At 44.4% G+C, this 115343-nt stretch carries 95 protein-coding genes and 3 tRNA genes (1 of these 98 cut by a window edge); 25 read left to right on the top strand and 73 right to left on the bottom strand.

The window, feature by feature from the left end; translation table 11 throughout:
- From L5M71_RS01100 to nhaD, 3 genes are all read left to right on the top strand, one after another.
- On the top strand, positions 1–296 hold the 3' end of the coding sequence (locus L5M71_RS01100; RefSeq protein ID WP_106649824.1) for an aspartate carbamoyltransferase. The gene continues 724 nt to the left of window position 1, outside the view; only the last 296 of its 1020 coding nucleotides appear in the window; its start codon lies off the left edge, out of view; its stop codon occupies positions 294–296.
- 26 nt (positions 297–322) lie between these two features.
- Entirely contained in the window at positions 323–1615 is a 1293-nt protein-coding gene (gene hemL, locus L5M71_RS01095; RefSeq protein WP_263146046.1) for a glutamate-1-semialdehyde 2,1-aminomutase, read from the top strand.
- Positions 1616–2414: 799 nt separating this feature from the next.
- Positions 2415–3662 (top strand): sodium:proton antiporter NhaD, encoded by a 1248-nt coding sequence (nhaD, locus tag L5M71_RS01090; RefSeq protein ID WP_028760859.1) that lies wholly within the window; start codon positions 2415–2417, stop codon positions 3660–3662.
- Positions 3663–3770: 108 nt separating this feature from the next.
- Here nhaD and L5M71_RS01085 read toward each other — a convergent pair whose 3' ends face one another.
- Together L5M71_RS01085 and L5M71_RS01080 are read right to left on the bottom strand one after the other, a co-directional pair.
- On the bottom strand, positions 3771–4853 hold the full coding sequence (locus tag L5M71_RS01085; protein WP_263205971.1) for a general secretion pathway protein GspB: 1083 nt from the start codon (positions 4851–4853) through the stop codon (positions 3771–3773).
- Positions 4853–6526 (bottom strand): ExeA family protein, encoded by a 1674-nt coding sequence (locus tag L5M71_RS01080; protein WP_263140543.1) that lies wholly within the window; start codon positions 6524–6526, stop codon positions 4853–4855. Before L5M71_RS01080 ends, L5M71_RS01085 begins: the two co-directional genes overlap by 1 nt.
- A gap of 178 nt (positions 6527–6704) precedes the next feature.
- Between L5M71_RS01080 and L5M71_RS01075 the strand changes: the two genes are divergently transcribed.
- Positions 6705–7955, top strand: coding sequence for a multifunctional CCA addition/repair protein (locus tag L5M71_RS01075; protein WP_113940686.1), 1251 nt, complete (start codon positions 6705–6707; stop codon positions 7953–7955).
- A 233-nt stretch (positions 7956–8188) separates the two neighbouring features.
- On the top strand, positions 8189–8455 hold the full coding sequence (locus tag L5M71_RS01070; protein WP_006080732.1) for an Lpp/OprI family alanine-zipper lipoprotein: 267 nt from the start codon (positions 8189–8191) through the stop codon (positions 8453–8455).
- Between the two features lie 622 nt (positions 8456–9077).
- On the opposite strand, the gene L5M71_RS01065 is transcribed toward L5M71_RS01070, so the two are convergent.
- The 4 genes from L5M71_RS01065 to folB all read right to left on the bottom strand — a co-directional run bounded on the left by L5M71_RS01065 (position 9078) and on the right by folB (position 11780).
- Positions 9078–9920, bottom strand: coding sequence for a putative RNA methyltransferase (locus L5M71_RS01065; protein WP_263211164.1), 843 nt, complete (start codon positions 9918–9920; stop codon positions 9078–9080).
- 118 nt (positions 9921–10038) lie between these two features.
- Entirely contained in the window at positions 10039–10839 is an 801-nt protein-coding gene (locus L5M71_RS01060) for an undecaprenyl-diphosphate phosphatase (RefSeq protein WP_113940688.1), read from the bottom strand.
- A gap of 18 nt (positions 10840–10857) precedes the next feature.
- Positions 10858–11361 (bottom strand): 2-amino-4-hydroxy-6-hydroxymethyldihydropteridine diphosphokinase, encoded by a 504-nt coding sequence (gene folK / locus L5M71_RS01055; RefSeq protein ID WP_219250069.1) that lies wholly within the window; start codon positions 11359–11361, stop codon positions 10858–10860.
- 68 nt (positions 11362–11429) lie between these two features.
- Complete coding sequence (gene folB / locus L5M71_RS01050; protein ID WP_263205962.1) at positions 11430–11780, bottom strand: dihydroneopterin aldolase; 351 nt, start codon at positions 11778–11780, stop codon at positions 11430–11432.
- 268 nt (positions 11781–12048) lie between these two features.
- Between folB and plsY the strand changes: the two genes are divergently transcribed.
- Complete coding sequence (plsY, locus tag L5M71_RS01045; RefSeq protein WP_028760867.1) at positions 12049–12660, top strand: glycerol-3-phosphate 1-O-acyltransferase PlsY; 612 nt, start codon at positions 12049–12051, stop codon at positions 12658–12660.
- 83 nt (positions 12661–12743) lie between these two features.
- Here plsY and tsaD read toward each other — a convergent pair whose 3' ends face one another.
- The gene (gene tsaD / locus L5M71_RS01040; protein WP_198573915.1) at positions 12744–13760 is read right to left on the bottom strand and encodes a tRNA (adenosine(37)-N6)-threonylcarbamoyltransferase complex transferase subunit TsaD; all 1017 of its coding nucleotides are present in this window, start codon (positions 13758–13760) and stop codon (positions 12744–12746) included.
- A gap of 215 nt (positions 13761–13975) precedes the next feature.
- On the opposite strand from tsaD, the gene rpsU reads away from it, so the two are divergent.
- From rpsU to L5M71_RS01015, 5 genes are all read left to right on the top strand, one after another.
- On the top strand, positions 13976–14191 hold the full coding sequence (gene rpsU, locus L5M71_RS01035; RefSeq protein WP_006080725.1) for a 30S ribosomal protein S21: 216 nt from the start codon (positions 13976–13978) through the stop codon (positions 14189–14191).
- A gap of 6 nt (positions 14192–14197) precedes the next feature.
- Complete coding sequence (locus L5M71_RS01030; protein ID WP_028760869.1) at positions 14198–14641, top strand: GatB/YqeY domain-containing protein; 444 nt, start codon at positions 14198–14200, stop codon at positions 14639–14641.
- 83 nt (positions 14642–14724) lie between these two features.
- Positions 14725–16449: a DNA primase gene (dnaG, locus tag L5M71_RS01025; RefSeq protein ID WP_263205960.1), complete on the top strand. Its 1725-nt coding sequence runs from the start codon at positions 14725–14727 to the stop codon at positions 16447–16449.
- 135 nt (positions 16450–16584) lie between these two features.
- Complete coding sequence (gene rpoD, locus L5M71_RS01020; RefSeq protein WP_105249892.1) at positions 16585–18423, top strand: RNA polymerase sigma factor RpoD; 1839 nt, start codon at positions 16585–16587, stop codon at positions 18421–18423.
- Positions 18424–18677: 254 nt separating this feature from the next.
- A tRNA-Ile gene (locus L5M71_RS01015) sits at positions 18678–18754 on the top strand.
- 217 nt (positions 18755–18971) lie between these two features.
- Here L5M71_RS01015 and L5M71_RS01010 read toward each other — a convergent pair.
- Both L5M71_RS01010 and mak read right to left on the bottom strand, forming a co-directional pair.
- Positions 18972–21092, bottom strand: coding sequence for a methyl-accepting chemotaxis protein (locus L5M71_RS01010; RefSeq protein ID WP_263205957.1), 2121 nt, complete (start codon positions 21090–21092; stop codon positions 18972–18974).
- Between the two features lie 230 nt (positions 21093–21322).
- Positions 21323–22219 carry a fructokinase gene (gene mak / locus L5M71_RS01005; RefSeq protein ID WP_263160858.1) on the bottom strand — a complete coding sequence of 299 codons (897 nt, stop codon included), beginning with the start codon at positions 22217–22219 and terminating at the stop codon, positions 21323–21325.
- 419 nt (positions 22220–22638) lie between these two features.
- On the opposite strand from mak, the gene L5M71_RS01000 reads away from it, so the two are divergent.
- Both L5M71_RS01000 and L5M71_RS00995 read left to right on the top strand, forming a co-directional pair.
- The gene (locus L5M71_RS01000) at positions 22639–24204 is read left to right on the top strand and encodes a peptide MFS transporter (RefSeq protein WP_028760874.1); all 1566 of its coding nucleotides are present in this window, start codon (positions 22639–22641) and stop codon (positions 24202–24204) included.
- 512 nt (positions 24205–24716) lie between these two features.
- Positions 24717–25724, top strand: coding sequence for an LLM class flavin-dependent oxidoreductase (locus tag L5M71_RS00995; protein WP_263180785.1), 1008 nt, complete (start codon positions 24717–24719; stop codon positions 25722–25724).
- Positions 25725–25880: 156 nt separating this feature from the next.
- Here the strand turns inward: L5M71_RS00995 and gabT are convergent, their stop codons facing one another.
- The 10 genes from gabT to L5M71_RS00945 form a co-directional block, all read right to left on the bottom strand.
- On the bottom strand, positions 25881–27158 hold the full coding sequence (gene gabT, locus L5M71_RS00990; RefSeq protein WP_263205955.1) for a 4-aminobutyrate--2-oxoglutarate transaminase: 1278 nt from the start codon (positions 27156–27158) through the stop codon (positions 25881–25883).
- Positions 27159–27190: 32 nt separating this feature from the next.
- Positions 27191–28639: an NADP-dependent succinate-semialdehyde dehydrogenase gene (gene gabD, locus L5M71_RS00985; RefSeq protein WP_263205951.1), complete on the bottom strand. Its 1449-nt coding sequence runs from the start codon at positions 28637–28639 to the stop codon at positions 27191–27193.
- A gap of 50 nt (positions 28640–28689) precedes the next feature.
- Positions 28690–29976 carry an NAD(P)/FAD-dependent oxidoreductase gene (locus L5M71_RS00980; RefSeq protein WP_028760878.1) on the bottom strand — a complete coding sequence of 429 codons (1287 nt, stop codon included), beginning with the start codon at positions 29974–29976 and terminating at the stop codon, positions 28690–28692.
- Between the two features lie 262 nt (positions 29977–30238).
- A complete protein-coding gene (locus L5M71_RS00975) occupies positions 30239–31054 on the bottom strand; it encodes an ABC transporter permease subunit (protein WP_105249905.1) in 816 nt (271 codons plus the stop codon).
- On the bottom strand, positions 31051–31956 hold the full coding sequence (locus L5M71_RS00970) for an ABC transporter permease subunit (protein ID WP_263205948.1): 906 nt from the start codon (positions 31954–31956) through the stop codon (positions 31051–31053). Before L5M71_RS00970 ends, L5M71_RS00975 begins: the two co-directional genes overlap by 4 nt.
- Complete coding sequence (gene potA, locus L5M71_RS00965) at positions 31953–33089, bottom strand: polyamine ABC transporter ATP-binding protein (RefSeq protein WP_263178090.1); 1137 nt, start codon at positions 33087–33089, stop codon at positions 31953–31955. Before potA ends, L5M71_RS00970 begins: the two co-directional genes overlap by 4 nt.
- 177 nt (positions 33090–33266) lie before the next feature.
- Complete coding sequence (locus L5M71_RS00960) at positions 33267–34367, bottom strand: polyamine ABC transporter substrate-binding protein (protein ID WP_028760882.1); 1101 nt, start codon at positions 34365–34367, stop codon at positions 33267–33269.
- Between the two features lie 599 nt (positions 34368–34966).
- A complete protein-coding gene (locus L5M71_RS00955; protein WP_028760883.1) occupies positions 34967–36322 on the bottom strand; it encodes a glutamine synthetase family protein in 1356 nt (451 codons plus the stop codon).
- Positions 36323–36324: 2 nt separating this feature from the next.
- Positions 36325–37086 carry a gamma-glutamyl-gamma-aminobutyrate hydrolase family protein gene (locus L5M71_RS00950; RefSeq protein WP_105249909.1) on the bottom strand — a complete coding sequence of 254 codons (762 nt, stop codon included), beginning with the start codon at positions 37084–37086 and terminating at the stop codon, positions 36325–36327.
- A gap of 713 nt (positions 37087–37799) precedes the next feature.
- Positions 37800–38348 carry a cupin domain-containing protein gene (locus tag L5M71_RS00945; RefSeq protein ID WP_028760885.1) on the bottom strand — a complete coding sequence of 183 codons (549 nt, stop codon included), beginning with the start codon at positions 38346–38348 and terminating at the stop codon, positions 37800–37802.
- Between the two features lie 236 nt (positions 38349–38584).
- Between L5M71_RS00945 and L5M71_RS00940 the strand changes: the two genes are divergently transcribed.
- The gene (locus L5M71_RS00940) at positions 38585–39892 is read left to right on the top strand and encodes an NAD(P)/FAD-dependent oxidoreductase (protein ID WP_263205945.1); all 1308 of its coding nucleotides are present in this window, start codon (positions 38585–38587) and stop codon (positions 39890–39892) included.
- On the opposite strand, the gene L5M71_RS00935 is transcribed toward L5M71_RS00940, so the two are convergent.
- The 6 genes from L5M71_RS00935 to L5M71_RS00910 all read right to left on the bottom strand — a co-directional run bounded on the left by L5M71_RS00935 (position 39876) and on the right by L5M71_RS00910 (position 45151).
- A complete protein-coding gene (locus L5M71_RS00935) occupies positions 39876–40382 on the bottom strand; it encodes a DUF2937 family protein (protein ID WP_263205943.1) in 507 nt (168 codons plus the stop codon). The two genes, L5M71_RS00940 and L5M71_RS00935, sit on opposite strands and share 17 nt — an antisense overlap.
- Positions 40383–40490: 108 nt before the next feature.
- Entirely contained in the window at positions 40491–41348 is an 858-nt protein-coding gene (locus L5M71_RS00930; protein ID WP_263205940.1) for a sulfurtransferase, read from the bottom strand.
- Between the two features lie 276 nt (positions 41349–41624).
- Positions 41625–42038, bottom strand: coding sequence for a septal ring lytic transglycosylase RlpA family protein (locus L5M71_RS00925; RefSeq protein WP_131525451.1), 414 nt, complete (start codon positions 42036–42038; stop codon positions 41625–41627).
- A gap of 261 nt (positions 42039–42299) precedes the next feature.
- Positions 42300–42695 carry a hypothetical protein gene (locus L5M71_RS00920; RefSeq protein WP_105249914.1) on the bottom strand — a complete coding sequence of 132 codons (396 nt, stop codon included), beginning with the start codon at positions 42693–42695 and terminating at the stop codon, positions 42300–42302.
- Between the two features lie 106 nt (positions 42696–42801).
- Positions 42802–43062 carry a hypothetical protein gene (locus L5M71_RS00915; protein ID WP_263205938.1) on the bottom strand — a complete coding sequence of 87 codons (261 nt, stop codon included), beginning with the start codon at positions 43060–43062 and terminating at the stop codon, positions 42802–42804.
- 592 nt (positions 43063–43654) lie between these two features.
- Positions 43655–45151, bottom strand: coding sequence for an aldehyde dehydrogenase (locus L5M71_RS00910; RefSeq protein WP_028760892.1), 1497 nt, complete (start codon positions 45149–45151; stop codon positions 43655–43657).
- A gap of 280 nt (positions 45152–45431) precedes the next feature.
- Here L5M71_RS00910 and L5M71_RS00905 point away from each other — a divergent pair, with 280 nt between their 5' ends.
- The 4 genes from L5M71_RS00905 to L5M71_RS00890 all read left to right on the top strand — a co-directional run bounded on the left by L5M71_RS00905 (position 45432) and on the right by L5M71_RS00890 (position 49630).
- Positions 45432–46769 (top strand): aspartate aminotransferase family protein, encoded by a 1338-nt coding sequence (locus tag L5M71_RS00905; RefSeq protein ID WP_263205935.1) that lies wholly within the window; start codon positions 45432–45434, stop codon positions 46767–46769.
- 69 nt (positions 46770–46838) lie between these two features.
- Positions 46839–48329 carry a CoA-acylating methylmalonate-semialdehyde dehydrogenase gene (locus L5M71_RS00900; protein WP_263205931.1) on the top strand — a complete coding sequence of 497 codons (1491 nt, stop codon included), beginning with the start codon at positions 46839–46841 and terminating at the stop codon, positions 48327–48329.
- 30 nt (positions 48330–48359) lie between these two features.
- Positions 48360–48725: a cupin domain-containing protein gene (locus tag L5M71_RS00895; protein ID WP_263205928.1), complete on the top strand. Its 366-nt coding sequence runs from the start codon at positions 48360–48362 to the stop codon at positions 48723–48725.
- 209 nt (positions 48726–48934) lie between these two features.
- A complete protein-coding gene (locus tag L5M71_RS00890; protein ID WP_263206149.1) occupies positions 48935–49630 on the top strand; it encodes a TorF family putative porin in 696 nt (231 codons plus the stop codon).
- Between the two features lie 82 nt (positions 49631–49712).
- On the opposite strand, the gene nagP is transcribed toward L5M71_RS00890, so the two are convergent.
- The 8 genes from nagP to L5M71_RS00850 form a co-directional block, all read right to left on the bottom strand.
- Positions 49713–51011 carry an N-acetylglucosamine MFS transporter NagP gene (gene nagP / locus L5M71_RS00885; protein WP_263220656.1) on the bottom strand — a complete coding sequence of 433 codons (1299 nt, stop codon included), beginning with the start codon at positions 51009–51011 and terminating at the stop codon, positions 49713–49715.
- Between the two features lie 328 nt (positions 51012–51339).
- Positions 51340–52494: a transmembrane glucosamine N-acetyltransferase NagX gene (nagX, locus tag L5M71_RS00880; protein WP_263205926.1), complete on the bottom strand. Its 1155-nt coding sequence runs from the start codon at positions 52492–52494 to the stop codon at positions 51340–51342.
- Positions 52495–52979: 485 nt separating this feature from the next.
- Positions 52980–54149 carry an N-acetylglucosamine-6-phosphate deacetylase gene (gene nagA / locus L5M71_RS00875; RefSeq protein ID WP_263205923.1) on the bottom strand — a complete coding sequence of 390 codons (1170 nt, stop codon included), beginning with the start codon at positions 54147–54149 and terminating at the stop codon, positions 52980–52982.
- Positions 54150–54266: 117 nt separating this feature from the next.
- Entirely contained in the window at positions 54267–55265 is a 999-nt protein-coding gene (nagB-II, locus tag L5M71_RS00870; RefSeq protein ID WP_263169585.1) for a glucosamine-6-phosphate deaminase NagB-II, read from the bottom strand.
- 17 nt (positions 55266–55282) lie between these two features.
- Entirely contained in the window at positions 55283–56218 is a 936-nt protein-coding gene (gene nagK / locus L5M71_RS00865; protein ID WP_263205920.1) for an N-acetylglucosamine kinase, read from the bottom strand.
- Between the two features lie 222 nt (positions 56219–56440).
- Positions 56441–59239, bottom strand: a complete 2799-nt coding sequence (locus L5M71_RS00860) for a family 20 glycosylhydrolase (RefSeq protein WP_263205917.1) — start codon at positions 59237–59239, stop codon at positions 56441–56443.
- Positions 59240–59267: 28 nt separating this feature from the next.
- Positions 59268–60755, bottom strand: a complete 1488-nt coding sequence (locus L5M71_RS00855) for a methyl-accepting chemotaxis protein (RefSeq protein WP_263205915.1) — start codon at positions 60753–60755, stop codon at positions 59268–59270.
- Complete coding sequence (locus L5M71_RS00850) at positions 60755–61771, bottom strand: substrate-binding periplasmic protein (protein WP_263205913.1); 1017 nt, start codon at positions 61769–61771, stop codon at positions 60755–60757. The genes L5M71_RS00855 and L5M71_RS00850 overlap by 1 nt, the downstream gene beginning before the upstream one ends.
- A gap of 494 nt (positions 61772–62265) precedes the next feature.
- Here L5M71_RS00850 and L5M71_RS00845 point away from each other — a divergent pair, with 494 nt between their 5' ends.
- Together L5M71_RS00845 and L5M71_RS00840 are read left to right on the top strand one after the other, a co-directional pair.
- Positions 62266–63183 (top strand): sulfite exporter TauE/SafE family protein, encoded by a 918-nt coding sequence (locus L5M71_RS00845; RefSeq protein ID WP_263205911.1) that lies wholly within the window; start codon positions 62266–62268, stop codon positions 63181–63183.
- Positions 63184–63197: 14 nt separating this feature from the next.
- Positions 63198–64724: a tryptophan halogenase family protein gene (locus L5M71_RS00840; RefSeq protein WP_263205909.1), complete on the top strand. Its 1527-nt coding sequence runs from the start codon at positions 63198–63200 to the stop codon at positions 64722–64724.
- 54 nt (positions 64725–64778) lie between these two features.
- Here L5M71_RS00840 and L5M71_RS00835 read toward each other — a convergent pair whose 3' ends face one another.
- From L5M71_RS00835 to L5M71_RS00825, 3 genes are all read right to left on the bottom strand, one after another.
- Positions 64779–66320, bottom strand: coding sequence for a tryptophan halogenase family protein (locus L5M71_RS00835; RefSeq protein WP_263205907.1), 1542 nt, complete (start codon positions 66318–66320; stop codon positions 64779–64781).
- 20 nt (positions 66321–66340) lie between these two features.
- Positions 66341–67045 (bottom strand): SapC family protein, encoded by a 705-nt coding sequence (locus tag L5M71_RS00830; RefSeq protein ID WP_263173350.1) that lies wholly within the window; start codon positions 67043–67045, stop codon positions 66341–66343.
- 96 nt (positions 67046–67141) lie between these two features.
- Complete coding sequence (locus L5M71_RS00825; protein WP_263205905.1) at positions 67142–69820, bottom strand: TonB-dependent receptor; 2679 nt, start codon at positions 69818–69820, stop codon at positions 67142–67144.
- Between the two features lie 388 nt (positions 69821–70208).
- Between L5M71_RS00825 and L5M71_RS00820 the strand changes: the two genes are divergently transcribed.
- A complete protein-coding gene (locus L5M71_RS00820) occupies positions 70209–71225 on the top strand; it encodes a LacI family DNA-binding transcriptional regulator (protein ID WP_263173353.1) in 1017 nt (338 codons plus the stop codon).
- Between the two features lie 51 nt (positions 71226–71276).
- Here L5M71_RS00820 and L5M71_RS00815 read toward each other — a convergent pair whose 3' ends face one another.
- Positions 71277–72566, bottom strand: coding sequence for an NAD(P)/FAD-dependent oxidoreductase (locus tag L5M71_RS00815; protein WP_105249931.1), 1290 nt, complete (start codon positions 72564–72566; stop codon positions 71277–71279).
- Positions 72567–72762: 196 nt separating this feature from the next.
- Entirely contained in the window at positions 72763–73101 is a 339-nt protein-coding gene (gene glnB / locus L5M71_RS00810; RefSeq protein WP_028760911.1) for a nitrogen regulatory protein P-II, read from the bottom strand.
- A gap of 241 nt (positions 73102–73342) precedes the next feature.
- On the opposite strand from glnB, the gene L5M71_RS00805 reads away from it, so the two are divergent.
- Positions 73343–73855 (top strand): GspH/FimT family pseudopilin, encoded by a 513-nt coding sequence (locus L5M71_RS00805; RefSeq protein WP_263173355.1) that lies wholly within the window; start codon positions 73343–73345, stop codon positions 73853–73855.
- A gap of 143 nt (positions 73856–73998) precedes the next feature.
- The gene (locus tag L5M71_RS00800; RefSeq protein ID WP_263205903.1) at positions 73999–74493 is read left to right on the top strand and encodes a GspH/FimT family pseudopilin; all 495 of its coding nucleotides are present in this window, start codon (positions 73999–74001) and stop codon (positions 74491–74493) included.
- 91 nt (positions 74494–74584) lie between these two features.
- Here L5M71_RS00800 and L5M71_RS00795 read toward each other — a convergent pair whose 3' ends face one another.
- From L5M71_RS00795 to pnp, 17 genes are all read right to left on the bottom strand, one after another.
- Complete coding sequence (locus tag L5M71_RS00795) at positions 74585–74890, bottom strand: TapY2 family type IVa secretion system protein (protein WP_113941310.1); 306 nt, start codon at positions 74888–74890, stop codon at positions 74585–74587.
- Positions 74887–75279 (bottom strand): type IV pilin protein, encoded by a 393-nt coding sequence (locus L5M71_RS00790; protein WP_263205901.1) that lies wholly within the window; start codon positions 75277–75279, stop codon positions 74887–74889. The genes L5M71_RS00795 and L5M71_RS00790 overlap by 4 nt, the downstream gene beginning before the upstream one ends.
- 11 nt (positions 75280–75290) lie before the next feature.
- Positions 75291–78797: a pilus assembly protein gene (locus tag L5M71_RS00785; RefSeq protein WP_263205899.1), complete on the bottom strand. Its 3507-nt coding sequence runs from the start codon at positions 78795–78797 to the stop codon at positions 75291–75293.
- A gap of 2 nt (positions 78798–78799) precedes the next feature.
- Positions 78800–79261: a pilus assembly PilX N-terminal domain-containing protein gene (locus L5M71_RS00780; protein WP_263205896.1), complete on the bottom strand. Its 462-nt coding sequence runs from the start codon at positions 79259–79261 to the stop codon at positions 78800–78802.
- 36 nt (positions 79262–79297) lie between these two features.
- Positions 79298–80248, bottom strand: coding sequence for a PilW family protein (locus L5M71_RS00775; RefSeq protein WP_263205894.1), 951 nt, complete (start codon positions 80246–80248; stop codon positions 79298–79300).
- Positions 80249–80258: 10 nt separating this feature from the next.
- Complete coding sequence (gene pilV / locus L5M71_RS00770; RefSeq protein ID WP_263206147.1) at positions 80259–80846, bottom strand: type IV pilus modification protein PilV; 588 nt, start codon at positions 80844–80846, stop codon at positions 80259–80261.
- A gap of 186 nt (positions 80847–81032) precedes the next feature.
- Entirely contained in the window at positions 81033–81743 is a 711-nt protein-coding gene (deoD, locus tag L5M71_RS00765; RefSeq protein WP_113939310.1) for a purine-nucleoside phosphorylase, read from the bottom strand.
- A gap of 91 nt (positions 81744–81834) precedes the next feature.
- Positions 81835–83049 (bottom strand): phosphopentomutase, encoded by a 1215-nt coding sequence (locus L5M71_RS00760; RefSeq protein ID WP_263205892.1) that lies wholly within the window; start codon positions 83047–83049, stop codon positions 81835–81837.
- A 9-nt stretch (positions 83050–83058) separates the two neighbouring features.
- Positions 83059–84390: a thymidine phosphorylase gene (deoA, locus tag L5M71_RS00755; RefSeq protein WP_263195675.1), complete on the bottom strand. Its 1332-nt coding sequence runs from the start codon at positions 84388–84390 to the stop codon at positions 83059–83061.
- A gap of 184 nt (positions 84391–84574) precedes the next feature.
- Positions 84575–85345 carry a deoxyribose-phosphate aldolase gene (gene deoC, locus L5M71_RS00750; protein ID WP_006086931.1) on the bottom strand — a complete coding sequence of 257 codons (771 nt, stop codon included), beginning with the start codon at positions 85343–85345 and terminating at the stop codon, positions 84575–84577.
- A gap of 421 nt (positions 85346–85766) precedes the next feature.
- A complete protein-coding gene (locus tag L5M71_RS00745; RefSeq protein ID WP_113939307.1) occupies positions 85767–86606 on the bottom strand; it encodes an outer membrane protein OmpK in 840 nt (279 codons plus the stop codon).
- 347 nt (positions 86607–86953) lie between these two features.
- Positions 86954–88249, bottom strand: coding sequence for a NupC/NupG family nucleoside CNT transporter (locus L5M71_RS00740; protein WP_263205890.1), 1296 nt, complete (start codon positions 88247–88249; stop codon positions 86954–86956).
- A gap of 176 nt (positions 88250–88425) precedes the next feature.
- Positions 88426–89190, bottom strand: a complete 765-nt coding sequence (locus tag L5M71_RS00735; protein WP_263176272.1) for a TatD family hydrolase — start codon at positions 89188–89190, stop codon at positions 88426–88428.
- Positions 89191–89200: 10 nt separating this feature from the next.
- The gene (locus L5M71_RS00730) at positions 89201–89404 is read right to left on the bottom strand and encodes a hypothetical protein (RefSeq protein WP_105251705.1); all 204 of its coding nucleotides are present in this window, start codon (positions 89402–89404) and stop codon (positions 89201–89203) included.
- A 91-nt stretch (positions 89405–89495) separates the two neighbouring features.
- The gene (gene prfC, locus L5M71_RS00725) at positions 89496–91076 is read right to left on the bottom strand and encodes a peptide chain release factor 3 (protein WP_105251704.1); all 1581 of its coding nucleotides are present in this window, start codon (positions 91074–91076) and stop codon (positions 89496–89498) included.
- A 99-nt stretch (positions 91077–91175) separates the two neighbouring features.
- Complete coding sequence (nlpI, locus tag L5M71_RS00720) at positions 91176–92078, bottom strand: lipoprotein NlpI (protein WP_168822816.1); 903 nt, start codon at positions 92076–92078, stop codon at positions 91176–91178.
- Positions 92079–92270: 192 nt separating this feature from the next.
- On the bottom strand, positions 92271–94370 hold the full coding sequence (gene pnp / locus L5M71_RS00715) for a polyribonucleotide nucleotidyltransferase (protein WP_263205887.1): 2100 nt from the start codon (positions 94368–94370) through the stop codon (positions 92271–92273).
- 195 nt (positions 94371–94565) lie between these two features.
- On the opposite strand from pnp, the gene L5M71_RS00710 reads away from it, so the two are divergent.
- Entirely contained in the window at positions 94566–96629 is a 2064-nt protein-coding gene (locus L5M71_RS00710; RefSeq protein WP_263205885.1) for a putative bifunctional diguanylate cyclase/phosphodiesterase, read from the top strand.
- Positions 96630–96817: 188 nt separating this feature from the next.
- On the opposite strand, the gene rpsO is transcribed toward L5M71_RS00710, so the two are convergent.
- The 14 genes from rpsO to rlmE form a co-directional block, all read right to left on the bottom strand.
- Positions 96818–97087: a 30S ribosomal protein S15 gene (rpsO, locus tag L5M71_RS00705; protein WP_028761447.1), complete on the bottom strand. Its 270-nt coding sequence runs from the start codon at positions 97085–97087 to the stop codon at positions 96818–96820.
- Between the two features lie 148 nt (positions 97088–97235).
- The gene (gene truB / locus L5M71_RS00700; RefSeq protein WP_028761448.1) at positions 97236–98201 is read right to left on the bottom strand and encodes a tRNA pseudouridine(55) synthase TruB; all 966 of its coding nucleotides are present in this window, start codon (positions 98199–98201) and stop codon (positions 97236–97238) included.
- The gene (gene rbfA, locus L5M71_RS00695) at positions 98201–98659 is read right to left on the bottom strand and encodes a 30S ribosome-binding factor RbfA (protein ID WP_105251700.1); all 459 of its coding nucleotides are present in this window, start codon (positions 98657–98659) and stop codon (positions 98201–98203) included. The genes truB and rbfA overlap by 1 nt, the downstream gene beginning before the upstream one ends.
- Positions 98660–98716: 57 nt before the next feature.
- Positions 98717–101359, bottom strand: a complete 2643-nt coding sequence (infB, locus tag L5M71_RS00690) for a translation initiation factor IF-2 (RefSeq protein WP_105251699.1) — start codon at positions 101357–101359, stop codon at positions 98717–98719.
- A 25-nt stretch (positions 101360–101384) separates the two neighbouring features.
- A complete protein-coding gene (gene nusA, locus L5M71_RS00685) occupies positions 101385–102884 on the bottom strand; it encodes a transcription termination factor NusA (protein ID WP_028761452.1) in 1500 nt (499 codons plus the stop codon).
- Positions 102885–102913: 29 nt separating this feature from the next.
- Positions 102914–103369 carry a ribosome maturation factor RimP gene (gene rimP, locus L5M71_RS00680; RefSeq protein ID WP_006082718.1) on the bottom strand — a complete coding sequence of 152 codons (456 nt, stop codon included), beginning with the start codon at positions 103367–103369 and terminating at the stop codon, positions 102914–102916.
- A gap of 173 nt (positions 103370–103542) precedes the next feature.
- A tRNA-Met gene (locus tag L5M71_RS00675) sits at positions 103543–103619 on the bottom strand.
- A gap of 82 nt (positions 103620–103701) precedes the next feature.
- Positions 103702–103788 (bottom strand) — tRNA-Leu (locus L5M71_RS00670).
- A gap of 11 nt (positions 103789–103799) precedes the next feature.
- On the bottom strand, positions 103800–104135 hold the full coding sequence (gene secG / locus L5M71_RS00665; RefSeq protein WP_028761453.1) for a preprotein translocase subunit SecG: 336 nt from the start codon (positions 104133–104135) through the stop codon (positions 103800–103802).
- A gap of 1 nt (position 104136) precedes the next feature.
- Positions 104137–104919, bottom strand: a complete 783-nt coding sequence (tpiA, locus tag L5M71_RS00660; protein ID WP_006082720.1) for a triose-phosphate isomerase — start codon at positions 104917–104919, stop codon at positions 104137–104139.
- Positions 104920–105113: 194 nt separating this feature from the next.
- Positions 105114–106451, bottom strand: a complete 1338-nt coding sequence (gene glmM, locus L5M71_RS00655) for a phosphoglucosamine mutase (RefSeq protein WP_263205882.1) — start codon at positions 106449–106451, stop codon at positions 105114–105116.
- Between the two features lie 80 nt (positions 106452–106531).
- The gene (folP, locus tag L5M71_RS00650) at positions 106532–107365 is read right to left on the bottom strand and encodes a dihydropteroate synthase (protein WP_263205880.1); all 834 of its coding nucleotides are present in this window, start codon (positions 107363–107365) and stop codon (positions 106532–106534) included.
- A gap of 210 nt (positions 107366–107575) precedes the next feature.
- Positions 107576–109546, bottom strand: a complete 1971-nt coding sequence (ftsH, locus tag L5M71_RS00645; RefSeq protein ID WP_173913187.1) for an ATP-dependent zinc metalloprotease FtsH — start codon at positions 109544–109546, stop codon at positions 107576–107578.
- Positions 109547–109575: 29 nt separating this feature from the next.
- Positions 109576–110205 (bottom strand): 23S rRNA (uridine(2552)-2'-O)-methyltransferase RlmE, encoded by a 630-nt coding sequence (gene rlmE / locus L5M71_RS00640; protein ID WP_006082724.1) that lies wholly within the window; start codon positions 110203–110205, stop codon positions 109576–109578.
- A 90-nt stretch (positions 110206–110295) separates the two neighbouring features.
- Between rlmE and yhbY the strand changes: the two genes are divergently transcribed.
- Positions 110296–110595 (top strand): ribosome assembly RNA-binding protein YhbY, encoded by a 300-nt coding sequence (yhbY, locus tag L5M71_RS00635; protein WP_006082725.1) that lies wholly within the window; start codon positions 110296–110298, stop codon positions 110593–110595.
- Between the two features lie 89 nt (positions 110596–110684).
- Here the strand turns inward: yhbY and secF are convergent, their stop codons facing one another.
- The 4 genes from secF to greA form a co-directional block, all read right to left on the bottom strand.
- Positions 110685–111587, bottom strand: coding sequence for a protein translocase subunit SecF (gene secF / locus L5M71_RS00630; protein WP_028761458.1), 903 nt, complete (start codon positions 111585–111587; stop codon positions 110685–110687).
- 2 nt (positions 111588–111589) lie between these two features.
- Positions 111590–113404 (bottom strand): protein translocase subunit SecD, encoded by a 1815-nt coding sequence (secD, locus tag L5M71_RS00625; protein WP_105251696.1) that lies wholly within the window; start codon positions 113402–113404, stop codon positions 111590–111592.
- A gap of 225 nt (positions 113405–113629) precedes the next feature.
- Complete coding sequence (locus L5M71_RS00620; protein ID WP_317630031.1) at positions 113630–114199, bottom strand: hypothetical protein; 570 nt, start codon at positions 114197–114199, stop codon at positions 113630–113632.
- Between the two features lie 385 nt (positions 114200–114584).
- Complete coding sequence (greA, locus tag L5M71_RS00615) at positions 114585–115061, bottom strand: transcription elongation factor GreA (protein WP_028761461.1); 477 nt, start codon at positions 115059–115061, stop codon at positions 114585–114587.
- Positions 115062–115343: the final 282 nt, after the last annotated feature.

Here is a 115343-nt window from a genome sequence, read left to right as displayed (position 1 = left end):
CTTCACAGGAAGAAGCAAATAAGTATCGCGGCAAGTTCCGCTTAAATCGCAGTATTTACACTCAGCATTGCAAATCTAACACTGTCATTATGCATCCGCTTCCAAGGGATTCACGTGCGCAAGCCAATGAGTTAGATAATGATTTGAACAGCCATCCCAATCTCGCCATCTTCAGACAGGCGGATAATGGGCTGTTAATTCGCATGGCTTTGTTTGCATTGACACTCGGCGTTGATCATCAACTCGAAAAATATGAGTGTCCGGTTAATTGGTATTCACGTAAAGCCGATCGCTAATTGGCTACAGACTTTAAGGACTAAACATGACCCGTTCCGAAGCGCTATTTGAACAGGCTAAAAAAACCATCCCCGGCGGCGTTAACTCTCCGGTTCGTGCATTTAATGGTGTAGGCGGTTCGCCCCTGTTTATTGAAAAAGCTAACGGCGCTTATATTTACGATGCCGATGGTAAAGCTTATATCGACTATGTCGGTTCTTGGGGCCCGATGATCCTCGGCCACAACCATCCTAAAATCCGTGCAGCGGTATTAGCAGCGGTAGAAAATGGCTTATCTTTTGGTGCGCCAACTGAGCTTGAAGTGCAAATGGCCGAAAAAGTCATCTCTATGGTGCCTTCTATCGAGCAAGTACGCATGGTGAGTTCAGGCACGGAAGCCACTATGAGTGCTATCCGTTTGGCACGCGGTTTTACCAATCGTGACAAGATCTTAAAATTTGAAGGTTGTTACCACGGCCACGCAGATTGCCTATTAGTGAAAGCGGGTTCTGGCGCACTAACTTTAGGTCAACCTAGCTCACCAGGTATTCCAGAAGATTTCGCCAAACACACCTTAACGGCTGTGTATAACGACTTAGATTCTGTAAGAACCCTGTTCGAGCAGTATCCAACTGAGATTTCTTGCATCATCATCGAGCCCGTTGCTGGCAACATGAACTGTATTCCACCTGTCCCAGGTTTCCTTCAAGGCCTGCGTGATATGTGTGATGAGTTTGGCGCGCTGTTGATTATCGATGAAGTGATGACAGGTTTTCGCGTATCACTAAGTGGCGCTCAAGGTTACTACGGCGTCACACCAGACTTAACCACACTCGGTAAAGTGATTGGTGGCGGTATGCCAGTGGGGGCTTTCGGTGGCCGTAAAGATGTGATGCAATTTATCGCCCCTACGGGTCCGGTTTACCAAGCGGGTACGTTATCGGGTAACCCCATTGCGATGTCAGCGGGTCTGGCACAAATGGAAGCCCTGTGTGAAGAAGGTCTGTACGAAGCACTGAGCGCGAAAACCAAACGTATTGCAGAAGGCTTTAAAGCGGCTGCGGATAAGCACGGTATTCCAATGGCGATCAACTATGTTGGTGGTATGTTCGGTTTCTTCTTCACGGAACAACCCAAGATCACTCGTTTCGATCAAGTGACCCAATGCAATATCGAACAGTTCCGTATTTTCTACCACGGCATGCTAGATGAAGGTGTTTACTTAGCGCCAAGTGCCTATGAAGCAGGCTTCCTGTCAATGGCCCATGGCGAAGAAGAGATGCGCTTAACCTTAGAAGCGGCAGATCGCGTATTGGCGAGCATGAAAGCGGCAAGCTAAGCCTAAGCTTTAGTATTTAAGCCGTTTAAACATAACAAAGGGACGCCAATGCGTCCCTTTGCTTTTATTCGATTTAGTTAGCTTTGTGTCACTTTAATAACGATCAGACTTTTTAGAACCTAAAGCCGATTTAAATATTATCCCAGCCACCATGAATTGTAAGGTCAAGTGGATATGCTCAATAACGTGCTAAGGCCAACCCATCACGCCCAGCGCAATAAGTTGCTTACCACAATACGTTAACCAAACGAGTGAGCCTAAAAGCAAAAGATTCCGGATAATAAATGTCATTTTCCTCTACTTCAAAAACACAATATCCAGTATTGATACCCAAACAAGCTCAAGACGCAGAATTCTGCGGGACTGAGTGCTAAGAGCACTCAACTTCCGAGCGGGCACTAATTCAAAAGGTAAGCATTAAAAATGCCTGCCTACATAGGCATGACAATTCAGGAATATCGCCCTGAATAAAAATTAATTGAAGAATATGCAAACTAACTGCTTAGACTTTAATCGTAGATCTCACTTTTAACGCGGTAATCAAATCAAACAATACAGTTAATAACGCTGTAATAATCACAAAAACCAATATATAAAACTAATTAGCAACCCAAAAGCATGAGATAGACATCACAAAGAAGCATTAAATTGAGTTACAGCTAACAGTTGCGTTCTCTAGCCCATTATGTTCTGATCCGCACGCGCTAACACGGCTAGCTTAATTTAGCCTTGATATGCCCAATCTTTAGGTTGACTCAAGTCGCCCTACGACATCAAAACAGCAGTTGGAATTGCAGTTATGTTAAATACCTTTCTCATCTTACTGGCCGTGCTCGCATTGCTCAGTATTATTTTCGAAGAAGTGACCCACCTTAATAAAGCAAAAACCACCTTATTCTTTGGTTGTATCTCTTGGGTAGCGCTGTTTATGGCTGCAGGGGAACCGGCTAATGAGAAAATCGTTGCCCATCAGCTCAATGAAAATTTGCTCGAGATTGCCACACTTTGGCTCTTTCTGATGTCGACCATGACCTTCGTAGCATATTTGAATGCTAAGGGTATGATCCAAATCATGGTGCAAAAGCTGTTTCCGCAGAAAGTATCAGTGCGTATGTTAATGATCCAAGTTGCCCTGTTTGCACTCGTGCTCTCAGCATTTTGTGATAACGTCACCGCGACTTTAGTGTCTTTAGGTTTATTAACCACCTTTAAACTCGACAAGCAAATGCGCCGTAGAATGGCAGTGTTGATTATCTTCGCGGTGAACTCAGGCGGTGTGGCCCTGATCACTGGCGATGTGACGACACTGATGATCTTCTTAGCTGGACATGTGCATATGTCTGAACTATTGATGTTGTTTATCCCTTCAGCCGTCAGCGTGATTTTACTGGCAACCCTATTCTCACTCAAAGCCGAAGGTGTTGTGAGCACGACGCCAATCAAACATACTTATCAAACCGTTGATGTATTGATTGCCCTCGTCTTCTTCTGCACCATTTTAATGACCATGCTACTCAACATATTGTTTGGTATACCGCCGGTGTTAACCTTCTTAACGGGTCTATCAATTATGTTCCTGATTGGCCATACCACGCGCAGTGATAAAGAAGAAATCAAGATCCTAGAGTATATTCGCCAAGTTGAATATGACACCCTGTTGTTCTTCTTAGGTATTTTACTGCTCGTTGGTATGCTTAAAGAAATTGGCACCTTAGACATGTTGACTGAAGCTTATACTCAGTTTAATCCAAACATCTCTAACTTCGTCACGGGTATGGGCTCAGCCTTAATTGATAACGTACCGCTAACAGCGGCATTGTTAAAAGCCAATCCAGTGCTGAGTACTCCTGAATGGCTTGGCTTGACTTACAGCGTCGGAGTCGGTGGTTCACTGCTGATTATCGGTTCGGCATCAGGTATTGTAGCCATGAGTAAAGTGAAAGAACTGACTTTTGTGAGTTACTTGAAATATGTTCCTGCACTTTTCCTCTGCTACAGCGTCGGTTACGCACTGACCCTATTCTTAGCCAACAGACTGTTTGATTAAGTTGAGATTAGCTGAGATCAAAAAAGGCGCCTAGTGCGCCTTTTTTTATCAACTACTTATTCATTGTTACCACAAATAACCGCTAGCAGGACTTATCGTAATACCTGATTAGATTGCGGGCACCTTAAACTGGGTTCCTTGAATATCTAACACTATGTCCCTTGGACGAATAGAGATGATTTTCAGCTTACCAGCAATCATATCCCCTTCTTGTAACTCGGCACCGTCTACATTCAGCCATCTCTGGGCAGGGTCGCTGGAATAAACATGAGCAACGATATTAAATTCAGGCACTTGTAATTGCAGACCTGCAGGTAATTGGCCGTATTTCGGAATTTCATCCACAGCAGTTTTGGGGATAGGATCTAATTTAGCTTCAGTGATATTCGTCTCTGCAGCATTAACATATTCCACATCCTTTAATGCATTTTGAAAGGAAGCCACTAACTTATCTTCATCGCGACTTTTATTGGTCTCTAAACCGACATCTTCCGCCGCGGCACTGACTTGCTGACGCAGGGCTTCAAGACTCGCTAGACCCGACTCATTGGCATTAGCACCTAACATCATAGGCTGCTGTGCTTGCGTCTCTGCTGGCACAACCGCTTCCTGAATTGCAGCATCGACTTGGGCTGACGTCGACATATAATCTGCGTAGCTTGAATCACTAAAACCCGAATTGCTATCACTTTGAGCCGGCATGCCAACAGAATTTGTCGTTATATTCGCGCTAGCATTCATTTGAGGCGCATTTGATACTACAGTCTCAGCCTGAAATTGCGGCGATACCGTTAGCTCGGGTAAAGTCTGCGTCCGAGGAAGCGCCACTTTCCCAGCAAGCCGAACACCTGAAGCAGCACTGGGCTCAACTTGGAGCTCAGAGGCAGCTCCTACCGTAGACTGAAGCTCATTTTTAATCGCAGTCGAAGCTGGCAATGATGAAATTGATGGCAGTACATTAGCCACTGCCACAGTATCACTTTGGGGAGGTCGAGTTTTATCCCAAACGCTTAATCCCCAAGCCACACCAATTCCTGCGGCAACTGCAACGACTAATATAGACAGTTTTCCTATCGGCACACCCGATTTACGAGGCTGTGGATAATTCGCCCTTGGCGTCATCACAGCATCAGGTAACGGTGATTGTTGCTGTTGTTTATTGCGGGTTACGGCATCGAGTAAAATGGACATCAGCTGCGCGCCCCATCATCAGTTAACCGTGGGCCTTGCTGACTTAAATACAAATTTAATCTCACTAATGTTTGATTCCCTGCAATACCATCGGCTTTTAATCCGTGCTGACTTTGGAAGGTTTTAAGATCATTTTCCAATTGCACATCAAATTGATTAACCCGACGGGGGCTACGACCATTCACATGGGCTAACGCATTCTCTAACCACTGTAATTGACCAGGACTCGATTTTTGACTGATATCCATCATAGGCAAATTAGGTGCTTGCCATAATATTTCGAAGGTGCCACTGAAATGTTGATTAAACCAAGCTCTATCAACCCAAAGTTGTTGCTCACCCAGTTGCATCAGTAATTGTTCCCCCTCTACCGCAAGCACAGCACCATAAAAATCTTGTTGCTTGTCATCAACCAAATACACGACAGCCGGATAATTAAGCCGAGTCAGTGACATCCAGTTACCCTGCTGTTGATAGCAAGCTAATCCTTGCTCAACCGCCGATTGGCAAGCCGTCAAGCCTTTATAGGGCACTTTGCCCCACACGCTAAACAAACCTGCAAAAGCAGTATCGATATTGCGACTCTGATTAATCGCCTCGTTTAACAGACGTTGATTTGGATCGGGAATGGAAGTCTGACCGCTTGGTTGATTAGTCGGTTTTACTGACTTATCAGCGACGCCTTCACCACCCAAGGTTTGAGCATTTAATGACGCCACATTTGTTGGCACAGACTCAGTAACCAAATTGGACGCTGGCGCCGTATTGACTGACTTATCAGTAAATAACCAATAAGACACACCAAACGCAACACATAACGCCGCTGCGGTTGCTGTCGGCCACAGATACCTATTTTGAGTCGGTTCTTCTTCACCTAATACTTCAGCCGCGGCTTGCCGCACCATATGATGATCGATGGGCACCCGCGATTGTGCATAGCCTGCCATCAGTGAACGTTCACATAAAAGGTTAATTAATCGAGGGATGCCGCCGCTGTATTTCTGCAAAACGTTAACGGCTTTACGGGTGAATAAAGGCTCAAACCGCCCAGCCACTTGCAAACGATGCAGCACATAGAGGGCGATTTCATCTTCATTGAGCGGCAATAAATGATAACGAGCCGTGATCCGCTGGGCTAACTGACGCAATTCTTGGCGCTTCAATAACAGCTGTAATTCCGGCTGACCGATTAAAATCACCTGCAGTAACTTCTTAGTGTCCGTCTCCAAATTAGTCAGAAGACGCAATTGCTCCAGCACCTCAGGACGTAAATGCTGTGCTTCATCGATAATGAGCACGGTATTACGACCTTTGCTGTGATTCGCCAATAAAAAACGGCTCAAGTGATCAGTCAATTGCTTGAGTGTAGGATTATCGCCGTAGGAAATCTTAAGCTCATCACAAAGCGTTGCGAGTAATTCAAGCTCAGTTAACGACGGATTAAGGATAAAAGCAGTATCGGTATTGTCGGGCAATTGCCCAAGCAAACAACGAGATACTGTTGTTTTACCCGTACCGACTTCCCCTGTTAACAACACAAAGCCGCCCGTTTCCCCTAACCCATAGGTTAAATGGGCTAACGCCTCTCTGTGCCTATCACTCAGAAATAAATAATGGGGATTGGGTGCAATTGAAAAAGGGTTATCGCTGAGTCCATAAAAGGCCTTGTACATACCACCAATCATCCTAATTTAAAAATAACGCCCCACGTTAAAGCGTCCCAATGTTATTGTCAAAATATCTGCAACATCAATGTGACAGATAAGTGCGCAAATATCTCGCGACGACTTTATCCATCATCTTAATGAGCGTGATAAGCTATGTTCATGACACATTAGCCGAATCTTGCCTGTGAAAATATATCTCGTCGGCGGTGCTGTACGTGACAGCCTGCTCAATCTTCCCATTAAAGATAAAGATTACCTCGTCGTTGGAGCAACACCAGAACAAATGCTGCAACAGGGTTACCGCCAAGTGGGTAAAGATTTCCCCGTATTTCTACACCCCAAAAATCAACAAGAATATGCTTTAGCCCGAACCGAACGAAAAATTGGTCTGGGTTATGGTGGTTTTAGCTGCCACGCCAGCCCTGATGTGACTTTAGAGCAAGATTTGTTGCGCCGAGATCTAACCATTAATGCGATCGCCCAAGATGAAAAGGGCAACTTATATGATCCTTTTAATGGTATTGAGGATATTAACGCGCGCCTGTTACGCCATGTGTCGGATGCTTTCGTTGAAGATCCACTGCGAGTGTTACGCGTCGCCCGCTTTGCCGCAAGGTTTCATGCCTTAGGATTTCAAATTGCTGCAGAAACCCTGGCACTGATGCGTCAAATTAGCGCAAGCGATGAGCTTAGCGCTTTAACGGCGGAGCGAGTTTGGCAAGAGGTTGATAAAAGTTTAGGCGGACCTCACCCAGAAGTCTTTTTTGAGGTACTGCACCAATGTGGCGCACTCGAAGTCCTATTCCCTGAAATTCACGCCTTATTTGGCATACCTCAACCTGAAAAATGGCATCCTGAAATAGATACTGGCGTGCATACCTTAATGGTGCTCGCTCAAGCCGCACTGCTCACTGGAGATAAAAGCGTTCGGTTTGCCGCCCTAGTACATGATTTGGGCAAAGCACTGAGCCCAAAAGAGCATTTACCAAAGCATCACGGCCACGGCCAGAAAGGCTTGCTACTCATAAAAGCCCTCTGTACACGTTTACGAGTACCGAATGAGGCACGCGATCTGGCGTTGCTCGTCAGCGACCAACATCAGAACGTCCATCAGGCATTCGAGCTCAGAGCCGAAACTATCGTTAAAATATTCGATAAAGCTGACTTTTGGCGTAAACCAGAGCGCTTAACGCAACTTATATTAGCTTGCACCGCAGATATGCGCGGCCGCACAGGATTTGAAAACATCCCATATCCTCAGGGAGAGTATTTAACTCAGTGCTTCACTGTCGCCAATAATGTCGATATTGCCGCCATCATTGCCACTGGTTTCCAAGGCGCAGAGATAAAACAAGCCTTAAATTTACATCGAGTTGAAGCCGTCAGTCAGTTTAAACAAAAAATGCAAACAAAACTGCCGATGGACAACCAGTAATTTGTAAAGGATTTGTAAGTCGTGCATCACTGCATGGTGAATAATGCCCCTTTTTACGATTAGAAATGTCGATATCACATAGAAAAAAAGCTTTTAAAAAAAATTTATATGCCTATAGTGGTTAAACACATTAATATTCGTAGCAAATTAAAATAGCTATGTCATAATTAGGCAGTTTCGCTTACAAAGTAACGAAACATTCAAATCCAACCTATTTTAAGGGATTTTTTACAATGAACAAAAAAGTACTGATGATTGCTGGTTTAGCAATGACTGCCCTACTAGGTGGTTGCGCGAACACTACTGCTCTGGAAGAAAGCGTTGCAACTCTGGGCAACAAAGTTGATCAATTGTCAGCTGATGTTGGTTCTCTGAAATCAGAGCAAAGCAAACTGTCTGCAGACGTTAAAGATGCAAAAGCAGCATCTATGGACGCACAAGCAGAAGCTAAACGCGCAAACGACCGTTTAGACAACGTTGCTTCTCGTTACAAGAAGTAATGAAAGGTAATTTAGCTTACTATTTAGTAAGTTAAGACAAAAGGCTTAAGAAAGATGAAAGCGATAAGCACATCAATCTAAGCCTTTTTTTATGCCTGCAATTCAAGATTGCCATGCAAAGAATAGCGAGTGCGGCAATACAAAATCGCTAAATTGATTTTAAACTTCCAAAGGCATGTTAAAGGCGATTCGCCTACCTCCCCCCTAAAAGTTAGCCTTGGCATACTTCTGTATAAACGAGTGCTATCCCTCTTTTAAATAAAGTCGCATTATTAATCTAAACTTCTCGTTTGCGTTTTTAAGCATCCCTAACAATCAGCCTCATTTATCATAAAAAATGTATTTATGGGAAATGAAAGCTATTAATTTAAAGCACAGCTATAGATAAAAAAATCGAGGCTATATGGGAAACAAAGGCAATAAGAAGGTTGTATTTGTCACTGAACAAATAGGCCTAAAGTTAAAAATAATAACACCTTCAGCCTATCCAACATAAAAACAACATAAAAACGTCAAGCAGAATCATAGACTTGAGTAATATAGCCTTTTAAAACATCAAAAAAACATCTAACTAAGCCTATGAATTGTCTTAAAATTAACCGCATCGACTGCAAGTTTTAACCTATAGCGATTCACTCACGCCTTTATGTACTAAGACTAATACATAGTCAATTTCTAGCAACTCAAAATGATTAGCTTGAATATCGTGTTTCATCTTGTCAGTTGCACGCCACGCATAGGGTGCCATATCCAATAACGTTAATGCCTGTTCACCTGTAACTGATAAAGTAAAGCGCAGTGACTGAGTTTCTTTTACCAATAATGCTGAGGGTAAATTCACTTGGAAAGGTTTTTCAGCCAAGTCGGAATAAATATATTCTCTGAGTTGCCATAGATGTCGTGGCCCAGGCATAACCAGTAACATGGTCCCATCGTCTTTCAATACCCTGACAGACTCTTTTCCCTTTAACGGCCTATCAATAACAGTAATAAAATCCACACAATTATCGGCAAAGGGTAATTTTTTAGAAGAGCTTAAACACAAGATCCCAGGAGTCTGCGCTTTTGCTGCAGCAAAAATAGCATTTTCTGCGTCCGCTACACCCACGTACTGGACGTTTCGCGGATTTTCGACCTCTGCCAACTTGGAGGCTAAAGCACGCAAATAGAAGCCCTCAGCGCATTCATAATCCAATAAACAAGCGTCAGGCTTGATAGAGCCGGTGATTATCTCAGCCAATTTATCGATTAAAGGCGAAAAGATGCCTGATTCGAGAAGAAAACGCTTAGCCCTAACTTGCTCGCGCGAATCCCCTGTCGGCTTTTGGCGTTGTGGTTTAGTAAAAACCCAATAACCTTGCTCATTTCGATCAAAATGATGCTTATTTGCACAATAAAAACCTTGGGAGGCTTTGTGTTGTTTTAACGCAAGTCCGCAGGTTGGACACTGATATTCGAGACCCATATAAAGCTCCAAAAATAAGTTAAGCTTCAGAAAAATGAGGAAGCTCCAAAAACAAAAATCGGGTACTTGACCCGATTCTATTATTCATAATTTCACTATGATGACTAAACTGGAATGACTACAAAAAAATAAATCCACACAACACAGCTCCCAGTGCCAAACGGTAAATAACAAACGGGGTCATTCCCATGCGGCTGATGATTTTCAAGAAATAATGAATACATGCATAAGCTGCAACAAAGGAAATAAAAGTGCCTAAGATCAATGCTTGATAATCAATTGGCAGCGCGCTTTCCGCTAAATCTTTACCGACTAAAATTGCCGCGCCTAAGCTCACAGGCACTGACATTAAGAATGAAAAGCGAGCCGCAGCATCTCGACTCAAACCTAGCATTAGCGCCGCTGTCATAGTGGCACCAGAACGTGAAGTCCCAGGGATTAAAGCAAGCGCCTGCGCGAAACCAATTAACAAGGCTTTGCGCCATCCAGTCTGATAGATTGTTAAATCGCGGCGCGACATCTTATCAGCCCACCACAATAATAAACCAAAAACGACTGTCGTGACCGCGATAACCTCTGTATTACGTAGGTGAGTTGCAATAAAATCCTTAGCCATAAAACCAAAAAATACAGCGGGTAACGTCGCCAGAATAATCCACCATGCCAGCTTGCTGTCTTCGGATTGCTGACCTTTAAAAATGCTTGCAACCCAAGCATTAAACATAGTCCATAACTCGTGTCTAAAATAAATCACCACAGCAAATAACGACCCCGTATTCACCGCCACGTCGAATGACAAACCTTGATCTTCCCAGCCTAAAAGCTGAGCAGGCAGAATTAAGTGGGCTGAACTAGAAATAGGCAAAAACTCAGTTAGCCCTTGAATAAGCGCTAAAATAATGACCTGAAACGTATCCATGACAATCCTATCAATAAATTAAAACGTCAGCCCTTGGGGCCATTCAAACATCACAGGCCAAAGTCGCTGTGACTCTTTATCATACTCTTGCCACAAACTGGCATAGCTTTTATCAACCAACGGATGAATCAATTCCGGCGCTAACTCGGCTAATGGCCATAACACAAAGGCATTATTAACTATCTCTGCACGGGGGAGCGTAACGGGCGTTTCACATACCACATGGTCATAAAGCAGCAGGTCTAAATCTAAAGTTCTTGGGCTAAATTTCTTCGCCCCGACAAGCCGGCCGTGATTCTGCTCGATTTGCTTAAACTGCGCAACTACCGCAGCAATATTAAGGTCAGTTTCAGCACTAACAACCATATTCAGAAAGTTAGTGCCACTAAAACCTACCGCTTCACTTTCATACATAGAAGAGAGGCGCAGCGGCCCAAAACACGCTCGCAGCGATTTTAATCCCGCTTGCAGATGTTGTTCAGGCTCGATATTGCTACCTAGACTGATATAAATACGTGCCATGCAATGTCCAATTTATCTGAAGATAAACATGATTTCTTAATCAACAGTCGAGTTGATCAAACTCTTATCTAACGTGAACGCTCTATCTCAACGCCAACAGACGCGGCAGTAGCGACTGCCCCCGGCTTCATCACGACAACTTTCACCCAAGTCACGTTAAATTCTTGAAGTAAGCAATCCGCTACGCGCTCGGCAACCGTTTCGATTAACTCGATTGGATACTCAGTAATAAGTTCTGTTAATCGATTGGAAACTGTCTCATAGCAAAGCGCATATTGATAATCGTCTGTCGCAGCGGCAAGTTTGTTATCCCACGCCATATCTAAATCTAGCAACAGACTCTGATGGATTGTCTTTTCCCACTCATAGACACCAATCACAGTATCGACGCGTAATTGCCGTATAAGTACTTTATCCATGCTTTCTCCAACTAACTTACTACTATGAGGTCTGATAAGCTAAAAGCGATCCTAGCTGTATAATCCGCAATCTTCTGACAGATAACTAATTTGCTTTCTACTCGAGCCAATCCACAGTAGGATAACGCCCTAAAAGGATTTGCTCATTCAGAAAATATCTCAACCTCAAATGGGCGAGTTATTCCACAAACCTATAGCGGGATTGGCAACTGAGTCAGCTTTTTAAATTGTTGCGCGATAATACCTTAAGACGCGTAAGGAAACCAATGTGAGTCCATTAACACTGACACTTTTGATGATTTTGGCCGCCTATTTGGCTGGTTCAATCTCGAGTGCTGTGCTGGTTTGTAGAATGAGGGGTTTACCCGATCCAAGATTACAGGGTTCAGGTAATCCGGGAGCTACCAATGTACTGCGAATTGGCGGCGCGAGTTCGGCTGCCATGGTGTTGTTTTTCGACATGCTCAAAGGCGCCCTGCCATCTTATTTAGCCTATCTGATGGGCATAGATGCAGTCTCACTCGGACTTATCGCTATCGCCGCCTGCCTTGGGCATATTTATCCCGTATTTTTTGGATTTAAGGGGGGGAAAGGTGTCGCAACAGCTTTTGGTGCTATGGCTCCCATTGGCGATGATTTAGCCATTTGCTTAATGGCATCTTGGATTGTCCTCCTCTTAATTAGCCGCTACTCGTCCCTTGCTGCCATTCTGACGGCCTTACTTGCACCACTTTATACTTGGTGGTTAGACGACAGATTTACCATTCCCGTTGCCATGCTATCGACGCTTATCATTATTCGTCATAAAGACAATATCCAACGGTTACTTAAAGGTGAAGAGTCAAAAGTTTCACGTAAAAAAACGCCTAAAAAATCTTAATGTGACAACATTATCCCAATAAAAAACTGCGCTATAAGCGCAGTTTTTTTGTCTCAACATAAACTATCAACATCAAAGGCGTTTTATGCCACAGGTGGCAAGGTATCTAACGGCCATCTTGGCTGACCTTTTACCGCCAAATCTTCGTGCTGCCCCGCCTTTAAACGCTGCAATCCTGCAAAGGCAATCATGGCGCCGTTATCGGTACAAAACTCACCACGGGGATAAAATACTTGCCCACCAAGCGAGCTCATCATTTCAGCCAAGGTTTCTCTTAAGCGCGTATTAGCACTCACGCCACCGGCGATCACTAAGCGGTTATAGCCTGTTTGCTTCAGTGCACGGCGACATTTAATCGCTAGCGTATCAACCACAGCTTCTTCAAAAGCACGCGCAATATTGGCACGAGTCTGTTCATCCTTAGGTTCGGCAGCAATGGTATTAGCGGTAAAGGTTTTTAGACCCGAAAAGCTAAAATCGAGTCCAGGTCTATCGGTCATAGGCCGCGGAAACTTATACCCTGCAGGTAAACCTTTAGCAGCAAGCTTTGCTAAACGCGGACCGCCGGGATAATCCAGCCCCATTAACTTAGCTGTTTTATCAAACGCTTCACCCGCAGCATCATCAACAGACTCGCCTAATACTTCATAGCGCCCAATTCCATCGACTTTAACCAACATAGAATGGCCACCAGAGACCAATAAGGCCACAAAGGGGAACTCGGGCGCGTCATCTTCAAGCATTGGCGCCAGTAGATGTCCTTCCATATGATGCACACCAATAGCAGGCTTGTCCCAAGCAAACGCCAGTGACCGCCCCACACAGGCGCCAACAAGCAAAGCACCAATCAAACCTGGGCCCTTGGTATAGGCAATCCCATCGAGATCAGCAATTTCAGTATTCGCATCTTTCAGCGCTTGACGAATAAGCGGCACAATTTTGCGCACATGGTCACGTGACGCCAACTCAGGCACCACACCACCATAGTCAGCATGCAGCTTAACCTGACTGTATAAAGTATGAGATAATAAGCCCAGTTCATCGTCATAGACGGCGATACCTGTCTCGTCACAGGATGTTTCAATACCTAAAACCCGCATGGTGTCTCATCAATTGCTAACTAAAGGGCGCCAATTCTACCTGCAAGCGCTCGATTACTCCAGTCGCGCAGGCCATATTGAGCCCACTATAGGACTGAGCTCAGTTTTAGGGCTTTACAAGCCTAGGTGTCTCGGTATAAAATTCCGCACCATTTTAAATAGACTTGGTTCGAGCAATTGAACCAGAACAACCTACACCTAAGGGGTGATGGCGTATGCCAATTATTAAAGTACGTGAAAACGAACCATTCGACGTAGCTCTGCGTCGTTTCAAGCGCTCTTGTGAAAAAGCTGGTATTTTAGCCGACGTGCGTGCTCGTGAATTCTACGAGAAGCCAACTACTGCACGTAAGCGCGCAAAAGCAGCTGCAGTTAAACGTTTAGCTAAGAAGCTTTCTCGCGAAAACGCACGTCGCGTACGTTTATATTAATCTCATATGAGCCTAATTGATCAGCTAAAAGACCATATGAAACAGGCCATGATCGCCAAAGAGAAGGCGCGCTTGAGCACTATTCGTATGGCATTAGCCGCCATCAAACAGATTGAAGTGGATACCCGCGAATCTCTGACTGATGAACAGGTTATAGCGGTCTTAACCAAAATGGTGAAACAACGTCGTGACTCGATTGCTCAATTTGAAGCAGCGGGTCGTAACGAGTTGGCCGACGTGGAAGCAGCAGAGATTCAAGTTATTGAAGCTTTCCTGCCTACCCCTCTTACAGAGGCGGAAATCGCGGCGCTCATCGATGCAACTATTGTAGAAGTAGGTGCATCCGCCATGGCGGATATGGGCAAAGTAATGGGAGCATTGAAATCTAAAGTGCAAGGACGTGCAGACATGGGCGCTATCGGCGCTATGATCCGTGCTAAATTGCAATAATTAGCGTTTCACTGTATGAACAAGCCGTGCCTATGCGCGGCTTGTTTGTTTAAATTCGCGCAAGGCGGGATTTTAAGCACTCAATGGCAATACCTCGTGATTTTATCAATGAGCTAATCGCTCGCACTGACATAGTCGAACTTATCGATCGTAAGGTGCCCTTGAAAAAGGCGGGTAAGAACTACTCGGCCTGTTGTCCTTTTCATAGCGAAAAATCACCTTCGTTTACCGTCAGCCGTGATAAACAGTTCTATCATTGCTTTGGCTGCGGTGCTCACGGCAACGCCATCGATTTTATGATGGAATATGACCGACTCGATTTTATTGATGCCATTGAAGATTTGGCGGGCCAGCTTGGATTAGAGGTTCCCAGAGAACAAGGCACAGGCAAGCGACATGATGACGGTTTAAGTCGTGACTTATATCAACTCATGGAAGAAGCGAGCCTTTACTTTCAAAACCAACTTAGACAACACCAAGATAAACAAAAAGTTATCGATTATCTTGCCTATCGCGGTTTATCCGATGATGTAGTAGAACATTTTGGTATTGGCTTTGCGCCAGACGGTTGGGATGGCTTATTGGGCCGCTATCGTCAGAATCAAGATGCGCAGGATAAGTTACTGACTGCGGGTATGTTAATTAGCAACGACAGTGGGAAACGTTACGACAGATTTCGTGACCGCCTCATGTTTCCTATCCGCGACAGGCGCGGACGAGTCATTGGTTTTGGTGGCAGAGTTTTAGGTGATGGCACACCCAAATACTTGAATTCTCCAGAAACGCCCATATTTCATAAGGGCAATGAGCTTTATGGTCTCTATGAACTAAAGCAGCGCTATCGCGATCCAGACAAAGTACTGATCGTTGAAGGCTATATGGATGTGGTGGCATTGGCGCAATTTGGCGTCGATTATGCTGTCGCATCATTAGGCACCTCAACCACAGCAGAGCAATTTCAGCTTTTGCTGCGCAGCGCTAAAGAAGTGATTTGCTGTTACGACGGCGACAGAGCAGGTACTGAAGCGGCATGGCGCGCCTTAGAAACGGCATTGCCATTATTAAAGCCGGGCGATCAAGTGCGATTTATGTTCCTGCCTCAGGCCGAAGATCCTGATTCTATGGTACGTAAAATTGGTAAAGATGCATTTGAAACCTTAATGGACTCTGCCATTGCACTACCCGAGTTTCTATTTGACACGTTAGCGACAAAATACGGTACAGATAAAGGCAACTTAGCAAAACAAGCTTTTATCTTAATTGAAAAAATTCAAGACACTGTGCTGCAAAATTTACTACTTGAGAACTTAGCTCACAAGTTAGGAATGAACAGCTCAGAAGATATGAAAAAGAAGCTAGGCTTTAGCGTGAAACAAGCTAAACCAATGGCAAGTAAAGGATTAAAAGGACGCGGTACACCATTGCGACTCGCCATCGCACTGCTAGTACAACATCCAAAACTGGGTATGGGTTTACCCCCACAACCCGCACTCGCCCACTTGCAGATGCCAGGCATAGAATTGCTGCCACTGTTATTGGAGATGACTCGAGAGCAAACGTTAAACAGCGCACAACTACTTGAACAATTCCGAGAGCACCCCTACAACGGCACTCTCCATAAATTGGCCCAATGGGACCATCAAGTGGCGGATGAAAACTTGCTCGAAAAGTTTAAACAAACCCTGGTTTGGTTGAACAATCAATATATTGAACAACGATATCAGGAATTGAGTCTAAAGCAGACTCATACAAAAGAAGAGAAGATGCAGCTCTCGAAGCTGATCTCAGTCATGAAAGGGTTAAACTGAGGCAAAAATGTCCTCATTCGCTACCCCAGTGACTAGCACAGATATGTGCACACGGCTATAATTGACGATTTGCGCGGCACTTGGCTTATGCTAAGTGTCCGTCGTTGTAACAGTTTCCCAACTTGGATGATATCTATGGATCATACTCCGCAGTCGCAACTTAAGCTGTTGCTTGCCAAAGGTAAAGAGCAAGGTTACTTAACCTATGCAGAAGTGAACGATCACTTACCTGCAGACATGGTCGATTCTGACCAGATCGAAGATATTATCCAGATGATAAATGACATGGGTATCCGGGTGTTCGAAGAAGCCCCCGATGCCGATGACATGATGATGTCGGAAGACAACACAGACGAAGATGCAGCAGAAGAAGCCGCCGCAGCACTGGCAACAGTAGAAAGCGAACTTGGCCGCACAACCGATCCCGTGCGCATGTACATGCGTGAAATGGGTACCGTTGAGCTTCTGACCCGCGAAGGCGAAATTGTTATCGCCAAACGCATCGAAGAAGGCATCAACACAGTTCAAAGTTCAGTCGCCGAATATCCACAAGCGATCGCTATGATCCTTGAGCAATTCGACCAATTTGAAGCCGACGAACTGCGCTTATCTGATATTATCTCTGGATTTGTAAACCCGGACGAAGATGACGTCGCCCCGACCGCCACTCACATCGGCTCAGAATTATCTGAGGAAGAGCTGGACGATGAAGATGACGAAGAGGATGACGATGACAGCGAAGATGAAGAAGAAGGCAACAAAGGGCCTGATCCTGAAGAAGCTCGTGAAAGATTCGGTCAACTTAGAGCCGCTTACGAAAGCGCACTGAAAATTATCGAAGCTAAGGGCCGTGAACACCCTGAATCGGTAAAAGCCCTCTTCGAAATCGGCGAAATTTTCAAAGAATTCCGCTTAGTGCCTAAGCAGTTTGACCGTTTAGTCAAAAGCATGCGCACTATGATGGACCGCGTGCGTGTTCAAGAACGTTTAGTGTTAAAACTGTGCGTTGAACAAGCCAAAATGCCGAAGAAAAACTTCGTCAAATTCTTCACTGGCAACGAAACCAACCTCGATTGGTTCAACACTGAGAAAGCCTCAACGAAACCTTATGCCGAAGGCCTAAGAATGGTTGAAGATGACGTCATTCGTTGTCGTACCAAGCTTGCAGCAGTTGAAGAAGAAACCGGCTTAGCAATTTCTGCCATAAAAGACATCAACCGTCGCATGTCAATCGGTGAAGCCAAAGCTCGCCGTGCGAAAAAAGAAATGGTTGAAGCCAACTTACGTCTGGTAATTTCTATCGCGAAGAAATACACCAACCGTGGTCTGCAATTCTTGGACTTAATCCAAGAAGGTAACATTGGCTTAATGAAAGCCGTAGATAAATTCGAATACCGTCGTGGTTACAAATTTTCGACCTATGCTACTTGGTGGATCCGTCAGGCGATTACTCGCTCTATTGCCGACCAAGCGCGCACGATTCGTATTCCAGTACATATGATCGAAACGATCAACAAGCTGAACCGTATCTCTCGCCAAATGCTACAGGAAATGGGCCGCGAGCCTTCACCTGAAGAACTGGCTGAGCGTATGATGATGCCGGAAGATAAGATCCGTAAGGTACTGAAAATCGCCAAAGAACCTATCTCCATGGAAACCCCTATCGGTGACGATGAAGATTCGCATTTAGGTGATTTTATCGAGGATACTACCCTCGAATTACCACTGGATTCAGCGACCAGCGAAAGCTTGAAAAACGCCACTCACGAAGTGTTAGCAGGTCTAACCGCCCGTGAAGCGAAAGTGCTGCGTATGCGTTTTGGTATCGATATGAACACTGACCACACACTTGAAGAAGTGGGTAAACAGTTTGACGTGACCCGTGAACGTATTCGTCAGATTGAAGCTAAGGCACTGCGCAAACTGCGTCACCCTTCACGCTCAGAAATCTTAAAATCGTTCCTAGATGAATAGGCTGTTACAAGCCTAAAGTCAGCTAAGATGGATTGAAGCCCTGCCCATGCAGGGCTTTTTATTGTCTTTATCACCTCAATTTATGCACAAGCACAGCATCGAAGCCTTAAATTCAGGCGACGATTGCATTTAAGTTGATTAACAGATAACCAATTGAATCAGTTGCGTGAATTTCCAGCCAAAACACGGGTGACAAGCGTAAGTAAGCTTAGTATACTTCCTCCCGCTTCAGGTAATGACGATTACCTTAAGTCGGCCCCTTAGCTCAGTTGGTTAGAGCACACGACTCATAATCGTTAGGTCCACGGTTCAAGTCCGTGAGGGGCCACCAATTCAGATAAGCCGTAGTAGGTTAACCCCTACTACGGCTTTTTCGTATTTAAAATAGTCGCGTTGCTTATTGGTTCTATAAGTAATATTCTTTCTACGTGATATAAATTACGTAGAATAACAACGTGATAAATTTAATTTATCTAATAAAAAACTCTTAGATGAATCGCCTTCATTCTAAGAGTTTTTAAATACATAGAACACTGTCAAACTGACGTTTAGGTTTTTAACTTACCTAATTCTTCATGTTGTTGTCTAACTAAATCCGCCAATACCACACTGCTTCGCTGTGCTTCATCGGCAAGATGAGCAAGTTCAGATGCGGACTCTGAAATCCCAGTAATATTACGGTTAACCTCCTCAGTTACGGCACTTTGCTCTTCTGCTGCAGTTGCTATATGTGTAATTTGCCCTGATATTTCCTCAATTTGGCTTACCATTGAATTCAAAGAAGATAAAGCTTGTTCTGTCTGAGTCACGGCCATTTGCGCCCGTTCAGCCCCTTTATCGATAATATTTGAAGCACTATGTACTTCTTTTTGGAGGGCATCGATAAGCACACTAATATCATCGGTGGAGCTTTGAGTCTTGGACGCCAACGCCCTGACTTCATCGGCAACGACGGCGAAACCACGACCTTGCTCACCCGCCCTAGCGGCTTCAATTGCCGCATTCAAAGCGAGTAGATTTGTTTGCGCCGCAATCGAACTAATCACCTCAAGAATTCGACTAATATTGGTGCTACTTTCGGCCACTTTACTAACGGCTATTTTAGCTTGCAATGACTCTTTCGACATCGTGTCTACATAATCCATTGCTTTAGTTAAACTTTCCTCACTTGCACGAATGTTACGCGACATCGCCTCTGTTTCTACCGCCGTTTGCTCTGATGCTTTAGCGACTTCGAGCGCTGTTGCGCTCATTTCATTTACTGCAGTAACAACACTTTCAATCTCACCATGTTGTCGTTGGACGCTATCACGAGTTAATTGGGCTATTTCTGCTGATGATTGGCTTTCTTGCTGAGTACGACTCGCTAAAACTTTTAATTCTGCAATGAGACTCTTTAGCTTATAAATAAAGGAGTTAAAGCCTTTTGCTAGAGCGATGAGCTCAGCATGTGAGTCGACTTCAATCGATTGGGTCAAGTCACCCTCTGCACTAGCAAGATGCTCTACTCTATTTTGAATCATCTTCAGTGGCGAAATAATGCTGCGAAGCACCAAACTAATGGTGATAACGGCAATAACTGATACGACTAACCCCACTATCAATAGTAGGCTGCCAAGTGATGTAGCCATTTCATCCATTTTATTATTGAGTTCAATTGAGCTTTTATAGGCTTGAGCGTTAGGGACTTGAATAACAAGTGACCATTCAGTATTCGCGAGTGAAATTTTAATCGGATAAGCGACAATAATTTCATCGCCGTCCGTCATGTATTGACCATTCTTATGCAATGAACTAATTTTAGTCGCTAATTTAGGATCTATTGATTCTGATAGAGGACGGGCTTTTTTACTGTCATAGCTGGACGCAACAATAAAGCCATGATTACTCAGCAATGTGACCTTAGCTTGTCCGTCATAAAGGCTCTTTGCTAATCGATCAATTAACGATTGGAATACCGGTAAGTTTACATCAATACCTATTACACCGATGAACTGCTTATGCTTGACTATCGGTACTGTCAGGGAGGTCATTAGCTCAGTATGACCAGGGCTGATTTCGTCTAAATATGGCTCCATTAAACAAGGTTTTAGCGTTTCTTTAGCGCACAGATACCATTCTGCATCACGCACACCAAACTCATTCAGGCTAGTAAGATATTTTTCTTGTGAATCATCAACTTGCCTTTGTTTCACACTGCCATCACTATTACGGGTGTAATACACTTCTAATGCACCAGAAGATGCCACACTATGACTAATCTCTACATTTAAAAATTCGCTATCGAGACCATCGTAACCATTCGGTTCAAATTGCGCGAACATAGAAGAGGTTTGCGAACTTTTCTTTAGCACGGCCGCAAGAGCAAGCTCTAACCTATCGCGCTTTAAGGGTAATTCTTCAGCGGTGCTTTCAACAATCCCCGCAAAAGAAAAAGGAATACGAGAAGCTTCATTAATAAACCCCGCAACCATTTCACCATACTCGCCTGCTCGTGCTTCTAGCTTATCGCGAGTCTCCAGTTGCAGGGTTTTTTGTACTTGTTCAGAAACCTGGATATTTTGTGCGGATAATGCCTGCCAAAGACTTATCGTTAAAATTGCAACAATCAATAAGAACAATGCGGAAGTAATCCACAACAATTTAGTACTGATGGATAAATGCTTCATCTAGTAAACTCCCAAGAGAACGACAATAGCGTAATTATTTTGATCTACTTTATTTTTATACTTTCTATACAGCATTAAAAATAGCACTTAGGGTAAGAATTACCAGTACTTAAGATAAAGAGTTGTCAATGAAATGTAAAACTTTTGAATGACTAAATCAAAAAAAGGCCAAATTCAAATAAATGAATTCAGCCTTTAATATCAAACACTATTCTTGATTGAGTCTAGGATTAGCGTCCCCACAACCAAGCGGCGCCACGCACCCCAGATGAAGCACCATAATAATTTTTAACAACGGGTGTGTGGCACTCTCGGCCAACCACATAGAGCGGCAAAATTTTCGGTAATTCGGTATAAATAGCATCGATGTTAGACACGCCGCCACCAAGGACGATAACATCAGGATCCATCATATTGATCACATGGGCCAATGAACGGGCTAAACGATCAATAAAGCGGTTAAATGCTTGAGTTGCCAGCGGATCTCCCGCTTGCATCATTTGGGCAATTTCAATACCGCTGTCAGCAATACCGCCCGCAGCGCGAAAGTCGCGAACAAAGCCTGTTCCAGATATAAACGTTTCGATACAGTCTCTATTACCACAAAAACACGTCGTGGTATTAAATTCATCGGCTTTCATCCACGGTAAAGGATTATGGCCCCACTCACCACCAATACCATTGCCACCATCATGTACTTGGCCTTTAATTGCGATACCAGCACCACATCCCGTTCCAATAATGGCACCAAATACAACTGACTTTCCTGCGGCAGCGCCATCTACCGCTTCTGATACGGCAAAACAGTTCGCATCATTAGCAATTTTTACTTTACGATTTAATCGAGTCCCCAGATCCACATCAAGTGGATGACCATTGATCCAAGTTGAATTAGCGTTTTTTACTAGGCCAGTAAAAGGAGAAACAACCCCAGGAATACCTATTCCGATAGTGGCGGTTTGCTGCAGGCTGTCTTCGACTTCAGTTACCAATGCAACCAAAGCATTGACTGTCGCAACATATTCTCTCGGTGTCGGGATGCGTTTACGAAAGACTTCGTTACCATCGCTATCTAATGCGACTACCTCGATTTTTGTGCCACCAAGATCGATACCAATTCGTAACATTCATATACTCCGTTTAAATATATTTAACGCAAAGCGGTGCATTAACAACCTGATGCATATCTGCAACTGTAGAGACGCTGCTAAGTAGAACTTTTCGTTTTAAAGTTATCTACATTAGAATTTCCAAGCGCACTATGCCTGCTGGACAAACAGCAATCAACCTCAATGTATTTAAATACACCATAGCGCATACCCGCACATGCCATTCTCTGCTTATCCGATAGTACTGCGAATGTTCCTTGATTTATCCGCAGCAGAAAAACTTGGATAGAACTGTCCCCGCTTAAATCCACCTTAAAATTGATAAGGTCATTTGTAACAAAGTCTGTTTTTGCCTATGTCTGCCATTGGTTTGAATTGGTTATCGCCTTATACTTTTGAGCTCAAATATTAAAACAACAATGTTGGAAGCAAGCGATATGACTATTGGGACTGCTCCGGTAAGTAAAACACATTCATTTATGACTGTGTCTCTTATCGAATTATGGGAACGCTTTGGTTATTACGGCATGCAAGCGCTGATTGTGTACTTTATGGTGCAGCGCCTTGGCTTTGATGACTCACGTGCAAACTTAGTATGGAGTGCCTGTGCGGCACTTATTTATGTATCACCGGCAATTGGTGGCTGGGTTGGGGATAAAATCCTCGGCACCAAACGCACTATGCTGCTCGGTGCGGGGATCCTCTCTCTGGGTTATGCGCTAATGGCCGTACCCACTGAAAATACGTGGTTTATGTTTTCAGCGCTCGGCGTGATTGTGGTCGGTAACGGCCTATTCAAGCCGAATGCGGGTAACTTAGTCCGTAAAATCTATGAAGGTGACGATTCTAAAATCGACAGTGCTTTTACCATCTATTACATGGCGGTAAACGTGGGTTCGACCTTCTCTATGTTGCTCACGCCTTGGATTAAAGATTACGTTAACGCCCAGTATGGTAACGAATTTGGCTGGCACGCAGCATTTGCCGTGTGCTGTGTCGGTATATTGGTGGGGTTAGGTAACTATGCACTCATGCGTAAGAGTCTAGTCCATTACGGTTCTGAGCCAGACACTCGCCCAGTGAACAAGAAAAACCTCGCGATTGTATTGGGTCTATCCGCATTGTCAGTTGTCGCTTCAGCCATTATTCTTGAATACGAAGCGGTTGCGCGCGTCTTCGTTTATGCAGCAGGCGTAGCCGTATTGGCAATCTTCTTCCACTTGATCCGCACCAGCGAAACCAGTGAAAGAGCTGGACTGATTGCAGCACTGATCCTTACCGTGCAAACCGTGTTCTTCTTTATTTTCTATCAACAAATGTCAACGTCACTCGCGCTGTTTGCCCTGCGTAACGTGGATTGGGATTTTCAAGTTTTTGGTACCCACTTGTGGACTTGGTCACCTGCCCAGTTCCAAGCATTAAATCCATTATGGATTATGGTATTAAGTCCAGTACTCGCATGGAGCTATTCGTGGGCTGGACGCAATGATAAAGACTTTTCTATCGCGGCGAAGTTTGCTCTTGGTTTTGCCGTTGTGGCGATTGGCTTCTTTATCTATGGCTTTGCGGGCCAATTTGCCGTCAACGGTAAAACCTCTTCATGGATCATGATCTGGGGCTATGCCTCTTACTCTTTAGGTGAATTACTAGTAAGTGGTCTTGGTCTAGCCATGATTGCCCGCTACGTACCTGCGCGTATGGGCGGCTTTATGATGGGCGCCTATTTCGTCGCCTCAGGTATTTCACAGTATCTGGGCGGTGTGGTCGCTAACTTCGCCAGTGTGCCAAAAGATTTAGTCGACCCACTGCAAACCTTGCCCGTATACACAAGTCTGTTTAATAAATTGGGTATAGCCGCTGTGGTCTGTACCTTTATCGCACTTGCGGTATTACCTCTGATGCGTCGCCTGACTGAGACTCACCATTCACATAACAATGCTGCTGATCATGATATTAATGAAAGTGCTGCGGCATCGCTACGGGATGTGAAAGCCGAGCAGTAATGCTCGACTGACAATAGCGATTTTTCTATTGCATAACATTAACTGCCGATAGCCCTGCTATCGGCAGTTTTTTTATCACTTCATTCAACATCGTTTATACCCTTATATTGCTACTCATAACCAAATGAGCTTTAGCGAAAGTCATGCAATTCTACTGTGACTGGCTTAGCGCTGAGTTGCTGAGAATAAGAACTTCAGTTCCACATTATCGGCCCTCACACGCAGATGACTTCAGTCCCTCGATTTGTTACAAAGCAAGTATGGACTCGGACGCACTCGGTTTAATAGCGCTGCTCAAGTGCAAACTCAAATTGACATGACTAATGAAATAACGAAGGGAAAAGAGTCAGTCGTTCAAGCTTGAGAAGCATGGAACTTAGCCCCATATCAATAACACTGAATATCTTTTATTCATCAAGACTGAGCCATTAACGCTTGTTCTTCACTATGCGACTAACACAGTTAGCGCCTCTTGTTGTCGCTAGCAAAAACGGCAGTCACTTGGAGACACTATGTCAGAACAGACATCAATATTGGCCGATATTCCCTTCTCGCTATTGGAACTCGCGCCCATGCGCCAAGGCTCAACCGTGGGTGAAACACTGCACAGCAGTTTGCAGTATGCCAAGGAAGCCGACAGACTCGGCTTTAATCGTTTTTGGTTTGCCGAACACCATAATATGCCCGGTATCGCTAGCGCGGCGACCTCGGTATTAATTGGCTATATTGCTGGCAATACTCAGCGTATTCGCGTCGGCGCGGGTGGGATTATGCTGCCAAACCATGCGCCTTTAGTGGTCGCCGAACAGTTCGGTACCCTTGAAAGCTTATATCCTGGTCGAATCGATTTAGGACTGGGCCGCGCGCCCGGCAGCGATCAAATTACCAGCCGAGCACTGAACCGTGATACCAGTCGCGCCGAACAATTCCCTGAAGAAGTCAGTGAATTACAAACTCTACTTGGCCCTTACAATGGTCGTCATGCGGTGCGAGCGATTCCCGGAGAAGGTACTAATGTGCCAATTTGGTTATTGGGCTCGAGTCTTTTTAGCGCACAGTTAGCGGCGCAGCGCGGCTTGCCCTATGTGTTTGCGGGCCACTTTGCACCACGCTTTCTCTACGATGCGATTGAAATCTATCGCCGCGACTTTAAACCTTCTCAAGTGCTTGATAAACCCTATGTGATGCTTGGCTTACCGTTAGTTGCCGCCGATACAGATGAAGAGGCGCAATATTTGGGCACGACCTCAAAACAGCGCGTGCTGGCACTTATCCGTGGTCACGAGTTATGGCTAAAGCCACCAGTTGATACTATGGATGGCTTATGGAGTGCGCAAGAAGAAACCTATGTCGATAACTTCTTAGGTTTATCAGTTACTGGTGGCCCAGCGACGATTAAGCATCGTTTGGAAATGATCGTAAAAGAACTCGGCGTGAATGAGTTTATCTTTACCAACGACTTGTATGATCTTGATAAACGCAAAAAAGCATTACAGATCCTAATGGATATTAAAAAGTAGTGATTCATTTAACTGATGAGTGCTGAAAGTCATTGGCAGTAAAAATGGCTGCCAATGGAACCATCCTCAAAACAATTGCCCCATAAAAAATCCCGCCGAAGCGGGATTTTTATTATGCAAAACTGTCATCTAAAACTGTTTTATATCAAAGTGATATTAGCTTTTCAGTACGGCATTGAAGCTGGCGCTAAGAATACCAAGGCCTGCATCAATTTGTGCATCCGGCGCCGTTAATGGCACCAAAATACGCAGCACATTACCGTAGGTACCGCAGGATAATAAAATCAATCCACGGTCACGGGCATCGCTCAACACTTGCGCGCAATAGTGCGGCGCAGGTTTGCCCTCTTCCATCAATTCGATGGCGATCATAGCGCCTAAACCACGCACATCGGCGATTTGCGCATGTTCGACCTGCATTACATTCAGGGCAGACTTAATGCGCTCACCAATGGCATTAGCCCTTTCTAGCAACTTTTCTTCTTCAAACACTTCAATGACTGCAAGCGCAGCGGCGCACGCTAACGGATTACCACCATAAGTACCGCCAAGACCACCCGGCCCAATGGCATCCATGACTTGGGCGCGGCCAGTAATGCCCGAAAGTGGGAACCCACCCGCGATAGATTTAGCAAAGGTCGTGATATCTGCAGCAACCCCCATTTGCTCCATAGCGAAGAAAGTGCCTGTACGGCCCGCGCCTGTTTGCACTTCATCGGCGATAAGCATTATGCCTTCACGGTCACATAATGCGCGTAAACGTTGCATAAAGGCGGGCGATGCAGCGTAGAAACCGCCCTCGCCCTGCACTGGCTCTAAAATAATGGCGGCGATATCACTCGGCTCAGCATCATTTTTAAAGATACGTTCAATCGAGGCCATAGCATCATCATCGGACACGCCATGCATTTCGCACGGGAATTCAGCGCGGAACACATTCGCCGACATCAGCCCCATACCTTTACTGTAAGGCGCGACTTTTCCGGTCAATGCCAAAGCCGCAATAGTGCGACCATGGTAGCCCGAGGTAAACGCAATCACGCCAGCACGTTTGGTATAGGCACGCGCCACTTTAACTGCGTTTTCAACCGCTTCTGAACCACTAGTGAATAGTGCCGTCTTCTTGGCAAAATCCCCAGGCACCAGTTGATTGAGCTTTTCACACACTTGGATATAGCTCTCGTAGCCGAGCACCATAAAACAGGTATGGGAGAAATTATCCAGCTGAGCTGCAACCGCCGCCTTAACCTTAGGATGAAGGTGACCCGTATTGAGTACGGCAATGCCACCCGCAAAATCGATAAACTCGCGACCTTCAACATCCCACACAGTCGCATTTTCGGCGCGGGCGGTAAAAATAGGGTGAATTTGCCCGACACCACCCGCAACTGCGGCTTGGCGACGTGCCATCAATGAATCATTGGTTGTTGTCATTTAGTCTTCCTCACTCGCCAAATCGGGCCGTATTAAACGGACATACAGATATATTTAATTTCTAGATATTCTTCGATACCGAACTTAGAGCCTTCACGGCCAAGCCCTGAAGATTTCATCCCACCAAAGGGCGCGACTTCCGTCGAAATCAAGCCAGTGTTGACCCCAACCATGCCATATTCCAAGGCTTCGGCGACTTTCCACACCAATGAAATATCGCGACCATAGAAATAGGCGGCGAGGCCAAATTCAGTATCATTAGCTTGTTTAATCACATCGTCGACATCGCTGAATTTAAACAGCGGCGCGAGTGGACCAAAGGTTTCTTCGCGGGCAACAAGCATGCATTTATCGACATTGGTGAGCACGGTTGGCTCGAAGAAATTACCGCCAAGATCATGAACTTTGCCGCCCGCGATCACAGAGGCGCCTTTAGCGATAGCATCGATAAGGTGACTTTGTACTTTCTCGACCGCGGCAGCATTGATCAACGGACCCGTAGTGATGCCCTCGTTGATGCCCTCTCCGACCTTAAGCTTGCCAACAGCAGTGCTAAGTTTTAAGGCAAACTCGTCGTATACACCGTCTTGCACATAAATGCGGTTAGCGCAGACGCAGGTTTGGCCGGCATTACGATATTTAGCTATCATGGCGCCTTCGACAGCGGCATCGATATTGGCATCGTTAAATACGATAAATGGTGCATTGCCGCCAAGCTCTAGCGACAGTTTTTTTAAGGTAGGCGCACATTGCGCCATTAATTTAATACCGATATTGGTTGAGCCAGTGAAAGACAGCTTACGCACTATCGGGTTGCTGCACATTTCATTACCAATCTGCACCGCATCACCCGTTAACACACTAAATACGCCCGCAGGAATACCGGCACGCTTAGCAAGTTCAGCCATCGCTAATGCGGTAAAGGGTGTTTGGTGCGCAGGTTTTACCACCATAGTGCAACCCGCAGCTAACGCTGGAGCGGCTTTACGGGTGATCATAGCAGCAGGAAAGTTCCACGGCGTAATCGCGGCGGTTACACCGACAGGCTGCTTAATTACCATCAAGCGTTTATCCCCTTGATGCCCAGGAATGGTATCGCCATAAATACGTTTCGCTTCTTCGGCAAACCACTCGATAAACGAAGCGGCATAGGTTACTTCACCTTTCGCTTCAGCCAGCGGTTTACCCTGCTCAGTCGTCATGAGTAATGCTAAGTCATCACTGTTTTCATTGAGTAATTCAAACCAACGCCTTAACTTAGCACCGCGCTCTTTGGCTGTGAGCGATCGCCATGCAGGTAAAGCCGCTTCTGCCGACTTAATCGCCATTTCAGTTTCAACTTGTCCCATATTAGGAACGTAGCCAATCAGGGCATTGGTTGCGGGATTAACCACCTTTAGCGTGTCACCAGAAACGGCATCACACCATTGACCATTAATAAAAGACTGTTGACGTAGCAAACTCGGATCATTTAATTGCACAAGGATTTCCTCGTATTGTGAAGCTACCTAGCTTCTTAAAAGTGATGATGTTAGAGACCTAGTTTGTCTCTTAACGTGTAATACCAAGCTCCGATAGCACTAAAAGGGACGCGAAGTGCGTGACCGCCGGGAAAAGGATAATGTGGCAATGCAGCAAAGGCATCGAAGCGCGTGGCTTGGCCGTTGAGCATCTCGGCCAGTAACTTGCCCGCCAGATGGGTATAAGTGACACCGTGGCCACTGCAACCCTGTGAATAATAGATGTTCTTACCGATACGACCGACCTGTGGCAGGCGCGATAGCGTCAGTAGGAAGTTACCTGTCCACGCATAATCGATCTTCACATCCTTTAATTGTGGGAAGGTTTTGAGCATGTTCGGAATAATGATCGATTTGATATCCGCCGGATCGCGGGCGCCATACACTACGCCGCCACCGTAAATCATCCGCTTGTCGCCAGACAGACGGAAATAATCGAGTAGATAGTTACAATCTTCGACGCAGTAATCCTGTGGTAATAAACTCGCCGCCAGATCGGCACTCAAAGGCTCTGTGGTAATCACTTGCGTGCCGCAGGGCATAGATTTCGCCTGCAACTCAGGCATTAACTTACCTAAATAAGCGTTACCTGCCACGACCACAAACTTGGTTTTTACACTGCCCTGCGCCGTATGCACAACTGGGCTATCGCCTTCATCGACACTCAGCACTGCTGAGTCTTCAAAAATTTTACCGCCGAGGGATTCAACCGCTCGCGCTTCGCCTAGGGCTAAATTAAGCGGGTGAATATGGCCACCGCTTTTATCGAGCAGACCACCGACATAGCGCTCAGTATTTACCACACCGCGAATGCCTTTGGCATCGAGGAGTTCGAGCTGATTAACATGGCCGTGGCTTTCCCACAGTTGTTTTTGATGGCGTAAATGGCCCATTTGCTTTTCGTTCATCGCGGCAAACACGCCGCCATCTTTTAGATCGCATTGAATATTATACTTAGCAATACGATCGCGGATGATTTGCCCGCCCTCAAAGGCCATTTGGCCAAAGAGTTTACCTTGTTCTTTACCGACTGTTTTTTCAATAGTATCAATGTCACGGCTATAACTATTAACGATTTGTCCGCCATTACGGCCCGAGGCGCCCCAGCCAATGCGAGCAGCTTCTAATACCACCACACTCATGCCAGATTCTAATAAATGCAGCGCGGCAGAAAGGCCTGTATAACCTGCGCCAATCACACAAACATCGGCTTCAATCGATTCCTGTAGACGCGGACGTTCAACCTTATCGTTGGCCGATGCCGCATAATATGATCCAGCGTGAGCTATGGCAGACATGTTGTTCCCTTGAATTCTAATGTTCATTATTTTAAACAGCCATCACATCCTACACCTTCATAAAACGAAACACTAGCCAGAAAAGCGCAATAATTTACATTTTGTTTGATATATCAAACACGAGATTATTTTTAGCTCAGTGATTCAATTCTGATGATCTTGAGTAACAGGACTAGCCTGCAAAGCAAAGCGGGTGATGGGAGCGGTGACAAATATCAAGGATGGCTTTGGCAATACCAAAGCCATCCCAAAATTAAGCTAACTAGTTCATTGGTGTACGGTCGCGCTTCTCTGCCCGTCTTGCCATATACCAAGAAAGGAAAGCGATGAGTGAAACACACAGTATGATCAGCGTCGCTAAGGCATTGATCTTAGGAGAAACCCCTAAACGTACCGAAGAGAACACCACCATAGGCAAGGTCGTTGCACCAGGGCCTGAGGCAAAGCTTGCGATCACTAAATCGTCTAAGGACAAACTGAATGACAACAACCAACCCGCCACCAGCGCCGGCGAAATCATAGGCACAGTGATCAAGAAGAAAGTCTTGAGCGGTGTTGCCCCTAAGTCCATCGCCGCCTCTTCGATTGACATATCAAGCTCGCGCAATCTTGAAGACACCACCACAGCTACATAGGCAGCACAAAATGTTGAGTGTGCAATCCACACTGTCATCATGCCACGCTCCCTAGGCCAGCCCAACAAATCTGCCATGTGCACAAACAGTAAAAGCAAAGACAGACCAGTGATCACTTCAGGCATTACCAGCGGTGCAGTAATCATGTTCGACAGGGTCAGTTTTGCCCATGAACGCTTAAAGCGTGTCATCACAAAGGCTGCCATAGTGCCGATAATGACCGCCATAGTTGAGCTATAAAACGCTATCCGCAGGCTGGTCCATACTGCATCTAAAATCTGTTGGTCTTGAAATAACTCGCCATACCATTTAGGTGAAAATCCGCCCCATACCGTCACTAATTTAGAGTCGTTAAAGGAATAAATCACCAGCACTAACATAGGTGCATACAAGAAAAACAAGCCAAACCAGAGCATCACTGAAGAAAAGCTTAATTTTTTCATAGGTCTTTCTCCAAACTACGCGCCTGATAGCGATGGAATAAAGTGATCGGAATAATCAATAGACCCAACATCACAATCGCCAGTGACGAAGCCACAGGCCAGTCGCGGTTATTGAAAAATTCTTGCCATAACACTCGACCTATCATCAAGGAATCGGGACCACCGAGTAGCTCTGGGATCACAAACTCACCCACGGCAGGAATAAACACCAACATAGAACCGGCAATCACACCACTTTTTGACAGCGGGAAGGTGATTTTCCAGAAGGTATTCAAACGGCTTGAACCTAAGTCAGACGCAGCTTCAATCAAACTCATATCAAGTTTCACTAAGGTGGCGTACAAGGGCAGAATCATAAAGGGTAAATACGCATAGATAATGCCGATATACACGGCAATATTGGTATTGAGGATCTGTAACGGCTCAGAAATAATCCCCAACCACATCAGTGAATTGTTGATGATCCCTGTGTTACTTAAGATCCCCATCCAAGCGTAAACACGGATTAAAAATGAGGTCCAAGAAGGCAACATAACTAACAGCAGCAGCACGGTTTGCAACCGCGAAGGGGCACGGGCAATGGCATAGGCCATTGGGTAGCCAATAATCAAGCAGCCCAAGGTCGAAATTAACGCCATTTTCAATGAGCTGAGATAAGCCATGTAATATAGCGAATCATCGAGCAACATCAAATAGTTACCCAAATGCAGGAAGATATTTAATACATCGTCAGCATATTGGAATGTTGCTTCATAGGGCGGGATAGCAATCGCCGCCGTCGAAAAACTCAGTTTAAGGACAATCGCAAACGGTAAGGCAAAAAACAGCAGCAGCCAAGCGTAGGGAATACCTATGGTCCAGAAGCGGCCCTTAAGCCACTTTAATTTAATGGGTTTCTTCATGATCTCAACACCACGCCACTGGTGTCCTCCCAACTAATGAACACTTCGTCATCCCATGTGGCATGATCGGCGCGGCGTTCACGGTTAGTCATACTGCACTGTACGATTTGACCATTCTCTAAACGAATGTAATAGACTGAAATACCGCCTAAATAAGCGATATCATGCACGATTCCTTTTGCCCAGTTGTACTGACCTTCAGGCTGTTCACGGCTAATAATGGTCTTTTCGGGACGCACTGCTAGCCAAACATTCTTATCTTCAACGTTAGTCGTGACGCCATAACCGACATAGAAAGATTGAGCCAAATCATTAGATTTAATGATCAGATGGTCAACTTCATCTACTTCAATCGCGCCACCAAACAAATTCACAGTACCGATAAACTCGGCAATCATACGACTGTTCGGGCTTTCGTAAATATCCATTGGCGAGCCAGTTTGAGCAATCCAACCATCACTCATGATCGAAATTCGACCAGCCATTGTCATGGCTTCTTCCTGATCGTGGGTCACCATCACGCAGGTCACGCCGACACGCTCAAGGATTTCAACCACTTCTAGCTGCATTTGGGTACGCAGTTTTTTATCCAATGCGCCCATAGGCTCATCGAGCAGTAATAATTTAGGTCGTTTCGCCAATGAACGGGCCAGTGCAACACGCTGGCGCTGACCACCGGATAACTGATGCGGTTTACGCTTACCGTATTGCTCCATATGCACGAGTTTCAGCATATCTTGCACACGCTGTTCAATTTCGGCTTTAGGCAACTTGTCTTGCTTCAAACCAAATGCAATGTTTTGTGCCACTGTCATGTGGGGAAACAAAGCATAGGATTGAAACATCATATTGATGGGACGTTCGTATGGCGGTAAATCGGTGATATCTTCCCCATCAAGGAAAATACGGCCAGAGGTGGGCTTTTCAAAACCCGCCAACATGCGCAGTAGTGTTGACTTACCCGAGCCTGACCCGCCAAGTAAGGCAAAAATTTCGCCTTTATTGATAGTTAATGACACATCGTCGACAGCCCGCACGTCATCGAATAATTTGCTTACCCGCTCAATCTTGAGCAGTACTTTTTCTTGCGTCTTTGTTGTCGGTTTATTGGTGACGCTCGAGGTGATTGCCATAGTACTTCTCCACCCGAAAATGAGGCGTAGATACGCTCAAACTCTAGGTTCAACACGATTAATGAATGAAAAGTGGTTAAACAAACTGTGTCAAATCCTATACGTGGATTAACTATGCATAGGATTGGACATAGAAGTTTGCCAAGCTGGGGGCAAGCTAGGCTTGCCCCCTATCGACTATTGTCCTGACTTCACTTTGGTCCAAACACGGGTTAATACGCGCTGAATTTTCAAAGGACGAATTTCACCGATATAAAGTTTGTCTAACACTTCTTGTGGTGGATAGATTGCAGGATCGGTACGGATAGCCTCATCAACCAGAGGTTGAGCGGGATCGTTCGGGTTAGCATAGGCCACATAGTTAGAGATAGGCGCTATGACTTCTGGACGTAGAAAATAGTTAATCAGCGTGAGTGCATTATCGACGTTCGTTGAATCAGCAGGGATAGCTAACATATCGAACCACAGATTGGCACCTTCTTTTGGAATGGAGTAGCCAATCTTATTGCCATTTTTTGCTTCTTCAGCACGGGCCTTCGCCTGGAATACGTCACCGGAGAAACCGTAAGCGACACAGATGTCACCGTTCGCTAAGTCAGAAATATAACGTGAAGAATGGAAATACGTCACATAAGGACGAATTTTTTCCAGTAACTCACCCGCTTTTTCATAATCTTCAGCCTTAGTGCTGTTAGGATCTAAGCCTAAATAAATCATCGCCTGTGGCACCATGTCGTCGGCAGAGTCCAACATAGCAAAGCCACACTTAGAAATTTTTTCAGCGTATTTAGGATTGAAGATCAGTTCCATTGAGTTAAATGGCGCATCTTCCCCCACGGCGGCTTTCACTTTATCTATGTTGTAACCAATGCCATTAGTTCCCCATAAGTAAGGCACGGCATATTGGTTACCCGGATCGGCTTTTTCAAGCAACTTCATCAGGGCTGGATTTAAATTTTTAAAATTAGGTAACTTAGCGCGGTCTAAAGGTTTGAAAGCACCCGCTTTGATTTGCTTAGCGAGAAAGTGGTTAGAAGGTACAACGATATCGTAGCCACTACGACCAGACAGTAATTTAGCCTCAAGCACTTCATTACTATCAAATACATCGTAAATTACCCTAATGCTCGTTTCTTTCTTGAAGTTTTCTAAGGTATCTTCCGCGATATAATCTGACCAGTTATACACGCGAACCACTTCTTCCGCTTGGGCCACTGCGCTCGCAAATACGCTCGCAGTCACCAGCGCTAATGTGGTCATCTTATTAAATAGCTTCATGCTTTCTCCTTTCTCGGGTAGCAGAACTGCTTAAGCAAATTCTGACATTGTGTCACCGGGCTGCCCGGATATTGTTGTTATTTTCGACCAATGCTACACCTTAAAAACCGCATCGGCAGTCTCTACGGCATGATAACCATGCCTACTTTATATCTTGCTGCAATTTGTTAAGTATCAGGTTTCGTGCCAAATTTTCGAGGCATCGGTATTGCATTAACACTCAAAAAAATAGACTAGATATGACACTGCTTGTACATTTTGCAACATTAAGGCAAATGCCTCAAGTCCCTAAGCAATCGCAAAAAAACACTTAGATAAACACATTTTAAATATGACTAACAATTAGTTAGCAACGCTAGTAAGCGAACAACTTAAAATTGTTAAGCCTATTTTACTTCCCTAGCAGACAAGCGATGGAATTGAATATTCACTTTAACGGACAAGCCATTAAAAACCATCATAGAATTTAACAAGCGAGTTGCACCAGTTAAGTGCAACCTCACTAAAACAGTGCACACATCAGTATCGTTATGGCCAACGTTAACCCCTTATTCCTTGGGTTAACGCGGCAACACGGTCAGTGCAATCAATCCAAAACATTACACAGTGAGTAATAGGAATTCACGTTCCCATGAGCTGACAACACGGCGGAAGTTTTCAAGTTCAGCTTGTTTTACCGCAACAAATCCAGTGGTGAAGGATTCGCCTAAATATTGCTTACAGGCATCACTTTCTTCCATCGCCGCTAATGCTTCCTCTAATGTCAGCGGTAAACAATGGGTATTATTGCTCCGGCTTTCATTGGCTTTACCTTGCACTGGAGTCGAAGGTTTTAGCGACTCAACCATGCCGATATAGCCACACAACAAGCTCGCGGCAATCGCCAAATAACAGTTAGCATCGGCGCCAGGAATGCGGTTCTCAATGCGACGGTTTTGTGGTGAAGATTCTGGAATGCGTAAACCACAGGTACGGTTTTCATCGCCCCATTCTAAGTTTACAGGTGCCGAAGTGCCGGGGAGGAAACGACGGAACGAGTTCGCATTTGGCGCCATCAGTGGCAGCAACTCAGGAATGAATTTTTGTAGGCCTGCAATATATCCCAAGAATAGCTTGCTCTTAGTCCCATCTTCATTGGTGAAAATATTCTTGCCAGTCTCTTTATTGATCACGCTTTGATGAATATGCATCGCACTGCCAGGTTCATCCGTCACGGGTTTTGCCATAAAAGTGGCACACACATCGTGCTTCAGCGCAGCTTCACGTAAAGTGCGTTTAAAGATAAACACTTGATCAGCTAAAGATAATGCGTTGCCATGGCTGAAGTTAATCTCCATCTGTGCGGGACCATCTTCATGGATTAAAGTATCGATATCTAAACCTTGAAGCTCACACCAATCGTACATGTCTTCAAACATAGGATCGTATTCGTTGGCAGCATCAATAGAGAATGACTGGCGACCCGCTTCGGGGCGGCCTGAACGACCAATTGGAGGCTTTAGGGGTAAATCGTGGTCGTCACTACGACGAGTCAAATAGAACTCCATTTCGGGAGCGATAACAGGTTCCCAGCCCTGTTCGTCATAGAGAGACAACACTTTTTTCAATACGTTACGTGGTGAAAGCTCAATAGGATTACCCATTCTGTCGTAGCAATCGTGGATAACCTGTGCCGTGGCTTCGATGGTCCAAGGCAACATAAAAACGGCATTTTCATCGGGTACACAAACAAAATCGATGTCGGCTGCATCGAGCAAACTGTAGTAAATCTCTTCGTCGACAAAATCACCCGTCACAGTTTGCAATAACACACTTTCGGGCAAACGCATGCCTTTTTCATCGAGAAACTTATCGACTGGAGCAATCTTGCCGCGGGCGATGCCAGTCATGTCACTGATAACACATTCGACTTCTGTGATTTTTCGTTCTTTTAAAAAAGCGATTAGCTTATTCATTATTATTTCACTCGAGTTGTAGCCCTACGTCGGCATGCATCACCGAAGGCATTGAAAATGGAGAGGTAAAACGGATTCTCGCTCACCTTCCACTCTGGATGCCATTGCACACCGAGGGCAAATTCTTTAGTACCAATTACGGAGAAAGCCTCCACTAACCCATCTGGAGCATAAGCTTCTGGCCGCAACCCAACACCCAGGCGCTCCACGCCTTGAGTATGTACAGAGTTAATCTCTGCAGAGTTACGGCCCCAGGCCTCGTAAATAAGCCCCCCGGGCTCAACAGTAATACTGTGAGAAGCCCCATACTGCACATCTAAGGATGCGGTTTTATCTTCTCGATGTTCAATAAAGCCACCCACCTCATGGAGCTTCTGATGCAAACTGCCACCAAAAGCCACATTCATTTCTTGAAAACCGCGACAAATACCTAATACAGGTACCCCAGCAGCAATAGCAGCGTGGATCAGCGGCAAAGTTGTCGCGTCACGTTTAGGATCATGGTGTGTACCAAGCTCACTCGGCTGGCCTGCATAAAGATGGGGTTCTACATTAGAAGGAGAGCCAGTAAACAAAATACCGTCAAGACGCTCTAAAATAGCGTCTATCGGTAAATCGCCACCTAAAGATGGGATCACTAACGGCCAGCCTTTCGCGCCATTAACTACGCCTAAAAGGTATTTTTCACCAACAATATTAAAGGGGTGTGATCCCAATTGTTGATTGCATGCAATAACACCTATGAGGGGTAAATCGGCTGACATATCTCACCTTTAGAATTGATTTTACTGGCATAACGAACACTTTGCCTTTAAATGTTCATTTTTTCACACAGTACACCGAAATTTAGCACTAGGCAAGAGGTTAAACACTTGTTAAAGGTTATTTAATCCACTTATTCTTAATAAGCATAAATAACATGTAGTTAAATGTATATTTTTCCCATTTCACGCTAATTCATGTATATAAACCAGCGGTTACACCAGCATAAAGCTCACTTTTTACTGAGTAAATTAAACCGTATTCGAACCAAATTTGAACCAATATTATTTACACAAAGAAGAGGATACATAACCAATATGACAGGGTTAAAAAGTAGGTAATACCAATCGTATTAAATATCTGTTCATTCAGCGGGAGTTCAACGCGCTTTAGACAAGGCGAAGGCTTGAAGGCATAGTGGCGCTCTGTCGAAAGCCTTGAACGTAGTATAAAGCGCGTTGCCATGTAGTGAACATCAGCCGCCCTTCGGGAGCCTCACAGGCATCCCACTCCCGTGTTGCATTGACTTAAAAGGGAATGACCATTTCTGCGTCAATGCGCCTTGGATTGAAATACCTGTGAGGCTCTGAACTGATTAGATATTTAATGTGATTGGTATAAATCCGCAGGAATGTTGAATAACAGTATTACGCCACTCACTTTTAGTGAGTAAGTGGCCTAATATGTTGAATAATAGGGTAAGTTAATGACTTAATTAGAAGTTTGCAGGCGTAGTCGCACTCACTAGGCGACAAGGTTCATCGAAGGGATTGCGGAATCTATGGGGCAATTCACTGTTAAAATAATAACTGTCACCCGCTTCCAAAATATACACTTCATCCCCAACAGTGAGTTCGAATTTACCTTCTATCACCATAGCGGCCTCTTCACCTTCGTGCTTTAGCATCTCTTCACCCGTATCTGAACCGGGTGGGTAAATCTCATTCATCACTGACATTGCGCGGTTCGGGTAATCACGACCGATCAGTTTAAATTCAAGTGGTCCAGTACCGATATTCAGTAATTCATTGGATCGATAGACGACCTTTTGCTCACTATCCGTTGAGGCTTCAATGGAGAAAAAGTCCACTAAAGACATCGGGATACCCGACAGCACTTTTTTTAAAGAGCTGACTGACGGGCTAACACTGTTTTTCTCGATCATTGAAATCGTACTGTTAGTCACACCAGCACGTTTGGCTAATTCTCGTTGAGATAAGCCTTTCATTTTTCGAACAGTTTTGAGGCTGGCTCCAATATCCAAATTTCACATCCCCCTAGAGGCTCGGGTCAATCCCGATAGATGACGAACAGGTTGTTCAGGATAAACACCATCCAGAACGCATTTTCGCCCAAAAAGCGCGTGTTTTACTGCTTTCATTGTATTCTACATAAAAAGCGTGTTAAATAAAACGAACACTTTTTTGCGTCATGTTAAAAGTGTGATGAGTATACTGAGACAAGTCCAATTTACAATAAAAACAATTTTTGGGAGCCATAATGGCAAGCAAACCTCCAGTGCACAGTGAACAGTATCCACACTCTTATTATGTTGATACTGCTAAAGAAATTTATGCGCACCCACAACTCGAAGGCAATATCAATGCCGATGTCTGCATAGTGGGCGGCGGCTTTAGCGGTATCAATACCGCCATAGAACTCGCACAGCGCGGTATGAGTGTCGTGCTGTTAGAAGCGAGGCGAATTGGCTGGGGCGCATCGGGGCGTAATGGCGGCGAACTCATTCGCGGCATAGGCCATGACCCTGCACAATTTCAAAGTGAAATCGGCACTGAAGGTGTTCAAGCAATTCAACAAATGGGCTTTGAAGCCGTCGAGATAGTGCGAAATCGCATACAAGAACACAGTATCGACTGCGATCTGCAAATGGGTTACTGCGACTTAGCGGTTAAACCTCGTCACATGGATGAGCTTGAAGAAGAATTTAGCGCACTCAAAGCCATGGGTTATCAGCAAGAAATCAAGCTGTTAACTAAGCCACAATTAGGTGAAGTCATAGGCTCAGACTTTTATCAAGGCGCGCTAGTTGATATGGGTAGCGGTCATCTACACCCACTTAATCTTGCCCTCGGTGAAGCTCGCGTCGCCCGCAATCTCGGCGCTAGGTTGTTTGAGTACAGCGCTGCTGAAAAAATCATTCAAGGCGCCAAACCTAAGGTCATTACCGCTAAGGGCGAAGTCACATGCCAATACGTAGTGCTGGCGGGCAATGCCTATATCGGCCACAAACTTAATAGCTTTGTAGGGGGGAAAGTATTACCTGCTGGCAGTTATTTATTGGCAACAGAGCCCTTAACTGAGGCCCAATGCGCGAGTATTATCCCGCAAAACATGGCCTTCGCGGATATGCGAATTGCCCTAGATTACTTTCACTTATCGGCAGATCGTCGTTTGCTGTTTGGCGGCCTTTGTACCTATTCGGGTAAAGATCCGAAAGATATTGAAGCGGCACTGAGACCGAATCTTGAGAAAGTTTTCCCGCAATTAGAAGGGGTACGTATCGATTATGAATGGGGCGGCATGATAGGTATCGGTGCTAACCGTATGCCACAAATTGGTTGCCTTCCTGATGCCAATAATATTTTTTACGCCCAAGCCTATGCGGGACATGGTGTGAATGCCACTCACATGGCGGCAAAACTGCTTGCCGAGGCCATTTGCCAACAGGCGGGACATTTCGATGTGTTTGCTAAAATCAAACACATCACCTTCCCCGGCGGCCCGACGTTCCGCTCACCTATGCTCGCTGCAGGCATGCTGTATCACAGATTTAAGGACTTGTTTTAAGTCGCTTGTTACGCCTTGCCCACAGGATAAAAGGGATAGACCCAAGATAATGCACGACTAAAGCCACCAAGACGCCAAAGCCAATACCACTAGAAGTTAAAGGTATCCCTGGCTTAAAGTTACTGATGGTTTTCTCAAGATAATCAAAGCGAACAGGGTTAAACATATAGGCAGTTTTCTCAAACAAATTGCCCGTATTAAAGATCGCCACGCCCTGTGTTAACGCTTTATAAAGCGCCAGTGTCTGTACCTTTTGCTCAGCGTCGGCACGCACACTTGGCTCCTCATTTTGCTGGTGGCTGGCAATCATGGCATCAACATCGGCGTAATGATATTCCTTAGCCGTTGCCTCGTAACCGTCTACCTGCCATCGAGTCGATTCATAAAGGCCTGATAAAAATTGCTGATAATGATCAGCCAGTTGTGGTAACTGTAAGGCAATCACTAAAATAAATCCAAATACCAACTTGTCGATCAATCTCGCTATCAAAGGTTTCTCCTTGGCATTTCGCCAAACGACGTAAAAGTCACATGATGTTCAACAAAAACCACGCTAACTTAATTAATCTACAGCACTAATTTCAATGGTGATACTCAATTAACACTCTATCGGCAGATCGTTACGGCTGCCCCAATCCGCCCATGAACCGTCATAGAGGATAGGATTTTTATGCCCCGCGGCGACCGAAGCTAAGATCAAAATACACGCCGTAATCCCAGAACCACAGCTGAATATCCTTGCGGATTTATCCGCTGCTAGCCCTTGATAAATAGACTGTAGCTCACTGGTCGTTTTGATTTTATTGCCATCGAGCACTTGAGCGAAGGGTAAGTTAACTGAACGAGGAATATGCCCTGAGCGCACACCGGGGCGCGGCTCACTCACTTGCCCTAAAAAGCGTGGCGCACCACGGGCATCGACAATCGCCGTTTCGGCATCTTCAATTCTTGATAGGACAGCTTGCGCATCCATCACAAGCTCAGGGTGGTATTGCAGCACATCCGCCAAAGTATCGATATCCGTCGGGCCATAATCGACGCCTTCGGCTTGATAACGCGATGAGGTAATGCGGTCTTCTTCAATCCATTGAGGCAAGCCACCATCAAGCACATAGACTCGATTAAAGCCCATGACTTTAAAGGTCCACCACGCCCGTGGAGATGAATAAATGCCTTGGTTATCATAGATAACAATAACACTGTCGACCTCAATCCCAAGTTGAGCTATCCCTTGGATGAACTGCTCAAACGTCGGCAAGGCATGAATTTGGGTTGAAGTCTTATCGCAAAACACATTTTCCAAGTCGAATCGACGTGAGCGCGGAATGCAAATAGGCTCATCGTAAACTAGGGGTTCTTTACCAATAACGGTTTCCATACTGGCATCGAGTAAGACTAAATGGGGATCGGTGAGGTGTGCTTCGAGCCACTGCGTACTAACAAGTGGGTATTCCATAGCGGGTCCTTTTACTGTTATCCAAATCTGCCGATAGTCTCTCACCAAATGCCGTAAAGCCCAAATATCAGCTTAACAAATTGTCTGCTTTGGGATTTTATTTAAAAGCGCCGGCTCGGTTTTATGCGCTCAATTATTAGTGCATTCAATCATTAGATTGCGACGAAGCCGTGTTTTGAAGAGAGTGCTTTCAAAACGATCCTGTTGATATGGCCGTGTTCGAGATAGCCGTTTTCGCAAAAGTCCGTTTCGAGACAACTGTTTTCAAAATAGCCGCTATTTAATGACTTCTATTTTCACGTCAATCAAGCCAGAAGAAGTATTGCCTATACTACTGAACGCCGATTTAGACAGATCAATAATGCGGCCACGCACGAAAGGCCCTCTATCATTGATTTTCACAATCACACTTTTGCCATTATCGACATTGGTGACCTTAACACTCGAGCCAAAGGGTAACTTTTTATGCGCTGCTGTCTTTAATTTATGTTTGTAAAGTTCACCACTGGCCGTCTGCTTATTCTGATGTTTATCCCCATAAAAGGAAGCCTGACCAGCTTCAGTGAATCCCACCCAGTTACCATTTTCACCCGTCTGCATTGAAGAACAGCCGGCCAAAAAGCTTAGCAATGCCAGTACAAATAGTTTGACGACATTGAACTGCCTAATTGGGTTTTGAAGTGCATTCACATGACACCCTCTCTAATGAGTGAACGCTTTGCTGACGAGTGATAGGCTCAGCAAAAATCACAGGGAAATAACGAACAACCTTAGATGGCAAAGCTCAAGACCTGCATCCTAAAAGATCAAAATAAGAAACAATAAATTTCCACGAGGCTACAGCAGTTGCACGCTAAAATCACGTATTTACAGGTGAATGCTCTTACGTTGAGATAAAATATGCAGTCATAACGAGGCTTTGTTTCCTAATTTAGATCGGTAAACAAAGCCCTAACGAGTTAACACTTCATGGATAATCTCAAATTTGGGTTCTTTACCACTTGGCCATGTAGGTTTCTTTATGGGGTTTTCAAAGGTGGTCAGCCAAATATCAAGATCACTGGAACCAGACAAACAACCCATAAACGCAAAATACATTCCACTATTTATCATGTGACGGGCAAACTGAATAGCGTCTTCAAGAGTGCCCTCTTCCCAGTTATGTGTGAACGTTTCATCATCCCATACCCATTTAATGGGGACTCCACTTTCATCACAAGCGAAGAACCTTACATTTCGATAACCTTTACTTGCTGTTTTTAGAGAATTTATAAAACTTTCTCTGGTGTTATCAAATCTTTTTTTGAACTCTTCAATATCTAGATCTTTGCTAATAAAGTTCTTCATACTTGCCCTAGAGATAAATACTACCAATGGTATGACATAACCACACACAAAAAATTCTATCCAATGAGCCCAGTGACTGATGTCTTTTAGCTCTGTTAGAAGCTAATTATGCCAAAGATTGGTATTCATTGCTGCCATTATGAAAGAACCTAATTTCGATACATTTTATTTCTTTTTTAGAGGAAATTAATTGCTCCACCAACCAAATATAACCGATTTCATATAGCTTATTTTGTAGGGAGAACAAATCATCTTCTGGCATATTGTCTATATCAACATTCAATAATTGATACCAATTAAAGGCTTTAAATTCAGAAACATCCTCAAACTCACATTCTGCGGTTAAAAGCCATGCGCCATTCACCATAGAGGCGATGTTGACAAAAAAATCGCATATTCCCTAACAAGTTCCATAAAATCAGATTTGTAACTATCGAGAGCTTTACTGACGATTGCCCCAAACTCTTCTACGTTGTTCATACTTGTCTTCTTATTCAATGATCTAAGCACCCTATAATATCACAAATAACTTACAACACTTTTCACACTATGCCACTACACTATGACTAAGTGCATTAATGGTAATGTTTGAAAGCCACAAATTTATAAGCGATAGCATACGATATTTATGAAGCTGATAAGAATGGAAGTAAATTGAGATATTAATGGGAGTGTTTAAAGTCAATATTCTATCGGGTATAAATGAGCAACAACATTACGAATCAAGACGGTAACATTTTATTTACGGTAACAGATGCAGATTTTACAAGTGAAATATGGCTTAGAAAAATGGGGACGCCTTGAGCTACAAAAAATAAAAAACCTCTTTCCATGTAATATGAAAAGAGGTTTTAGTATTGAGCGAAAGCGGCTCCTTCTCTTATATAGACAAATATAGACAAATATAGACAAATATAGACAAATATAGACAAAAAAGAGCGGTTATAAAAATAGTCCGCTTATAGCACGATCCAAGTCGCTTTCAGTTCTGTGTATTTGTCGAAGGAGTGCAGAGATTTATCTCGGCCATTACCAGACTGTTTATAGCCACCGAATGGCGCTGTCATGTCGCCGCCATCGTAATGGTTGATCCATACCATACCAGAACGCAGAGCTTTAGCGGTTTTATGGGCCTTGCTGATATCCGATGTCCACACGCCAGCGGCTAAACCGTAGATGGTATCGTTGGCTATTGATATCGCTTCTTCCATGCCATTAAATTCAATAACAGATAACACTGGGCCAAAGATTTCTTCACTGGCAATTTTCATCTGATTGTTTACGTTAGAAAATACCGTTGGCTGCACATACACACCGCCAGTGTCGGCCATAACTTGGCAGCCACCGTGGACTAAGGTTGCACCTTCATCTTTACCCGCTTTAATGTAACTGAGCACTGTGTCTAACTGTTGTTTATCGACAACGGCGCCGCTCACAGTGGCGGGATCGAGTGGATGCCCCGGATGCCATGAGGCTAACTCCTCTGCGATAAGCGCGATAAGCTCATCTTTCACCCCAGATTCCACCAGCAAACGCGAACCTGCGGTGCAGACTTCACCTTGGTTAAAAGCAATGGCTTCGGCCGCAGCTACAGCAGCGGCTTTCAGATCTGGCGCGTCATTAAAGACGATATTGGGGCTCTTGCCTCCCGCCTCTAACCACACGCGTTTCATGTTCGACTCACCAGCGTAAATCATTAATTGCTTGGCAATTTTGGTGGAACCTGTGAAAACCAGCGTATCCACATCCATATGCAACGCTAAGGCTTTACCCACGGTATGACCAAATCCTGGCAACACGTTGAGTACGCCTTGTGGGATCCCAGCTTCAATAGCCAATTGCGCCATACGGATAGCCGTTAAGGGTGACTTTTCAGAGGGTTTTAACACCACACTATTACCCGTGGCCAGCGCGGGCCCGAGCTTCCAACACGCCATCAGCATTGGGAAGTTCCACGGAACAATCGCGGCCACAACCCCCACAGGCTCACGGGTGATCATGCCAATTTCATTGTGAGCCGTTGGCGCGAGTTCATCGTAAATTTTATCAATCGCTTCGCCAGACCAGCGAATCGCACGGGCAGCCCCCGCCACATCCACCGCTTTGGAGAAACGAATTGGTTTACCCATGTCGAGGGTTTCTAACAGCGCGAGTTCATTGGCATTTTCTTCCAGTAACTCGGCGAAACGTATCATCACTTGTTTGCGCTTTACCGGAGATTGCTGCGACCAAACACCAGACTCGAATACGCTGCGGCCATTAGCAACCGCAAGATTAGCATCTGCAAGATCGCAACTCGCCACTTTTACCAACAAGCGACCATCAATAGGACTAATACAATCAAAGGTGTTACCCGAAACGGCATCTTGGTATTCGCCATTGATAAACGCCTTACCATTAATAGACAGGCTGGCAGCCAGACTTTCCCATTCGCTGCGTTTCTTCGGTGTGCTCATGATGACCTCTTAATAATTCGTATAGGTGTGGTTTATCGTTCATCGACAAGAAAATAGTGGTCTGTGACGACTTTAACGCAAATGCTAAACATCATCACAGTCATAATCCGAGCTTCAGGTTACGCTGTTTAAGCAATAAAATTCAATATTTTTTACAAAAATAGCTTTTTTGCCACAAATAACTGCACACGGCTCTTCCATGTTCATTATTTCTAACATAGCATAGCAAATATTAGCCACCCTAAAACAAGACCTGAAAATACAGGACAAGGTAGACACTATGGCCGATTTGCCGCTCAATTCCTCAAGCGCACCCTCACTTGAACATTTCTGGATGCCTTTTACCGCTAACCGCCAATTCAAAGCCAGTCCGCGGTTACTCGCCAAGGCCGAAGGCATGTATTACACGGATATTGATGGTAATAAAGTGTTAGATGCTACCGCAGGTTTATGGTGTTGTAACGCAGGCCATGGTCGCAAAGAAATCAGCGAAGCGGTCAGCAAACAAATTAAAGAGATGGACTACGCGCCCTCCTTCCAAATGGGTCATCCTATCGCCTTTGAACTTGCCGAGCGCTTAGTCGAGCTCAGTCCAGAAGGATTAAACAAAGTCTTCTTTACTAACTCAGGTTCTGAGTCCGTCGATACTGCGCTTAAGATGGCACTTTGCTATCACAGAGCCAATGGTCAAGCCTCACGCACCCGCTTTATCGGGCGCGAAATGGGTTACCACGGTGTCGGCTTTGGCGGCATCTCTGTGGGTGGGTTAAGCAATAATCGCAAGGCATTTAGCGGCCAATTACTGCAAGGCGTCGATCACTTACCGCACACCTTAGATATCCAAAATGCGGCATTTACCCGTGGACTCTCACACTTTGGCGCTGAAAAAGCCGAAGTATTAGAACAACTAGTGACCCTGCATGGCGCCGAAAATATTGCCGCCGTGATCGTTGAACCTATGTCGGGTTCAGCAGGGGTGATATTGCCGCCACAAGGTTACTTAAAACGTCTACGTGAAATCACCAAAAAACACGGCATCCTACTGATTTTTGACGAAGTCATCACCGCTTTTGGCCGCGTTGGCGCCGCTTTTGCGAGTCAGCGTTGGGGCGTTTTTCCAGACATGATCACCACGGCTAAAGCCATCAATAACGGCGCCATCCCTATGGGCGCAGTGTTCGTGCAAGATTTTATCCACGACACTTGCATGCAAGGCCCTACTGAGCTGATTGAGTTTTTCCACGGTTACACCTATTCCGGTCATCCAGTCGCAGCAGCAGCCGCACTTGCCACACTATCAATTTATGAGCATGAGCAATTATTCGAGCGCAGTTTTGAGCTTGAACGCTACTTTGAAGACGCAGTGCACAGCCTCAAAGGGTTGCCGAATGTGATTGATATCCGCAACACAGGCTTAGTGGCGGGGATTCAATTCACCCCTAACGCTCAAGGCGCGGGTAAACGGGGTTACGGCGTGTTTGAACACTGCTTCCGCCACGGCACTTTAGTACGAGCCACGGGCGACATCATTGCCATGTCACCGCCACTGATTGTCGATAAACGCGAAATTGACCAAATGGTTAATAGCCTAAGCGATGCCATTAACGCCGTTGGATAATAGCACCAGCGGTTAGTTCTACTCTCACATTTAACACCCCGCTGCGGCGGGGAACTTCAAAGGTTAACTATGCTCAAGATCACTCATTTTGTTAATGGTCAGCACACTCCTGCCAGTACCAGAACCCAAGATATTTTTGAACCCGCCACGGGTGAACTACGTGGCCAAGTCTCACTGGCAAGCGAAACCGAAGTCGGCGAAGCCATCGCGATCGCTAAAACCGCCTTTGAAACCTGGTCGCAAGTCACGCCGCTCAACCGTGCTCGAGTGCTGTTTAAATTCAAAGCCTTAGTTGAGCAGAACCTAGATGAAATGGCGCAGCTTATCACCCGTGAGCACGGCAAAGTGATCGACGATGCTAAGGGCGAGTTGATCCGAGGTCTCGAAGTGGTCGAATTTGCCTGTGGTATTCCGCACTTGCTTAAAGGTGAACACACCCAGCAAGTCGGTGGCGGCGTCGATTCTTGGTCAGTTAATCAAGCTTTAGGTGTTGTCGCAGGCATAGCGCCCTTTAACTTCCCCGTGATGGTTCCTATGTGGATGTTCCCAATCGCGATTGCCTGCGGTAACACCTTTATTATGAAACCCTCGGAAAAAGACCCAAGCTCGGTGATGCGGATTGCTGAGCTGCTTAAAGAAGCGGGTCTTCCCGATGGCGTGTTTAACGTGATTAACGGCGACAAAGAAGCCGTCGATACCTTACTCACCCATAAAGATGTGCAAGCGGTGAGCTTTGTGGGCTCAACGCCGATTGCTGAATACATCTACAGTACAGCCTCTAAACATGGCAAACGCGTGCAAGCCTTAGGCGGCGCGAAAAACCATATGTTACTCATGCCAGATGCAGATTTAGATCAAGCCGTTAGCGCCTTAATGGGTGCCGCTTACGGCAGTGCTGGTGAGCGTTGTATGGCAATTTCAGTCGTACTCGCGGTAGGCGATGTGGGCGACGCGTTAGTGGAAAAACTGCTACCGCAAATCCAAACCTTAAAAGTCGGCAACGGCCTAACGCCGGAGATGGAAATGGGCCTGCTGATCTCAAAGCAGCACCTTGCCAAAGTCACCCAATATGTTGAAGCCGGTGTGCAAGAAGGTGCAGCGCTGCTGGTCGATGGCCGTAAACTGAGTGTTGAAGATCATCAACAGGGTTATTTCCTCGGCGCCTGTTTGTTCGACCACGTCACGCCTGAAATGAGCATCTACCGCGAAGAAATCTTTGGCCCAGTACTGGCGATTGTGCGCGTGAAAGATTACCCAACGGCGCTTGAGCTGATTAACCGACACGAATTTGGTAATGGCACGGCGATTTTCACCCAAAGTGGTGAAGCGGCAAGGCATTTCTGTCACCACGTGCAAGTCGGTATGGTTGGGGTGAACGTGCCGATCCCGGTGCCGATGGCGTTCCACAGTTTTGGCGGTTGGAAGCGTTCACTGTTTGGGCCGCTGCATATGCATGGCCCCGATGGCGTGCGTTTTTATACCAAACGTAAGGCAATTACTGCCCGCTGGCCCGTAGGTAAACAGACTCAAGCCGAGTTTGTGATGCCAACAATGAAATAGCCGAATATCAGCTCAACAAGGAAATCGCAAATGACTGTGAGTATCAACGCCATTATTCGCTTTGCTACGGTGCAAACACCCGTCGAAACCTACCAGTTACCGACGGAAAAGTTGTTAACTGGCAATCCAACTCAAAGGTTAGAGAATCATTATTCTAGCCCTTGTGATCAATTTCACAGTGGAATTTGGCAAAGTGAATCAGGCGCTTGGAAAATAAACTACACTGAATACGAGTACTGCGAAATCCTCGAAGGGATGAGTGTTATCACAGATCTTCAAGGTCAATCGCAGACGTTCACTGTGGGTGACAGGTTTATCATACCCGCGGGTTTTCAAGGCACTTGGGAAGTCGTGGAGCCCTGCCGCAAGGTTTACGTCATTTTCGAACAAAAGTGAGATCAACGAGGCTGATGTTAGCCTCAAAAAAGCTAAGTTATCTTAGCAATAACTCGCCATGAGGTCACAGCAACGGGTTTTCCTAGGCTGTTGTTTGGCAAACCAACGGATGCACTGGCGCGATTGAATAACCATGGTCGCCAGTAACACGTCCGAGTCAACAAAGAAAATGGGAGAAATACCGTGCATAACAATCTGAAAAAAAACGGCTGGTACAGCTTGTCGGACTCGCGCTAACCACGACCCTATTCTCCGGCATTGCCGCCGCCGAAGTGACAGGGGAAATTAGTCTTACTAACGACTATCGTTTTCGCGGCGTATCACAAACCGCTGGCGATCCTGCCCTGCAAGGCGGTATTGATTGGAGCTTCGACTCAGGTTTCTCTGTCGGGGCTTGGGCAAGTAACGTGGATTTTGATGAGCCAGGTTATAACGGCCCAGCGATCGAATACGATTTCTATGTCGCCTATGGTGGTGAGATCAACGAAGATCTGACCTACGACATCACCCTTAACCGTTATAACTACTCAGGCGAGAGTGATATAGGTTATTTCGAAGTGATTACGGGTATGGAATTTAAGGGCTTTCGCCTAGCCTATTGGTTTACCAATGATTACGGTGGTACTGACTTAGATTATCACTATGGAGAGCTAAACTACTCCTACGAATTTGTTGAAAACTGGAGTCTCGATCTGCACTACGGCTATAACGTGGGTGATGCCTTAGATGATGGTGAAGGTTTTGATAGCTACTCTGATTACTCTGTTGGCGTATCGACCGAATTGGCAGGCTTTGGGCTTTCTCTCGCTTGGTTAGGCACAGATCTCAGCGGTGACCAAAAAGTCTCTGACGGTGCATTTAAAAACTCAGATACCGTGCTTGCGAGCGTAAGCTACGCGTTCTAATTTCGCCTTAGCTTGATCCAACTAAGACACAAAAAAGCCCTCATCATCGAGGGCTTCTTTTTAGCTGTTCAAACAGACTTGACTACCAACTACGCATTTTATGGCCTTTCACCGCGTAGAAAAGGATGAACAAGTAGCATGGCAACATCACAATATAACCACCCTGCATGCCCATATCTGTCGCCGAACTCATTAAGCCCCAAGACACTGGACCAAAGGCGCCACCTGCAATCCCCATGATGAGAAGCGCAGAACCTGTACTGGTCAATTTACCCATACCAGACAAAGCTAGCGGCCACACCGCAGGCCAAACAATCGCATTAGCTAAACCAAGAAAAGCAATCATCAACAAAGTATCGGGCAGTGCCACACCGCCAAAAGGCACTAACAAAACATTAGCAATAGCGTAGGAATTATTGTCGCCAAACAAAATACCGCATGTCAGTAACAAACCCAGAATAGCCGACACCATCAAAGCCTTAGGTTGTGAAATAAAACGAGGAATTAACAGGATACCTAAAGAATAACCCAACACCATACACACCATAGTATAGGAAGTCATAACACCGTATGACTCTATGCCTAAAGACAAAGCAAATGTACCAATGGTATCGCCAGCAATAACCTCTACAGCAACATAAACAAACAACGCTAACACGCCAAAGGCTAAGTTAGGGTGARATAATGCCGCTTTAAGTTGCCCTTTATCCGTATTTTCAGCAGCTTCATCTTCATTCAACAACTCCGGTAAAGGTGATTTTTTTACCGCGAGCGCTAATATACCGATAAAAATGGCCATGCCTAAATAGGGGAATACTAAACCGTCAGCCATTTCTTCAATTTGTACTTGAGTTAGCTCAGTACCAATACGGTCTTTAAAGCTGTCTAAAATCAACGCCGAAAACACCAAAGGCGCAATCACACCCGCACCTTTATTCAAAATACCCATCACACTGACACGGGCGGCCGCAGATTCTTCAGGCCCCAAACGCACTACATAAGGGTTAACCGCAGTTTGTAATAGGGTTTGGCCTGCGCCCATCACTAATTGGGCGAAAAGGAATAGGGCAAATATTTGTGTTTCCGCAGCAGGGATAAACAGTAAGCCCGCCAACATCATCACGCCCATGCCTATCGCCATACCATTCTTATAGCCAACTTTGCGAATAAGCCAAGCGGATGGCAAGGCAGTAAAGGTCACTGCAATGTAGAAAGAAAACAGGATCAACGACGCTTGAAAGGGATTGAGTTGCAATATTTGTTTCAAATAAGGCATCAAAGAACCATTCAACCAAGTGGCGAATCCGAGGATGAAAAAGAGAGCGGCCACTATGGCCATGGGGAGAAAGCTGCTTTTCTGCTGGCTTTTATCGAGTGTCATTTCCATAAACCTGCTTCTTATAGTAATTAATTATTTAGGTGATAACGGGGTTTAAATTAATGCCTAAGTTCCCGAATATCCGTATCGCGACTCGTCCGCAATGGCTAATGTTATCATCCAAACGCACCATTGTTTCAGTGATGTTAAAACAAATAACACAAAAAGACAACGCTGTCATTTAATAAATTCTCGCGAATATTCCCTCGTAATCATCGATTGGCCAACTGATAAGTTATAAGTAAGTGATGACTCACATCCAGAAAATAATGTAAAAAAAGCCGCAGACACTGAGTGTGTGCGACTTATCTCAAGCGATTAAGCAAACAGACTAAATCCTGACAAAAATATTGCGGCGATACATCCAATATAAAACCAGCCACTGCACCGCAAGCAAGCTGATAACCGCAGCTAACGCTTGAGCGCTTTCAGGCAAGGCCTGCACTAAGCCGCCAAACACACTTTGAGCAATATATTTCCAATCCACTAAGCTCGACGCTAAATAAATGATGATGGCGTTGGTGCCTATCACCACAAAGAAAAAGGCGGCTTTTTGCCACTTAAGCACATCGACTAAGGCATAGAACACTGCCAGCAGAATCATGCTCCAGCCCGACGTCACCAGCACAAATGAACTGGTCCACAGCTCTTTATTAACCGGAATGATAAGATCCAACAGCCAACCTAAGGCTAAGCAAGCACCACCTGCTACGGCGAGTAATCCCACTTTGACCCACTCACCTTTAGGATGGGATTTAACAATAAAGTGGCCGACAAACACACCCGCTAACGCATTGACTATGGCGGGGATGGTCGACAGTAAACCTTCAGGATCGGGCGTGCGCCCCTGATAACTCACGCCGGGTAATAAAATCGAATCGACATAGGCATTGATGGATTCCGTTGGCGAGAGCACGCCCGCCTGTCCACCGGGAAAAGGCAACCAAAGTTGTATTGCGCCATAACCGAGCAAAATGCCCAAGGCGACGATAATTTGGGTTCGTAGACTCGTGTGCCACACCAATAATGCCGCAAAGAACCATGCAAAGGCTATTCGACCTAACACACTGGCATAGCGAAGTTTTTCAGGATCGGCAGGCGCGCCCGTTCCCCAACCGTGGTTGTATAAAATGCCCAGTAACAGCAATAAAAAGAGTCGTTTAATCCCGTGACGATACACAGGTAATCGCTCACTCAGGGGTAATTTATCTAAACGTTTGGGAGATAAACCTAAGGCCACACCAGAGAGGAAAATAAACAGCGGAAAGATTAAATCGTAAAACTGAAAGCCATGCCATTGGCTATGGTGCATCTGTTCATCGCCCCATTGCCAACCTGCCCAGCCCGTTAAAATAAGCAAGCCACCAAATAGAGCCTCACCGCCCAAAATCCAAAACATATCGAAGCCGCGCAGTGCATCCAGCGACATCAACCTAGGTTTATTCACCTTTACTGGCGCAATTGCGTTTGTCTGTGTCGTCCCCATGCCATCATCCTTTATTATTGTTATTAAAAGCTTTTATAAAAGTTGAGCAAAACTAATACTGTACAAAACTAATACTGTTTAAAATTAGTGCTGTACAATAAAAAAACTTAGCCCCTGTCATCAAAATACGACAAGGGCTATACCCAAGCGACCTGAAGATACGAGTTTCAGAGCGCCTAGGGTGCTTCAATTCAAGGCGCATCAATGACAGAATGTCGGCCACCTTTTGAATTGATGCAACACGGAAGTGGAGCGCCCTAGGCACTCCGTCTCGGCGGGTTTTAACGCACTTTATACTGCGTTGGTTATTTTTAACTTAGTCCACTAGGTCTGCAAATAACCGCAATCGCCATGGATGGCGTGAATGCCATTTATGCAGGAGCAATAAATGGCATTGCCTAAAGTGCGTTAAATTCCCGCTGAATCCTGCATTTTCAGGTAGTTTGGGTATAGATGTTAAAAATCACCTAAACTGCAAAAGCGATTTAAGGGTGTGCCCCTATTGCCTGGCCCGCATAAATCGGCCCTGAATAGACTGCCCGTCCCGCAATGTAGTTTGCCTGCACTTTGTTATGTGCATCGAGCAAGACAAAATCAGCCCTATGTCCCAGTGCTAAACGGCCAGCCTTATGGTCAATCCCGAGGAATTGCGCGGGATATAACGCCGCCATTCTTAAGGCTTCCGCCAAAGGTAAACCCAACAAGTTCACAGTATTATTGACCGCAGTCGCCATATCGAGCACACAGCCCGCCAGCTCACCTGTCACGGCATTTAATCTGTCGCCGACTCTTAACACTCGAGTACCAAAGAGCTCGAAGCTAGTCTCATCATCCATACCAACAGGCGGCATAGCATCCGTGACTAACATTATCTTGCCCCTCGGTTTTGCCCTTAGTGCAACCTTTGCCGCCGCGGGATGTACATGGTGACCGTCGACAATCAAACCACACCAAGCGGTTTCACTCTCTATCGCCGCGCCAACCATGCCCGGCTCACGGGAACCCAGTGGTGACATCGCATTATAAAGATGAGTAAAGCCCGTCGCGCCTGCCGCTAATGCCGCAACAACAGTATCGTAGTCTGCATTAGAGTGGCCCAAACACACCTTCACGCCCGCCGCGACGAGAGTGCGGATCACCTCTGGCGACACATTCTCAGGCGCAAGCGTGACGACTTTAATCCCCAGATCTTGACGACAAAATACCGCGAGTTCCGCATCGGTGATTTCGCGAATAAAACCCTGCGGATGTACACCTTTTTTAGGCACAGATAAATGTGGCCCTTCAAAATGCACCCCTAAAACGCCAGCGCTACCTTTGACTAAAGCCTCGGCCACTGCATCGGCCGCATTAGCCATCACGCTGACATCATCTGTGATAAGCGTAGGTAAAAAACCTGTCGTACCAAAACGCGCATGGGCACGGCCGATAGTCTCAATACAATTAACACTCGGATCGGCATTGAATAACGCCCCGCCGCCACCGTTCACTTGCACATCGATAAAACCTGGCACCAGCGTTCCGGCTTGGCGGATTTCCTTCGCGCCAACAACCGTATCAAACGCCAGAATGTGTCCGTCTTCAACAGTCACAGGCACATCTTGATGGAAATATTCACCATCAAAAATACGCTCGGCGATCAGGGTGATTTTCATCGCAAACCTCTTTCAATAAATAACGCGGTTAGCTTAAAGCTTAAATTAGTTTAACCGCGTGGCTTAGCTGCAGATGTTTAATCGTGCAGCCTACCTAGACCTCTTAAACTTTGCCGCTTAAAGCGTTTGGGTCACTTTTTTAAGGCCAGCCGGTTGATCGGGATCTATACCGCGGGCAATCGCAACCGCAGCCACATCGATATAGAATCGTTGTAATAACGCTAACGGAGCAACACGTGGGTGAATGTCGGTCGAGGTTTGATTCAGATGCACTAAATCGGCGCCGCGTTGGCTCACATTTTCAATCTGTTCGATATGGCTAGCGTAGGATTCATCGCCAATGCACACATCAACGATAGTGAGTTTTTTCTCAACTAAAGTGACAGGGCCGTGGAGGAACTCGGCGCTACTGAACGCTTCGGCATGGATTGAACACACTTCTTTTAGCTTAAGCGCGATTTCCTTGGATACCGCATAACCTAAACCACGGCCGAGTACGACTAAGTTCTTCACGTCGGCAACGGATTCTGGCGTGAGCTGCGGCTCAGCGTCCACCGCCGTTTGCAGCGCTTGGGGTAAAGACGCTACAGCGCGAGCGAGCGATTCGCTTTGAGTCCAGGCGGCGGCGAGTTGTAAAATCGCCGACAACGTTGCGAGATAACTCTTAGTCGCAGCAACCGCTTTTTCTTCACCTGCACGTAAAGGCACAACGACATCGACAATATCTTTAATAGGTGCACTTTCATCATTCACTAAGGCAACACAGAAAGCACCGGCATTTTTTGCCATACGCGCCTGCGCCAAAATATCAGGGCTACGGCCAGATTGTGAAATCACAATGACTAACGCGCCTTCGAGTTTCAAGGTTTTACCATACACACTTGCCACTGAAGGTGCGGCGGCGAAGGTCGGTACACCCGCTTCAATTTCAAATAAGTATTTAGCGAACACTCCCGCATGATCCGATGAGCCGCGACCTACTATCATCACAAAACGAGGGGCGAAGGCGCGCAGTTTCTCACCTAACTGCTGCATGATGTCAGCGTTAGCTTCTAATTGACCCGCAATTTTTTGCGGTGCAGTGCGTGCTTCTTGTTCCATAATAGTGTTTGTCATGTCTTTTACCTTCACGTTCAAATACAGGATTTGGCTTCAGTGCCTATGTGCACTGACAACGACTTATTAAATTCTTGCTGGGCGAAATACATAGCACCGAGTTCGGGTGGTGCTAAGGTTTCTGAAATCTTAGCGACCACATCGGCACCGAGCCAAGCTTGTAAAGGCTCAGCAAGACCACCGATCATAGAAAAACGCACCGGATTTAAGCTAAATAACTTACGTGCCATGTCGCTAATATAATCAGCCCCCTCTTGTACGATAGCAGTCGCTACCGCGTCACCTTCATTGGCACAATCGAGTACGCTTCTGGCTAATGCGGCGTAGCAACTTGATGATTTACCTGCTAGATTTTCGACAATGCCTAGCGCATCGGTGACACCAAACTCATTCAACAGCATATCGGTTAATCGGGTTGGTACGGCAAAGCCATCGAGTGCTAACAACACGTGTTCGGCGGCTTTTAATCCAAGCCAAGCACCGCTGCCCTTATCACCCAATGCAAAACCATAACCACCAATACTCAAGCTGGTATCGCCAACATGGGCATAACCGCAAGAGCCAGTACCCGTAATGATCACCGCGCCATCGGCACCACGGTGCGCACCAATACAAGCCGTATGCAAATCGGTAGTGACATACATGGCCGCAAAAGGATGCTGCCAGTTGATAACATCTTGATATAACCTAGGGACATTTACGCCAGCAAGACCAAGACCCGCCACCAGCAAGTGACTATCGCTCTCGTTCATGCCCGCATCCAGCAACGCCAGGCGAGTCGATGCTTCAATGGATTCAAATGTTTGTGTGAGACCATGCAGTGGATTTGCGCGTCCAGCAACACCTGTCCCTAAAACGGTACCGTCTGCGCAGTAGATGGTGGCTCGGCATTTACTGCCGCCGCCATCTACACCTATAAACAGTTGTTGATCTTTTGTCTGGACTAACCCCATGACACCCCTCTTCAGCTATCAATGCAGCGCTACCGTTGCTTATTATTTGCCGTTAATACAGCGCTCAACTTTAGTTAACTCAATGTTACAGCAAAAATGACAGCGTTGTCATTTACTTTTTTAAGTGATTTATGATCTAAAATCAAATTTAGGCAATCACTGACACAGAAAAACAAAAAGGCTGTATTTTATCTTTAAAATACAGCCAGATATAAAAACGATTTAGTTAACGATTAAACTTCGGCCTTTACGAATACCATCGGCCGCAATGGCTCGGATCTCAATCGGTGCAGTGACCACCAATCCCGCTTGATAAACTTGCCATTCGCCATTGAGGCTTCGGTATTCAAGTTTGAGCCCGGGATAGGCAATATTAGCAAACAGTTTACCGTCACGGATCTCGGCGCCGACCGTCGGTACGCGATAATCGATGCCGGCTTTATCTAGCTTGATAAACTCTTTGTGGCCCAAGGTATTCGCAAGTTGTTGCCACTCCTTTGCCTGTGCATCACGCATGGCTAAGGTAAAAGCCCCCGAGCTTTGGTTATACACAGCGCCTTGATACTGATAGGGCACTTCCCATTCGGCTTGATGCCAAGCCCGCTCTGCCAGCATCAACAAACGCGGGAACACCATATATTCCAGCGTATCATCACTGCGAATCGACTCACTCCAAACCTGCCCTTGCAAGCCAGTAAAGGGTTTGCCTTTCTCCCTTGGACCCGAGACTTTGTTACCCGCCTCATCAAATTTTATTCTGTCATCCGCTTCGAATGGCTGATTTTCAATATCGGTCCATTGCTCGGCGTTAGCGGCTAAATTATCAGGCATAAAGCTAAAGACTTTATGACTATTGGTCGCGCGGCTCGCCCAGTAATAACCATGCTCTTTAGGATCGGCCTCATAGGGGAAGTCAAAGTACAATACCTCAGGATTAGAAAGTATGGTTTCCCAGCCGAGATTCACCTGCTGATTGGCGCGCGAATGACCTTTGTGGGCAATCACATCCCAAATATTAGACTGCACCTTAGCGGGCATATTCTCAGGGCGAACATGGCTCATACCATCGCTCCATCCTGCTGCTTCAATGCCTTTTGCCGCTAACATAGTCGAAATTCGTTCAATAAAATAAGCGCCTAAGTCATCTATCGACTTAACGCCTTTATCGTTATTGGCGACAAATGCTAAACACTGAGGAGATTGTTTCCAAGCTCCCGCCGTTTCATCGGCACCAATGTGGTAACGCGTCAATGGTTGACCCGCGGCTTGGTGTAACTTGGCAATTTCATCAATCACTTTATCGACAAAGTGATAAGTCGACTCCATACACACGTTAAGCGTATTGTCGTCGTAATATTGCACTGAAGAATAAACCGTTTTGTCGTTTGCATCGGATAACAAATATTGCTCAGCTGCAGTGGTTTTTCCTTCTGCTTGCAATTGACGAGCGCCCGCATCTAACGCTTTTACCGCTGTGTTAGCTTGATTTGCCGTTTCCTGCACAGGGACAACCTGCACTTTGCCCGTGTTTTTAAGCTCTACGTCTTCAGCCTGTAATCGACGAAAACGCGCATCCATCGCTTTAATCGCGGCGCGGCTATGACCCGGCATATCCATCGATGGGATCACTTGAATTTGACGCGCCTCGGCATATTTCACTATGTCGATATAGTCTTGTTTAGTATAGAAACCATTAACGCTCGACTCCGCAAAAGGACCACTGCCCAGTTGCGGTAACAGACAGGTATTTTCAGCAAGATCATGACAACGTTTACTACCGATGTCGGTCAGCTCAGGTAGCCCGTCGATTTCGAGTCGCCAACCTTCATCGTCAGCCATGTGTAAATGCAGTTTATTGAGCTTATAAGCCGCCATTTGGTCGAGCAAATCCAGCAACAATTGTTTGCTGTGGAAATTACGAGCCACATCAATGTGCATGCCACGGAACGGATAACGTGGGCGGTCTTCAATGGTCATGGCATTCATTTTCAGCGAATTCACATCCACAAGGCTTGCTAGTGATGACAAACCGTAAGAGAAGCCTGCTGCATCATTGGCAGCAATCACAATTTCAGTTGGCTGAATATCTAAGCGATAACTGCCCTCATCCCCTTTTTGGCTGGCAAATTTCACCGTAATGCCACTCGCAGATTCAGCCACACCCAGGCGAGCTAAACGTACCACCGCCGCCGCAACTTGACTCTTTTGCTCTGGGTTATCTTGCTGATATTCTAGCTTAATACCACCAGCAAGGGATACTGGTGTATCGGTTGAATAGATCTTCACCTTTTGTGGCGTTGGGATGATGGTATCCACAGCAAAGGCAGCATCTTCACTCACGCTTTGATTAGCTTTAAATAATTGCGCGGCATCGGCTGGCGCGAGTTTATCCGTTTCAGTGCGTTGATATTGGGTTTTAAAATTCGTAAACCCTTCAACATACGGACGCGTCTCTAAACCCGTTTCGGCATCTTTACCCACTTGAGTGCTGGCGATAATGACGGGTTCTAATCCTTTTGCTGCGAGGTAATAGTTTGGCATAGCGTCAGTTTCAGCCAATTGCCACGGCTCACCACGGAATGTCAGTTGCTTTTTCTCGCCCTTAACAAATCCCTTAAAAGCGGCCGTTGGCGTAATACGATGTAAATCGCCTTTAACGTGCGTTATCGTCAATTCACCGCTTTCAACCGATTGCACTGGGCGCATTTGGCTTAAATAAATTTCCCAATCTTGGCTGGCTAAATCCATACCGGGCACGAAATCAATTTGAGCGACAAAACAGCGACCATCGGCTTTATCTTTTAGGCACTTATCGTCTGGCACATTGGTCACAACACGATAAGTTACGACTAACGAATCCCCGAGTTGTTGTAACTGCGCTTGAGTTAATGCGTCCTGAGCTTGCTGTGTTTGAGCCACAGCCTTATCGGCTGACGCTGCGGAAGGCGTCACAGGCGCCTCGGAACAGGCCGCTAATCCTAAAGCCAGTAAAATGGCGCTTGCTGAAAGTGTTTTTTTCATGATTATCCTTATCTAGCTCCAGAAATGGCTACAATCTGAAGGAAGTTACTAACGTCCGCAGTCTTTCCCCTTGGTGAAACAGTCGCTCGCTCGAGTGCGCTAAGTGCTCGCTATCGAGTGAGGCTGAACCTGAGACATTGGCAAGATCATTTAACGTACGAGAAATCGCTTCGGTGACGCAGGTTTGCTCCTGTGCCGCATGGGAAACTTCGATGTTCATATTACTGATATTTGAGACTAAATCAGTCACTTTAGTAAGCACTAACTTAATTTCTTCTGAGCGGTTAACGCCCTGAGTTGAAAGGGCTTGGCTCGCTTGCATCACAGTGACAGTTTCAGCCACGCGGCTCTGGACCTGCTGGATCATTTTCTGTATTTCACCTGTGGCCTGTTGAGTTCGGCTCGCCAAGGTGCGCACTTCGTCGGCCACCACAGCAAACCCGCGCCCTTGTTCACCCGCCCTCGCCGCTTCAATCGCAGCATTAAGCGCCAGTAAGTTGGTTTGTTCGGCAATGCTGTTGATCACCACGACCACTTCATCAATCTTTTGGGTTTCTTGCTGTAGCTGTGAAACGGACAATGCCGAGCGGGCTAATTCAGATGCCAGTTTACGAGTAATGTCTAATCCCGAATCGAACTGCCGCTGGCTGTCATCGACCGCTTTATCGGCCTGACTCGCCGCATCCGCGGTGCGTTTCGCATTAATGGCGACTTCATTGGCACTGGCGCTCAGTTGAGTTACCGCCGTCACTGCCGCCTCGGTTTCTTTTAATTGGGTTTGCACACGATCATTGTTGGTTTGCGACAATGAACCAAGCGCTTTGGCATCGCCCAGTAATTGCCCTGAGGTTTCGTGCACTTTGGAAATCGTGCCGTGGATTTGCTCTACAAAACCATTAAATGCCTTAGCAAGCTGACCAATCTCATCCTGACTCTCAACCGGTAATCTGTGGCATAAATCACCGTCACCGCTGGCAATTTCTTCCATGGCACGGACCACATTTTCAAGTGGATTAATCACTAAACGTTTAAGAATAATGAAGATCACAAATAAACTACCACCGAGAATTAACAACGCCTGCAAGAAATAACCTAAGAGTAAATCTGACAACTGAGCGCGAATTGGCAACATAGAAAACTGAATGGCCAATTGGCCCGTTGGGTTACCTTGGTCAGCAAAGTGAATTTCACGTTTTACTAGATACTCATCGGCCACTGTTTGAGCCTGTTGACTCTCGGCTAATACTTTACCGCGATGGTCACTCACGACAATATGATAAATCTGCGCAGATTTAAGCATCACAGATAGCACTGCACGGATCTGCTCATAGTCGTAGGTGAAGATGGGCTGCGCCATGGTCACTTGTAAATTGGCGACGGTATTTTCTTCAAACTCAGTTTCACTGGCAGCCAATTTATCGCTCGCCAACCAGTATGATGCACCGAACAGAACGCTAACAATCATAAAAATTGCTGCCGCTAATCCAATCTGTACTTTTAAGGCTAATGTTTTCATTATTTTGCACCTTGCATACTAAAAAGATCTAACCATAATTCTGTGCGCTCTATTGGTGTAAATGGACTTAAATCAGCTGTATCAAGACGGATAATGACCCGTTGCTCAAACTTAGCCTCACGATACAGTTGCTCAATTTTAAGCTCGCGATTAAACATCTCATCAAAAGAGCCGTCGCTTACCATACTTTCAAGCCCGGCTAAAATGGCCGCAGCAAGTTCGGGGCGCTTAGGGGAAACAAAGAAATAAGCTGGCGAACGATATTGCAGCAGGATATGGCTATCGACCTTAAGTGCGGGATCGGGGTGATTTTCGAGTTCTTCGCCAATTTCCTGGGCACCGAGGGCAAGATAATCGAAACGCCCGCCTTCTAACATGGAGTATAAATTGGTGTACTGATAGCTAGTGACGACGGGTAATCCATTGGCTTCTAAAATCGTGGCATCGGGCCAATAACGATTTTGCCCCGCCTTTAACTGCCTAAAATCCGCCATGGTTTTCACATTAGCAAATCGTGCCTCATCCGATTTACGGATAATCAGCAGCCGATTACCAAGTAACCCTTTAAACAATGGAATGCGCACGGGAAGCACAGTTTCTTCCAATTCTTTTGAGGTCATGCTCCAAAACACGTCGACTGTCCCAGCGAGTGCTTCTTCAACCTTGCGCTTTTGATTCATTTGAGTCGACATTTCTTGCGCTTGATAACCCGAATCCGAGCGCCGCAGTGCTTCATCAAGTAACTTTAGCAACCATTCCTGCTGTATCGCGGTGGTGATTTTTTTTGAAACCTGTGCAGACGATTTAGACACATCAGAATTTGAAGCTAAATTATTTGTGGCTGTGTCGGCAGCAAATACAGCAAAAGAGGAAAATGCCGAAAAAAACACTAATGCCATTATAAACAGGGGGATGCAAACCGTTCTTCTTGTCATGATGCGTGCAGTGACATGGGCAATGACACTCGTCATGCCAATTGCAATGACACGCATCGCAACCGTTAAATGAATCGCCATAAATTGCAGCCTCTTTTATTATCTGGTTTATACCAGTGAGTTTTTTTATCTATGCCGCTAACGTTCAAGTGCTGAGGTAGGCAGTTGAGTAATATTGTAAAAACATCCTAAAAAAATGGCTAGGCACTGCTTACAGTACCCAGCCCACGCTAGTTTCTGGGGAGAGACTATCAAAATATCAAAGACAAACGTATCGCCGCCCGACAGCAATACTCCTGCCAAACACATGATAAGGAGACCTCATCCTCTCATGCAGACCTTACAAACAACGCGTCACACAAGCAGATGACAGCGTTGTCATTATTAAAGTACACAAGAAAGAACAGGATTTCTACATTTTTTTGACAATTATTGTTATTTTTTATGAAAAGACACAATTAATTATAATTTTTCATATACTTACAATGTTTAATTTATTTATTCAAGCTTATGTGACAACGCTGTCTTTCATTGGTAACATAGCGATAACATGACAAAGATCACGGTAGCTATTGATGAATCCCATTAACACACTTGTGCGCAATAATACCCAGTCTGCTCCGCGCTTAAATCGGTATTACCTAAACCTCAGTTTGGTATTACTACTCTGTGGAGCTTGGTTATTTTGGGCGAACCATTTTCATTCGCTATTTGATCTTATCCAAGAATATGGACGCTTCGTTTTTCTAGGCATCACAGGAGCGATATTTGCAAACTCGACGGGAGCTGGCGGTGGCGTCATCTTTATTCCGGTATTTTCGAGCCTCAACTTTAATGAGTCTCAAAGTGTCTCGACTTCATTTATGATCCAATGCTTTGGCATGACAGCAGGCGCGATTTCATGGTCACTGCATTATAAAAAGCACCATCGAGAAGATGATGCATGGTCTGGTTTTGTAAAAGCATCATTACTTGCAGCCTTCTTTTCTGTCTTAGGTTTCTGGAGTAGCCAATTACTACAACTCAATTCGCCCTCTTCGCTACACACCAGCTTTAGCATTTTCTCGATAGTGCTTGGTATCGCCATCATTATCAGTAGCAAAAAAAGCACACAAATCACTCACTCTATAATGCCGGTCGATTTTCTTTGGCTCGCTCTCATTGGCTATTTCGGCGGTATTATCACAGCTTGGTTATCGGTAGGCGTCGGCGAATTAGTCGTCATTTATCTCATGATAAGGGGAATATGCGCCAAAATGGCGGTCGCCACTGGCGTTGTTGTTTCTGCGATTACAGTCTGGTCGGCAAGCCCTATCCATATTTTTTCAACAAATAGCCATGCCCTCTTTGAGCTAGTTTTATTCGCAGGCCCTGGCGCCATTATCGGAGGATTACTCGCTCGTAAATTAGCACTCTTTCTCCCAGTAAAAGTATTAAAACTCTTTTTCTCCATTTGGATCATTTTGACGGGTAGCGTCATGTTGGCGAGTTAATAGGAAACATTAAGATGAATAATTCTCCGCTAAAAAGTATCACGATTGTCGGTGGCGGTAGCACAGGCTGGATGACGGCTCTCTACTTGAGTAAGTTATATAACCATTCGTCTAATATCATTGATATTAGACTTATCGAAAGTAAAGAAATTGGTATTATTGGCGTTGGTGAAGCTACCGTTCATAGTCTACGATTCTTCTTTGCAGCTATGGGATTAGATGAAAATGAACTACTTAGAGAAACAAACGCAACATTAAAGACTGGCATATTATTTCGTAACTGGATGAAACCAGTCGATGGTAAAATGCATGAATATTTCCATCCATTTGAGCAACAAAAACCATCTGGGAAAATTGATAATGCAAGTGCTTGGATTTTAAATAATCAGATTAATGAATCAAACATCACTCCCTTTGCTGAAGCAACAAGTCTTTCATTTAGCTTAATGCAAAATAACTTAAGCCCTAAAACGCAATACTTGAACCAATATCAAGGTATTGTCCCCTATGGTTACCACTTAGACGCGACGCTCATGGCGGCCTTTTTAAAGCGTAAAGCCACCCAAGCAGGTGTAGAGCATGTAGAAGCAAATGTAACGGACGTTCTGGTTAATGATGGCAACATCACTGAGGTTGTAACTGACCTAGGCTCATTCAAGAGCGACATATTTATCGACTGCACAGGCTTTAAAGGGCTTTTAATTCAAAGCCTAAAGAATGATAACTGGCAATCATTCGAAACAGAATTACCTTGCAATAAAGCCGTTGCAATGCAGCGGGAATATCTGCCTCACCAGCTACCAAGAGCTTATACGACAGCAACAGCGCTTAGTCATGGTTGGGCTTGGGAAATTGACCTAACGAATCGTCAAGGAACGGGTTATGTCTACGATGGCAATAGTCTAACGAGGGAACAGGCTGAGGCTGAATTAAAAGCTTATCTTGGCGATGAACAAGAGATCATAAGAACTGTTCACTTAGATATGAAGATAGGTTGTAGACGTGAATTTTGGGTTGGAAATTGTATTGCAATGGGTCTCGCAGGTGGATTTATTGAACCCTTAGAATCGACAGGCTTGCATCTTATAAACTTAGGTGCAAGATTGCTAGCGACGCATTTAACGTCATCAAATCCCTCCCAAGCAATAAGGACGTCATATAATACCGCAATGAACGGCTTGTATACCGATCTTAGACAGTTTATCGTACTTCATTACTGCTTAACTGATAGAGATGAAAATGAATTTTGGCAAAAAGCAGCACAAAGCTCAGCATTCATCCCTGCTCTAGAACAAAAAATGACACTATGGAAAGACAAAGTTTGTGAGTATGTCGATCTTGCCAATGGATATAGTTCAGTTTTTACAGATGAGAATTATCGCTACGTACTTTATGGTATGCAGCATATTCCTGAAATTCATATACCTTGTCCCCAAAATGAAATATCAAGAATACTCGACAACTTAAAAACACAACAGTTTAGAGCAAAAGAGCAATCTTTATCACATCAAGAATTCTTAGCGAAAATAAAAAATATTTAAAATAATAAAGAGCAAGATTAAAAATCTTGCTCTACTTACCATTTAATTCAACCATTAATTAAGTTGGATGCCATACAACTTGATACGTTCAATTAACTCTCTATGGGGTAATAATTGCGATTTGAGTAATGTAACCTGCTTGCCTAATTTCTCGGTCATTACCGTGAAAAGCCTTTCCTCTTCATCATTTAATTTCCTCTCTAATTTTGACTCAAAGTCTGAGCCATAGAGTACATATAAATAATTTTCTAAATTGAAAAATTCTAGCGTAGAAGTAAAGTCATAGGCAGTCGGTATGTGATAGCGCCACAATTCTAAATGTTCTTTTAATGTGTCTGGAATACTTATTTCATTTTTATTATCAACCCAAAATGGCGTATCCATTCGTTTAGCGATGACATAATGAAGTTTAATAAAATCAATCACCCGATTCCAAGCATTCGATACGCGCTGATTATAACGATTAGCCACAAGTGGCATAACGTCAGTATTAGCAGGAAAACATTCGGCTAACATTCTGGCTGTCGCATCAAACATAAGCAGACCAGTCGCTTCTAGAGGTTCAACAAAACCACTCGACAAACCAATCGCCACACAGTTACCTTGCCACGATTTCTCTCTATACCCCACCTTCATCGGTATGTGTCGAAACGAGACGTGTTCTGCTGCTTTACCAAGATATTCCCGCAATACACTCTCAGCTTGCTCTATTGATGAATATTGACTGGAATACACATAACCAACACCACGACGTTCAGACAAACCGATATCCCATATCCAGCCAGCCTCTTGTGCTGTTGATTTAGTGAAACAAGGGATAGACGTATATTTATCTTCATAAGGAAGCTGCACAACTAATGCTGAGTCGACAAACAAGATGTCACTCTTATCAACGAAGGGAACTTTACATGCATCTCCAATGAGTTGAGCACTAAATCCTGTACAATCAACATACAAGTCCGCATTCAATACACCAGCATTATCAGTATGTAACTCTAAGATATGTCCCAGAGCGTCCATTTTTGTATCAATGACTTCTGCAAGAAGATGTTTAACGCCTAACTGTTCAACACCAAATTTGGTTAACATCTTGGTAAACTTTGCAGCATCGAGATGATACGCGTAATGCATAGCACCTCGATATTGAGGCTGTGTCATCACTTTAGGTCCAAGTCCCGCATCAATCAAATGACCTTGAACTGACACAAGATCAGCGTAGCGGCCTCTATCTGAAAGAGATTTATTAAGCCAAGTTGAAGTAACGTCTTTAAAGTAGGGATAATCAAATAAATGGTGATAGTACTCCCCTGAATTGGGTTTATTCCAATCAATGAATTTAACACTCTGCTTAAATGTTACGTCACAGCAACGAATAAACTCATCTTCTCGAATACCAAAATACTTTAATGTTTCGCGTAACATAGGTACAGTCCCTTCACCAACACCGATAGTGGGAATATTCGGGGACTCAACTAACATAACTTGTACTTTAGGTGTTCTAACATTCAACTTTTTAGCTAAATGGCAGGCAGAAATCCAACCTGCAGTTCCGCCACCAACAATGACGACACTCTTTATTTCTTTTCTTGAAGTCATGATCTATGCCTGCTGATTACTTAAACGCTCAACTCGATTTCTTCTTTCGCTAGGCGATTAATTTGATGCAATGAGTTCAAATGGCTGTAAATCGGCGCTAAAAGGCCCCGTTGCTTGATATCTAAGAACTCATCTGAGTTGAGTTGATTTAACTTAGCTTCGTCGATGAAATAGATACCATTTATGCCGCGTTTTTCGCCTTTGATGTCAACGGTAAGACTTTGGGGAGAAAATAATTCTTTTTGAGCAAAAAATGCAATAATTGCCTTACTCATTTGCTCTTGTTCGAAGTTTTTTATAATACTGTCTTTACGCAATCTTAAAAACGCAGTTTCCTCTCCACCTTCAAACAATGCATTTCCCTTATCAGTGCTCACATGAGCGCTTTCTTCTCGTATCCCCACCCATACTTTATCCTGCTGTTCAGCACTCAACATTAAACCAAACGGATAGTTTTTAAGTATATTTGGAATATACAGCCCTAACCATTTGCCATCTTTTTGCTTCAAATTCTGTCCAGGTTTTAATCCAAGCATAATTACGGACTGATATTCTCCTGTTTCACTATTTTTAACAAAAACAACAGGAGCATCTACAGCAGCAAAGGCAAACTCATAAATTGAAATAGGTAGTAAGTGTTGCGCAGCAACATGTTCATAAGTGGTAGGAGTCACTTTCAGGTGCGCATGTTTTGCTGAGTCAAGTGGGGTGATTGAATTAGTCATATGAGCTCCTTGAGGGCTTCTTCTGATTGAATATTATTGAGATATAAAAAAAGGGAGCAAGCTCCCTTTTTCATTTATACATGAGTTAAATCGAGATTAGAATCGTACGCTAGCGCCTAATGTAATTCGGCGGGCCATGTTGTATTCAAATACAGGGAAGCCATCCGTAAAACCACTTAGATTAGATTGGAACTGATTGTTACCAAACTGACGTGAACCTTCTTCTAACAGGTTATTACCATCAAGTTTAATATCCATATAATCAGTAACATGCCAAATTGCACTCAAGTCCAAGCTACCAAATGCATCGTGTAAACGATTACCGTATGAACCAGTTTCACGGATCATATATTCACTACGCCAGTTATATGCTAAACGAACTTGGAACAAATCGTTTTCAAAATAACCAGTTAAGTTATATGAGTGCTTTGAACTATCGCTTAAGAACGGGTTGCGATCTGTATATGTATTTGGGCTAGTTTCACTATCAGTATAAGTGTAGTTAACAATTGAGCCGAAGCCGTTCCCAAAGTCTTGTTGATATTGCAGCTCTAAACCTTGGATTGTCGCCGATTCGCCATTGGCTTTCTCTTGCACAGTCCAACCACCAGCAACTTCATCAGGTTTTAACGTGCCAGTAAATGGGATATCGGCGCTATCTGCATGGTACTCACTAAAGGTTACGAAGTTTTTAACATCCTTCATAAACAAAGCCGCAGAAAGTAATGACTCTTCATTGAAATACCATTCAATGCCTAAGTCTATTTGATTAGCAATAAATGGTTTTAACCCGATATTACCAACAACCCATTTTTGGTTATTAGGCACATCATCATTTGCACCTAAAACGTTAGGGTTAACATACATGTCATCATACTGTGGACGAGCCATAACTCGAGCCGCTGATGCGCGCAATATGAGATCAGGTGCTAAGTCGAATGCTACGTTTAAGCTTGGTAACCATTCCCCATAATTAGCTGAAGCATCGGCTTTCTTACCATCAACATAGTACGTTGAGGTCGCTTCAGTACCCGCATAACGCACACCAAAGTTACCGCGTACACCTTCTGATGCAAAGTTAGCCATCACATAAGCAGCATAGTTATCTTCATCAATTTCACGGTATGAACCAAAATCTTCAGTCTCACCGATGATGCTCGATTTAGCCCAATCTTTTAGTGCATCTGGATCAAAACGAATAATATCGTATTCACTCGTACCTACAGCAAAAGTACCAGTATTTAAGCCTGCTGTTGATATGACAGGATTAAAGTCATCGGCTTGTACAAAGTCAAAACGTCGACTCGTTGTATTATGCTTCGCATATTTCAGACCCGTTTTAATGGCATTAACCACACCTAGATCTACATCAAACTTAATATCTGCTTGAATATAAGTTTCATCATCTGTTTTTGGTGTTTTATTAAAGTTACTGCCAGTACCCATTGCAAGCGAACCAGGATCATAAGTAGCTGTATCAAAACCATTTAAATCCCAAGTTTGATGACCATTGGTAAAGTCGTAAGTTGCACCATTTAATGCTGTACCACCCAGACCATCTTCAACAACCATTTCGAAATCGGTACCACCAGTAGAGCTTGTATCACCGATTTGAGTCGTAAACTGGTATCCATCGCCGCTATATTCCATCTTCAAGTCGAAAACTTGAGACTTCATTGTCGCTTCACGAGGGCGAGCTTGCCAGTATGCCAAGTTAACAGGGCCTGCAACTTGAGAACCTGACTGTGATGCATCTGGCTTATCACCACCACATAAACCGCAGCCACCAATCCATTCCGTGTCACCCCAAGCACCAGAACCTGGAGCTCCTGACCATGAAGTGTCAGCTTGCGTAAACCATAATGCGTAGTTGGTGTTGTCCGCGGCCATTTGCATGTCCATCGCGTTAAACACAAAGTTTAATGAATCAGATGGGGCATACTGGAATGTTGCAGCAATAGCTGAACGTTCGCGCTCTTGTTCAAATGCGACAGGGCCAGCACCCCATTCCCAAAACGCTTCATCGCCTTGACGCTGCAAGCTACGATTTTGCATAACGCCAGAAACTAATACACCAAAAGTTTCATCATCATTCTTCCAGCTACCTAAGCCTGAAAATTGTGGATCTGTTTCACCCGAATCGCTTTGATATTGAGCTTCAGCAGAAGCAAAGAAAGTCATTGAATCCATATCCAATGGCTTACGGGTATTAACTACAACAGTACCACCCACACCACCTTCAGCTAAGTCCGCTTGAGATGATTTATAGACCTCTAAGTTACCAACTAATTCAGATGGTAATAATTCATAGTTAAATGAACGTTTTGCTGGCTCAAGAACAAACCAACCTGTTGAAGCTACGTTTTGTCCATTCAGAGTCGTCAAAGTCAGATCTTGACCCGCACCACGAATTGAAACACCCGCGCCTTCACCAAATTGACGCTGGATCGTGACACCAGGAATACGTTGCAGAGATTCTGCAACGTTTTTATCCGGAAATTTACCAATGTCTTCAGCAGTAATCGCATCCACAGTACTGTCTGAGAAGCGTTTAGCATTTAAGTTAGCTTGCTGGGAAGCGCGAATACCGCGAACTTCAATTTTTTCAATATTTTCAGGTGCTGCGGTGGTTGCCACGGCGTCTGCAGCAACAGCGCTAATGGATACAGCACTGCCGAGTAGGATAGCAATATTTGTAGCTAGTACAGTTTTCTTAAAGGTTGATGGTCGCATCTCGTTTCCCTTCCATAACTTTATTATCGTTTTAGTATTCATAACCATTCCCCGAGGAATGACAACGCTGTCATGTCTGGTGCAAACATTACACAATAATTAACAGCCTTGCCACAACAAAATAACGATGGAAGTAAAAAAATGTCATAAAGCAGAATGTTGAATCAGTATTTTTATTAAAAATCATTATAAAACATGAGCTTTAATATTATGACGTAAATTTACAACTCCAAGCATAATTGTAACAATGATAAATTAACGCCAATTTGTAACAATTCAGGATTGCTAAGCACATCAAAAGCTCGCACTATAAGATGTATAAGTCAGAAAAAACTGATAAAAAATGTAAGCTTGTAAATTGCTGGTAAAGAATTTACGTTCATAGAACAGTTAAACCCCTCGCGACCTTAGACAAAGAGTTTTTACATCAATGAAAGTCACTATCAACGACGTAGCTAAATGTGCTGGAGTGTCTATCAAGACAGTATCCCGTGTAACCAATAACGAACCTTCAGTGAAGCAGGCCACCGTTGACAAAGTGAACGAGGCGATAAAAGCACTTAACTACCAACCTAATTTAGCAGCAAGAAATCTAGCAGGAACTAAATCCTATGCTATTGGTTTTATTTACGATAATCCAAACGCTTACTATATTATTGATATGCAAAATGGGATTTTGTCAGCCTGTAAAGACAAGGGCTATGAACTTGTCATCCACCCTTGCAATGCCAAATCAGAGACCATATGTGATGAGCTTACAGCACTAGTCAAATATTCTAGGCTCGCTGGATTAGTACTGACACCGCCCTTGTCAGAAGATCCTAAAGTACTCAAAGCACTCACTGAAATTGATGCTAACTATGTGCGCATTATTGCGGGAGAAAAGGACAACGATCAGAATGGGTTGACTATTTTAGTCAACGATAAATTCGGTGCAGTACAAATCACCCAGCATCTGATTGATTTAGGTCACAAGCATATCGCTTTTTTAAGCGGAGATTTACACCATGAATCCACCAAAGAGCGATTACTTGGTTTTAAACAGGCATTAACAATAAACAACCTAAAGCTGAATGAAAACTACATAATTGAAGGGAAGTACTCATTTGAGTCCGGTGTTGATGGTGCTAACAAGCTCATCAAACTAAAAAATCGCCCGACGGCGATTGTTGCTTGTAACGATGAAATTGCCGCTGGTGCACTTTTTGCGGCTCGTTTAGCGGGTTTAGACATACCCGCTGATTTATCAATTGTCGGTTTCGAAGATAGCCCATTCTCACGTCAAACCTGGCCTAAACTTACCACTGTACATCAGCCAAACGCAGAAATTGCTCAGGTTGCTACTGAATTATTAATAGCAAAACGTCGCGAGCAAGATGCCATATATTCTAGAACCTTTACTCCTGAACCTATCATTCGTGACTCGTCGGCAATTCCTAAACAATAAAAAAAAAGAGAGCATATTTGCTCTCTTTCTATCTCCTAAATCACATAGAAATCAATGTAATTTGAGCTTCGGACGCTGCCACTTCAATAACTTTTGTGCCACTCGATACACAATTGCCGAAAACCAACCATAAAGGCTGGCTAAATGCCTCTGATACAAAGAGATATACATCAATCTTGCTATATGGCCTTCAACAAAGAAAGTGCCAGAACGTAGGTTCCCCATTAAATTGCCTACCGCAGAGAAGCGGCTTAAAGACACTAATGAGCCGTAATCTTTATAAATAAAGGCCTTTTCAGGCTTACCTTGTAATCGATTAACGATATTATCAAACAAGGTATCAGCCATCTGAGCTGCTGCTTGCGCCCTTGGTGGAACAGGCTGGCCAGAACTTTGGATCAATAGAGCGCAATCGCCAAGGGCGTAAATATCTTGATGACCTTTAACTCGCATACAATCATCAACTTCTACCTGATTTCGCGGAGTAATGGGCAGTTTTGCAAAATGCTGAAATGCTTTTGGCCCTTTTACACCGGCAGCCCATACTTTTAAGCCTGCTTTAATCACATCGCCATCTTGGGTAATGAAACCATCACGAGTCACTTCTTTAACTTGAACACCGATATGTAAACGTATACCAATCTGATCAAGAACAGCTTGAGCCCTAGCGCTTACACGCTCTGGTAATTGAGGAAGGATTTTAGGTGACGCTTCAATCAAATGCACATCAAGATGATGCTTAGCGATATTCAGATAGCCGTACTCTTTAACAGACTCAATGACATGATGAAGCTCTGCTGCCAATTCAACACCTGTCGCACCCGCACCGACAATACCAATGCTGACTCTTTCTTGCGTTTCATTTAATTGGAGTAAAGCGTCGAGTAATTTATGATGAAATAAATTGGCATTTTCAAGGCTGTCTAAGAAAATACAATGCTCATCAGCACCTAATGTATTGAAACTATTAGAAACTCCACCCAATGCAAGCACTAAAAAATCATAATTGATTTGTCGCTGCTCTAGGAGCAACTCGCCTTCATCATTATAAACTGCAGCTAACTGAATCGATTTAGCATCCGGCTCACACTGCTCTATCTCACCACGAATATAGCGATAACCGTTTTTAAGTCCATGATCGCGATATAGTAAACCTTCAATAGATTGATCTATCACACCAACAGCGACTTCGTGTAATTTAGGCTTCCATATATGAATAGGACTTTTATCAATTAAGCACACATCGACGACATCACTACCGCCCCATTTACGGCCCAACTTCGATGCAAGCGCTAAACCAGCAGCACCACCACCCACGATCACTATTCTTTTTGTAGCCAAAATGACAACCTCATAAAACTCATTTGCGAGGCTAAGTTATACCATGTTACAGATAAGAGATAACTACATTAGTTGAGTAAAACAGGCTATTTTCCATTAAAGATATTTCAGAAACCTAGCGGTACTATTTAGTTTTTCCATATGCTTAGGCAACAAAAAAGGGCCACTAGGCCCTTTAGAATCGTTCGTAAGCTGTTTATACCGCTTCTTCGTTTTCTTCTCCCGTTCGAATACGGATAACACGTTCAACATCAGTGACAAAAATTTTACCATCACCAATTTTGCCTGTGCGGGCCGTTTCAACAATGACATCAATTGCTTGGTCGAGCAGATCGTCTTGGATCACTAACTCTATTTTTACTTTTGGCAGAAAATCCACCATGTATTCAGCACCACGATACAGCTCTGTATGCCCTTTCTGACGACCAAAGCCCTTAACCTCCAGTACCGTCATCCCAGTGATACCAATTTCTGCAAGTGATTCGCGCACATCATCTAACTTAAATGGCTTAATAATGGCTTCAACTTTTTTCATTAAAAATTCCTCATCCCTTGCAATAACATAAACAAACAGAATAACACTAGCTTACACGGGGTTACGTCAATATTGAAGTGAATGTAGTGCTTTACTCATAAAACACCGTTTCTATAAAATCGCTTTTAGCACATAAAAGTCTAAAAAAAGTACTATGAATATTGCCCCAGATTTTATACTTACATTCTAACCAGCACTAACTCGCTCGCGGGATGCAAGCGTAAAATAACAAGGATCTGTTATGAACTCACATCGAAAAGGCTTTAGCCTGATAGAACTTATCACTACGATATCGATTTCAACAATCTTGTTAACAGTTGGAGCTCCTTCCTTGACCGAGCTCAGCGATCAGATAAGAGCTGATACCAATATTAAAACTATCCAGCAGACACTTCAATTTGCGCGAAATACAGCTGTTAGTTATGGTTATAGGGTCACAGCATGCCCACTCGTAAATGGAAAATGCACTCAAGATTGGCAAAAGGGATTAACAATTTTCATTGATACAGGTGTAGTCGAAAGCTTCGATGCTAACGATAAAATTATTAAGGTCATTGATGAATTCGATTCGAAAGATTTTTTAACATACAATAAAAGTTCGATAAAATTTCAACCTGATGGGTTAGCTTCTGGAAGTAATGGTACTTTCAAGTATTGCCCACGAACAATTGATAGCAAAAACTCCCGTGCAATCGTTGTTAATCAGGCGGGTAGAGTTCGCCTTTCTACCGCAAAGAATATCAATTGCGATTAAATTTAAATATATACTCCCTATTTAAATTTAATTATATAAAGGCAAGAAAATCAATTTATTGGGTATATTGAAAATATAGAATAGATACTGACCATTAGAGTCTCCTCGCATATACTTAGCTAAGTTTTAACGAGGATAGCTACATGTTAATTATTTCAAGAGGATTTACCTTAGTCGAACTGATGGTCACAATTGCCGTAGCAGCAATCCTACTAGCCATAGGGGTTCCATCACTTACGTCGCTATACGAAGGGACACGCAGCGCTAATGAAATACGAAAAATTAGTGATGTGTTTGCTTTTGCAAGAAACCAAGCTGTCAACTATGGTGCAACAGTAACAGTCTGCCCATACGCGGCATCACCATGCGGCACAGACTGGAATAAGGGGTTCAGTGTATATATTGACAATGGAGGTACCAAGAATGTATTGAAAGTGATCGATAGTTTCAATACACACGATGTAATTTCCCTATCAGGGCCCGCCGATAAAAAAATTGATTTTACACCCGATGGTTTAGTCTCAGTTGAAATATCAATTATCTATTGTTCAAATGGGCAAAGTGACAATTCTAAAAGCATCAACATTAGCACTTCAGGTTTAATAAAAGAGGGCGCAGATGGGAAAAGCTGCACATAAACTATGGGAAACTAAATCTACCGTTCACTACCCTAAAACAATATTATCCTTAAATCGTTCGTTGTTAACATTTAAAAATACATGCTGATGTTTATCTAGGTGTTAACTTATCCAACACTTGCGCCTTAGTATTAGTAAATTCAGCGTTTAATGCGACACACTCCTCAACACTATAGATGTAATATTTCGATCCATCATTTGATTGGCGAGTAGTACCAACAAGGCTAGCCATTCTCACATTCATTTCACTACTCTTCCAATGATAGAAGGCAATCTCAGCACTTTTCTTTGATGTAATGTAGCATTTGAAGTCTTGTTCGCTGACTGTCGCTCCAGAGTCAGCCCAAACTAAGCTTGGTAAGAAAGCCACCGTTATAAAGAGGTTTATTAATTTCATTTCCAACACTCCGCACTCGGACCTTTTGCCCCAGTATCTGATATTGTTAAAGGAGAGCACGAGGCATCACGGCTAGCCTGAACCCCTTGAGCAACTGCCTTAATCGTAAAGCTTGATGCACCACTTGATGATACAGAGTAATGTTTGTGCTCAGTGATATAAGGGTTTACCCCTACAAGTTTTGTTAAATCAGTAGCATATTTTTTATTATCGAGATAATACTGTTCCTGCAAGTTTGCTATACGCATCAAAGCAGCTAACCCTTCTGATCTTGCACTCTGAGCAATGTACTGCGTATAAGAAGGGTATGCAATCGATGCCAAAATACCAATGATCACGACGGCGATCATCACCTCTATCAGGGTAAAACCTTTAAGTTGAACCTTCATAAATTAATAACTCATTCATTTATATGATAATAAATTTTATTAACACCTAACCCAGAAGCAACGTTGATTGTACCTGTATAATCCCCATTTTCATTTTTCTCACCTTTACCAACTCCAATAATATAGATATAGGGATCTTTACCGGATTCAGGTGCAGGAATAACAATCTGCGGTGTGTCCGGTACACGTTCACCCAGTTCATAATATAATTGAGAAAAGGATCTCGTTCCTTTGTGCAAATCGAACGGATATAACTTGCCAGAACCAGACACCAAACACACGTTATCGGCAACCGAGTCAGCAGGGGGAGAATAAGAAGTGAAATAAACTTTGCCTTGGACAATCAAGGCAGCTGTTAAACTCTTTTCACCTAGACCACTAAAATCATAGAACCAGCCGAGTTTTTTACCGAAACTTATGTTGTCGGCTTCAGACGCAGGTGCAGTAGAAGTCACATCATAGAGATCATTGATTGTGATCGCCTCGGGAACATCACCGCCAGTAAAACTCTTAGTCACCACATTACGATCTTGCAATGTAAAAAACATATCATTGACATTAGTAGATGATGGGTGGGGTCGCGTTCCACTTCCAATCACCACCGCATCATAGGGAACATTTTGATAAGTTTTAGTCGTAGTAGTACCACTCTCTGTTGTCACCTTAACTTCGGATAAATTAGTAAACATCGTTTGTGCTACAACAGGTTCTGCATAAAAACGGCGATTATTACTATCAGTACCACCTAAAGAAGCAAATTTAAATGCACTCCAACTCGACTTACTTGCACTTGGAAGATCAATACGCCAGACATTTGCACCGACATCGGAGGCATAAATCCTATCTGTATACCCATCATTATTACTATCAAGTACGGCGACTGAGTTTGGAATGCTATCCTGAATTCCCGAAAGTGCTGTTGCACCCGATGCAGAGCCACCAAATGAATGAATCAAAGTTCCCTTCTCTGCATCGACAATATAAACCGCACGACCTACCGGAGAAGATGAAGGAGTTGCATCAAAACTAACATCGTAGCCACCACCAAAAATGAGTACAGGCTTTTCATAACCAACGATTTTCGTCACTATAGGCTCAGACCATGTTTGTCCAAGATCAGAAAAACCATCCGTTGATGGATTAATAGTCCACATTAGAGAAGGGCTATCAGGGTTTGTCACATTGAGGGCATAATAAGACGAGCCACCTCGACGCATCCCCATATAGACCCATGCTTTAATCACTTTACCCTCAGCATCAGTTTCTGTGTAAGCAACTGGAGATGAATCCATTCCGTATACTGTGTGTACACCTGAAGGATCATTACTTCTCAGTTCTGTTAAATTAGGCAATAACTCATAGGGAATAAAGCCCCAAGTCTCTGATACAGATTCGCCCGCATCTTTAAACATATGCACAACACCTTGATTAGTACCAAGCATGATACGAATATCAGTCGCGCTTTTTGTGCCGAAATTGAGTGCAAGTGGCTTAGAATGAAGAGGATCACCCATAATATCATTACGTTTATCTGTCGTACTACCATCTTTATTATCGTCGTCGACATCTATCCCATTAAGCCAATTTAACGTATTAGCAAGCTCATCTACGCTAGTTCTCATATAGCTAGCTAGCGCAGCATCACCGCCTGCTGCAGTTTGTGCATTAGCAAGTGTTAAGGGCGTTAAACTGGAGGACCCATTTAAGTTACTTACAATATTCCTAACTTCTTGCTTTCTGATTTGTGCCGCGACTCCGCCAACTTCAACTTTATTCCCATCCTTTTGCGCAACACAATCCGACCATATAGTACAGGCACCATCTTTAATATTGCCGTTATCCGCTATAGCTGCATTCCCTTTACTATCAACCAATGTTCCATCTGCGGTTACTTTTAATTTTTTTAAATTACCGCTCCAACGAGGTCCTTTGCCTGGGAGAAACATAGCGTAATAAGCGGCATCAAATGTCTGAGTCCTATCAAAATTATTACTAGCAATACTTGGAGATGTAAAACTTGAATCAATATTCAAAATATTTGATAACGCATCATTAAGTGCATTCTGTAGTTCAAGACTGTTTTGAGCAGCAAAATATAAACCACCACCTCTTTTAGCCGTCTCAGCAAGTAAAGGTGCGGCATCTTCTGCACCTTTACTAAAACCAATAGTATAAGTACGAACATTCTGCATTTGTTCAGTATTTGAACTGTCCAACTTGTTAATTAAATCGTTATTAAACATATAACTAGCTAATGCGGGCAAATAGCTTGCTGTATCTAGATTTTTAGAAAATAAAGAGTAATCCCCTTCTTTACTTCCTGTGGCAGTTAAACTAATAACGTCATTATTCGCATTTTTATCAACAGTTGGAGAGCCATCAGTGACATAGATAACATAAGCAATATCCGTACATACTTTAAATGGACTTGCGTAGTTACCACTCTTCTCCACTAAGCTGTCATACGGTGGTTTATTTCCAACATAAGAGCCATAATCTGTATCACTATGACCATATTTAACGCCCTTACCGGCAAAGTAACGGTAAGCTTCATACATAGTCTCACATAGTGGTGTATTTGTTTTTGCCAGCAAATTATCAATAGTAGTTAATAAACTCGCACGCGTACTATCCGTCATCTGAGTAATGCCAGATACAATCCGACCACCGTCTCGATTACCTTCATTTGGATAATTATAATTAAATACAGCAAGTCCAAAATCCACTGTTGGAGTTGAACTAATAATATTAGAAATCGCTTTCTTCGCAATTTCTAGTCTTGAAACTTTTACCGTTGGTAATTTTCCTGCTTTAGATAATCCGTACCATCTTAGGTAATTATCAGTGTACAAGGTAATAGGTTGTCCAACACCAAAGTCAGTATTATTGGCTGCGGCTAAAGCATTGGTCCAAGTTGTTCCTGGTAGTGAGGAAGTAAAATATGGATATGCTTTCTTTTTACTACCTGACCCCGTTGTTACCCCGTTAGCAGGAAATCCATTAGGATATGATGATGAATTACTCGGATTTATTTGAGAAATATCTTCCCAACAATCAATTACTTTTATTGCAGTACCATTTGTTTCAGGTAGTTCTTTCCAAACGCCAGTAGTACCACTTGATGTGAACTCTCTTATATACCCAGTAAAACGACCAAACTCTGCTAATGCAGCTTTGCTTTGACTACATCCATTTAAACTAGCTTTAAAATTACGCTTATCAGAGCTAGTATCAGGGGTGGGTAATCCCCCACCGCCAACAGCATAATAAATAAGAGTATCACTATACCCAGAACCACTTACGGCTGGGTAGTCATAGTTAGGGTCATAGTCTACAACCTGAGTAATTTCTTCAGTCGACATACTTCCTGAGTTATCAAATATAACGAGCACTTTAGGTCTTGCGCCCGTTCGAGTTGTTGATTCTTTTACATATAACTCAGTATCGTCACAGAAGGAGAAAGCCGACACAAAAGTCAGCGCAAGTAGTATAGAACAAGCCAGCCTTTTAATAATCATATCTAACTCCCAGTTAAAACTTCTTGTTCCACAACTTCGACTACAGTGAGTTGACCTAAATTATCTCGGCCAAAAGTGACTGTACTGCTAATTTCAACCTGTCGACAACTGACTAAATTACCACTATAGGGATGAGTACTCCGTAGGCATCCTACATCCTTTGCACTAATAACAACATTACCTAATGCATCAACTTCGTAGGGAATAGGCGTTAACGTTTGCTCGGAACCAAATTCACTTGTTGATATAATTGCGGATATTTTTGCCAAAATAGTACCTTTATTAACATCAATTGCAGCTTCTAAGCCGCCATCGGCAATTGACTTCGCTTCTATTCGTTCTGAGCCTGCTCCAGACATACGCATGGACTGGGTTGAATTAACAGCTAAAGCAACACCAATGATTGTCATGAGTAACAATACAATTAGCGCAAAAAATAACACAATTCCTTTTTGCCTATTCATTTAATTAACCTTATACTCAAAATGTTGCTTAAATAACTAATTAAACTGTGGAGCCGGTACAGGATTTTCGACCATTACTGTGGTTGACATTACTTTACGGCGGTAATGGTCATTAAATCCCATAATTTCTTTATCACCTAAAATATAAGTTACATCATTAATATAATTTTTATCTTCATTAGTAGCACGAACAAGTAAGAAAATTCTTAATGCGACAAGCCGAATAGTGACGTTATCCCACATCAAACTAGTTACGTTTTCTGCTGGCATAAAACTATCGGCCGTATCATCTCCGTTACTATCAAAACCATAGAGAATACGCATATTCTCTATGCCTTCAACTAACTGTTCTTCGTTGTTCATGCCATTATTTTTAGTTAAAGTTTTTCGGCGTAAAACAGGTACGGAACCATCATTTTTAATAAAATAGACATGATGTTGATATTCCCAAAAACGTGCATTATCAATAACAGGCACGGGGGGATTTCCACCTTTAAAAATAACTGCAAACTCCGAGGTTATCGCCATATAAAAACGCTCTCCATTAGGATTTTTAACTGACGGACCAACTAATCTTTTAATTTGTATCACATCTGTATTTTTATTAACACCATCCAGACAGCTTAAAGAATCAGCACTTACACCTTCTTCATATCCCCATAAATAGTAAAAATTAACACCATTAGGTAGGGTTGCATTGTTAAGTCCGGCACCAATACAGTCATTCCCTACAGCATCCAATATGGTTGGCGTAGTAGTAGAATTCATTTCCGCCATAAATCCAAATTGGCTGATGTCTCTTTCCATTATTGATAAAGCAATTCGGCCATTTTCTTGCAATTGACTAAATTGGCTCGTCGTAATTACATTGGAAGAGGACATGCTAAACATGGCAAAAAGGCCAAGAGTGAGAAATAGGCCAATAACCATAGAGACCATTAACTCGACTAATGACATCCCTTTCTGACAGTTTTTTGAGTTGGCCATAATAATTAACCTAAATAATCATTGTCGAAAGAATAAAAAGCCGTCTACGCGTACCAATATCTTTTCCGCATTCACTGCCTGAATAACTTGTACCCGCGCCCTCTTGGATCCCTCTCCATGCAACAGTAACTGTTACAGTTGAACCATTTACATTAATACAAGCCGTTGGCGAATCTAATCCCCCAACATTCTGACTATCCACAACTTCAGCAGCCCCCATAAAACTCTGCTCCCACTGATATAGGTCCCAAGCTTCTGTCTCTTCTGGAGTACATATATTCACGGCTCCAACTGCAACATCACAAACACTACCGGGTTTACTCAGAGTACCTGTGTACTCTCCATCGTAATTGCCCAGTTGTGTTCTATTCAGCTTCATTCGATTGATAATATCGTTCGCATAATAGGAGGCTTGGGTTTGCTGAAATGACTCGAAGCTGCCACGCTTTGCAACAATATGCAGATTAAAAATGCCAATTAAGCCAATGACTAAGATCACTAACGCAACAAGCACTTCAATTAATGAGAAGCCCCGTTGAAATTCCCCTTGTGTCAACCTTTCGATTTTAGCCATATTTTTGACAAGCTTTTCAGCTATTTACCTTTAAAAATTTTAGTATTACGATAAAAATTACCAACAGTTAATAATAGATGAGTAAAATGTAGGTAGCCAGTAACATTAGCACATAAGCATTGACATCATTATGCTTTGAATGAATTTGAGACAATAAAAAAGAGGCATATAGCCTCTTTTTTATTGACACTCACTCTTACAGCGTAACAGTTACAGTGTAATCGCCGCTTCTAATGTCATGATGATCATGTCATTGAATGTGGTTTGACGTTCTTCTGCAGAAGTCTTTTCACCGGTGCGTATGTGGTCAGATACAGTCACAACGCACAGGGCACGTGCACCAAACTCATGGGCAACGCCGTACAAACCAGCCGCTTCCATTTCTACGCCTAATACGCCCATCTTCTCCATCACGTCAAACATTTGTGGATCAGGAGTGTAGAACAGGTCCGCAGAGAAAATGTTACCTACGCGAACTTTAGTGCCACGAGCTTTCGCAGATTCGATAACCGCATTCATCAGCTCATAGTTAGCGATAGCGGCAAAATCTTGGCCTTTAAAACGTAAACGGTTAACCGCTGAGTCAGTACATGCACCCATACCGATGATCACGTCACGTACTTTAACGTCAGTGCTGATCGCACCACAAGTACCCACACGGATCAGGTTCTTAACGCCGTAATCACGAATTAATTCAGTTGCATAGATTGAGCATGAAGGAATACCCATGCCAGAACCCATTACTGAAATACGCTTACCTTTGTAAGTACCAGTAAAACCTAGCATGTTTCGAACATCAGTCACTTGCTCAACATTTTCTAAGAATGTTTCAGCAATATATTTTGCACGTAATGGATCGCCTGGAAACAGCATTGTCTCAGCGAATGCGCCCTCTACAGCATTAATGTGTGGTGTTGCCATCGAAATAACCCCTGTTTATTTTATTAAGACTTAAGTCTTTGTTTACTGGCGGCAAATGTCAGCCGCCAAATCGAAATAAATGCTAATTTGCCTAAAGGAACGATTCGCCATAGGCCATAGGTTCAAGCTTAAAGTGGCTCGCAATAGATTGGCCGATATCGGCAAAGCTATTACGACGACCCAGCGATCCCGCTTTCAATCCAGCGCCAAAGGCTAATACTGGCACATATTCACGGGTATGATCCGTGCCTTGCCATGTTGGATCGCAGCCGTGATCCGCCGTTAAAATCAGCAGATCGTCTTCACCTAATAATGCGAGCATTTCAGGCAAACGGGCATCGAAATATTCCAGCCCTTTGGCGTAGCCAGCAACATCACGGCGATGACCGTAGTGAGAGTCGAAATCAACGAAGTTAGTAAACACTATAGTGTTATCACCCGCAGATTTCACTTCGGCTAAGGTCGCATCGAAAAGTGCTTCTAGGCCGTTCGCCTTCACTTTTTTAGTGATACCACAGTAAGCATAAATGTCGGCAATCTTGCCCACACTCACTACTTCACCGCCAGCCTCTTTCAGCTTATCGAGTACAGTTTTTGCAGGTGGCGCGAGCGAATAATCCTTACGATTGCCAGTACGGGCAAAATCACTTGGACCAGTACCATCAAATGGACGGGCAATGACGCGACCTATGTTGTAAGGCTCTAACTCTTCACGGGTTATTTCGCAAAGACGATAGAGATTGTCTAAACCGAAGGTTTCTTCATGACAAGCGATTTGGAATACTGAATCAGCAGAGGTGTAGAAAATAGGCTTGCCAGAGCGCATGTGCTCTTCGCCTAACTCTTCTAAAATAGTTGTACCTGAGGCATGGCAATTACCTAAGAATCCATCCAGACCTGCACGGGCTAAGATCTTATCCGTCAGTTCTTTAGGAAAAGAATTTTGATGCTCGCTGAAATAACCCCACTCGAATAGTACGGGCACGCCCGCCATCTCCCAGTGACCGCTCGGCGTATCTTTACCCGAACTTAACTCTTGTGCATGACCATAAGCACCAATCAGCTCAACATTATCGCCAAAACCGGGGGCAAAGGCGCCAGTACTTTCCATCGCTGCATGGCCTAAACCTAAGCGCGCTAAGTTAGGTAATTTCAGCGGGCCTTCACGGCCAATATCGGCTTTGCCTTCGGCGCATACTTTAGCAATATGGCCAAAGGTATCGGAACCGACATCACCAAAGCTTGCTGCATCAGCAGAAGCACCGACTCCAAAGGAGTCCAACATCATAATAATGGTACGTTTCATAATTCTTCCTTAAAGATCCGATGCACGAATATAGGCATAGATCTCAGGTGTTTTTTCTGGAGCGGTTTCACCAATGTGAATCGCTTTTTTCACCGCAAGTTCAGCTTCCGCGAAGGCGGCTTCAGACTGTGCATGGATAACGGCAATCGGAGTCGATGAATCTACTTTATCGCCTAAAGCACACACTTGAGTTAAGCCAACACTATAGTCTAGTGCATCACCGGGCTTACGGCGGCCGCCACCTAAGGTCACAACCGCTAAACCTAATTCACGGGTATCCATGCTATAGGCATAACCTTTCATATCGGCAAAAACTGGACGAATAATTTGTGATTGCGGTAGGTATTTATTGTAGTTTTCAACAAAATCGACTGGACCACCAAGACCCGACACCATCTTGCCAAAGAGTTCTGCAGCGCGACCATTGTCGAGTACACGATTCAGTTTAGCGCGAGCATCGGCTTCATTGCTTGCAAGACCGCCCAGAAGCAACATCTCAGCGCAAAGACCCATAGTGACTTCATATAAACGCGGGTTACGGTAAGCACCCGTTAAAAAGTCGATGGCTTCTTTCACTTCAACCGCGTTACCGGCGCAAGATGCAAGCACTTGATTCATATCGGTAAGCAAAGCTGTCGTTTTAGTGCCCGCGCCATTAGCAACAGCTGCAATACTGCGAGCTAATTCTTCCGATGCTTCATAGGTTGGCATGAAAGCACCACTACCGACTTTCACATCCATCGCTAGCGCATCTAAATTACAGGCTAATTTCTTAGACAAAATCGACGCTGTGATGAGGGAAATGGATTCAACAGTGGCGGTATTATCGCGGATAGAATAGAAACGTTTGTCGGCAGGAACGAGATCGCCTGTTTGGCCAATAATCGCCACACCGACTTCTTTAACCACTTTGCGGAACAATTCACTTGATGGCTCAGTTTGATAACCCGGAATTGCATCAAACTTATCGAGCGTGCCGCCCGTATGACCTAGGCCACGCCCAGAAATCATAGGCACATAACCACCACAAGCCGCAGCCATAGGGCCAAGCATAAGGCTAATCACATCGCCCACACCGCCAGTGCTGTGCTTGTCAATAACAGGGCCATTGAGTCCCAATGACTGCCAATTAAGTACAGTGCCAGAATCACGCATCGCTGTTGTTAAAGCGATTCTTTCATCCATATTCATGTCATTAAAGTACACAGCCATGCCTAATGCCGCGATCTGGCCTTCGGACACTGCGTTAGTAGTGATACCTTGAACAAAGAACTGTATTTCTGCGGAACTTAGCGCTAAACCATTACGTTTTTTACGAATAATCTCTTGAGCTAGAAACATGATACTGCCTCCAAGATAGGCACTAACAACCCTGTCGCTAGTGCTTATCTTTGCAATGAAACATCAAAACTGTAGCAATATTACAAGTTCATACTATCGAAGTTTTGAGTTTGCCAAATAGATTTAGGTCACACTTAATTAGGCTCGCTATACGCTGATAGTATTAATCAGCGATAGTTTGCAATTAATAGCCTTGAGTCGGCTTAGGCGCATCAGCTAATTCTAGTGTGTGTAACAAGCTGTTTAGTAAACTTGAAGCACCAAATCTAAAGGTACGTGGTGAAACCCAATCAGCACCTAAAATACGCTCAGCAACACCTAGGAATTCAGCCGCTTGTGCAGCATCACGCACACCACCGGCAGGCTTGAAGCCTACTTGTGTATTCTTCTCGCTAATCACAGTTAACATGATTTCAGCGGCTTCAAGTGTGGCGTTTACAGGCACTTTACCAGTAGAGGTTTTAATAAAGTCAGCACCTGCATCGATTGAAAGCTCTGATGCACGGCGGATAAGTGCAGGATCAGCTAACACGCCAGATTCGATGATGACTTTTAACAAGACTTCACCACAGGCTTCTTTACAGGCTTTAACTAATTCAAAACCAATTGTTTCATTGCCTTCCATCAGTGCGCGGTATGGGAATACCACGTCAACTTCGTCGGCACCATAAGCAACAGCGGCGCGAGTTTCTAGCACAGCAATGGCAATGTCATCATTGCCATGGGGGAAGTTAGTCACAGTGGCGATTTGGATATCTTCAGCACCGATCTCATCTAACGTCTTGCGTGCAATCGGGATGAAACGTGGATAAATGCAGATAGCGGCAGTATTGCCCGCAGCCGTTTTCGCTTTGTGGCACAGGTCGATCACTTTTTGATCTGTGTCGTCATCATTCAAAGTCGTTAAGTCCATTAACTCAATGGCGCGTTGTGCTGCTTTTTTTAAATCAGTCATAATAGCTCTCCAAAATAAAAATTAAATGAATAGAAATCAGTCGCATAAACGCAACGCTTGAGAGGTGGCATTATTTTGATTATTTTTATATGGCCGGGCCTTCAGGCGGTGCCGAGTAATTTGCTTGTACAAACTACCTTGTTGTAGGTATTCAATCTTGCCTAAGTCATAAAGAACAATAGGCATCCTGACACTTAAAATAACTTATAAGTGACCACGACTTGAATCCTTGAAGACCGGAAGAGAGGATACGAATAAAATCTTGCTCCTACTTTTCCGCGAAAAATCCATTTTAGCGCGAGAAAAACACAAACCTTTATATAAACCCACTTGTTAGCCTAATAGGCTTAGATAAAGACTCATGGTAAAACTAAAGATGGAGCCGCATAATGCGGCTCCAACAAGCAATAATTACAAGAGATTAGAACTTGTAAGTTGCTGACAGGTAGTGTGACCAACCTGTTGATTCTAGAGCTAGAGCACCAGCACCATCTTCTAACAGATAAACGTCTTTGAAGCCTTTCAAGCCATAGCCCAGAGCATAACGATCTGAATGCCAGTATAGGCCGAAGAAGATGTTACCACCGTTTGACGTTTTTGGTACGAAAGCAGCTTGGTCTTCATCTGCACCGAATTGATAATCGATGTAACCTTGGAATGACAGGAAGCTCTTGTTATCAAAGAAGTAGAAAGGTTTGAACCAGTTAGCAGAGAACTGATATCCGTTCCACTCTTTAGCATTCAGGTCGTAAAAACCATATAGGTTCATACCTGTTTTGCCTAACCAAGGCACGTTTACATCAGCACCAACACCCCAGAATGAAGAGTTAACGCCTTCACCATTCAGACCGTCCCAGTTGAACAGAGTAGAGAAGTAAACTTCTTGAACTGGGCCAAAAGATAAGTCTTTACCAGTCAAAGCATCGATAGACACACGTGGAGCAAACTTCATGAAAATTTTGCTTGTGCCAGAACCTGGGTTCTTGTCACCGTTGCTGCTTGATTGGTTTGCTAAGTTGAATACGTCAACATAACCGTATAGATCGAATACGCCAGAACGACCGCCGAATTCCATTTCTAAATAGTTATGTTGATCGCCTGTTGCTGGGTTATCTGGCTTTTCACCAATAGAGTACATAGCGTTGAACTGCATCCACTTATAATCAGTACCGTGAAGATCAGTACGATCAGCAGCAAATGCGTTGCCAGAGATTGCTGCTACTGCAGTAGCGGCTAAAGCTAAAGTTTTAACGTTTTTCATCATCAACCCCATTTATCTTGTTTGCTACCATCGAGGGTAGCGTTCTTTTTGTGGCGTTCGCATTCTACCTAGATTAAAAAAAATCTCAATAATCTAGCGTAAAATCACAAACACAAAATTCTTAATTGTGAACAAAGTCGCGACTTCTGCATTACGATTAATTAACGTAACCGTAGACTCACGACATTTAAGACAGAATGACAGCTACACTTCAGTTGCATTCTGTATCTTTCAATTGGAGAAACTATTCACTACAGGAATCACTACTGGAAAATGGTTGAATTAACTTAGGCCCTGCCCTGCATGGTCAGGACCCAGTTAGTGGGGTTTCCCCCTGCTGTTGTTACTTAGATAGCTAAGAACAAACCAGCAAGTGTTGCGCTCATTAAGTTAGCTAAAGAGCCGGCGATAACCGCACGAATACCCATTGTAGCTAAATCATGACGACGGTTAGGAGCCATAGCACCTAAACCACCAAGCAAAATCGCGATTGAAGACAAGTTAGCGAAACCACACAGAGCAAACGAAATAATCGCTTGTGTTCTATGAGTCATCACAGCTTGAGTTTCAGCAACGCATAACGGCAGGCCTTTAACAACTTCAGCAGCAACCGCTGTACAAGTAGTGGCAGCATCAGAGATATATGGAGCAAAGTTTAAGTAAGCAACGAATTCGTTAACAATGATCTTTTGACCGATGAAAGAACCTGCTACTAATGCTTCATTCCAAGGCACACCGATAAGGAATGCTAATGGCATAAACACATAGCCAAGGATCAGTTCAAGTGTTAAACCTTCAACGCCAAACCAACCACCCACACCACCAATAATGCCGTTGACCATAGCGATCAAACCAACGAAGGCTAACAACATAGCGCCTACGTTTAAGGCTAAATGCATACCAGATGAAGCACCTGCAGCAGCGGCGTCTAATACGTTAGCTGGTTTGTCAGGATCTTCTGGTAAATCGCTCATGTCATTTTTAGCAGCTTCAGTTTCAGGGTGCATCAGTTTAGCCATTAATAGACCACCTGGTGCTGCCATGAATGAAGCGGCAACTAAGTATTCGATAGGTACACCCATCTGCGCGTAACCAGCCAATACTGAACCCGCGATTGATGCCAAACCACCCACCATGATCGCAAACAGTTCAGACAGCGTCATAGTTGGAATGAATGGGCGAACCACTAATGGGGCTTCAGTCTGACCAACGAAGATGTTAGCTGTTGCTGACATCGATTCAGTACGGCTTGTGCCCAATGCTTTTTGTAAACCACCACCGATGATACGGATGATCCACTGCATAACGCCTAAGTAATATAGAACCGCAATCAGAGAAGAGAAGAACACAATAACGGGTAACACGTTAACTGCGAAGATAAAGCCAAGTTTAAAGTTAGCTAAATCACCAAACAGGAAACCGATACCGTTTTGTGCGTAACCAATAACGCTAGAAACCGCATCAGACATCCCTTTCAGAATGTCTTTACCAACAGGAATATACAGTACAAAACCACCGAAGGCAGCTTGGATAGCTAACGCGCCACCCACTGTACGTAAATTAATTGCTTTTTTGTTATTCGATAGGAGGAAACCTATCGCAAGTAGGGTGACCACCCCTACTAAACTCATTAATATATCCATTAACCATCACCCTATTGTTAACACTTTTTAATTATGTTGTTAATCAACCTATTTCCGAGTCAGATTATACCCGAGGCAAAGTCGAAAATCGTCGTTTTGATCATATTTTTGGAGTTTAATTTCAATCGCTTAGTGCAGAATGCTAGTGCGACCTACACCTGTTTATTTAAAAACAGCTAAAGGTCAAACAGTTGCATTACATTCGACACCAAGTGTTCTGATATTAGAACACTTGATTTTTTTTGCAAATTGGCAATTTTGTCTATAAAAAGAACAAGGTTAGCGGGCTGGTTACGTTTTTCAGTAACATTTAGCGGAGTCATTGCAGGAGAGTCAGTCTCAAGTATGAAGTGCTGAAGTGGTAATTCGCTGACAGTTTTGAGCAATTTTTTAGCATTAGGGTTCATAATCAAACCACCAATTCCCAGCTTAAAACCTAATTTGATATATTCCAGTGCAATTTCAGTACTGCCAGAAAAAGCATGTATAACACCGCCTCTAGGCAATTGATGCTTTTTCAAACATCCTAAAACCTCTGAATGTGCTTTTACGCTATGAATAATAACTGGCAGATTAACGGACTTAGCTAAAGCTAATTGTGCCTCAAAAAATGCGAGCTGCTGAGGCCAAGTTGAGGAATAGAGCTTATCTAAGCCACATTCACCAATAGCAACAAAGCGAGGACATTCTAGTAACGCCGAAACTTGAGATGTTAATGCTAAGATCCCAGCATCAACATCCTCTGGACAAAACCAAGGATGAATACCAAGGGCAAAATAAGTTTGGTATTGTTCGGCAACGGCGAGCTGTTTGTGCCAGTGCCGCGGGGACACACCGGGAATAATCAGATTATCTACGCCAACACTGTGCATTCGTAACACCACATCGTCGCGGTCAACATCAAACTCGGCAAAATCCAAATGGGCGTGGGTATCAATCACAGTAAATGCCTCACTCTGCGGTCGATTTACCAATTGAATGAGGTTCTGGTGGTGATACCGTTTCGTCAACCACCAAAGCTTTGGCGCATTTTACCGCTAATGGAGGATCTTCAAGGCGCGGCATGCAACAGCGACGATTTTCAGGTGTCAGCCCCATTCGGTCGCACCAATGAATATAAGCCTGCCATGTTTTTGTGATCCAATTCGCCATCATTCACATCCAGAACCGATTTTTAATTTTCATTAGATACAAAAATGGCGGTGAATTCACCGCCATTTCAACCACTATTCTAGACCGAACCCTATTAATGTTCGCGGGTTTTCGCAAACTCAATATCAGGATATCTTTCCATCGAAAGATTAAGGTTAACCATAGTTGGTGCAATATAGGTTAAGTTATCGCCACCATCGAGAGCCAAGTTTTGGCTACACTTACGGCGGAACTCTTCAAGCTTACGCTCATCCTTACAATAAACCCAGCGAGCTGTCGACACGCTAATACCTTCGTAAATAGCTTCAACGTTATATTCACTCTTCAGACGACCAACAACCACTTCAAACTGCAGTACACCCACAGCGCCAACAATCAAATCGTTAGTATCAATTGGGCGGAATACTTGTACAGCACCTTCTTCAGATAACTGTACTAAGCCTTTTAAGAGTTGCTTCTGTTTAAGCGGATCGCGCAAACGAATACGGCGGAACATTTCAGGGGCGAAGTTAGGTACGCCAGTGAAACGGAATTTTTCACCTTGGGTAAACGTATCGCCAATACGGATAGTGCCATGGTTATGTAAACCGATAATATCGCCTGGGTAAGCTTCTTCAGCACGCTCACGATCGCCTGCCATAAAGGTCAATGCATCGCTAACGTTAACATCTTTACCAATACGCACATGGTGCATTTTCATGCCTTGCTCGTAACGGCCAGAACACACACGCATAAAGGCGACACGGTCACGGTGTTTTGGATCCATGTTTGCTTGGATCTTGAACACGAAACCGGTGAATTTTTCTTCATCAGGCATGATAACGCGTGTATCGCTTTCGCGCGGTAATGGCTTAGGTGCCCACTCGACGATGCCGTCAAGAATATGGTCCACACCAAAGTTACCTAGCGCAGTACCGAAGAACACTGGCGTCAACTCGCCTTTCAAGAAAGCTGCATGGTCAAATTCATGCGACGCGCCGCGCACTAATTCCATCTCATTGCGCAAATCAGCGGCATAACTGCCAATCGCTTTCTCAAGATCAGGATTATTAATGCCTTTAATTACACGACGCTCTTGGATCGTGTGTCCCATACCGCCTTGATACAAGACCACTTCATCACGCAGTATGTGGTAAATACCTTTGAACTCTTTACCACTGCCAATAGGCCAAGTAATAGGTGCACAGGCAATATTCAGCACGCTTTCGACTTCATCCATCAGATCAATAGGATCACGGATATCGCGGTCGAGTTTGTTCATAAAGGTCACAATCGGCGTATCACGCAGACGTGTCACTTCCATCAACTTGATCGTACGGTCTTCAACACCCTTAGCAGAGTCGATCACCATCAAACATGAGTCAACGGCCGTCAGAGTACGATAAGTATCTTCAGAGAAGTCTTCGTGACCAGGCGTATCGAGTAGGTTAACAAGGGCGCCACCATAGGGAAATTGCATGACAGACGTAGTAATAGAAATACCACGGTCTTTTTCCATTTCCATCCAGTCAGACTTAGCATGCTGACCCGATTTTTTGCCTTTAACCGTACCCGCTTTCTGCAAAGCGTTTCCGAATAACAGCACTTTTTCGGTAATGGTTGTTTTACCCGCGTCGGGGTGCGATATGATCGCGAAGGTGCGACGTTTATCGACCTCTACTTTATTGCCTGACATGTTAACCTATGCACTTGTATCGCTAAAAAGGCGCAAATTATAGCGCCTCAGTTCGAGCTTGGCTAGGCAAAGCCCGAGATGAACTCGGGCTGAGAGAGGTTATTTTGTGGCTTCGAGCAAACCTTTGACTTTGGCGAGTTCAATACGCGCATATCTATGTTCGACAAAATCATAGATATTGGTTGCCAATGCTAAGCGAAAATAGTTTGCCGCATCTTGATATTGCTTAGTTTCTATCGCCATTTTTGCAAGGTAAAAATAAGCTTCGCATAAACGTTCAGCATATTCTTTCGGATATGTTAAGCCTACTTTAGCGGCTGAAAACACCTCATCACGGCTTTTTTTACCTAAATAATAATCGACGATAACGGTCGCCCAAGCATCATTTTCTAAATTCTGACGATGCTGCGCTAACTGTTTTTTAGCTTCAACGGAGTCAGCTTTCAAATCAATCAAATACAGCCATAATGCCCGATAACCATCTTTATTGTCGCCTGCATAAAACGCCTGCATATCTTTAGTCGCTAAATCAATACGGTCACCATAGTACAAAGCAATACCGCGATTCAAATAGGCATAATCATAATTAGGTGCTAACTCTAATACGCCATCGAAGGCTTCATAGGCGCTGTCGTATTCACCTTCTTGGGTGTAATAAATTCCAAGGAAATTATAGGCATCAGCGAGATCAGGCTGAAGTTTTAACGCTTGCATAAAATCAATCCGTGCAAGCAGTCTTAAGCCCACACTGTCGTAAATCACACCACGATCGTAATGAAATCTGGCTCTCTGTTCATTCGTCAGTTCGACCGTAGCCAAAATCTCGTTGAGTTTTGCCAGTGTCACTTCGACTTTATAATCAGGCATAACTGGCGCGACAACCAATTTACCTTCAACATCATTATGGTTATCTAAAGGAGACTGGGTGGTTGCGCATCCGGCTAACAACAGACTGGCACTGGCCAGCACAGCAACGACAGCGGTTCTAATTTTAAGACTCATCCATTTCTACCTTTTTAGATTCCCAACATACGCAGAAGAATCTTCATGATAGCAATCCCACCACAGGACCGCTATTAGGGAATTAAGATTAATACTGACTTTCTTAATGCTAAAACAAAAAAGGAGATCATTTGATCTCCTTTTGATGCAATCACTTAAAAAGTGTGTGACTATAAATAAGTCAAAGACTCATTATTCAGCAGCAGCTTCTTTCGTTTGTGCTTCTTTAATTGACAGACGTACGCGGCCTTGACGATCCACTTCCATCACCTTAACGGCAACTTCTTGGTTCAGCTCAAGGTGATCAGACACGTTAGCAACACGTTCATCACTGATTTGTGAAATGTGTACTAAACCGTCTTTGCCCGGCAGAATGTTCACGAACGCGCCGAAATCAACGATACGGATAACCTTACCATTGTAGATACGACCCACTTCAACTTCTGATGTGATTTCTTCGATACGACGGATAGCTTCTTTAGTTGCTTCGCCGTTTGAAGAAGCGATCTTCACAGTACCATCATCTTCCAGTTCAATCGTAGTGCCCGTTTCTTCGGTCAGAGCACGGATAACTGCACCACCTTTACCGATAACGTCACGGATTTTTTCTGGGTTGATCTTGATAACAGTGATACGTGGAGCGTGATCAGAAATATCATCACGGTGTGAACCAATCGCTTGATCCATCACGTTCAGGATATGTACACGTGCACCATAGGCTTGTTGCAGTGCGATATCCATGATTTCTTTAGTGATACCTTCGATCTTGATATCCATCTGCAGTGCAGTAATACCATCACGCGTACCCGCAACTTTAAAGTCCATGTCACCTAAATGATCTTCATCACCTAAAATGTCAGAAAGAACAACGAAATCATCGCCTTCTTTCACTAGACCCATAGCGATACCCGCTACAGAAGTCTTGATAGGTACACCGGCATCCATCAGCGCGAGAGAAGTACCACATACTGACGCCATAGAGCTTGAACCGTTAGATTCAGTGATTTCAGATACAACGCGTACGCTGTATGGGAATTCAGCCGCTGAAGGCATAACAGCGTTAATACCGCGCCAAGCTAACTTACCATGACCGATTTCGCGGCGCTTAGGTGATCCCACCATGCCTGTTTCACCAACAGAGTATGGAGGGAAGTTATAGTGCAACATAAAACGGTTAGTGCGCTCGCCCATGATGCTGTCGATCTTCTGAGCATCACGTTCAGTACCTAAAGTACAAGTGACTAACGCTTGAGTTTCGCCACGAGTGAACAATGCACTACCGTGAGTACGTGGCAATACGCCCGCTAACACACTTAAGGCACGGATCATGTCTGGTTCACGACCATCAATACGTGGCTCGCCACGGATGATGCGACCACGAACCACTTTCTTCTCTAAGCTACCCAGTAAGTTGTCAACTTCACGTAAATCAACGCTTGGATTGCTCGCTAACAAGGCTTCTTTTGCTGCTGCTTTAACAACAGAAACTTGAGCATAACGATCTTGTTTAACTTGGATTTTATACGCATCACCTAAACCAGCTTCAGCAAGCTCTTTGATTTGGGCAACTAAATCGGCATCTTGCGTTGGTGCAGTCCAATCCCAAGTTGGTTTACCGACTTCTGCTTTAAATTCAGCAATCGCCTTGATAACCACTTGTTGTTGATCGTGACCGTAAACTACAGAACCTAACATCACTTCTTCTGGTAATGCTTGGGCTTCTGATTCCACCATTAATACTGCACCAGCAGTACCAGCAACCACTAAGTTCAGTTGACTGGTTGCAAGTTGTGCAACACTTGGGTTCAACACGTATTCGCCATCAATGTAACCCACACGTGCAGCACCTAAAGGACCGCTGAATGGAATACCAGAAATAGCCAGTGCCGCAGAAGTACCGATCATGGAGATGATATCTGGCTCGATTTGTGGATCGACAGATACTACGGTAATGATAACTTGAACTTCGTTTTTGAAACCATTAGGGAAAAGAGGGCGAATTGGACGGTCGATCAGACGAGCGATTAATGTCTCATCTTCTGAAGGACGGCCTTCACGCTTAAAGAAACCACCAGGAATTTTACCCGCTGCGTAGGTTTTTTCTTGATAGTTAACAGTCAGAGGGAAAAAGTCACGGCCTGCATCTGCATCTTTTTTACCGACAACAGTGACTAACACTGTCGTGTCACCCATACTCGCTAAAACGGCTGCATCAGCTTGACGCGCTATAACACCTGTTTCCAGGGTGACTGTATGTTGACCATACTCAAAACTCTTTACAATAGGATTCACGTGACCCATTCCTTAATTAATGACCTTGAATTACGCGCGTAAGTATACTGCAATTCGGATCAATAGATAAAGAGCAGATAATGATGACAAATACGTAACTTTTCACTAAAGTGGTTAAATCAACAAAGAGTTGCGGTTTATATTGATACGGAAAATCTCGCCGATGGTGAATAATTATCATGAAGGATGCGCCCGATGACAGGCCGTTTTAAGTCACTGACGTGGAAACAAACTAACCTAGTCGTATTTACTGCCCTATTTTTTGCCATTGCCATTTTTATTGTTGAAATCGCTTTAGTCGTCGTATCAACCAAACAACAACTCACGACCACTCAGCAAGAACTCCTTGATTCAGTTGAACAACCTGCAGCAAATGCTGTATGGGCATTAGATGATAATTTAGCCCGTCAAACTTTAGAGGGTGCCATTAAAGTCGAACATGTTGGCTCGGCGGTGATTGAGCTAGACGATGGCTCAATGTTTGTTTCTGTCAGTAATAATAAGCAGAATAACTCACAGACTTTTATCAGTTTAAGTAATAAATTATTTGATGATCTCAAAGAAATTTCTCGCCCTTTGTATAGGCCTTTTTATTTTGAAGGTACCCAACAACAGCAACTCATTGGTACATTAACGGTTTTCTACGATACCCAAGAACTAACAAACACCCTCTTCTCGCAGTTAAGATTTAGTTTTTTTGCTACTCTCGCTCGTGCACTCTTACTCACCTTAGTGCTTTCCGTGGTATTCCATCGCTTCCTGACTCAGCCTATCGCACGCATCAGTGAGGCCATCGATAAGATCGAACCCGACTCACCGGACGAGAATCTCTTACCTATGTCCAACGCACACAAGGATGATGAACTCGGCTTAGTAACCTCGAAATTCAACCAAATTCTTATCCAATTTAGCCAAACCCAGTCCAAACTGCGCAAAATGGCGACCCGAGATCCGCTAACGGGTTTACCTAACCGCACATTATTGCTTGAAACCATCGCAGTCACTATCCAACGCTCGCGAGTACACAAACGCAGCTTTGCATTGATGTTTATCGACTTAGACCGTTTTAAGAATATCAACGATTCCCTTGGCCACGCATTAGGCGATCAATTTCTTGCCCGTATTGCCCGTATTGCCCGCATCCTTGAACGCTTCGTTGGCGATAAAGGCACAGTTTCCCGCTTAGGTGGCGATGAATTTGTTATTCTGGCTGATACAGTTCACACCCCTGATCAAGCGGCTGATTTTGTAGATAAGCTACTGATCCAGCTCAATGTCCCGATTCAATTAAATGAACATGCAATTCATCCTGCGGCATCAATTGGGATTTCTATTTATCCCGAAGACGGTAACAGTGCTGAAGATTTAATCCGTCACGCTGACATTGCCATGTACAGCGCGAAAGCTGCAGGCTCGAATCAATGGGCCTTCTTTAAACAGCAGATGACAGAGCGCGCAGCTGTGCGTTTACGCACCGAAGCATCTTTGCATGATGCGTTAAAAAACAACGAATTTTTACTGTATTTTCAGCCAAAACTCGACCTACAAACGGGCAAAGTGATCGCCTGTGAAGCCCTGATCCGCTGGCAAAAAGACGGCCGACTCATCAGTCCGGTTTCTTTTATTCCCGTCGCGGAAGAAACAGGGATCATCATTCCAATTGGACGCTGGGTAATAGAACAAAGCTGCAAGGTCTTGAGGGAGTGGCAGAAAAAATATAACTATGCCATCCCAATTGCGATTAATGTTGCCTCACAACAATTTGCCGATGCTAGTTTAGTGCCCGATATCAAGCAGATGGCATTACGCTATCAAATCCAACCCGAGTTGTTGGAAATTGAAATCACTGAAACCTCGTTGATGAACGACATTGAACTCGCTATCGCTAAGCTTGAACAATTGAAATCAGCCGGATTTGGCATTGCAGTCGATGACTTTGGCACAGGGTATTCTTCACTCTCTTACCTGCGCCATTTGCCTATCACTACCATGAAAATCGATCGTTGTTTCGTTTCTGATCTACCTGGGGATAGCGCAATTGCATCGACCATTTTAATGTTGGGAAAGCAGCTTAATTTGACCATTGTGGCCGAAGGCATTGAAAACGAACAGCAATTGGATTGGTTGAAAGAAAATCAGTGCCAAGTCGGCCAAGGTTTCTATTTTAGTCAACCTCTACCCCAAGCAGAATTTGAAGCGCTGTATATAGCAACACAAACAGCAACAATAAGCAGTCTTGATGGTTTACGTGGGGCTTAGGATACTTACATTGGCACTTAATCAATTCGATGCTTAATCACATTAAGCTAAGCATAACGGACCTAAACATTAGACTGATTTTGACTGTAACTTCTTTATATCTCTCGTTTACACAATCAATATTCTGTTGAATTTTAGGCAATAAAAAAGGAGGCTAAGCCTCCTTTTTCACGTTAGTCGACGCGAAATTAACGACGTAGACCTAACTTTTGGATCAGAGCAGTGTAACGTGCTAAATCAGTACGTTTCAGGTAAGCAGTTAACTTACGACGTGAGCTAACCATACGTAACAGACCACGACGTGAGTGGTGATCATGAATGTGCTCTTTGAAGTGATCTTGCAAATGGTTGATTTGCGCAGTTAACAAAGCAACTTGAACTTCAGTTGAACCAGTGTCGTTTTCACAACGGCCAAAATCAGCCAAAATTTTTGCTTTTGCTTCAGGACTTAGTGACATGTATATCTCCAAATAAATAATATGAATCTCTAGCCGATCACTAACTCAGCCAGAGGGCGCGCTATTTTACCCATAAACCCACCCTAGCGCAATAAAAGGCGGGGACTAATGCATCAACTAATTTAATCATTTGTCGATGGATAACGGGCTAATGCGTTTCTGCAGGTTCGTCATGGATAACAATGAGTCGTTTCGGCGCTAATAAGCCATCTTCGTTCATTGTGCCAATCCCCACAAACCGGCGAATATCACCTAAAGTGATACGTACCAACTCATCGGTTTTCAATTCTGCATTAACCGGTACACGAACCGCTTGACCTTGCATTAAGTAAGGAGCTATCGCATCCGGCACATTCACCTCTGGAAAATCGGCCACGGCCGTGTCCATAGGCAATAACAGAGGGTCGAGTAATACGCTCGGATCTATCTGTTGTTCATGTGCTTGAGCAACTAGCGCTTCAAGTTGTTCTAAAGTGACCATTCTGGCATAGGGATACTGTGCAACTTGGGTGCGGCGCAGCATAATCACATGGGCGCCACAACCGAGCATCTCACCGAGATCGTCTATGATAGTGCGAATATAAGTGCCCTTAGAACAATGAATGTCTAAGGTCAGCTCATCGCCTTCAAGACCGATGAAATTTAGCTCAAATACCGTAATAGGGCGAGATTCACGCGGCACTTCTATACCTTCACGGGCATATTTATACAGGGGCTGACCCTGATATTTCAGCGCGGAATACATAGAAGGAACTTGCTGAGTTTCACCACGGAAGAAATCAAGCGCGGTTAATAACTGCGCCTCGGTAAAATCAATGGCGCGGGTTTGCACCACTTCACCATCGGAATCACTGGTATCTGTCCGTTCGCCAAGCTTTGCAGTGACTAAATAGCGTTTATCGGCATCCAATAGATGCTGAGAAAACTTAGTCCCTTCGCCTAAGCATACAGGTAACATACCTGTCGCTAACGGATCGAGTGCGCCTGTATGCCCAGCTTTATTCGCATTAAAAAAGCGCTTTACCCTTTGCAATGCAAAGTTAGAACTCATGCCAGTGGATTTATCCAGCAGCACTATCCCATCGATAAAACGACCTTTTGGACGACGAGCCATTAATCTTTACCTTCCGTTTCATCTGCGTCATCAGCAATATCATCACCTAAGACTTCATCTTCAACCGATGCGTCTTCGCTGCCAAATTGCTGTTGCTTCGCTTTGTCTTGGTTGATCACTTGGCTAACTAAGTTAGACATGCGCATACCTTCAACTAGCGAGCTATCGTAGATAAAACGCAGTTCAGGCATGACACGCAGCTTCATACGACCCGCCACTAAAGTGCGGATATAAGGAGCTGCGCTGATCAAAGCGTTTAGCTTTTCTTGAACGACAGCTTTGTCTTCTTCGAAAAAAGTCACAAACACTTTGGCATAGCTGAGATCGCGAGAGACATCGACGTCATTCACAGTCACAAAGCCAATACGAGGGTCTTTCATGTCGCGCTGTAGCACTTGAGCAAGTTCTTGCTGAAGCTGCTGAGCGATTCGACGAGTACGACTGAATTCTTTTGCCATAATATTTCTTACCATAGCTTAAATTGATAAGGGCGGCTAAAGCCGCCCTTATTATCGTTACAGAGTACGAGCAATCTCGACGGTTTCGAATACTTCGATTTGGTCGCCTACGCGAACATCGTTGTAGTTCTTAACGCCAATACCACATTCCATACCATTGCGAACTTCAGCAACGTCGTCTTTGAAGCGACGTAGAGATTCGAGTTCACCTTCGTAGATAACAACGTTATCACGTAGTACGCGAATTGGCGCGCTACGCTTGATGGTACCTTCGGTCACCATACAGCCAGCAATTGCACCCAGCTTAGGTGACTTGAACACATCACGAACTTCAGCCAGACCGATAATTTGTTGTTTGAACACAGGAGACAGCATACCTGTCATTGCTGCACGCACTTCATCAATCAAATTATAGATAACGCTGTAGTAACGTAAATCAACACTTTCACTTTCGATAGTCTTACGGGCTTGTGCATCGGCACGTACGTTAAAGCCAACCATGATAGCGTTAGAGGCAGCCGCTAAGGTTGCATCCGTTTCAGTCAGTGCACCCACACCGCGAGCGATGATGTTCACTTTCACTTCGTCGGTAGACAAACCTGTTAACGAATCAGTAATCGCTTCGAGTGAACCTTGTACGTCTGCTTTAAGAACGATGTTCAGTTCTTTCACTTCGCCGTCTGTCATGTTCGCAAACATGTTTTCTAGCTTAGATTTTTGCTGACGTGCCAGTTTCACATCACGGAACTTACCTTGACGATACAGGGCAACTTCGCGAGCTTTACGTTCGTCACGTACGACTGTTGCTTCATCACCTGCAGACGGAACGCCTGACAGACCTAGAATTTCAACAGGAATAGATGGACCCGCTTCAGTGATTGAACGACCGTTTTCGTCTTTCATTGCACGAATTTTACCGTACTCAAGACCACACAGAACGATATCACCTTGGCGCAGCGTACCTTCTTGAACCAGAATCGTAGCCACAGGGCCGCGACCTTTGTCCAATTGTGATTCAATGACCACACCGGCAGCCATACCATCACGTACCGCTTTCAGTTCGAGAACTTCAGCTTGCAGTAAGATACCTTCTAACAGTTCATCAACGCCTTCACCTGTCTTAGCTGAAACGAAGGCAAACATGTTGTCTCCACCCCAATCTTCAGACATAACACCGTGTTGTGACAATTCGCTCTTAACGCGATCGATATCCGCTTCCGGTTTATCCATCTTGTTCACAGCCACGATTAATGGCACGTTACCAGCTTTAGCATGTTGAATAGCTTCGATTGTTTGCGGCATTACACCGTCATCGGCAGCAACAACTAGCACAACAATATCCGTTGCCTTGGCACCGCGAGCACGCATTGCGGTAAACGCGGCGTGACCAGGAGTATCAAGGAAAGTGATCATGCCATTTTCAGTTTCAACATGGTATGCACCGATATGCTGAGTAATACCACCGGCTTCACCAGCAGCCACTTTAGCGCGGCGAATGTAGTCGAGTAACGAAGTCTTACCGTGGTCAACGTGACCCATGATAGTCACAACTGGTGCACGAGATTCTAGCTTGATGCCATCTTCATCATCACGGTCTTGTAGCACTTGGTGCTCAAGCTCGTTTTCACGGATAAGCACAACTTTGTGACCCATTTCTTCAGCAACTAGCTGGGCAGTCTCTTGATCTAACACTTGGTTGATCGTGACCATAGAACCCATTTTCATCATCTGTTTGATGATTTCAGTCGCTTTCACTGCCATTAAATGCGCAAGTTCAGAAACAGTAACAGTTTCACCGATACGCACATCACGGCTCACTGCTGCCACAGGCTTATTGAAGCCATGCGCCATAGACTCAGGTGCAGTACTGCGGTTACGCATGTGTTTTTCACGGCCGTCACGAGCATCTTTGCCACCACGTTTTTTCGCGTTGCTCTTGTTACGAGCACGACGTCCGCGTTTTTCTTCATCCAGATCAGAAGTATCTTCAGCAGCACGAGCTACTTTAGATGTCGTGATGTGATGATCACCGTTTTTCTCAGCTTCTAAACGTTGGCGCTCTTCTTCGGCCCAGCGCTTAGAATGTTCTTCAGCGAGTAAGCGAGCAGTTTCTGCCGCTTTAGCCGCTTCTTCGTCTTGCTTACGTTTGGTTGCCGCTTCTTGCGCCGCTTTCAAACGTTCAGCTTCTAGACGAGCCGCTTCTGCTTCTGGTGACATATCTTTAACCACTTTCACTTCGGCTGCTGCTTTAGCTTTCGCCTTGGCTTCTGCTTCCACTTTTGCCTTAGCATCTGCTTCAGCTTTCACTTTTGCTGCCGCAGCAGCTTCTGCTTCGGCCTTTGCTTTTGCCAAAGCTTCTGCTTCGGCTTTCGCTTCTTCTTCAGCCTTCAGAGTAGCCTCATTAGCATCACGCTTAACGAAAGTTCGTGTTTTACGAACTTCAACTTTAACATCTTTAGATTGACCACCATTACCGGCCACACTTAGGGTCGATACGGTTTTACGCTGCAGCGTCATTTTCGTTGGCGCATTTTCGCCACCGTGCTGCTTTTTCAGATAATCCAGTAACTGCTGCTTTTCAGCTTCAGTCACTTTATCAGCTTGGCCTTTCTTAATTCCAGCCTGAGAGAATTGCTCAATCAGACGTTCAACACTTTTACCCACTTCCGTGGCCAATTTCTCTACGGTAGTATCTGCCATCAGTTAAATCCCCCTGTTGATCGACTTATGCTTCTTCGCCAAACCAACAGATATTGCGGGCTGCCATGATGAGCTCACCTGCTTTTTCTTCTGTCAATTCTTCAATTTCGATCAAATCATCAATGCCTTGTTCAGCCAAGTCTTCTAGAGTCACAATACCTTTGCTAGCGAAAACATAGGCTAAGTGTCTTTCAACACCTTCAAGTGCTAGCAACTCTTCACTTGGCTCCACACCATCCAGTGCTTCTTCAGTAGCGAGAGCTCGAGTTGAGATCGCCGCTTTTGCACGTTCACGTAAAGCTTCGACGAGATCTTCGTCAAAACCGTCAATCGCCAATAGTTCAGACACAGGCACATAGGCAACTTCTTCGAGCGACGTAAAGCCCTCGTCTGCCAGTACTTGTGCAAAATCTTCATCGACATCCAGTGAGTTAACAAATAAATCAACCACCTTGGCACTTTCTGCCTGATGTTTCTTATTCATATCTTCCACTGTCATAACGTTCAGAACCCAACCAGTCAGTTGTGTTGCTAAACGTACGTTCTGGCCATTACGTCCAATGGCTTGTGCCAAACTATCGGCTTCAACAGCGATATCCATAGAATGGTTATCTTCGTCGACTATGATAGAGGCAACATCGGCTGGCGCCATGGCATTGATCACGTATTGTGCTGGATTATCATCCCACAACACGATATCAACACGTTCGCCACCCAGTTCATTCGAAACGGCTTGTACACGCGCACCACGCATACCCACACACGCACCGATAGGATCGATACGGCGATCATTCGACTTAACGGCGATCTTAGCGCGAGCGCCTGGATCACGAGCAGCGCCCATGATTTCAATCAGTTCGTCAGCGATTTCAGGCACTTCAACACGGAAAAGCTCGATCAGCATTTCAGGCTTAGTACGGCTTAAGAATAACTGTGCACCACGAGCTTCTGGACGTACTGAGTACAGTAATGCACGCACACGGTCACCAGGGCGGAAAGATTCGCGTGAAATTAAGTCTTCACGGAACAATACGCCGTCAGCGTTATTACCTAAGTCAACCACTACGCTCTCGCGAGTCGCTTTTTTGACCACACCAGTGATTAACTCACCTTCTTGATCTTGGAACTGCTCAACCACTTGCGCACGTTCAGCTTCACGTACTTTCTGTACGATCACTTGCTTAGCGGTTTGAGTGGTAATACGGTCAAACACCACTGACTCGATATCGTCTTCGATAAACTCGCCAGGCTGGATGTCCGGATTTTCGTAACGTGCCGCTTCTAACGTGATTTCACGATAAGGGTTTTCTAACGCTTCACCGTGATCATCAACTACCATCCAACGACGGAAAGTATCATAACCACCGGTTTTACGGTCGATAGCAACACGAACGTCAATATCACCTTCGTACTTTTTCTTGGTTGCTGTGGCCAGAGCAATCTCTAGCGCTTCAAAAATTTTCTCGCGTGGAACGGCCTTTTCATTTGAAACCGCCTCAGCGACTAGCAGAATCTCTTTATTCATCTCGTCTTGCCTCGTTCACCTTGAAACCATCAAAACTTAGCGATTAAGTTGCCTTTGCGGATATTATCCAATGCGACAACTAACTCTTTACCATTCACTTTCAGCGAGAGCATTTGCCCGTCGACCGCAGTGATGGCGCCTTTTAAATTACGACTGCCGTCAACCGGCATAGTCAATTGAAGCTTTACATCCTCGCCTACATAGCCCGCGTACTGCTCAGCAGTAAATAAGGGTCTATCTACGCCTGGCGAAGAAACCTCTAGGGTATATTCTGTAGAAATAGGATCTTCAACATCGAGTACAGCACTGACTTGGCGACTTGCATTGGCACAATCTTCAATATTGATACCATTCTCACCATCAATGAACACTCGCAGTGTGGAATGCTTACCCGCTTGAACATATTCAATGCCCCACAGCTGAAAGCCTAATGCTTCCACAGGTACTTTGAGCATTTCTGCCAGTCTGAATTCTAACGTTGCCAAGATTGACCCCCGAAAAAACAAAAAAGGGCTTAATAGCCCTAGTACAACGCCACATACGAAGCATGCGACAAATTTAAAAGTCCCAGATAACAAAAAACCCCGTAATCACGAGGTCATTAATTTCAAGAACCTGTAAACCATAACGAATTCAAAAACTATTCGTTACTAGGAGCTGGTTGCGGGGGCCGGATTTGAACCGACGACCTTCGGGTTATGAGCCCGACGAGCTACCATGCTGCTCCACCCCGCGTCAACTGTGTGCAAGTATATTGACTATCGTCATTTCTTGCAATAACTAAGAGAGAACTTATCTCGCCTATCTTAGTTATATTTGGTGCCGAGAGCGGGACTTGAACCCGCACGACCGTTAGGTCACAGCCACCTCAAGGCTGCGCGTCTACCAATTTCGCCACCTCGGCGACACCTTTTACTAGTCAGGAATTTTCGTTTCTGACTTTTGGGTTCCTTGCTCAACAGGTTGGGTAACCTGTTCAGTGTCTGAACCTAAATCTTTCCATGAATCTTCATTTTTTGCGTGGTTTGCACTTAAGTTACCAATAAGCAGACTTAAAGTGAAAAACGCAATGGCAAGAATCGCCGTGCTGCGTGTCAGGAAGTTACCTGAACCGCTTGAACCAAAAAGAGTACCTGATGCACCGGCGCCAAAAGAGGCCCCCATATCAGCTCCCTTACCTTGCTGTATTAATACTAAGCCGATTAGACCTAATGCAACCAACAAGTAAATAACTACTAGAACTTCATACATATTATGCGCTCATCGCTATGGTACACAGACTTAAAAACTCGCTAGAGTTTAAGCTAGCACCGCCAATCAGTCCACCATCAACATCAGGTTGGGCAAATAAATCTGCAGCATTACTCGGTGTCACACTACCACCGTAGAGAATCCTGATATTTTCTCCGATAAACGGAGACACTTCAGAGAGGCGTTTGCGAATAAACGCATGAACTTCTTGTGCCTGCTCTGGTGTAGCACTTTTACCTGTTCCTACAGCCCAAAGCGGCTCGTAGGCGATAATAGCGTTATCAAAAGCCATAGTGCCATTTTTCTGAATCACTATATCCAACTCTTCAGCAATCACCTCAAAGGTGCGTCTTGCTTCACGTGCTGGACCTGACTCACCCACACATAAAATTGGGGTTAAGCCATGCTTTTGTGCAGCGGCGAATTTCTCCGCTACGATATTACTCGTCTCTCCGTACATACGGCGACGTTCTGAATGCCCGATAATTACATATCGACATCCTGAATCTTTGAGCATCTGACCTGAAACTTCTCCGGTATAAGCGCCAAAGTCATGTTGACTTAGGTTTTGTGCGCCCATCCTAACAAGTGAACCGTCTAACGCTTCCTTGTTTGCTTCTAGCAGTTGCCTAACGCTCTCTAGATAGATAGAAGGCGGGCATAAAACCACTTCAGCTGAATCATTTTGGAGCTTAGAGGCAAATTTTTTGAACAACTCTTGTGCTAATGCCGCACTGCCGTTCATCTTCCAATTGCCAGCTACCATAGGACGTCTGAGTGCCATCACTGTCTCCTCTGAAAGCGGCGTGAATAATAGCGAACCACTTATTAAGTTACAATAGCTAAATTCGAATTTTTTCAGATATAAGGTTGGAATGCTTATTTTTTACACGCCAAAGCTGTTTTCTGTTCATTTGTGCAGCTAACACCTTAATTTTAAATTGGTATCAGCCGCACTCATTACAAAATTAGTAAATATTAGCTTGCCGATTTTACCGCATCCGCAATCAAATTTGCGTGCGCCAATACTGCACTATGATCGTCACCTTCAACCATGACACGGATCAAAGGTTCAGTACCTGACTTACGTAATAATACTCGGCCACGCACGCCCAGTTGAGATTCAACCTGTGCCTGCGCCGCTTTAACTTTATCTGACTTAAGAGGGTCATGCTCGCCTTCAAAGCGCACATTGACTAACACCTGCGGCAACATTTCCATCGCAGAAGTCAGTTCTTCTAGCGTGGCATTCTGACGACGCATAGCCGCTAACACTAAAATCCCCGCAACTATGCCATCACCAGTTGTGCCGTGATCAAGATTGAGGATATGCCCTGAATTTTCACCGCCAATGCGCCAATCGAGTTCTTTAAGTAGTTCCATCACATAACGGTCGCCCACTTTCGAACGTGCAAAGGGGATGTCTAATGCATGCAAGGCGAGATCAAGCCCAAGGTTTGACATTAACGTACCAACTACACCACCGCGTAATACGCCACGGGATTTCGCATCACAGGCCAGAATATATAAAATTTGATCGCCGTCGATCACTTCGCCTTTGCTGTTGACCATCATAATACGGTCACCGTCACCGTCGAGTGCGATGCCTAAATCGGCACTTTCGGCTAGAACGGTTTCACAAATTTTGCCCATGGACGTCGCGCCCACTTTATCATTGATGTTCATCCCGTTGGGTTTATCACCAATGGCAATCACCTCGGCGCCTAACTCACGAAACACAGCTGGCGCTATGTGATAAGTTGCGCCATGGGCACAATCAACCACAATTTTTAACCCAGTTAACGTGTGTTCTGCAGGAAAATTACCTTTGCAATACTCAATATAACGGCCACGGGCATCTTCAATACGCGATACCTTCCCCAATAGATGCGATTCAACACAAACGAGGGGCTTTTCAAGCTCGGCTTCAATTTCTAGCTCTAGGTTATCGTCTAACTTACTGCCGTCGGTGGAAAAAAACTTAATACCATTATCGTAATACGGATTGTGTGACGCGCTGATCACCACCCCAGCTTCGGCGCGAAACGTGCGCGTCAAATAGGCTACTGCTGGCGTTGGCATAGGTCCCATTAACATCACATTAAGGCCTGCAGCAGAAAGGCCAGCTTCTAATGCTGACTCAAACATATAGCCCGAAATACGCGTATCTTTCCCTATAATCACCTTTTTGGTACCACTGCGGGATAACACGCGCCCCGCCGCCCAACCTAACTTAAGCGCAAGCTCAGGCGTCATTTGACCTGAACCGACTTTTCCCCGAATACCGTCAGTTCCAAAAAATTTACGTTCTTTCATATCGCTCCACAAACTCAAATGTGTCCCAATGATTTGGGATCATAATATTAATTAAATGCTTAACGAGAGCATAACGATGCTTAAAAATACGCTTGTGTCGCTTGTAACACCTTGAGCATATCCACAGTTTCAGTAACATCATGCACACGAATGATATGAGCGCCCTTTTGGGCCGCTATCATAGCGCCAGCAAGGCTCCCAGCAAGACGTTCTGAGGTCGGTTTTGCTAAGAGGTTTCCTATCATGCTCTTACGAGACAATCCTATCAATATCGGTAAATCAAACTGGGCAAAACAGTCGAGCTTCGCCAGTAATTCATAGTTATGCTCTAAGCTTTTACCAAAACCAAATCCCGGATCGAGTATTAATAATTCACGGGGGATCCCTGCTCGCAAGCAAGCTTCAATCCGCTCAGTTAAAAAGGCAGAAACTTCTTCAATAACATTATGGTAAGTCGGTGCAAATTGCATGCTTTGGGGTTCGCCTTGCATATGCATTAAGCATATGGGGACTTGCAACTCTGCAGCAGCTTCAAGCGCACCGGGTTCCATCAGGGCGCGCACATCGTTAATCAAATGTGCGCCCGCAGCAACAGCTTGACGCATGACTTCAGGTTTACTGGTATCGACCGAAATCCACACATCATGGTGCGCCGCAACATATTTCACCAACGGGATCACCCGCGCAAGTTCATCGGCTAAGCTCACCTCGGCGGCGCCAGGTCTTGTCGACTCACCGCCAATGTCTATCATTCCCGCGCCTTGAGCCACCATGTCATCGGCATGCTGACAGGCAAGCTCATAGGAAGAATATTGACCACCGTCGGAAAAAGAATCGGGAGTGACATTAAGTATACCCATCACAATGGGCGAAGATAACGCGAGGCGTTTAGTGCCAGCAATCAGTTCAAACACGCATTTACTCCTGTAATACGAACACTTACGATTTTACTCACTGGCATAACTTGCGTCATTAATTTCAAGCCTTCATTTTCTATCCGAAAAGACCAATGTCAGAAGATAAATATCAATGGTGGCAGAGAGTATTAATGACAGCGCAGTCAAATTGCTACAAGGTAAAACAAGAAAACCCCTTTACGGGGTTTTCTTTAGTTTCACAACACATTACTTAGCTGGAGATTCATCAGGATCTTTCAGTTCTGGCTCAGCAGGTGCAGTCACACTGTCTTCAGCTTTCGCTGCAGGTTCACCATGACCATTGCCTTTATCGTTAGAACCACTGTCATCCACTTGCCAATCAGCAGGCTGACGCACTTCACGACGTTTCATTAAATCGTCAATTTGAAGTGAATCAATGGTTTCATACTTCATTAAAGCTTCTTTCATTGAGTGCAGAATATCGAGGTTATCCGTCAATATCTGTCTCGCTCTAGCGTAGTTTTTGTCGATAAAGACTTTTACTTCAGCATCGATAATGGTTGCAGTTTCATCGGACATCGCTTTGGCTTTACCCATGCTGCGACCTAAGAAGACTTCACCATCTTCTTCTGCATACAGCAATGGACCTAACTTGTCCGAGAAGCCCCACTGAGTCACCATGTTACGCGCAATAGATGTCGCATATTTGATGTCCTGTGATGCGCCAGTCGACACTTTTTCAGTACCGTAGATAAGCTCTTCTGCTAAACGACCACCGTAGGCGACCGAAATTTGGCTTTCTAACTTACGACGGCTCTGGCTCACTGAGTCAGCTTCAGGTAAGAAGAAAGTGACACCCAGCGCACGGCCGCGAGGAATGATAGTCACCTTGTGCACAGGATCGTGCTCTGGTACTAAACAACCCACAATAGCATGGCCTGCTTCATGGTAAGCGGTCATTTCTTTTTCAGCTTCAGACATCACCATAGAACGGCGCTCAGCACCCATCATGATTTTATCTTTTGCACGCTCAAATTCTTCCATGCCTACAACTCGGCGATTTCCGCGAGCCGCAAACAAGGCAGCTTCGTTCACTAAGTTAGCTAAATCAGCACCCGAGAAACCTGGCGTACCACGGGCAATCACACTCGCCTTCACATCTTCAGAAAGCGGCACTTTACGCATATGCACTTTCAAAATCTGCTCACGACCACGAACGTCTGGTAAACCAACGACCACTTGACGGTCAAAACGACCCGGACGTAATAACGCAGAATCGAGTACGTCTGGACGGTTAGTTGCCGCGATAACAATAACGCCTTCATTACCTTCGAAGCCATCCATCTCAACCAGCATTTGGTTCAGTGTTTGCTCACGTTCATCATGACCACCACCTAAACCCGCGCCGCGTTGACGACCGACCGCATCGATTTCATCGATGAAGATAATACAAGGTGCAGACTTTTTCGCTTGTTCAAACATGTCACGCACACGGGATGCACCGACACCAACAAACATTTCCACGAAATCAGAACCTGAAATAGTGAAGAAAGGGACTTTAGATTCACCCGCAATGGCTTTCGCCAGCAAGGTTTTACCTGTACCTGGAGGACCCACCATCAGTACGCCCGTTGGAATTCGGCCGCCCAATTTTTGGAATTTAGTTGGGTCACGCAGGTAATCAACCAGCTCTTTCACTTCTTCTTTTGCTTCGTCACAACCAGCAACATCGGCAAAAGTAGTTTTAATCTGATCTTCGCTCATCAGCTTGGCTTTGCTCTTACCAAAGGACATAGCGCCTTTGCCACCGCCGCCTTGCATCTGGCGCATGAAGAAAATCCATACCCCGATAAGCAATAACATTGGGAACCAAGAGATGAAGATTTGGGTAAGGAACCCTGACTCTTCGGCTTCTTGGCCCTTCATAGTGATGCCTTTACGATCAAGATCATTAATTAAATCTTGGTCATATAACGGCATGATAGTAGTGAATTTTTCACCAGTTCGTTTAGCACCTTCAATAGTACGTTGGTCGCTCTTAACTTCAACAGTTGCGACCTGTCCATCACGGACATTATCTAAGAAGGTAGAATAATCCATCTTCTGCGATGACGAAGAAGAGGGGGAGTAACCCTGAAACACTGACATCAGCACAACGGCGATGACAACCCAGAGTATTAGATTTTTTGCCATGTCACTCAAATTACTAGACCTCATTAAGTCTTGCGATTATTAACGCTAGGTTACTACAACTTGTACCCAGTCGCCACAAGATAGACTTCGCGGGAACGAGCCCGTGAAGAGTCTGGTTTACGTGTTTTAACGACTTTAAACACTGCTTTTACCGCTTTCATGTATTCGTCAAAGCCCTCCCCCTGAAAGACTTTTACCGCAAAACAGCCATTAGGAGCCAATACTTGATGGCACATATCTAACGCCAATTCCACTAAATACATGGCACGGGGCTGATCAACACTATCTGAACCACTCATGTTGGGTGCCATATCAGACAACACAACGTCAACTTTAGCATCACCGACGCGAGTAAGTAATGCTTGAAGGACTTTATCTTCACGAAAATCCCCTTGCAAAAAATCGACGCCGACGATGGGATCCATAGGCAAAATGTCACAGGCGATGACTTTACCTCTATCTCCCGCTAATTTAACTGCCACTTGAGACCAACCTCCCGGAGCAGCACCGAGATCAACCACAGTCATGCCTGGGCGAATTAGTTGATCCTTTTGCTGGATCTCCTCAAGCTTAAACGCAGCGCGAGATCGCAAGCCCATTTTTTGGGCGAGTTTGACATAGTGATCATCAAAGTGTTCTAGCATCCAGCGATTAGAACTGGCCGTACGTTTTATACCTGACATTTAAAATCCGCAACAATTGAGAGTTACACAAAGGCTATATAAGGGTAGAATAGCCGTTTTTCAACAGTAACTCAGCAAAAGTTGGTAGAAATGAACTTAACAACCAAACAAAAACAGCATTTAAAAGGTCTAGCGCATCCGCTAAAGCCAGTGGTGCTGCTTGGTGCCAATGGATTGACTGAAGGTGTACTCGCTGAAATTGAAAGCGCACTCGCTTATCATGAACTGATTAAAGTGAAAGTAGCCTCTGCCGACAGAGAGCTAAAAAATGCCATCGTTGATGCCATAGTACGTGAAACTCAATCCGCAAAAGTGCAACTTATTGGTCATATTCTGGTGATTTATCGTCAATCACCAGAAATGAAAATTGCTTTGCCAAAGGCAAAGTAATTTTTCTTGATTTTATCGTGTTAACAAAAAGGCCATTCAATCGAGTGGCCTTTTTGTTTTCGCTGTTAATTTAAGCGATTAGCATAGCCCTAAGGTGTTTCAGAAATCACTTGTTCCTTATAATGCTCAGGCGTTAAGCCTAATAACTCAGGCAATGAGGTACCAACTGAAATCGAAGAGAATGTGCCAGTTAATATACCGATAAACATTGCAATCGAAAATCCTTCCAGCGGTCCACCGCCCATGATCCACAGCGCACCGACCGTCATTAAGGTTGTTCCTGAGGTCACCATAGTGCGAGAAAACGTCGCCACAATTGCTTGGTTGTTAATGTCTTGAATAGCAAGCTTTGGCTTAGCAATCAATAATTCACGAATACGGTCAGCGATAATGATCGAATCGTTTAAGGAATAACCTAAAATCGCCAGCACAGCCGCAAGTATCGTTAAATTAAACTCCATCTGAGTCAAGGCGAAAAATGCCAGCACGAACACTACGTCATGCACTAAAGCGAATAGGGCACCCGATGCGAGTCGCCATTCGAAGCGATAACTTAAATAACCTAATATCGCCAGCATAGCGACTAACAGCGCCAAACCGCCCTGCTCTGCCAATTCTTGACCAATCTGCGGCCCTACAACACTGCTGTTAAGCACTTGCACTTCAGAGTTAAGCGGCGCTAATACCTGCTGAATATCGATATTACCTTGCTCTGTATCGGCACTCTTTATATCGGAATAGCGCAACACCCAACGTCCCGGCTCACTGGCGGAGACTACACTCACTTCTTGCTGATAAGCGGCGTTGAGTAAAGGTTGCAATTCACTGCTGGTAATTTTTCTATCGATCTGCACTTCGGTGACGACACCGCCAGTAAAATCTAAGCCCCAGTTAAAACCTTTCACGCCGATTATGGTTAATGACACTAGCATTAACAAAATTGAGATAGCACTCGAAACATAACGCCATTTAGTTAGATTAATATTTTTCATGATTATACCTTCACATGACGGCTAGCATCACGTCCATAAACTAAGTTGATCAAGGCCCTTGAAGCAAAGATACCGGTAAACATGCTGGTCAATAGACCTAGACCTAAGGTCAAGGCAAAACCTTGGATTGGACCATTACCTATGGAGTAAAGCACCACAGCGGTAATCATAGTGGTGAAGTTGGCGTCAAAAATAGTAGAAAACGCGCTATCAAACCCCGTATCAATTGCCAGCGCAAAACTGCGACCTTCCTTTAACTTATCTTTTATTCGCTCGAAAATCAGCACGTTGGTATCGACAGCCATACCGACTGTTAACACCAAACCCGCAATACCAGGTAAGGTCAACACAGCGCCAGGGATAAGCGCCAGTAAACCAAACAGGATCACCATATTGGAGATCAGCGCTATATTCGCCACCCAGCCGAGACGGCGATACCAAAGCGCCATAAACAGCAAGGTAATCCCCATCCCTAAACCAAGGGCAGCAAAACCGTTTTCAATGTTTTCAGCACCCAGCGTCGGGCCAATAGTGCGCTCTTCAACAATAGTCACTGGCGCCGTCATAGAGCCCGCTCGCAGTAACAGAGCTAATTGTTGTGCTTCTTGATAGGAGCCTGCACCCGTAATGCGAAAACGATCTCCAAGTTGGGATTGAATCGTCGCGACACTGATAATCTCTTGTGTTTGCTTTGCCTTACCTTGCTCATCACGGCTGTATTCGCTGTAAGACGTCGCCATAGGTTTGCCGATATTGGTACGGGAAAACTCAGACATTTTCTGCCCGCCCACACGGTCAAGGTTAATGTTCACCTCCGCCATGCCCATCTCGCCTAAACTCGCCCTCGCATCGACAATATGATCGCCACCCAGCACTGGTGTGCGGCTCACATAAATAGGCTTACCAGACTTATCGTTGAGTACCATAGCATTAACGGAGCCAGACTCTTTAACCTCGAAGAAAGCCAGACTCGCCGTAGCACCGATAACGTTTTTGGCGGCGGCAGGATCTTGTACTCCAGGCAATTCAATCCGAATTCGATGCTCCCCTTGACGCTGAACTAAAGCTTCAGTGATACCGAGCTCTTCAATACGGCTGCGCATCACTTGTAAGTTTTGCTGCACTGTCAAATTACGCAGTTTCGTTTGCTCTTCTTGGCTCAACTTAATCAGTAAACCCGCGCCATCAGCATTGGATAGCTGCCAATTAGGATAGGACTCTTTCATCATTTGACGCACAGCAGCACGGGCATCATTATCAGGCAACGTCATGTTTAACTGATGACTTTGGTCCAAATGCACGCTAGCACCACGAATTTTCTGTTCACGGATGAATTGACGTAGCGAATCAACAAGCGTCTCGGCCTGAGTTTGATAAACAGGATCAATATCAACATCGAGTAAGAACTGTACGCCACCGCGCAAGTCGAGCCCGAGTTTAATCGGCTGAAAGCCTAAGTTTTGTAACCAACTTGGCGCCGCACTGGCAAGGGATAAAGTCAATTCTTTTGGCTCTGCAACCATAGAAGACACTAAAGTTTTGACTAAGGTTTGTTGGTTATCCGCATCGAGGACAATTAAGGTTTCACCATTTTTTTGGTCGATACGTTTGACCGTCACGCCTTCAGCTTGCAGCTTATCTCGAAGGGCAATAGGTGTGAGCGTTAAACCCGCCTTCGCGCCCACCTGCACCGCCGCATCCTCACCGTAAAATGTCGGCAAGGCACTGAATAGCATCACGATAATAGTGACGATAAGAACTAAGTATTTCCAAGCTGAATAGTGATTTAGCAGCCGTTGATTGGGTTTTCTTTCCATGGGATTAACTCGCTATTTAACGCTCAGCATTTGAATCAAATCGCTAAGCGAACATATTGATATCAGTCCGAAACACGTAATTGAGTACCAGCGGCTAAGCTCGTAAGGCTCAAATCATCACTGCTTACTTAAGCAGCTATAAAAGTTTCGGTGAGTACAAAAAGGCAACAGCATGAAAAATCGATAAGAGTAGGCTCCTATCAACGTCATGCCTAAATAGGCGAGCTAAGCGGCTTGTTGGCTAAATCGATATTGAAGATTTGAGACTTTCCAACCCGAAATTCGGGCGGGGGAAGAAACAGCAGAAAGCGTCCAATCTGATGTGATATCAAGATCGGTGGGTTCAACGACATTGGATGTCGGTTCGGCAGTAAAGTCTACAGCGAGTACATATACTGGCTTGACCTCACGCACATTGTGCTGGGCAAGACTGATAAATCGCGGCGAATTTATCGGGGCAAAATCTAAGTCATCAGAATGACTTAGATAGTCAGAGCTCGGACAAGGTGCTGGCTGTGATTCTGAGTCTGCACTGACTAGATCGGTATCATGACTATTCGGTGAGCCGCAGCTTTCAACGGTTTGCGCATCAGACTGTGCATTAGATTGGGCGATAACATCGGCATCGGGCAAGCTTTGAGGCTCAGCGCTTAGCTTTGCATAGGGAGTCGAGCTATCAAGACTCACAGTATGCATCTGAGCATAATGGCGAGTTGCATCACTGCGCTGTACTGAGGGTTTTGGCGCATAGCTAGCCGAGTGTGCAATCAACATGATCGCCACGCAAACTAACATCAATCCTGTACGCCAATGTTTGACCAAAGCGTGCCCTCTTATAAAACATTATCAAACTAAAGATGAACCTATTCATTGTTAGCTTTTGATGCTTAACTGTGGGTCCATAAAGTGAAACTCGCGCAAAAAAACAACATACACATTTCGCTAATATTGATTTTGCTAGGATGGCAGCTTAGGTAAAAACCTACAAAGAGACAAATTAAACTTTGTCCATCTTACCCCGAATTCAACGCTGAAGCGCGATCGATATCCTTGGCTAAAGCCCTAAACTCAAGCCGTAAACAAACTTAATTCGCGGATAACAAAAAACCGCCCTAGGACGGTTTTAGTGATATCGCATGAGCCACGCTCACAACACTATAAGCAAAGTATTATAAGCAGATTATAAATACTGTACTGAGATGATTTCGTAATCTGTCATACCACCTGGCGTAGTAATAGACACTTCATCACCTTCATTTTTGCCGACTAAACCGCGGGCTATTGGTGAATTCACTGAAATCAGGTTTTCTTTAATATTCGCTTCGTCATCGCCGACTATGCGATAAGTCACTTCAACATCGGTATCGAGATTTAAAATAGTCACAGTGGCGCCAAAAATGATACGACCGTTATTCACCATCTTAGTGACGTCGATAATTTGCGCGTTAGATAACTTACCCTCAATATCACGGATACGTGCTTCACAAATACCTTGTTCCTCACGAGCCGCATGGTATTCCGCGTTTTCTTTCAAGTCGCCTAACTCTCTCGCTGAAGCAATTGCTTCAGTGATTTTAGGGCGACGGTCAAACTTGAGAATATCTAACTCTTTACGCAGCTGCTCTGCACCGACAACTGTCATAGGAACCTTAGTCATAACTTCTTTCGTCTCCTTTAAAACAAAAGCAACCCGTGCCAACGCTAAGGTCAACACAGTCAAATGAGGGTGGAATTGCACTATTCTAATCGTTATGCGCTTTTGATGCACCAAGAACAATGCATTGACGCAGCTTACCCAACCTTAAGCAGAGTTACCAGTAATCAAATTCAAATCTGTATACCTAAGGAAATTTCGCACACGTTTTAGTACGAAATGAATACAAAAATGCCCACTCGCCATTTAGACCGTGGGCATAAAGACTCAAAGCAAAAACCTCAA

Origin of the sequence: Shewanella sp. SW1 (genome assembly GCF_025653545.1) — a bacterium.
GTDB classification, from domain to species: domain Bacteria; phylum Pseudomonadota; class Gammaproteobacteria; order Enterobacterales; family Shewanellaceae; genus Shewanella; species Shewanella oncorhynchi.
Note: the sequence above shows the minus strand (reverse complement) of the source record. Positions and strands in the feature narration are given on the sequence as shown.

Coding starts and splice junctions, on each gene's coding strand:
- L5M71_RS00845 (WP_263205911.1), top strand. CDS start 62,266: ATGAATCCCATTAACACACTTGTGCGCAATAATACCCAGTCTGCTCCG.
- folK (WP_219250069.1), bottom strand. CDS start 11,361: ATGGCACGTATTTATATCAGTCTAGGTAGCAATATCGAGCCTGAACAA.
- dnaG (WP_263205960.1), top strand. CDS start 14,725: ATGGCAATACCTCGTGATTTTATCAATGAGCTAATCGCTCGCACTGAC.
- L5M71_RS00745 (WP_113939307.1), bottom strand. CDS start 86,606: ATGAAAAACGTTAAAACTTTAGCTTTAGCCGCTACTGCAGTAGCAGCA.
- L5M71_RS00785 (WP_263205899.1), bottom strand. CDS start 78,797: ATGATTATTAAAAGGCTGGCTTGTTCTATACTACTTGCGCTGACTTTT.
- L5M71_RS00760 (WP_263205892.1), bottom strand. CDS start 83,049: ATGAAACGTACCATTATTATGATGTTGGACTCCTTTGGAGTCGGTGCT.
- truB (WP_028761448.1), bottom strand. CDS start 98,201: ATGGCTCGTCGTCCAAAAGGTCGTTTTATCGATGGGATAGTGCTGCTG.
- secG (WP_028761453.1), bottom strand. CDS start 104,135: ATGTATGAAGTTCTAGTAGTTATTTACTTGTTGGTTGCATTAGGTCTA.
- nagB-II (WP_263169585.1), bottom strand. CDS start 55,265: ATGACAAACACTATTATGGAACAAGAAGCACGCACTGCACCGCAAAAA.
- L5M71_RS00730 (WP_105251705.1), bottom strand. CDS start 89,404: ATGATGGCGAATTGGATCACAAAAACATGGCAGGCTTATATTCATTGG.
- yhbY (WP_006082725.1), top strand. CDS start 110,296: ATGAACTTAACAACCAAACAAAAACAGCATTTAAAAGGTCTAGCGCAT.
- deoC (WP_006086931.1), bottom strand. CDS start 85,345: ATGACTGATTTAAAAAAAGCAGCACAACGCGCCATTGAGTTAATGGAC.
- L5M71_RS01080 (WP_263140543.1), bottom strand. CDS start 6,526: ATGTACAAGGCCTTTTATGGACTCAGCGATAACCCTTTTTCAATTGCA.
- L5M71_RS00955 (WP_028760883.1), bottom strand. CDS start 36,322: ATGAATAAGCTAATCGCTTTTTTAAAAGAACGAAAAATCACAGAAGTC.
- L5M71_RS01010 (WP_263205957.1), bottom strand. CDS start 21,092: ATGAAGCATTTATCCATCAGTACTAAATTGTTGTGGATTACTTCCGCA.
- L5M71_RS00905 (WP_263205935.1), top strand. CDS start 45,432: ATGGCCGATTTGCCGCTCAATTCCTCAAGCGCACCCTCACTTGAACAT.
- L5M71_RS00790 (WP_263205901.1), bottom strand. CDS start 75,279: ATGAAGGTTCAACTTAAAGGTTTTACCCTGATAGAGGTGATGATCGCC.
- L5M71_RS00835 (WP_263205907.1), bottom strand. CDS start 66,320: ATGACTTCAAGAAAAGAAATAAAGAGTGTCGTCATTGTTGGTGGCGGA.
- L5M71_RS00860 (WP_263205917.1), bottom strand. CDS start 59,239: ATGAAAAAAACACTTTCAGCAAGCGCCATTTTACTGGCTTTAGGATTA.
- L5M71_RS00830 (WP_263173350.1), bottom strand. CDS start 67,045: ATGACTAATTCAATCACCCCACTTGACTCAGCAAAACATGCGCACCTG.
- L5M71_RS00620 (WP_317630031.1), bottom strand. CDS start 114,199: ATGTTAGTTTGCGTGGCGATCATGTTGATTGCACACTCGGCTAGCTAT.
- rbfA (WP_105251700.1), bottom strand. CDS start 98,659: ATGGCAAAAGAATTCAGTCGTACTCGTCGAATCGCTCAGCAGCTTCAG.
- L5M71_RS00825 (WP_263205905.1), bottom strand. CDS start 69,820: ATGAATACTAAAACGATAATAAAGTTATGGAAGGGAAACGAGATGCGA.
- nusA (WP_028761452.1), bottom strand. CDS start 102,884: ATGAATAAAGAGATTCTGCTAGTCGCTGAGGCGGTTTCAAATGAAAAG.
- L5M71_RS00820 (WP_263173353.1), top strand. CDS start 70,209: ATGAAAGTCACTATCAACGACGTAGCTAAATGTGCTGGAGTGTCTATC.
- secD (WP_105251696.1), bottom strand. CDS start 113,404: ATGGAAAGAAAACCCAATCAACGGCTGCTAAATCACTATTCAGCTTGG.
- L5M71_RS00975 (WP_105249905.1), bottom strand. CDS start 31,054: ATGAAAAAATTAAGCTTTTCTTCAGTGATGCTCTGGTTTGGCTTGTTT.
- nagX (WP_263205926.1), bottom strand. CDS start 52,494: ATGGGGACGACACAGACAAACGCAATTGCGCCAGTAAAGGTGAATAAA.
- folB (WP_263205962.1), bottom strand. CDS start 11,780: ATGGATAAAGTACTTATACGGCAATTACGCGTCGATACTGTGATTGGT.
- L5M71_RS01060 (WP_113940688.1), bottom strand. CDS start 10,839: ATGGATACGTTTCAGGTCATTATTTTAGCGCTTATTCAAGGGCTAACT.
- tsaD (WP_198573915.1), bottom strand. CDS start 13,760: ATGCGGGTTTTAGGTATTGAAACATCCTGTGACGAGACAGGTATCGCC.
- L5M71_RS00995 (WP_263180785.1), top strand. CDS start 24,717: ATGTCAGAACAGACATCAATATTGGCCGATATTCCCTTCTCGCTATTG.
- L5M71_RS00970 (WP_263205948.1), bottom strand. CDS start 31,956: ATGAAGAAACCCATTAAATTAAAGTGGCTTAAGGGCCGCTTCTGGACC.
- gabT (WP_263205955.1), bottom strand. CDS start 27,158: ATGACAACAACCAATGATTCATTGATGGCACGTCGCCAAGCCGCAGTT.
- L5M71_RS01070 (WP_006080732.1), top strand. CDS start 8,189: ATGAACAAAAAAGTACTGATGATTGCTGGTTTAGCAATGACTGCCCTA.
- L5M71_RS00795 (WP_113941310.1), bottom strand. CDS start 74,890: ATGAAATTAATAAACCTCTTTATAACGGTGGCTTTCTTACCAAGCTTA.
- L5M71_RS00980 (WP_028760878.1), bottom strand. CDS start 29,976: ATGTCTGCCATAGCTCACGCTGGATCATATTATGCGGCATCGGCCAAC.
- glmM (WP_263205882.1), bottom strand. CDS start 106,451: ATGAAAGAACGTAAATTTTTTGGAACTGACGGTATTCGGGGAAAAGTC.
- potA (WP_263178090.1), bottom strand. CDS start 33,089: ATGGCAATCACCTCGAGCGTCACCAATAAACCGACAACAAAGACGCAA.
- L5M71_RS01030 (WP_028760869.1), top strand. CDS start 14,198: ATGAGCCTAATTGATCAGCTAAAAGACCATATGAAACAGGCCATGATC.
- L5M71_RS00910 (WP_028760892.1), bottom strand. CDS start 45,151: ATGAGCACACCGAAGAAACGCAGCGAATGGGAAAGTCTGGCTGCCAGC.
- mak (WP_263160858.1), bottom strand. CDS start 22,219: ATGTTACGAATTGGTATCGATCTTGGTGGCACAAAAATCGAGGTAGTC.
- L5M71_RS00740 (WP_263205890.1), bottom strand. CDS start 88,249: ATGGATATATTAATGAGTTTAGTAGGGGTGGTCACCCTACTTGCGATA.
- L5M71_RS00800 (WP_263205903.1), top strand. CDS start 73,999: ATGTTAATTATTTCAAGAGGATTTACCTTAGTCGAACTGATGGTCACA.
- L5M71_RS00710 (WP_263205885.1), top strand. CDS start 94,566: ATGACAGGCCGTTTTAAGTCACTGACGTGGAAACAAACTAACCTAGTC.
- L5M71_RS00780 (WP_263205896.1), bottom strand. CDS start 79,261: ATGAATAGGCAAAAAGGAATTGTGTTATTTTTTGCGCTAATTGTATTG.
- ftsH (WP_173913187.1), bottom strand. CDS start 109,546: ATGAGGTCTAGTAATTTGAGTGACATGGCAAAAAATCTAATACTCTGG.
- rpsU (WP_006080725.1), top strand. CDS start 13,976: ATGCCAATTATTAAAGTACGTGAAAACGAACCATTCGACGTAGCTCTG.
- greA (WP_028761461.1), bottom strand. CDS start 115,061: ATGACTAAGGTTCCTATGACAGTTGTCGGTGCAGAGCAGCTGCGTAAA.
- L5M71_RS00775 (WP_263205894.1), bottom strand. CDS start 80,248: ATGGCCAACTCAAAAAACTGTCAGAAAGGGATGTCATTAGTCGAGTTA.
- L5M71_RS01000 (WP_028760874.1), top strand. CDS start 22,639: ATGACTATTGGGACTGCTCCGGTAAGTAAAACACATTCATTTATGACT.
- tpiA (WP_006082720.1), bottom strand. CDS start 104,919: ATGGCACTCAGACGTCCTATGGTAGCTGGCAATTGGAAGATGAACGGC.
- L5M71_RS00840 (WP_263205909.1), top strand. CDS start 63,198: ATGAATAATTCTCCGCTAAAAAGTATCACGATTGTCGGTGGCGGTAGC.
- hemL (WP_263146046.1), top strand. CDS start 323: ATGACCCGTTCCGAAGCGCTATTTGAACAGGCTAAAAAAACCATCCCC.
- deoA (WP_263195675.1), bottom strand. CDS start 84,390: ATGTTTCTAGCTCAAGAGATTATTCGTAAAAAACGTAATGGTTTAGCG.
- L5M71_RS00895 (WP_263205928.1), top strand. CDS start 48,360: ATGACTGTGAGTATCAACGCCATTATTCGCTTTGCTACGGTGCAAACA.
- L5M71_RS00920 (WP_105249914.1), bottom strand. CDS start 42,695: ATGAAGAACTTTATTAGCAAAGATCTAGATATTGAAGAGTTCAAAAAA.
- L5M71_RS01065 (WP_263211164.1), bottom strand. CDS start 9,920: ATGGGTCTCGAATATCAGTGTCCAACCTGCGGACTTGCGTTAAAACAA.
- nagK (WP_263205920.1), bottom strand. CDS start 56,218: ATGGGGTTAGTCCAGACAAAAGATCAACAACTGTTTATAGGTGTAGAT.
- secF (WP_028761458.1), bottom strand. CDS start 111,587: ATGAAAAATATTAATCTAACTAAATGGCGTTATGTTTCGAGTGCTATC.
- rlmE (WP_006082724.1), bottom strand. CDS start 110,205: ATGTCAGGTATAAAACGTACGGCCAGTTCTAATCGCTGGATGCTAGAA.
- nlpI (WP_168822816.1), bottom strand. CDS start 92,078: ATGAGTCTTAAAATTAGAACCGCTGTCGTTGCTGTGCTGGCCAGTGCC.
- L5M71_RS00960 (WP_028760882.1), bottom strand. CDS start 34,367: ATGAAGCTATTTAATAAGATGACCACATTAGCGCTGGTGACTGCGAGC.
- L5M71_RS01085 (WP_263205971.1), bottom strand. CDS start 4,853: ATGTCCATTTTACTCGATGCCGTAACCCGCAATAAACAACAGCAACAA.
- rpsO (WP_028761447.1), bottom strand. CDS start 97,087: ATGTCACTAAGTCCTGAAGCAAAAGCAAAAATTTTGGCTGATTTTGGC.
- prfC (WP_105251704.1), bottom strand. CDS start 91,076: ATGTCAGGCAATAAAGTAGAGGTCGATAAACGTCGCACCTTCGCGATC.
- L5M71_RS00915 (WP_263205938.1), bottom strand. CDS start 43,062: ATGGTGAATGGCGCATGGCTTTTAACCGCAGAATGTGAGTTTGAGGAT.
- deoD (WP_113939310.1), bottom strand. CDS start 81,743: ATGGCAACACCACACATTAATGCTGTAGAGGGCGCATTCGCTGAGACA.
- L5M71_RS00805 (WP_263173355.1), top strand. CDS start 73,343: ATGAACTCACATCGAAAAGGCTTTAGCCTGATAGAACTTATCACTACG.
- L5M71_RS00950 (WP_105249909.1), bottom strand. CDS start 37,086: ATGTCAGCCGATTTACCCCTCATAGGTGTTATTGCATGCAATCAACAA.
- L5M71_RS00900 (WP_263205931.1), top strand. CDS start 46,839: ATGCTCAAGATCACTCATTTTGTTAATGGTCAGCACACTCCTGCCAGT.
- glnB (WP_028760911.1), bottom strand. CDS start 73,101: ATGAAAAAAGTTGAAGCCATTATTAAGCCATTTAAGTTAGATGATGTG.
- L5M71_RS00850 (WP_263205913.1), bottom strand. CDS start 61,771: ATGGCGATTCATTTAACGGTTGCGATGCGTGTCATTGCAATTGGCATG.
- infB (WP_105251699.1), bottom strand. CDS start 101,359: ATGGCAGATACTACCGTAGAGAAATTGGCCACGGAAGTGGGTAAAAGT.
- L5M71_RS00940 (WP_263205945.1), top strand. CDS start 38,585: ATGGCAAGCAAACCTCCAGTGCACAGTGAACAGTATCCACACTCTTAT.
- nhaD (WP_028760859.1), top strand. CDS start 2,415: ATGTTAAATACCTTTCTCATCTTACTGGCCGTGCTCGCATTGCTCAGT.
- rpoD (WP_105249892.1), top strand. CDS start 16,585: ATGGATCATACTCCGCAGTCGCAACTTAAGCTGTTGCTTGCCAAAGGT.
- L5M71_RS00855 (WP_263205915.1), bottom strand. CDS start 60,755: ATGAAAACATTAGCCTTAAAAGTACAGATTGGATTAGCGGCAGCAATT.
- nagA (WP_263205923.1), bottom strand. CDS start 54,149: ATGAAAATCACCCTGATCGCCGAGCGTATTTTTGATGGTGAATATTTC.
- L5M71_RS00930 (WP_263205940.1), bottom strand. CDS start 41,348: ATGGAATACCCACTTGTTAGTACGCAGTGGCTCGAAGCACACCTCACC.